General features: G+C 71.1%; 72 protein-coding genes and 1 tRNA gene (1 of these 73 running past the window's edge). 45 read left to right on the top strand and 28 right to left on the bottom strand.

The annotated features are described in order from the left end of the window. Positions 1 to 113 precede the first annotated feature (113 nt). On the bottom strand, positions 114 to 950 hold the full coding sequence (locus ACFWJX_RS24385; protein ID WP_383246843.1) for a diacylglycerol kinase family protein: 837 nt from the start codon (positions 948 to 950) through the stop codon (positions 114 to 116). A gap of 242 nt (positions 951 to 1,192) precedes the next feature. On the opposite strand from ACFWJX_RS24385, the gene ACFWJX_RS24380 reads away from it, so the two are divergent. After that, on the top strand, positions 1,193 to 2,476 hold the full coding sequence (locus ACFWJX_RS24380) for an adenylosuccinate synthase (RefSeq protein WP_383246841.1): 1,284 nt from the start codon (positions 1,193 to 1,195) through the stop codon (positions 2,474 to 2,476). A gap of 142 nt (positions 2,477 to 2,618) precedes the next feature. Then, positions 2,619 to 2,912: a hypothetical protein gene (locus ACFWJX_RS24375; RefSeq protein WP_383246838.1), complete on the top strand. Its 294-nt coding sequence runs from the start codon at positions 2,619 to 2,621 to the stop codon at positions 2,910 to 2,912. Between the two features lie 18 nt (positions 2,913 to 2,930). Here ACFWJX_RS24375 and ACFWJX_RS24370 read toward each other — a convergent pair whose 3' ends face one another. The 4 genes from ACFWJX_RS24370 to ACFWJX_RS24355 all read right to left on the bottom strand — a co-directional run bounded on the left by ACFWJX_RS24370 (position 2,931) and on the right by ACFWJX_RS24355 (position 8,346). Further along, positions 2,931 to 3,581: a hypothetical protein gene (locus ACFWJX_RS24370; RefSeq protein ID WP_252545201.1), complete on the bottom strand. Its 651-nt coding sequence runs from the start codon at positions 3,579 to 3,581 to the stop codon at positions 2,931 to 2,933. Positions 3,582 to 3,659: 78 nt separating this feature from the next. Next, positions 3,660 to 6,143, bottom strand: a complete 2,484-nt coding sequence (locus tag ACFWJX_RS24365; protein WP_383246836.1) for a glycosyltransferase — start codon at positions 6,141 to 6,143, stop codon at positions 3,660 to 3,662. After that, entirely contained in the window at positions 6,140 to 6,841 is a 702-nt protein-coding gene (locus tag ACFWJX_RS24360) for a GntR family transcriptional regulator (RefSeq protein ID WP_383247113.1), read from the bottom strand. Before ACFWJX_RS24360 ends, ACFWJX_RS24365 begins: the two co-directional genes overlap by 4 nt. A 149-nt stretch (positions 6,842 to 6,990) precedes the next feature. Beyond that, the gene (locus tag ACFWJX_RS24355; RefSeq protein ID WP_383246833.1) at positions 6,991 to 8,346 is read right to left on the bottom strand and encodes an aspartate aminotransferase family protein; all 1,356 of its coding nucleotides are present in this window, start codon (positions 8,344 to 8,346) and stop codon (positions 6,991 to 6,993) included. Between the two features lie 186 nt (positions 8,347 to 8,532). Between ACFWJX_RS24355 and ACFWJX_RS24350 the strand changes: the two genes are divergently transcribed. The 3 genes from ACFWJX_RS24350 to ACFWJX_RS24340 all read left to right on the top strand — a co-directional run bounded on the left by ACFWJX_RS24350 (position 8,533) and on the right by ACFWJX_RS24340 (position 11,427). After that, a complete protein-coding gene (locus ACFWJX_RS24350; RefSeq protein ID WP_383246830.1) occupies positions 8,533 to 9,153 on the top strand; it encodes a type 1 glutamine amidotransferase family protein in 621 nt (206 codons plus the stop codon). Then, the gene (locus ACFWJX_RS24345) at positions 9,150 to 9,638 is read left to right on the top strand and encodes a MarR family winged helix-turn-helix transcriptional regulator (protein WP_383246827.1); all 489 of its coding nucleotides are present in this window, start codon (positions 9,150 to 9,152) and stop codon (positions 9,636 to 9,638) included. Before ACFWJX_RS24350 ends, ACFWJX_RS24345 begins: the two co-directional genes overlap by 4 nt. Positions 9,639 to 9,714: 76 nt before the next feature. After that, positions 9,715 to 11,427 (top strand): serine/threonine-protein kinase, encoded by a 1,713-nt coding sequence (locus ACFWJX_RS24340; protein WP_383246824.1) that lies wholly within the window; start codon positions 9,715 to 9,717, stop codon positions 11,425 to 11,427. Between the two features lie 115 nt (positions 11,428 to 11,542). On the opposite strand, the gene ACFWJX_RS24335 is transcribed toward ACFWJX_RS24340, so the two are convergent. Beyond that, complete coding sequence (locus ACFWJX_RS24335; protein WP_383247109.1) at positions 11,543 to 12,292, bottom strand: SLATT domain-containing protein; 750 nt, start codon at positions 12,290 to 12,292, stop codon at positions 11,543 to 11,545. Positions 12,293 to 12,663: 371 nt separating this feature from the next. Between ACFWJX_RS24335 and ACFWJX_RS24330 the strand changes: the two genes are divergently transcribed. The 5 genes from ACFWJX_RS24330 to ACFWJX_RS24310 all read left to right on the top strand — a co-directional run bounded on the left by ACFWJX_RS24330 (position 12,664) and on the right by ACFWJX_RS24310 (position 15,394). Next, complete coding sequence (locus ACFWJX_RS24330; RefSeq protein WP_086772882.1) at positions 12,664 to 13,008, top strand: YbaB/EbfC family nucleoid-associated protein; 345 nt, start codon at positions 12,664 to 12,666, stop codon at positions 13,006 to 13,008. A 156-nt stretch (positions 13,009 to 13,164) separates the two neighbouring features. Beyond that, positions 13,165 to 13,764, top strand: coding sequence for a recombination mediator RecR (gene recR, locus ACFWJX_RS24325; protein ID WP_107018120.1), 600 nt, complete (start codon positions 13,165 to 13,167; stop codon positions 13,762 to 13,764). Next, positions 13,757 to 14,416: a DUF5063 domain-containing protein gene (locus tag ACFWJX_RS24320; protein ID WP_383246821.1), complete on the top strand. Its 660-nt coding sequence runs from the start codon at positions 13,757 to 13,759 to the stop codon at positions 14,414 to 14,416. Before recR ends, ACFWJX_RS24320 begins: the two co-directional genes overlap by 8 nt. A gap of 159 nt (positions 14,417 to 14,575) precedes the next feature. Next, positions 14,576 to 14,782 carry a hypothetical protein gene (locus ACFWJX_RS24315; protein ID WP_383246818.1) on the top strand — a complete coding sequence of 69 codons (207 nt, stop codon included), beginning with the start codon at positions 14,576 to 14,578 and terminating at the stop codon, positions 14,780 to 14,782. Positions 14,783 to 14,896: 114 nt separating this feature from the next. Further along, the gene (locus ACFWJX_RS24310; protein WP_383246815.1) at positions 14,897 to 15,394 is read left to right on the top strand and encodes an SgcJ/EcaC family oxidoreductase; all 498 of its coding nucleotides are present in this window, start codon (positions 14,897 to 14,899) and stop codon (positions 15,392 to 15,394) included. A gap of 27 nt (positions 15,395 to 15,421) precedes the next feature. Here ACFWJX_RS24310 and ACFWJX_RS24305 read toward each other — a convergent pair whose 3' ends face one another. Further along, positions 15,422 to 16,783 carry an ATP-binding protein gene (locus ACFWJX_RS24305; protein ID WP_383246812.1) on the bottom strand — a complete coding sequence of 454 codons (1,362 nt, stop codon included), beginning with the start codon at positions 16,781 to 16,783 and terminating at the stop codon, positions 15,422 to 15,424. Further along, the gene (locus ACFWJX_RS24300) at positions 16,780 to 17,460 is read right to left on the bottom strand and encodes a response regulator transcription factor (RefSeq protein ID WP_383246809.1); all 681 of its coding nucleotides are present in this window, start codon (positions 17,458 to 17,460) and stop codon (positions 16,780 to 16,782) included. The genes ACFWJX_RS24305 and ACFWJX_RS24300 overlap by 4 nt, the downstream gene beginning before the upstream one ends. A gap of 206 nt (positions 17,461 to 17,666) precedes the next feature. Here ACFWJX_RS24300 and ACFWJX_RS24295 point away from each other — a divergent pair, with 206 nt between their 5' ends. The 4 genes from ACFWJX_RS24295 to ACFWJX_RS24280 all read left to right on the top strand — a co-directional run bounded on the left by ACFWJX_RS24295 (position 17,667) and on the right by ACFWJX_RS24280 (position 22,367). Beyond that, a complete protein-coding gene (locus tag ACFWJX_RS24295; protein WP_383246806.1) occupies positions 17,667 to 18,944 on the top strand; it encodes an aspartate kinase in 1,278 nt (425 codons plus the stop codon). Further along, the gene (locus ACFWJX_RS24290) at positions 18,941 to 19,993 is read left to right on the top strand and encodes an aspartate-semialdehyde dehydrogenase (protein ID WP_383246803.1); all 1,053 of its coding nucleotides are present in this window, start codon (positions 18,941 to 18,943) and stop codon (positions 19,991 to 19,993) included. Before ACFWJX_RS24295 ends, ACFWJX_RS24290 begins: the two co-directional genes overlap by 4 nt. 470 nt (positions 19,994 to 20,463) lie before the next feature. Beyond that, positions 20,464 to 21,132 (top strand): SigE family RNA polymerase sigma factor, encoded by a 669-nt coding sequence (locus ACFWJX_RS24285; RefSeq protein ID WP_383246800.1) that lies wholly within the window; start codon positions 20,464 to 20,466, stop codon positions 21,130 to 21,132. After that, positions 21,129 to 22,367 (top strand): hypothetical protein, encoded by a 1,239-nt coding sequence (locus ACFWJX_RS24280; protein ID WP_383246798.1) that lies wholly within the window; start codon positions 21,129 to 21,131, stop codon positions 22,365 to 22,367. Before ACFWJX_RS24285 ends, ACFWJX_RS24280 begins: the two co-directional genes overlap by 4 nt. Here ACFWJX_RS24280 and ACFWJX_RS24275 read toward each other — a convergent pair. Then, the gene (locus ACFWJX_RS24275) at positions 22,328 to 23,167 is read right to left on the bottom strand and encodes an SURF1 family protein (protein ID WP_383246795.1); all 840 of its coding nucleotides are present in this window, start codon (positions 23,165 to 23,167) and stop codon (positions 22,328 to 22,330) included. The genes ACFWJX_RS24280 and ACFWJX_RS24275 overlap by 40 nt on opposite strands. A 135-nt stretch (positions 23,168 to 23,302) precedes the next feature. On the opposite strand from ACFWJX_RS24275, the gene ACFWJX_RS24270 reads away from it, so the two are divergent. Further along, positions 23,303 to 25,117 carry a prolyl oligopeptidase family serine peptidase gene (locus ACFWJX_RS24270; protein WP_383246792.1) on the top strand — a complete coding sequence of 605 codons (1,815 nt, stop codon included), beginning with the start codon at positions 23,303 to 23,305 and terminating at the stop codon, positions 25,115 to 25,117. Positions 25,118 to 26,091: 974 nt separating this feature from the next. On the opposite strand, the gene ACFWJX_RS24265 is transcribed toward ACFWJX_RS24270, so the two are convergent. Then, a complete protein-coding gene (locus ACFWJX_RS24265) occupies positions 26,092 to 28,044 on the bottom strand; it encodes an NAD-binding protein (protein WP_383247106.1) in 1,953 nt (650 codons plus the stop codon). 166 nt (positions 28,045 to 28,210) lie between these two features. On the opposite strand from ACFWJX_RS24265, the gene ACFWJX_RS24260 reads away from it, so the two are divergent. Both ACFWJX_RS24260 and ACFWJX_RS24255 read left to right on the top strand, forming a co-directional pair. Further along, on the top strand, positions 28,211 to 29,230 hold the full coding sequence (locus ACFWJX_RS24260) for a permease (protein WP_383246790.1): 1,020 nt from the start codon (positions 28,211 to 28,213) through the stop codon (positions 29,228 to 29,230). Beyond that, the gene (locus tag ACFWJX_RS24255) at positions 29,227 to 29,964 is read left to right on the top strand and encodes a TIGR03943 family putative permease subunit (protein WP_383246787.1); all 738 of its coding nucleotides are present in this window, start codon (positions 29,227 to 29,229) and stop codon (positions 29,962 to 29,964) included. Before ACFWJX_RS24260 ends, ACFWJX_RS24255 begins: the two co-directional genes overlap by 4 nt. 18 nt (positions 29,965 to 29,982) lie before the next feature. On the opposite strand, the gene ACFWJX_RS24250 is transcribed toward ACFWJX_RS24255, so the two are convergent. Beyond that, a complete protein-coding gene (locus ACFWJX_RS24250) occupies positions 29,983 to 30,273 on the bottom strand; it encodes a zinc-ribbon domain-containing protein (protein ID WP_383246785.1) in 291 nt (96 codons plus the stop codon). 728 nt (positions 30,274 to 31,001) lie between these two features. Between ACFWJX_RS24250 and ACFWJX_RS24245 the strand changes: the two genes are divergently transcribed. Both ACFWJX_RS24245 and ACFWJX_RS24240 read left to right on the top strand, forming a co-directional pair. Beyond that, a complete protein-coding gene (locus ACFWJX_RS24245; RefSeq protein ID WP_383246782.1) occupies positions 31,002 to 31,199 on the top strand; it encodes a hypothetical protein in 198 nt (65 codons plus the stop codon). A gap of 15 nt (positions 31,200 to 31,214) precedes the next feature. Further along, on the top strand, positions 31,215 to 31,982 hold the full coding sequence (locus ACFWJX_RS24240) for a DUF2637 domain-containing protein (protein ID WP_383246779.1): 768 nt from the start codon (positions 31,215 to 31,217) through the stop codon (positions 31,980 to 31,982). Positions 31,983 to 32,495: 513 nt separating this feature from the next. Here the strand turns inward: ACFWJX_RS24240 and ACFWJX_RS24235 are convergent. The 3 genes from ACFWJX_RS24235 to ACFWJX_RS24225 form a co-directional block, all read right to left on the bottom strand. Further along, positions 32,496 to 32,569, bottom strand: a tRNA-Pro gene (locus tag ACFWJX_RS24235). Between the two features lie 56 nt (positions 32,570 to 32,625). Then, positions 32,626 to 33,396 carry a Pr6Pr family membrane protein gene (locus ACFWJX_RS24230; protein WP_383246776.1) on the bottom strand — a complete coding sequence of 257 codons (771 nt, stop codon included), beginning with the start codon at positions 33,394 to 33,396 and terminating at the stop codon, positions 32,626 to 32,628. A 97-nt stretch (positions 33,397 to 33,493) separates the two neighbouring features. Then, on the bottom strand, positions 33,494 to 34,420 hold the full coding sequence (locus tag ACFWJX_RS24225; RefSeq protein WP_383246773.1) for a metallophosphoesterase: 927 nt from the start codon (positions 34,418 to 34,420) through the stop codon (positions 33,494 to 33,496). 141 nt (positions 34,421 to 34,561) lie between these two features. Here ACFWJX_RS24225 and ACFWJX_RS24220 point away from each other — a divergent pair, with 141 nt between their 5' ends. Further along, positions 34,562 to 35,026, top strand: coding sequence for a GatB/YqeY domain-containing protein (locus ACFWJX_RS24220; protein ID WP_381187837.1), 465 nt, complete (start codon positions 34,562 to 34,564; stop codon positions 35,024 to 35,026). A 184-nt stretch (positions 35,027 to 35,210) separates the two neighbouring features. On the opposite strand, the gene ACFWJX_RS24215 is transcribed toward ACFWJX_RS24220, so the two are convergent. Continuing rightward, the gene (locus ACFWJX_RS24215; RefSeq protein ID WP_383246769.1) at positions 35,211 to 37,487 is read right to left on the bottom strand and encodes a transglycosylase domain-containing protein; all 2,277 of its coding nucleotides are present in this window, start codon (positions 37,485 to 37,487) and stop codon (positions 35,211 to 35,213) included. A gap of 408 nt (positions 37,488 to 37,895) precedes the next feature. Between ACFWJX_RS24215 and wblA the strand changes: the two genes are divergently transcribed. Continuing rightward, entirely contained in the window at positions 37,896 to 38,234 is a 339-nt protein-coding gene (gene wblA / locus ACFWJX_RS24210) for a transcriptional regulator WblA (protein ID WP_190046553.1), read from the top strand. A gap of 14 nt (positions 38,235 to 38,248) precedes the next feature. Here the strand turns inward: wblA and ACFWJX_RS24205 are convergent, their stop codons facing one another. Both ACFWJX_RS24205 and ACFWJX_RS24200 read right to left on the bottom strand, forming a co-directional pair. Continuing rightward, positions 38,249 to 39,589, bottom strand: coding sequence for an ArsA family ATPase (locus ACFWJX_RS24205; RefSeq protein WP_383246766.1), 1,341 nt, complete (start codon positions 39,587 to 39,589; stop codon positions 38,249 to 38,251). Then, complete coding sequence (locus ACFWJX_RS24200) at positions 39,586 to 40,563, bottom strand: ArsA family ATPase (RefSeq protein WP_383246763.1); 978 nt, start codon at positions 40,561 to 40,563, stop codon at positions 39,586 to 39,588. Before ACFWJX_RS24200 ends, ACFWJX_RS24205 begins: the two co-directional genes overlap by 4 nt. A 117-nt stretch (positions 40,564 to 40,680) precedes the next feature. On the opposite strand from ACFWJX_RS24200, the gene ACFWJX_RS24195 reads away from it, so the two are divergent. The 4 genes from ACFWJX_RS24195 to ACFWJX_RS24180 all read left to right on the top strand — a co-directional run bounded on the left by ACFWJX_RS24195 (position 40,681) and on the right by ACFWJX_RS24180 (position 43,102). Then, positions 40,681 to 40,839 (top strand): DUF4177 domain-containing protein, encoded by a 159-nt coding sequence (locus ACFWJX_RS24195; protein ID WP_073492664.1) that lies wholly within the window; start codon positions 40,681 to 40,683, stop codon positions 40,837 to 40,839. Continuing rightward, on the top strand, positions 40,836 to 41,300 hold the full coding sequence (locus ACFWJX_RS24190; RefSeq protein WP_383246760.1) for a RidA family protein: 465 nt from the start codon (positions 40,836 to 40,838) through the stop codon (positions 41,298 to 41,300). The genes ACFWJX_RS24195 and ACFWJX_RS24190 overlap by 4 nt, the downstream gene beginning before the upstream one ends. Before the next feature lie 105 nt (positions 41,301 to 41,405). After that, entirely contained in the window at positions 41,406 to 42,275 is an 870-nt protein-coding gene (locus ACFWJX_RS24185) for an NUDIX hydrolase (protein WP_383246757.1), read from the top strand. Beyond that, entirely contained in the window at positions 42,272 to 43,102 is an 831-nt protein-coding gene (locus ACFWJX_RS24180) for an MBL fold metallo-hydrolase (protein ID WP_383246754.1), read from the top strand. Before ACFWJX_RS24185 ends, ACFWJX_RS24180 begins: the two co-directional genes overlap by 4 nt. A 10-nt stretch (positions 43,103 to 43,112) precedes the next feature. Here the strand turns inward: ACFWJX_RS24180 and ACFWJX_RS24175 are convergent, their stop codons facing one another. Both ACFWJX_RS24175 and ACFWJX_RS24170 read right to left on the bottom strand, forming a co-directional pair. Beyond that, positions 43,113 to 43,928, bottom strand: a complete 816-nt coding sequence (locus tag ACFWJX_RS24175) for a nucleotidyltransferase domain-containing protein (protein ID WP_383246751.1) — start codon at positions 43,926 to 43,928, stop codon at positions 43,113 to 43,115. 169 nt (positions 43,929 to 44,097) lie between these two features. Continuing rightward, positions 44,098 to 44,772 carry a Crp/Fnr family transcriptional regulator gene (locus ACFWJX_RS24170; RefSeq protein ID WP_020129286.1) on the bottom strand — a complete coding sequence of 225 codons (675 nt, stop codon included), beginning with the start codon at positions 44,770 to 44,772 and terminating at the stop codon, positions 44,098 to 44,100. A 274-nt stretch (positions 44,773 to 45,046) separates the two neighbouring features. Between ACFWJX_RS24170 and nth the strand changes: the two genes are divergently transcribed. The 3 genes from nth (at position 45,047) to ACFWJX_RS24155 (ending at position 48,081) form a co-directional block, all read left to right on the top strand. Further along, positions 45,047 to 46,009 (top strand): endonuclease III, encoded by a 963-nt coding sequence (nth, locus tag ACFWJX_RS24165; protein ID WP_383247103.1) that lies wholly within the window; start codon positions 45,047 to 45,049, stop codon positions 46,007 to 46,009. An 81-nt stretch (positions 46,010 to 46,090) separates the two neighbouring features. Further along, the gene (locus ACFWJX_RS24160) at positions 46,091 to 46,786 is read left to right on the top strand and encodes an NUDIX hydrolase (protein WP_383246748.1); all 696 of its coding nucleotides are present in this window, start codon (positions 46,091 to 46,093) and stop codon (positions 46,784 to 46,786) included. A 95-nt stretch (positions 46,787 to 46,881) separates the two neighbouring features. Continuing rightward, on the top strand, positions 46,882 to 48,081 hold the full coding sequence (locus tag ACFWJX_RS24155) for a MarP family serine protease (RefSeq protein ID WP_383246744.1): 1,200 nt from the start codon (positions 46,882 to 46,884) through the stop codon (positions 48,079 to 48,081). Between the two features lie 58 nt (positions 48,082 to 48,139). Here the strand turns inward: ACFWJX_RS24155 and ACFWJX_RS24150 are convergent, their stop codons facing one another. From ACFWJX_RS24150 to ACFWJX_RS24125, 6 genes are all read right to left on the bottom strand, one after another. Beyond that, the gene (locus ACFWJX_RS24150) at positions 48,140 to 48,322 is read right to left on the bottom strand and encodes a hypothetical protein (protein WP_383246741.1); all 183 of its coding nucleotides are present in this window, start codon (positions 48,320 to 48,322) and stop codon (positions 48,140 to 48,142) included. Positions 48,323 to 48,449: 127 nt separating this feature from the next. Further along, positions 48,450 to 49,400 (bottom strand): alpha/beta fold hydrolase, encoded by a 951-nt coding sequence (locus tag ACFWJX_RS24145; protein ID WP_383246738.1) that lies wholly within the window; start codon positions 49,398 to 49,400, stop codon positions 48,450 to 48,452. Beyond that, a complete protein-coding gene (locus ACFWJX_RS24140; protein ID WP_383246735.1) occupies positions 49,397 to 49,885 on the bottom strand; it encodes a phage holin family protein in 489 nt (162 codons plus the stop codon). Before ACFWJX_RS24140 ends, ACFWJX_RS24145 begins: the two co-directional genes overlap by 4 nt. Before the next feature lie 81 nt (positions 49,886 to 49,966). After that, complete coding sequence (nhaA, locus tag ACFWJX_RS24135; protein WP_383246732.1) at positions 49,967 to 51,400, bottom strand: Na+/H+ antiporter NhaA; 1,434 nt, start codon at positions 51,398 to 51,400, stop codon at positions 49,967 to 49,969. A gap of 169 nt (positions 51,401 to 51,569) precedes the next feature. Then, positions 51,570 to 53,531 (bottom strand): acetate--CoA ligase, encoded by a 1,962-nt coding sequence (gene acs / locus ACFWJX_RS24130; RefSeq protein WP_383246729.1) that lies wholly within the window; start codon positions 53,529 to 53,531, stop codon positions 51,570 to 51,572. A 378-nt stretch (positions 53,532 to 53,909) separates the two neighbouring features. After that, complete coding sequence (locus ACFWJX_RS24125; protein ID WP_383246727.1) at positions 53,910 to 56,573, bottom strand: SulP family inorganic anion transporter; 2,664 nt, start codon at positions 56,571 to 56,573, stop codon at positions 53,910 to 53,912. Between the two features lie 265 nt (positions 56,574 to 56,838). Between ACFWJX_RS24125 and ACFWJX_RS24120 the strand changes: the two genes are divergently transcribed. Next, a complete protein-coding gene (locus ACFWJX_RS24120) occupies positions 56,839 to 58,122 on the top strand; it encodes a hypothetical protein (RefSeq protein WP_383246724.1) in 1,284 nt (427 codons plus the stop codon). A gap of 48 nt (positions 58,123 to 58,170) precedes the next feature. Here the strand turns inward: ACFWJX_RS24120 and ACFWJX_RS24115 are convergent, their stop codons facing one another. Beyond that, positions 58,171 to 59,151 carry an ATP-binding protein gene (locus ACFWJX_RS24115; protein WP_383246721.1) on the bottom strand — a complete coding sequence of 327 codons (981 nt, stop codon included), beginning with the start codon at positions 59,149 to 59,151 and terminating at the stop codon, positions 58,171 to 58,173. Between the two features lie 101 nt (positions 59,152 to 59,252). Here ACFWJX_RS24115 and ACFWJX_RS24110 point away from each other — a divergent pair, with 101 nt between their 5' ends. After that, on the top strand, positions 59,253 to 60,077 hold the full coding sequence (locus ACFWJX_RS24110) for an oxidoreductase (protein ID WP_383246719.1): 825 nt from the start codon (positions 59,253 to 59,255) through the stop codon (positions 60,075 to 60,077). 367 nt (positions 60,078 to 60,444) lie between these two features. Here ACFWJX_RS24110 and ACFWJX_RS24105 read toward each other — a convergent pair whose 3' ends face one another. Continuing rightward, a complete protein-coding gene (locus ACFWJX_RS24105; protein ID WP_383246716.1) occupies positions 60,445 to 61,281 on the bottom strand; it encodes an HAD family hydrolase in 837 nt (278 codons plus the stop codon). Positions 61,282 to 61,852: 571 nt separating this feature from the next. On the opposite strand from ACFWJX_RS24105, the gene ssd reads away from it, so the two are divergent. The 7 genes from ssd to ACFWJX_RS24070 all read left to right on the top strand — a co-directional run bounded on the left by ssd (position 61,853) and on the right by ACFWJX_RS24070 (position 67,148). Next, positions 61,853 to 62,965 carry a septum site-determining protein Ssd gene (ssd, locus tag ACFWJX_RS24100; protein ID WP_383246714.1) on the top strand — a complete coding sequence of 371 codons (1,113 nt, stop codon included), beginning with the start codon at positions 61,853 to 61,855 and terminating at the stop codon, positions 62,963 to 62,965. Continuing rightward, entirely contained in the window at positions 62,962 to 64,158 is a 1,197-nt protein-coding gene (locus ACFWJX_RS24095) for a TadA family conjugal transfer-associated ATPase (protein WP_383246711.1), read from the top strand. Before ssd ends, ACFWJX_RS24095 begins: the two co-directional genes overlap by 4 nt. Next, positions 64,149 to 65,027 carry a type II secretion system F family protein gene (locus ACFWJX_RS24090; protein WP_383246708.1) on the top strand — a complete coding sequence of 293 codons (879 nt, stop codon included), beginning with the start codon at positions 64,149 to 64,151 and terminating at the stop codon, positions 65,025 to 65,027. The genes ACFWJX_RS24095 and ACFWJX_RS24090 overlap by 10 nt, the downstream gene beginning before the upstream one ends. 62 nt (positions 65,028 to 65,089) lie before the next feature. Further along, positions 65,090 to 65,875, top strand: a complete 786-nt coding sequence (locus ACFWJX_RS24085) for a type II secretion system F family protein (protein ID WP_383246705.1) — start codon at positions 65,090 to 65,092, stop codon at positions 65,873 to 65,875. 190 nt (positions 65,876 to 66,065) lie between these two features. Next, complete coding sequence (locus ACFWJX_RS24080) at positions 66,066 to 66,281, top strand: DUF4244 domain-containing protein (protein WP_383247101.1); 216 nt, start codon at positions 66,066 to 66,068, stop codon at positions 66,279 to 66,281. 34 nt (positions 66,282 to 66,315) lie between these two features. After that, entirely contained in the window at positions 66,316 to 66,666 is a 351-nt protein-coding gene (locus tag ACFWJX_RS24075; RefSeq protein WP_383246702.1) for a TadE family type IV pilus minor pilin, read from the top strand. A gap of 83 nt (positions 66,667 to 66,749) precedes the next feature. Then, entirely contained in the window at positions 66,750 to 67,148 is a 399-nt protein-coding gene (locus tag ACFWJX_RS24070) for an Rv3654c family TadE-like protein (protein ID WP_383246699.1), read from the top strand. A 342-nt stretch (positions 67,149 to 67,490) separates the two neighbouring features. Here the strand turns inward: ACFWJX_RS24070 and ACFWJX_RS24065 are convergent, their stop codons facing one another. Beyond that, positions 67,491 to 70,007, bottom strand: coding sequence for a DEAD/DEAH box helicase (locus ACFWJX_RS24065; RefSeq protein ID WP_383246697.1), 2,517 nt, complete (start codon positions 70,005 to 70,007; stop codon positions 67,491 to 67,493). A gap of 81 nt (positions 70,008 to 70,088) precedes the next feature. Here ACFWJX_RS24065 and bldG point away from each other — a divergent pair, with 81 nt between their 5' ends. From bldG to tmk, 8 genes are all read left to right on the top strand, one after another. Then, positions 70,089 to 70,430, top strand: a complete 342-nt coding sequence (bldG, locus tag ACFWJX_RS24060) for an anti-sigma factor antagonist BldG (protein ID WP_009189842.1) — start codon at positions 70,089 to 70,091, stop codon at positions 70,428 to 70,430. Between the two features lie 109 nt (positions 70,431 to 70,539). After that, positions 70,540 to 70,971: an ATP-binding protein gene (locus tag ACFWJX_RS24055; RefSeq protein ID WP_383246692.1), complete on the top strand. Its 432-nt coding sequence runs from the start codon at positions 70,540 to 70,542 to the stop codon at positions 70,969 to 70,971. Between the two features lie 330 nt (positions 70,972 to 71,301). Continuing rightward, positions 71,302 to 73,707 (top strand): sodium-translocating pyrophosphatase, encoded by a 2,406-nt coding sequence (locus ACFWJX_RS24050; protein ID WP_383246689.1) that lies wholly within the window; start codon positions 71,302 to 71,304, stop codon positions 73,705 to 73,707. Positions 73,708 to 73,901: 194 nt separating this feature from the next. Beyond that, positions 73,902 to 74,501: a small secreted protein gene (locus ACFWJX_RS24045; RefSeq protein ID WP_383246686.1), complete on the top strand. Its 600-nt coding sequence runs from the start codon at positions 73,902 to 73,904 to the stop codon at positions 74,499 to 74,501. Between the two features lie 28 nt (positions 74,502 to 74,529). Further along, positions 74,530 to 76,047 carry a methyltransferase gene (locus tag ACFWJX_RS24040; RefSeq protein ID WP_383246683.1) on the top strand — a complete coding sequence of 506 codons (1,518 nt, stop codon included), beginning with the start codon at positions 74,530 to 74,532 and terminating at the stop codon, positions 76,045 to 76,047. A gap of 453 nt (positions 76,048 to 76,500) precedes the next feature. Continuing rightward, positions 76,501 to 76,698, top strand: a complete 198-nt coding sequence (locus ACFWJX_RS24035) for a hypothetical protein (protein WP_383246680.1) — start codon at positions 76,501 to 76,503, stop codon at positions 76,696 to 76,698. A gap of 280 nt (positions 76,699 to 76,978) precedes the next feature. Continuing rightward, the gene (gene topA, locus ACFWJX_RS24030; protein WP_383246677.1) at positions 76,979 to 79,825 is read left to right on the top strand and encodes a type I DNA topoisomerase; all 2,847 of its coding nucleotides are present in this window, start codon (positions 76,979 to 76,981) and stop codon (positions 79,823 to 79,825) included. A gap of 124 nt (positions 79,826 to 79,949) precedes the next feature. Beyond that, positions 79,950 to 81,510 carry the beginning of a dTMP kinase gene (gene tmk, locus ACFWJX_RS24025; RefSeq protein ID WP_383246674.1) on the top strand. 1,649 nt of this gene lie beyond the right edge of the window, so 1,561 of the gene's 3,210 nt are visible here — the first part of the coding sequence; the start codon lies at positions 79,950 to 79,952; its stop codon lies off the right edge, out of view.

Below are 81,510 nucleotides of genomic sequence, written 5' to 3'. Positions count from 1 at the left end.
CCCACGTCCGCCGCCGTACCGGCCCCGCCACCGCCGCGTCGGCCCGGTAGCGGAAGTCCGCCCCGGACACGGTCACCGTGCGACCCCGGGCCTCCACGGTGAGGCTCCTGGTCTCACCGCCCCGGCAGCACCAGCCCGAGCGCCCCCTCCCGCACCACCCACGTCCGCCGCCGTACCGGCCCCGCCACCGCCGCGTCGGCCCGGTAGCGGAAGTCCGCCCCGGACACGGTCACCGTGCGACCCCGGGCCTCCAGCGGGGACGCCTCCGCGCCCACCGACACCGGCCGGACCTCCACCACCACCGTCCCGGAGGTGTCCGGGGTCACCGACACCGCCTCCACCGGCTGGTGCAGGTCGACCAGCATGACCCCGTCGACCTCGACCCGCAGCCGCGTGGGGCCGGGCGCAGGAGGGGCCGGGGCCGGCCGGGACGGCACCAGCGTGCGCACGAGGGACTGGCAGGTCCGCAACCACGGCCGTACGCCGCCCGCGTCCCGCTGTCCGTCCCGGCCGGACAGCGGCGGAATCCGCAGCGTGCCCAGGACGACCCCGTCGCTGTCGTCGACGAGCAGGTCCAGGCGGCGCTCGGCGCCGTCCAGGACGGCCCGCGCCGCCGCCACCGTCCCCAGGGGCACCCCCAGGGACTGCGCGACGCTCAGGGCGCTTCCCACGGGCACCATCGACAGCACGCATTCGGCCAGCTCGCGCCGCCGGTGCAGCAGGGCCACCGCGCGCAGCAGCGCACGGTCGTCACCGATCACGACGGGCCGCCGCGAGCCGCGGCGCGCGAGGACGCGGGCAAATTCCTCCGCGTCCTCCGGGAGGCACACTTTCGTGGCCGCACCCGCGCTGAGCACGTCTTTCGCGATCCGTACGGACTCTCCGTCCGTCCTCCGGGCGACCGGATCGATGATCACCAGCAGCTGGTCCGGCGTCGCGAAAGTCGCCACCTCGGTCCTGCCTCGCTTCCTCGGGTAGCATCTTTGTGCAAGAGCCCCTTGCGCTATTGCGCCAGGGGCTTCGTCTATTCCGGGGCATCCGGGTCCGACGGTGTGCGGCCGACGACGGTCGCTCGGCGGCCGAAGGCGGTCGCTGTACCGCGACCGACGACGGTCGTGGTGCACGCGGTGGTGAGAGCCTCCGCGTACGCCCCTGACCCTGGACATGCCCCACCCGGAAGGGGTGTACGCGCGTGCCCGCACTTGTGCTGCTCGGTGCTCAGTGGGGTGACGAGGGCAAGGGAAAGGCCACCGACCTGCTCGGCGGCTCGGTGGATTATGTAGTGCGCTACCAAGGCGGCAACAACGCCGGCCACACGGTCGTCGTGGGCGACCAGAAGTACGCATTGCACCTCCTCCCTTCCGGAATCCTGTCGCCCGGATGTACGCCCGTCATCGGAAACGGAGTCGTCGTCGATCCGTCGGTCCTGCTCTCCGAGCTGAGCGGTCTGAACGAGCGAGGCGTCGACACGTCGAAGCTGCTCCTCAGCGGCAACGCGCACATCATCACGCCCTACAACGTGACTGTCGACAAGGTGACGGAACGCTTCCTCGGAAAGCGGAAGATCGGCACCACGGGACGGGGTATCGGCCCGACCTACGCCGACAAGATCAACCGGGTCGGCATCCGCGTACAGGACCTGTACGACGAGTCGATCCTGGAGCAGAAGGTCGAGGCGGCGCTCGACGTCAAGAACCAGCTGCTCACCAAGCTCTACAACCGCCGTGCCATCGCGGTCGAGCAGGTCGTCGAGGAGCTGCTGGCCTACGCCGAGAAGCTGCGGCCGTACGTCGCCGACACGGTCCTGGTGCTCAACCAGGCCCTGGAGGACGACAAGGTGGTCCTCTTCGAGGGCGGCCAGGGCACGCTCCTGGACATCGACCACGGCACGTACCCCTTCGTCACCTCGTCGAACCCGACCGCGGGCGGCGCCTGCACCGGCACCGGCGTGGGTCCGACGAAGATCAGCCGCGTCATCGGCATCCTCAAGGCCTACACGACCCGTGTCGGCGCCGGCCCGTTCCCGACGGAGCTGTTCGACGAGGACGGCGCGGCGCTCCGCCGCATCGGCGGCGAGGTGGGTGTCACCACCGGCCGTGACCGCCGCTGCGGCTGGTTCGACGCGGTCATCGCCCGCTACGCGACCCGCGTGAACGGCCTGACCGACTTCTTCCTCACCAAGCTCGACGTCCTGACCGGCTGGGAGCAGATCCCGGTCTGCGTGGCCTACGAGATCGACGGCAAGCGCGTCGAGGAACTCCCGTACTCGCAGAGCGACTTCCACCACGCGAAGCCGATCTACGAGACCCTCCCGGGCTGGTCCGAGGACATCACGAAGGCCAAGACCTTCGAGGACCTGCCGAAGAACGCCCAGGACTACGTCAAGGCGCTGGAGGAGATGTCCGGCGCCCCGATCTCCGCGATCGGCGTGGGTCCGGGCCGGGACGAGACGATCCAGATCAACTCGTTCGTCTGAGGCACCCGAGGGCCCGATGGAGACCGCACCGGCCGCCCTCCGCTCACGCGGGGGGCGGCCGTCGGTCTCACCGGGAGATATGCCGCGAACAGGCATAGCCTGAAGGCACACCCCGCGCGTCGACCAGAAGAAGGTGAGTGCGATGCGCGTACTGCTCAAGGCACGGATGGACACGGAGAAGGCCAACGAGGCCATCCGCAACGGCACCCTGGCGAAACTGATCCAGGAGTCGATGGAACAGATCAAGCCCGAGGCGGCCTACTTCACGTCCGACCAGGGAAAGCGCACGGCCTATCTGGTCTTCGACATGCAGGACAGCTCCCAGATGCCGGTGATCAGCGAGCCGTTCTTCCTCAACCTCGGCGCGGAGATCACCTACACGCCGGTGATGAACATCGAGGACGTACAGAAGGGCCTCGCCCAACTGGGCCGCTGACGCCGGGCCGCCGACGGCTCAGCTGAACACGATCATCGACCCCTGCGCCAGACTCCGCGTGGCCGCCGCGTGCAACCCGAGCCAGACATGCCGTTCGCGGGCGAACGGGCTCGGGTCGTACGGCGGTGCCACGGCCGGTTCCTCCAACTCCGTCGGGGCGGCCGGGGGATGCGGCGCGGCCGGCGGGTTGGCCGGATCGATGCCGATGGACGGGGCGACGTACTCCAGTTCCCGCAGCAGGGACTGGGCGGAGCCCAGTGGGCCGCCGCCGGCGAGGAGTTCGTCGTTGGACAGGGGCTGCGGGAAGTCCACCGGGACGTACGCGCCCGCGTGGTCGTAGTGCCAGACCAGGTGGGACTGCTGGGCCGTGGACTCGAACATCTCCAGGAGCTGCTCGTAGTCGCCGCCCAGGTCGTCCACCGGGGTCACCGGCAGCCCGCACACCTGGAGCAGGTAGGCGCGACGCAGGAAGTGCAGGGCGTCGTAGTCGAAGCCGGCCACGGGGGCGACGTCTCCGGACAGGCCCGGCATGTACTGGTAGACCGGCACGGGTGGGAGTCCCGACTCGGCGAGCACCTTGTTGTACTGCGCGAGTTCCTCGGCGAAGGGATTGTCGGGGGTGTGGCACAACACGTCGACGAGCGGCACCAGCCACAGGTCACAGGCCAAAGAGAGCTCCTCACTCAGGGTGTCGCGTGGTCATTGCTTCCATGCCCGAACTGGGAAGGGTAGTCGGTGCGTCCCGCGTCAGCTCCCTTCGTGCAGGTCCCATACCCACACTCCGGCCACCCACGTACCTGGGCGGCCCACGAGCTTGTCCACGGTGGCCCGAAGCGGGCCGTCGTGCGGCTGCGGCACGAGCACCAGCGCGCCGGCCCGCCAGTACGCGAGGTCCCGTCGGGTCTCCTCGCGCGCGCGGGCGTCGATCACCTGGGCGACGCCCGTCTCCCGTACGTCCTTCAGCAGGCTCGCCGTCCAGTTCAGCGGGACGCCGTAGACGCCGCTGCGGTCGCCGTCGCCGTACGGCCGGTTGAAGTAGCCGCCGGGCATCCGGAAGCCGAGGCCGGCGGTGGTCTGCCAGTGCAGGGCCTCGGCGGCGGTGGGCTCGGGCAGCGGCACCGGCACGAGGGACTCGCCGGGGCGGACGTACGCCTTCCAGGCGCCGTCGGCGAAGAAGGCGGGCACCTCGGCGCGCGGCTCGGACCTCAGCGGGGCCGGGACCAGGGGGAGCAGGGCCAGGCAGACGGCGAGCAGACCGGCGTACTGCGTGCCCAGGGAGCGGGCTTGCGCCAGCCGGCCGATCGCGAGGGCGAGCAGCATGCCGAGGACGGGCGCGCAGATCAGCGCGACGCGGCTGACGATGACCGACTCCAGCAGCGGGAGGCCGGCCAGCGGCGCCCAGGGGCCGGGGATCTCGGCGCCGGTCAGCGGCACGTGGATGCGCGGGCCCAGGGAGAGGACGGCCGCGGCGGCCGCGGTGAACGCCAGCGCCCTGACGACGGGCCGGCGCCACAGGCCGACGGTGATCGCGAGGGCGAGGAGGAGCAGGGGCCAGCCGTAGAAGGCGTTCTGCTCGGTCGGGTTGAGGGAGAGGGCGGCGGCGCGGTCGGCGTCGCCCGCGAGGAGGGAGCGCTCGGCGAAGGTCAGCAGGGCGCGCACGCTGTTGGCGGCGCCGGGGCCGTGGTCGAGGTGGGTGTAGCTCTGCGGGCCCGAGAACTGCCAGGCCAGCGGGTAGACGACCAGGGTCAGGCAGACGGCCGCGGCGATCGCCAGGCCGCGCAGCAGGGGACGTGAGGCGGCGCGGGCCACACGGGGGTGTGCGGCGGCGTGGGCGGCGCCGAACAGGAGCATGCCCAGCGCGGCCAGCAGCAGGGCCTCCTCGCCGAGGAAGACCTGATAGGCGGTCATCAGGCCGAGGATCACCGCGTCGCGGGTGACCCGGGTGCCCGCGCACAGCCGCAGGCTCCGGTCGATGATCGCCGGGATCATGAACAGGATGACGAAGTTGGGGTGGGCGTTGGCGTGGCTGACCATGGGCGGCGCGAAGGCGGCCAGCGCGGCCCCGGCGAAGGCGGCCCCGCGCTGCGGCACGAGCCGGCGCAGGATCAGCCGGTACCAGGCCGCCGCGGTGGCCGCGAGGCCGAACGTCATCGCCAGGCTGAGGGCGACGGCCGGGCCCCACAGGAGCGTGACCGGAGCGAGCGGGACGGACAGGCCGAACATGGCGGTGTTCGCCATCAGGTTCACGCCGTCGGGGACGCCCTGGAGGTCGCTGAACAGCGGGTTCCGCAGGTGGGCGACATTGTCGGCGGTCACCGCGAAGAACCACTCCCACTGGTTCTGGTCCTGGAGGGAGTCGGTGAGGTAGCGGCCGGCCGGGTCGAAGAAGCGGCCGGCGTAGAGCGCGACGGCCATGGCGAGGAACAGGGCGGCGGCGACGGCGTCGGCGGGCCCCGGGACCGGGAGGCGCAGGCGGACCAGGTCGCGCGGGAAGCGGAGGTAGTCCAGCGGGCGGATCTTTGAGCCGGGCCGGTGCGACCAGTGCACCGGGACCTCGGCGACCGGCCAGCCCGCCCGCTGGAAGTGGCGCAGCACCTCCACGTCGATGGCCCAGCCGTCCAGCCGGGAGGCGGCGAACGCGGCCCGGACCTTCTCCCCGTCGAACAGCTTGAACCCGCACTGGGTGTCGCGTATCCCGCGCACGGCCGTCCCGCGGATGAGCAGGTTGCCCGCGCCGGCGAGGAGTTCGCGCACCGGGTGCCGGCGGTCGCCGAGCGTCGCCCCGGGCACGGCCCGGGAGCCGACCGCGGCCGCGTTGCCCTCCGCGAGCGCCGAGGCGAGCCGCTCCAACTCCCCGACGGGTACGGCGAGATCGGCGTCGGTGATCAGCACGCGGCGCCCCCGGCTGGCGTCCACGCCGAGCCGCAGGGCGTGGCCCTTGCCGCGGTTGCGAGGGCTGGTGATCAGCCGCAGCCGGGGGTCGCGGCGCAGGGTGACGATCTCGCGGGTGGCGTCGGTGGAGCCGTCGTCGGCGACCACGATCTCCCAGCTGCCCCACCGGTCACCGGCCGCGGTGAGCTGCCGGACGAGCGCGTCGAGGGTGGGGCCGAGCCGGCGTTCCTCGTTGTAGGCGGGCACGACGACGGAGAGGTCGGGAACTGCCTGGGACTCGGTGGTTCTGCGGGAATCGGGGACTCTGTGGGGGTCCTCGGCGGTGTCCGTCCCGCTCATCCGGCCGCCAGCCGCGCGATCAGCGCGACGGAGTGGGTGTTGTACTCGTCGAGGATCGTGCGTGCGGTGGTGGTGTCGCGCTGATACAGGGCGTCGACCAGTTCGGTGTGGCCGGACCACAGGTGGCCGCGCAGATCGGTCAGCCGGCGCAGATGCTGCACCAGACACACCCAGGTCTGCACTCGCAGCCGGTTCAGGAAGTCGGCGAGATAGGGGTTGCCGAACAGGGCGCTCAACTCGCGCCAGAACCGCAGGTCGTAACCGATCAGCACGGTGAGATCACCGGCGGCGGCGGCCCGCTGGGCCTCCTCGCCGCGTCGGCGCACTCCCGCCACGAGCGCCGCGATCCGCGGGTCGGCCAGGTTCTGGAAGCGCTGCCTGCCCGCGTCCAGGGCGAGGAACATGCCCTCGATGACCAGGCTGCGCGCCTCCACCATGCCCCGGAAGTCCGCCACGGAGTACTCGTGCACCCGGAAGCCGCGGTGGTGGTCGGCCTCCAGCAGCCCCTGCGCCGACAGGTCGACCAGCGCCTCGCGGACGGGGGTCGCGGAGACGCCGTACTGCTCGGCTATCTCCTTCACCGTGAACTCCTGGCCCGGCTGGAGCCGTCCCGCCAGCACCTCGTCGCGAAGGGCGTCGGCGATCTGCTGCCGCAGGGTGCTGCGGGTCACGGCGCCGCTGCCGCTGCTGCCGGGCATGGTCGGGGCGTCTCCCTCGTCCTCGTCGCGTACGCCGGTCGACGGCGTGAGCGCCATCGGCGGATGGCGTGCTCGTCGGTATGTACGAGCACGCCACCTTACGCGTTCGACGAATTCAAGGGCTTGTACGAACAGCCACGCCCGCCCGGCTATCCGGTGTACTCGTCCGCCACCGACAGTGCCGTGTCCAGCGCCGCGAGGCCCTCCTTCAGCTCGGCCTCGCTCGCGTTGCACGGCGGCACGAAGTGGGTGCGGTTCATGTTGACGAACGGCCACACCCCGGCCTTCTTGGCGGCGGCACCGAACGCGGCCATCGGCGCGTTCGCCTCACCGGCGGCGTTGTACGGCACCAGCGGCTCGCGCGTCTCGCGGTCCTTCACCAGCTCCAGCGCCCAGAACATGCCGACGCCGCGCACCTCGCCGACGCTCGGGTGGCGCTCGGCAAGCTCCCGCAGCCCCGGCTCCACGACGGCGGCGCCGAGGTTCTTCGCGTTGTCGACGACACCCTCCTCCGCCATCACGCTGATCGTGGCGACGGCGGCGGCGCAGGCCAGCGGGTGCCCGGAGTAGGTGAGGCCACCGGGGTACGGCCGCTTCCCGAAGGTCTCCGCGATCGCGCCGGAGATGGCGACCCCGCCCAGCGGCACGTATCCGCTGTTCACACCCTTGGCGAAGGTCATCAGGTCGGGCACGACACCGGACAGGTCGGCCGCGAACCACTCGCCGGTGCGCCCGAACCCGGCCATGACCTCGTCGAGGACGAAGACGATCCCGTACTTGTCGCACAGCGCGCGGACGCCGGCCAGATAGCCGGGCGGCGGCACCATGATCCCGGCCGTGCCGGGGATGGTCTCCAGGATGATCGCGGCGATCGTCGCGGGCCCCTCGAAGGCGATGGTCGTCTCCAGGTGCTCCAGCGCCCGCGCACACTCCTGCTCCTCGGTCTCCGCGTAGAAGCGGGAGCGGTACAGGAACGGCGCCCAGAAGTGCACGACCCCGGCGCTCGCCGAGTCGGAGGCCCAGCGGCGCGGGTCACCGGTGAGGTTCACGGCCTGCTGGGTGCCGCCGTGGTACGAGCGGTACGCCGACAGCACCTTGGGGCGCCCGGTGTGCAGCCGTGCCATGCGCACGGCGTGCTCCACGGCGTCGGCGCCGCCGTTGGTGAAGAAGATCTTGTCGAGGTCGCCGGGGGTGCGCTCGGCGATCAGCCGGGCCGCCTCGGAACGGGCCTCGATGGCGAAGGCGGGCGCGAAGGTGGTCAGGTGTGCGGCCTGTTCCTGGATCGCGGCGACGACCTTGGGGTGCTGGTAGCCGATGTTCGTGTAGACGAGCCCGCTGGTGAGGTCGAGGTAACGCTTGCCGTCGTAGTCCCAGAAGTACGACCCCTCGGCGCCGGCCACGGCGAGCGGGTCGATGAATTCCTGCGCGGACCAGGAATGGAAGACGTGCGCGCGGTCGGCGGCCTTCACGGCGGCGCCGGTCTGGGGGTCGGTCTGAGGGGTCATGTCGGTGAGCGTAAATGTCCGCGATGCGGAAGCGGTATCGGCGTCCTGTTCCGTGGACGGGCGGATTCCGCGACAGGTTGTCGGGCGTGGACGGGGCTGCCCCCGCGAGGACGGCGAGAAGCATTGACAGCATGCTGGCAAATAGACAGGATGTTGTCATAAGGCTTCACCGGCCAAGGAGGACCCATGAGCACCAGCCCCGCCCCCCGCAAGCCCGTGTACCTCGCCGTCTACGACACGCTCGCCGACTGGGAGACCGGCCACGCCACCGCCCACCTGGCCCGCGCCGGGTACGAGATCCGCACGGTCGGCGCGTCGACGCGCCCGGTGACCAGCCTCGGCGGCCTCCGCGTCCAGCCCGACCTCGCGTCGGCGGACGTACGCCCCGAGGACGCCGCGCTGCTGATCCTGCCGGGCGCCGACCTGTGGGACACCTCCGACGACCTCGCGCCCTTCGCCCGTACGGCGGGGGAGTTCCTGGCCGCCGGCACGCCCGTCGCCGCCATCTGCGGCGCCACCGCGGGACTCGCCCGCGCGGGCCTGCTCGACGACCGCGCCCACACCAGCGCCGTCTCCTTCTACCTCGCCGCCACCGGATACGCGGGCGGCGCCCACTACGTCGACACCGACGCCGTCACCGACGGAAACCTGATCACCGCCGGACCCACCGAGCCCGTCGCCTTCGCCCGCGAGATCCTCCGCCTCCTCGGCGTGTACGAGGGCGAGGTGCTGGACGCCTGGTACCGGCTGTTCCACGACTCCGACCCGGAGGCCTACGCCGTCCTGGACAAGGCCGGGGCGCTGTGAGCCGGGAACGGCAGGACCTGCTCAGCCGCGGCGCGCTCGGCGTCTTCCGGCTCAACGGCCAGTTCCTCGGCGTCGCGGAGGAACTGGCCCGGCCCTCCGGGCTCACCGCCGCCTGGTGGCAGGTGCTCGGCGCGGTCCTTCCCGAACCCCTCCCCGTGTCCGGCATCGCCCGTGCCATGGGCATCACCAGGCAGAGCGTGCAGCGCATCGCCGACCTGCTCGTCGGCAAGGGACTCGCGCAGTACCGGCCCAACCCGGCGCACCGGCGCGCCAAGCTGCTGGCGCCGACGGCGCAGGGGCGCGCCGCGATCGCCCGCATCGAACCCGGCCATGCCGCCTTCGCCGACCGGCTGGCCGAGGCGTACGGCGAGGCGGAGCTGGCCGAGGCCGTCCGTGTGCTGGAACGCCTGTCACAGGTCCTGGAAAAGCTGGAACCGCCCGTAGCGGAGCCTGCCGTTCCGGAGTCGCCCGTTATGGAACCGTAGACACCACACCGCTCGACTCTCTGAACGGCCGGTTTATTCTCGGCTCGATCACATGTGGGGGAAAGGCGGAGCTGCCATGGAGAAGCTGGGACCGGGGGATCCACAGCGGATCGGCGGCTACCGGCTGCTCGGGCGGCTGGGCGCGGGCGGAATGGGCCAGGTCTTCCTGGCCCGCTCGGACCGCGGACGGACCGTCGCCGTGAAGCTGGTCCGCCCCGAACTGGCCGCGCGCGAGGAGTTCCGGGCCCGGTTCCGCCACGAGGTGCGCAACGCCCAGCGGGTCGGCGGATTCTGGACCGCGCCCGTCCTCGACGCCGACACCGAGGCCGCCGTGCCCTGGGTCGCCACCGGCTACGTCGCCGGGCCCAGCCTCCAACAGGTGGTGGGCCACGACCACGGCCCGCTGCCCGAACGCTCGGTGCGCATCCTCGCCGCCGGCCTCGCGCACGCCCTCACCAACATCCACGCGGCCGGGATCGTCCACCGCGACCTCAAGCCGTCCAACGTGATGGTCACCATCGAGGGACCCCGTGTCATCGACTTCGGTGTCGCGCGGGCCATGGAGACCGTGACGGGCGACGGCGGGATGACGTACCTCGGCGACGGCGGCCTCACGCAGACCGGCGCGGTGATCGGCTCGCCCGGCTTCATGGCCCCCGAGCAGGTGCGCGGCGATCGCATCACGCCGGCCTGCGACGTCTTCTGCCTGGGCTCCGTCCTCGCCTACGCCGCCACCGGCATCCTCCCCTTCGGCTCCGCCGAACAGCAGGGCGTCCACGCGCTGCTGTTCCGCATAGCCGAGGAGGAACCCGATCTCACGCGCGTGCCCGAGGGCCTCGCCGACCTGGTCCGCGCCTGTCTGCGCAAGGACCCGGCGGCCCGGCCGACGCTGGAGTGGATCCTGGAGCGCACCGGCGTGGAGGACACCGTCGCCGACGGACGCTCCCGCGACCCGTGGCTGCCGGGTACCCTCGTCGCCCAGCTCGGCCGGCACGCCGTACGGCTCCTGGAGACGGAGAACCCCGTAGGAGCCTTCACGGAGGCCGCCCCGCAGCACTCCGTCCCGCCCGACCACGTCCCCACCCTCGCGGCACCCCACCCGGCGTACGGCTACCCCCAGCAGTACCCGGCCGCCCCACCCCAGCGGCCGATGCCGGTACCGGTCCCGCACAACCCGTACGCGGCCGACGCGACGGCGTACGACCCGTACGACCCGTACGACCCGGAGCCGCCGCCCCGCCGCAGCGGCCGTTCCACGGTGCTGCTGGTAGCGGTCGCCGCGGTGGTCGCGCTGGCGGCCGGCGGCACGGTGTACGCCGTCATGAACGGCGACGACAACCAGTCCGGCGCGAGCCCGGCGCCGACGAGGTCGGCCTCCGCGCCCCCGTCGGAGTCCGCAGACGAGTCCGCCTCCCCACCCTCGTCGCCCTCCCCCTCGCCGTCTCCCTCACAGGAGGGCACGATCCCCGAGGACTACCTGGGCACCTGGACCACCACGATCAACACCGCCGACACCCGCCGCCTGACCCTCACCCAGGGCGAGGTGGGCGACACGGTCCTGCGCCTGGTGGCGGACGGCGAGGCCTACCACTGCGAGTTCGCAGCCACGCTGACCGAGCCCCCGGCCCCCGGGGCCCCACTGACCCTGGGCCCTTCGAAAGTCACCACGGGCGAGCCGCTCTCCTCCTGCTCCCCGGGCGCGGCCACAGAAGTAACCCTGCTCCCGGACGGCCAACTGCAACGCCTCAACCCGACGACAGGCGAAAAGCTGACGTACAGCCGAAGCTGACGAGGGGCATCTCAGCCCGTCCGGCGTTCGAGGACGAGACACGAAGCGCGACAGGGGGTCTGGGGCGCAGCCCCCAGGGACGGACGGGACGGCGGGCGAGAAAAGGCCCCGCACCTCACCGCGGCTCAGGCGGCCGCTGCCGAGGCATGTTCGGCCGCCCCGCACCCCCCGCCGCCCCCGGCGGCAGAGCGAACCGCCCGGACCCCACACCCCCGTCCCCCCGCCCCCCACCGCCGGAGGCAGCAACCCCCTGCAACCCCATAGGCGCCGCCCCCGTCCGAAACGCCACCATCCAGTCCACCGTCTCCACCCGCACCAACTCCGCCACATCCTCCGAGAACCGCCGCAACACCAGCAGACACCGCTCGGCCGCCTCACTAGCGGTGCCCTCCGCCGGCCCCAGAACCTCCCGCACACTCTCCGAGGCCCAGTCGAACTGGAGCACCTGCAACCGCCGCTGCACCGCCTGCGCCGTAGCCACGTCCCTTATCCACCCGGCGGTCACGCCGAAGAACCGGTCGACGGCGAGGCACGCCACCGCCGCCAGCAGCGCCAGATACCCCCAGGGCGCGACCCCGCCCACCGCCCCGGTGAGATCGAGCACCGGCAGGGCCGCCCCGGCCACCGCTCCCGCCGCGGCGCCACCGCGCAGCACCCGCGCCGCTCGCCGCTTCCACACCCGGTCGGCGAGGTACCAGGCGGCTGTCTCCAGTGCCCCCCGCTCGACCCACCGGTACAGCTCGTCGAGCCGCTCGGCGGGCTCGCCCCAGTCTCCGAGCGGGAAGGCCCGCCCGGTCAGATCGCCCGGCCGCAGCCCGGCCGCGCCCTCGCCCCGCCCGTCCTGGGGCGGACCCTCGGGCTGCATCTCCGGCTGCTGACCCACCCGGCACTCCCTACTGATCCCGACTGATACGGACTGTTACCGACTGCTTCCGACCGAGCCCAACTGATCGCGACCGTCACCTGGCGTAACACCTGATGCCTCGGATGCCCGCCGATGCCGCCGATGCCCATCGATGCGACCGATGCCGATGCGCCGGACCCTTTCCTACCTCCCAATGGGTGGCGAAGAGGAAGGTTTCGCCTCTTTTCCGCCCGGAAGTGGGCCTTGATCAGGTATAGGCCACACCCGAGACTCACTCGAAAGAGTGCTGGGGCGACACCCGCACAGACCACGTAGGCTCGTGCCGAGCGGGAAAAACCCGCACCGACCGAGGTCCGGAAGAGGAGCTGATCGTGATTCCCGGTGGTGGCCAGCCCAACATGCAGCAGCTGCTTCAGCAGGCCCAGAAGATGCAGCAGGATCTGGCCCGTGCCCAGGAGGAGCTGGCGAACACGGAGGTCGACGGTCAGGCCGGTGGCGGCCTGGTGCGGGCCACGGTGACGGGCGCCGGCGAACTGCGTGCCCTGAAGATCGACCCGAAGGCGGTGGACCCCGAGGACACCGAGACCCTTGCCGACCTCGTCGTCGCGGCCGTCCAGGCGGCGAACGAGAACGCGCAGAACCTTCAGCAGCAGAAGCTCGGCCCGCTCGCGCAGGGCCTCGGCGGCGGCAGCGGCATCCCGGGTCTGCCCTTCTGACCCGGTTCCGCCCCTGTCCCGGCCCTGTTCCGACGCTGTCCGAGCCCGGCCGTTCCGATGTCCGTCGCCCCCGCGACGCTCACACCGCCTTCCTAGGACGGGTGGCGGCCAACTACCGTACGTACTGCAAGGAACCCAGGGAAGGACGGCAGTCCGTTGTACGAAGGCGTGGTCCAGGACCTCATCGACGAACTGGGGCGGCTCCCCGGCGTCGGTCCCAAGAGCGCGCAGCGGATCGCCTTCCACATCCTCCAGGCGGAGCCGACGGACGTACGGCGTCTCGCGCAGTGCCTGATGGAGGTCAAGGCGAAGGTCCGCTTCTGCGCGACCTGCGGCAATGTGGCGCAGGAGGAGCTGTGCAACATCTGCCGCGATCCGCGCCGCGACCTCTCCGTCATCTGTGTGGTCGAGGAGCCGAAGGACGTGGTCGCCGTCGAGCGCACCCGGGAGTTCCGCGGCAAGTACCACGTCCTGGGCGGGGCGATCAGCCCCATCGAGGGCGTCGGCCCGGACGACCTCCGTATCCGGGAACTTCTGGCCCGCCTGGCGGACGGCGCGGTCACCGAGCTGATCCTCGCCACGGACCCGAATCTCGAGGGCGAGGCGACGGCCACGTACCTCGCCCGCATGATCAAGCCCATGGGCCTGAAGGTCACCCGCCTGGCCAGCGGCCTCCCGGTGGGTGGCGACCTGGAATACGCGGACGAGGTCACACTCGGCCGCGCCTTCGAGGGGAGACGACTCCTAGATGTCTGACGCCAAGCTGCACGCGACCGAGCAGAACCCGGACGACTTCGCGGTCCAGATCGCCGACCAGATCGAGAGTTTCCTGGTCGCCGTCTCCGAGGTCGCCAAGGGCGACGAGCCGGACTCGGCCGTCCCCTTCCTCCTGCTGGAGGTCTCCCAGCTGCTGCTGGCCGGTGGCCGCCTCGGCGCGCACGAGGACATCGTCCCCGACGAGCGCTACGAGCCCGACCCCGGCTTCGAGCCGGACGCGGACGAACTGCGCGAGAACCTCGCCCGTCTCCTGGAGCCGGTCGACGTCTACTCCGAGGTCTTCGACCCGTACGAGCCCCGTAAGGCGCCCGTCCCGGCCCGTATCTCCGACGACCTCGCCGACGTCATCGCCGACCTCCGCCACGGCATGGTCCACTACCGGGCCGGCCGCACCTCGGAGGCCCTGTGGTGGTGGCAGTTCTCCTACTTCTCCAACTGGGGCACCACGGCCTCGGCGACCCTGCGCGCCCTCCACTCGGTCCTGGCGCACGTCCGCCTGAACCAGCCCCTGGAGGAACTGGACGGTCTGGACACCGACCAGGGCGACGGTGACGACACCCTGGAGTTCGAGGCGGGTCGCGTGATGGCCGAGGAGATCGGCGGCCAGCTGGGATCGGGCCAGGTCAGGTAGGTTCCGGCGGCTTTTCCCGGGCACGGCGGGCCGGCGGGATCCACCGCGGGTGTAGCTGCCTACACCATCGGTTCGGGAGCGTGCCACCTCGTTGCGGCGGCCCGGAAAAGGGATCGTTGATCTCGCAAGCGAAGATCCCGATCCCCAAGGACGCCCGTCATGAAGAAGCTGCTCTCCTCCCGCCCCGTCCTCTGGTTCCTCTTCCTCTTCAACCTCTCCGTCGCCGCCGTGGCCCCCTTCGCGATCGAGGGTTCGCAGGGTGTGATGACGGCGGTCGGCATGGGCGTCGTGTCGCTCGGCGCCGGCGTCAGCCTGGTCCGCGACCGCGGCGGGAAAGCGGCTGCCCGACAAGCGGCTTCTCGCTGATTCGACGAATTGGACGGCCGTTGCACGTCCCCTGTACGACGGCTGCACGGGCCCTAACCGGCCGGACGCGAGTCTTGAGTCATCCCAACAGGCACTTCCCGCACAGGAGTTGCGATGACTCGCAAGACCCGCATACGCGCCGCCCTCGTCACCGCCGCCGCCGTCGTCACCGCCGCCACGGTGACCGTCGGAGTCAGTGCGGCCGGCCCCGAGGAGTCCCCCAAGCCCACGAAGAAGCAGGTCGCGTCCCTCTTCGACACCTGGAACGCCGCGCTGCGCACCGGTGACCCGGACAAGGTGGCCGACCTCTACGCCAAGAACGCGGTCCTGCTGCCCACCGTCTCCAACGAGGTCCGCACCGACCGCGCCGGCATCGTCGACTACTTCGAGCAATTCCTGGCGAACAAGCCGGTCGGCAAGAAGGTCCAGACGATCGTCAACGTCCTCGACGACGACTCCGTGATCGACACCGGTGTCTACGAGTTCACCCTCACCGACCACGACACCGGCGAGAAGCGCGTCGTCGAGGCCCGCTACACGTACGAGTACGAGAAGCGCGACGGCACCTGGAAGATCGTCAACCACCACTCCTCGGCGATGCCGGAGAAGTGACGGCACGGCAGGTCGGGCCGCCCGGCTTCAGCCCGTACGCTGCCCCGCCCGCAGGGTGATCCGGACGCACAGCCCGCCGCCGGGGGCGTCGGCGAGGGTGACCGTGCCGCCGTCGTCCGTCAGCAGTTGCTTGACGACGGCGAGGCCGAGGCCGGAGCCGGAGCGTCCGGTCAGGCCCTGGCCGCGCCAGAAGCGGTCGAAGGCGCGGGACTTCTCCGCGTCGGACATACCCGGCCCCTGGTCGAGGACCTCCAGCAGCACCGTGCTGCCGCGGCCCTCGGTCCGTACGGTGATCGTCGCGCCGTCCGGTGACACCTCCAGGGCGTTCGAGAGCACGTTGTCCAGCACCTGGTCGAGATGACCGGTGGTGGCCAGCACGAGCGGCCGGTCGTCGGCACTCCCCCTGAGCGCGATGGTGACTCCGCGCTCGTCGGCGGCCGGCCTCCACACCGACAGGCGCTCGGTGACGATGTCCCGCAGCGGCAGCGGCTCCGCGGCCGCCACCTTGGCCTCGGCACGGGCCAGCACCAGCAGCCCGTTGACCAGCCGGCTCATCCGCACCACCTCGGCGGTCGCCTGCTCCACGTCCTCGCGCACGAGGTCGTCGTCGACGCCGTCGGCGATGTTGTCCAGCGACAGCCGGAGCGCGGTGAGCGGCGTACGGAGCTGGTGGGAGGCGTCCGCGACGAAGATCCGCTGCGAGGCGACCAGGGTGTCGAGTCGCTCACCGGCCTGGTTGAGGGTGTGGGCCAGCGTCTGTGTCTCCTGGGGGCCCGTGACGGGGGCGCGCGCCGTCAGGTCGCCGTCGCTGAGCTTGCTCGCCATGTCGTTGAGCTGGCGCAGCGGGGCGGTGAGCCGCCGGGCGACCACCGCGCCGATCAGCGCGGCGACGGCGAGGACGGCCACCGCGAGTCCGGCCCGGAAACCCCAGATCGTCCACAGGCGGTCGGTGAGGTTGTCGGTGGAGTACACGATCCGTACGGCGCCGACGGACCGTCCGTCCTGGTTCGCCGGGACGGTGATGACCAGGTCGCTGCCCCAGATGAAGTCGGAGCCCCAGTCGGTGGTCCGTTCGCCCTGCTCCAGGGCGTCGGTGAGGGCTGCGTCCCGGTGCGGCCGGGGGAGTCCGGTGGCGCACTGGGCGGTGGCGGTGACCTGCACCTCGTCGTGCGTCTCCTCGGCGTAGGCCCTGGCCATCTCCTCCAGGGCCTGACAGGACGCGGTGTCGCCGTTGCCCAGCAGCAGCGCCATGGTCATGGCCTCCCGCTCCACGGACAGCTCGGTGTCGTCGCGCAGCTGGGCGGTGAGCGTGAAGGCCACCGGCACTGTGAACAGGCCGAGGCCGACGGCGACGAGCAGGACGTAGCTGCGGATGAGCTGACGGATCATGACGTGGTGCTGCCGGTGATCTCCAGGCGGAAGCCGACCCCGCGCACCGCCTCGACGGCGATCGCCCCGGCGAGCTTGCGCCGCAGCGCCGCCACGTGCACGTCCAGCGTCTTGGTCGGCCCGAACCAGTTCGCGTCCCAGACCGCCTCCATGATCTGCTCGCGCGACATCAGCGCGCCCGGCTCCTCGGTGAGGAAGGCCAGCAGGTCGTACTCCTTCGGCGTGAGCGCGACCTCCTCGCCGTCCAGGTGGACGCGGGCCGCCTTGCGGTCGATCGTCAGGCGGGCGCCGTACCGGTCGGGGCCGGCCGCCTCGGCCGTACGGGGCTGGGCGCGCCGCATGACGGCCCGTATCCTCGCGATGACCTCGCGCACGCCGAACGGCTTCGACACGTAGTCGTCGGCGCCCAGCTCCAGGCCGACCACGCGGTCCGTCTCGTCGCTGCGGGCGCTGATCACGATGATCGGTACGTCGCCGCGCCCGCGCAGGGCCTTGCAGACGTCGAGGCCGTCGGTGTCGGGCAGCCCGAGGTCGAGGAGGACGACGTCGTAGGGGCCGGGGTGGGCGAGGGCGGCGGCGCCGGTGGCGACCCACTCGACCTCGAAGCCGTACCTCTTCAGGCCGCGCCGCAGCGACTCGGCGACCGGCTCGTCGTCTTCCACCAGGAGTACACGCACAGCCGCACGATAGTGCTTGAAACTTAATTCACAGCTATCACTTCGGCGTCAGTGGGCAGGGAGTGTCCTGGACGACCTGCCCGGACCGTCTCCGGGAGTCTCACCATGCGGCGTCCCGGGGGCGGATTCCGGGTGCTCGTTAGACTGAGCCGACCGCAGTACAAGGGCGTATGTGCGGAAAAAGACAAACTGAGCGAGGAGCGCACGTGGGCCTTGTCGTGCAGAAGTACGGAGGCTCCTCCGTAGCCGATGCCGAGGGCATCAAGCGTGTCGCCAAGCGGATCGTGGAAGCCAAGAAGAACGGCCACCAGGTGGTGGCCGTGGTTTCCGCGATGGGCGACACGACGGACGAGCTGATCGATCTCGCCGAGCAGGTATCCCCGATCCCTGCCGGGCGCGAGCTCGACATGCTGCTGACCGCCGGAGAGCGGATCTCCATGGCCCTGCTGGCCATGGCGATCAAAAACCTGGGCCACTCGGCCCAGAGCTTCACCGGCAGCCAGGCAGGTGTCATCACCGACTCGGTCCACAACAAAGCCCGGATCATCGATGTCACGCCGGGCCGGATCCGTGACTCGCTCGACGAGGGCAACATCGCCATCGTCGCCGGGTTCCAGGGCGTCAGCCAGGACACCAAGGACATCACCACGCTCGGGCGCGGCGGGTCCGACACCACCGCCGTGGCTCTCGCGGCCGCCCTCGACGCCGAGGTGTGCGAGATCTACACCGACGTCGACGGCGTGTTCACCGCCGACCCGCGCGTGGTGAAGAAGGCCCGGAAGATCGACTGGATCTCCTTCGAGGACATGCTCGAACTGGCCTCGTCCGGGTCGAAGGTGCTGCTCCACCGCTGCGTGGAGTACGCCCGCCGGTACAACATCCCGATCCACGTCCGTTCGTCCTTCAGCGGACTTCCGGGCACGTGGGTCAGCAGCGAGTCGATCGAGCAAGGGGACAAGCAGGTGGAGCAGGCCATCATCTCCGGTGTCGCGCACGACACCTCCGAGGCCAAGGTCACGGTCGTCGGCGTGCCGGACAAGCCGGGCGAGGCGGCCACGATCTTCCGCACGATCGCCGACGCCCAGATCAACCTCGACATGATCGTGCAGAACGTCTCCGCGGCCTCCACCGGCCTCACGGACATCTCCTTCACGCTGCCGAAGTCCGAGGGCCGCAAAGCGCTCGACGCCCTGGAGAAGAACAAGGGCGGCATCGGCTTCGACTCGCTGCGCTACGACGACCAGATCGGCAAGATCTCCCTCGTCGGAGCCGGCATGAAGACCAACCCGGGCGTCACCGCCGACTTCTTCAAGGCGCTGTCCGACGCGGGCGTCAACATCGAGCTGATCTCGACCTCCGAGATCCGCATCTCGGTGGTCACCCGCGCCGACGACGTGCCGGAGGCCGTGCGCGCAGTGCACACCGCCTTCGGGCTCGACTCCGACAGCGACGAGGCCGTCGTCTACGGGGGCACCGGGCGATGACCCGACGACCGACGCTCGCGGTCGTGGGAGCGACCGGAGCGGTCGGCACGGTCATGCTGCAGATCCTGTCCCAGCGCGCAGACGTCTGGGGCGAGATCCGACTGATCGCCTCGCCGCGCTCGGCCGGCCGCAAGCTGGCCGTGCGCGGCGAACAGATCGAGGTGGTGGCGCTCACCGAGGAGGCCTTCGACGGCGTCGACGTCGCCATGTTCGACGTACCGGACGAGGTGGCCGAGCGGTGGGCGCCGGTCGCCGCCGCCAGGGGTGCGGTCGTCGTGGACAACTCCGGCGCCTTCCGGATGGACCCGGACGTGCCCCTCGTCGTTCCCGAGGTCAACGCGCACGCGGTGCGCAACAGGCCGCGCGGCATCGTCTCCAACCCGAACTGCACCACCCTGTCGATGATCGTCGCGATGGGCGCGCTGCACGCCGAGTTCGGCCTGCGCGAGCTGGTCGTCTCGTCGTACCAGGCGGTCAGCGGGGCGGGCCGGGCCGGGGTGGAGACACTGCGGCGGCAACTGTCGATGGTCGCCGGTACGGAACTGGGGACCAGCCCCGGTGACGTGCGGCGGGCAGTCGGTGACCGGACGGGACCCTTCCCGGAGCCGGTCGCGCTGAACGTGGTGCCGTGGGCCGGGTCGCTGCGCGAGGACGGCTGGTCGTCGGAGGAGATGAAGGTGCGGGACGAGTCCCGCAAGATCCTCGGCCTGCCGAAGCTGCCCGTCGCCGTGACCTGCGTGCGCGTACCGGTGATCACCGTGCACTCCCTCACCGTCCACGCCCGCTTCCAGGACGAGGTGACGGTCGACGGCGCCCGCGAGATCCTCGCCACCGCCCCCGGGGTCGTCCTCTTCGACAACCCGGCCGCCGGGGAGTTCCCCACGCCCGCCGACGTCGTGGGCACCGACCCCACCTGGGTCGGCCGGGTGCGCAGGGCGCTCGACGACCCCACGGCGCTCGAACTCTTCGTGTGCGGGGACAACCTGCGCAAGGGAGCCGCCCTGAACACCGCGCAGATCGCCGAACTGCTGGCGGCGGAGTACCGGTGACGCCTGCTGCGGACGCGCCGCTTGACGGGTCAGGGGACGGCGGCCGTAAATCCCGTGGCCAGGGGCTGCGGCGTTTGTAGGATCTGTCGCACAGGGGTGTGAGGCGGTCGACGACCACAACCACTTGTATCGGACACCTTTGGCGTCCGAAGATTCATCCCAGGATTTCCTCCCCGCCCTCCGCAACCACGCGGAGCGCGGGGAGCGTCTTTGCGGTCACCCTTCGCGGGTGCGCGGTCGGGTGATCACGGCGTATGGGGACGCCGGGATCAGGGCGTGGGGACGCCCGTTCAAATGGCATACAGGGGAAGAGCGGGACACATGAGGGCATGGGAGACGCCGTCCGGGCGGCTGCCGGCGGGTCCGAGACAGGCGTCCGGGATACCGGCGCGGGCGGGTGTGCCGTCGTCCGGCGCAAAACTCGCGGCCGGCACGTACAACCCCGAGGGGGGTGAGCGTGTCCAACAGGCGTGGCAGAGGTACTCGACTTCCCGGCGACCCGCGGCACGGCCCTACGGCCGCCCCGCGGCGCCCTCCGACCCCGCATGCCCGGCGCGCCCGGCGGCATGCCGGTGATCGCGCCCATGCCCGCAGCGCGGCCCGCCCGCATACCCAGCCAGCGTGACACCGACGAGGTGGCCGCCGCCGGTACCAGCGTCGACCACCTGACCGAGACCTACCGGGCCCACTACCGTTCGCTCCTCGGTCTCGCCGCCCTCCTCCTCGACGACACCGCCTCCTGCGAGGACGTCGTCCAGGAGGCCTTCATCCGCGTCCACTCCGCGCGCAAGCGCGTCCGCGACCCGGAGAAGACCCTCGCCTACCTGCGCCAGACGGTCGTCAACCTCTCCCGTTCCGCCCTGCGCCGCCGCATCCTCGGACTGAAGCTGCTCTCCAAGCCGATGCCGGACATGGCCAGCGCGGAGGAGGGCGCCTACGACCTGCTGGAGCGCGACTCCCTCATCCAGGCGATGAAGGGCCTCCAGCGCCGCCAGCGCGAGGTCCTCGTCCTGCGCTACTTCGCCGACATGACCGAGGCCCAGGTCGCCGAGACCCTCGGCGTCTCGCTCGGCTCGGTCAAGGCCTACGGCTCCCGCGGCATCGCCGCCCTGCGTGTCGCCATGGGAGCGGCGGCATGAGCGCGCGAGGCGAGGAACCCGACAGCGGCGACGTGAGCGCGCGAGGCGAGGAACCCGACAGCGGCGACGCACGCGAGCGGCACGAGCCGTACGCGTCGCACGACCCGACGGCCGTGCCGACGACGCCGCCGCCGCACGAGCAAGAGCCGAAGCAACCACACGCTGGGAACGGAACTGTGAACCACCACCTCGACGACCAGAGCCCCGAAGGGCTCGACTCGGACGAGCTGGCACTGCGCCGGATGCTGCACCAGGCGGTCCAGGAGATGGAGCCGGTCGAGGGAACGCTGGACCACCTCCGGCGGGCCGTCCCCGCCCGCCGGGCCCGCAAGCGCCAGGCCGCCGTCGGGATGGCCGCCGCGGCCCTCTTCGTCGGCACCGCCGTCCCCGCCCTGCTGCACGTCTCCAACTCCGGCGGCTCCGACGCCAACCCCTCCATCGCCGGCCAGGCCTCCCAGGCCCAGGGCGGCGCCGATGCGGGCAAGGGTCCCGACGGCGGCTCCTCCGGCAAGGTCGGCGACCCCGCCGGCACCACCGGCCGCCCGGACCAGGACAGCACCGAGAACACCGCGGGCCAGAAGGACTCCGGCAGCGCGACCGGCTCGGCCGACGGCACCGGCTCCGCCGCCACCTCCCCGGCCGACGCCCCCGCCTGCACCACATCCCAGCTCGGCGACTCCAGCGCCGCCGTCGAGGTCCCCGACTCGGCCGGCATCGTCTACGGCACCTTCCGCGTCGTCAACGTCTCCGACCGCGGCTGCACCGTCGGCGGGAGCGCCTCCGTGACGCCCAGTCCCCAGGGCGCCGCCGACCCCGCGAAGATCAGCCTCGTCGAGCACACCGCCGGCGACGCGGCGGCGGGCCTGCCCGACCCCTCCCTCTACGTCTCCCGGCTGGTCCTCGCCCCGGGATCGGCGTACGACGTGAAGTTCGCCTGGGTGCCCTCCGAGACCTGCCCCACCACCGGCGGCACCAGCAACGGCGGCGACACCGGCGGCCCCTCCTCCTCCCCGGCTCCCTCCCCGAGCGAGCAGAGCAGCAACACGAGCGGCACGACCGGCGGAGCCACCGGCACGTCCCCGCAGATGTTCACCGAGGACGGCACGGTCGACGGCAGTGTCCTGGTGACGTACACGGCGGAGGGCGGCTCGCCCACCGCGAGCGCGACGGTGTCGAACGCGTGCGCAGGAACGGTCTACCGGACGGGCGTGCTGGCTTCCACGTCGGCTTCCTGAGCGGCCGCGGCCGCGGCCGCGGGTGACGCGGGGGCGGTGTCGGGCTCGGTGATCCCCAGCTCCGCGTCCCGCGCGAACTCGATCTCGCGGCGCAGCAGCCGGAACCACATGAACACCACGAACCCGGCGAACACGAACCACTCACCGGTGTAGCCGAGGTTCTGGAACGCCTTCAGGTCCAGCCCGGTGCCGCTCGGCGCGCTCGCGGGCACCGCCGTCATCCCCGAGTCGGCGGTGTCGAGGGTGACCCAGGCGTTGTACAGGTCGTCGTCGACGAGGTTGACCAGTGAGGCCGTGCTGATGGCACCGGTCTGGCCGCGCGGCAGGCCACCCTGCGCGCTCACCCCGTTGTCACCGGGCGTCTCGGACGCCTGGAGCGCGCCGGTGACGCTGACCTCACCGGCCGGCGGGGCCGGGGCTTTGGCGGCGTCGGCCGTACCGGGCAGCCAGCCGCGCACGACGGGCAGGGTCCTGCCGCCGTCGGTGCGCAGCAGCGTCAGCACGTAGAAGCCCTGCCGGCCGTCCAGCTCGCGGTCCGGGACCAGCAGCTGCTCGCCGTACCGCCCGGTCGCGGTGACCCGCTTGCCGGACGTGGCCTTGTCCACGGGCAGCATCTCGGCCAGCGGGCGCGGCACCTCCGTACGGGCCGAGTCGGCCTGCGCCTCGGCGGTGCGCTGGTCGTCCACGCGCGCCTCGAACCGGCTCAGCTGCCAGGACCCCATGAACACACAGAAGGGGATGGCCAGCAGTACGAAGACGTTGATCCCCCACCAACGGGGCGTCAGCAGAAACCGGTACACGCCCACAACGGTACGGGGCGGGAAGCGGAAGGCGGCCCGCGGGGGTGGGTGAAGAAGTTCTCCACAGGGACCGGGTTGTCCACAGGCTGGGGGCCGTGGTGCTCCGATGTCGGCGGAGGCGGGCAGTATGGGGCCATGACTGAGAGCAACGGGTCCGCCGCGCCGCAGCGGTACGAGGACATGCCGGACTGGGAGAAGCGCTTCAGGGCGCCCAGGGTGTCGCTGCCCGACTGGGCGCAGGACGCTCCCGACCGCGCCCTGTTCGTGTCCAACGCGACAGGGACGTACGAGCTGTATGCCTGGGACCGGTCCACCGGCGAACAGCGCCAGGTGACGAACCGGGCCAACGGCACGACGGACGGCGTGCTCTCCCCGGACGGCGCCTGGATCTGGTGGTTCGACGACAAGGACGGCGACGAGTTCGGGGTCTGGCGCCGTCAGCCCTTCGCGGGCGGCGAGGACGAACTGGCGACCCCGGGCCTCGACCCGTCGTACCCGGCGGGCCTGGCCCTGGGCAGAGACGGCCGTACGGCGGTGGTGGGCCGCTCGACGGACGAGGACGGAACGACGATCCATGTGGCGCGGTTCGCCGAGCCACCGGTGGAGCTGTACCGCCACCGCGAGTCGGCGGGCGTCGGCGACCTGTCCCACGACGGCACGCTGATCGCGATCGAGCACACCGAGCACGGCGACGCGATGCACTCCGCGCTGCGCGTCCTGCGCCCCGACGGCTCCACGGTCGCCGAGCTGGACGACACCGAGGGCGGCACGCACGAGCTGGGCCTCGAGGTGCTGGGCTTCGCCCCCGTCGACGGCGACACCCGCCTGCTCATCGGCCACCAGCGCCGCGGCCGCTGGGAGCCGCTGGTCTGGGACGTGGCGACCGGCGAGCAGACCGACCTGGCCCTCGACCTGCCGGGTGACGTGGGCGCGGAGTGGTATCCGGACGGCTCCGGGCTGCTCGTCTCGCACAGCTTCGAGGCCCGCAGCGAACTGTTCCGCTACGACCTGACGAGCCGGGAACTCGTGCGCGTGCCGACCCCGCCGGGCACGGTGTCCAGCGCGACGGCCCGCCCCGACGGCAGCGTCGAGTACCTGTGGTCCTCGGCGGCCGAGCCGCCCACCGTCCGCTCGACGACGGGCGAGCCGGTCCTCGACCCGCCCGGCATGAAGTCCCCCGGCTCGGTGCCGGTGGAGGACGTGTGGGTGGACGGCCCTGGCGGCCGCATCCACGCCCTGGTCCAGAAGCCGGCGGGCGCGACCGGCCCTCTGCCCACGGTGTTCGACATCCACGGCGGCCCCACCTGGCACGACAGCGACTCCTTCGCGGCCGGCCCCGCGGCCTGGGTCGACCACGGTTACGCGGTCGTCCGCGTGAACTACCGCGGCTCCACGGGCTACGGCCGAGCCTGGACGGACGCCCTGAAGCACCGGGTGGGCCTGATCGAGCTGGAGGACATCGCCGCGGTCCGCGAGTGGGCGGTCACCTCGGGCCTCGCCGACCCCGACCGCCTCGTCCTCACCGGCGGCTCCTGGGGCGGCTACCTGACCCTCCTGGGCCTCGGCACCCAGCCCGACGCATGGGCCGTGGGCATCGCGGCAGTCCCGGTCGCCGACTACGTGGCGGCCTACGACGACGAGATGGAAGCCCTGAAGGCCATGGACCGCACCCTCCTGGGCGGCACCCCCGAAGAGGTCCCCGACCGCTTCAAGGCCTCCTCCCCCCTGACCTACGTGGACGAGGTAAAGGCCCCCGTCTACATCTCGGCCGGAGTCAACGACCCCCGCTGCCCCATCCGCCAGATCGACAACTACGTGACCCGCCTGGAATCAAGGGGCGCCCTCCACGAGGTCTACCGCTACGACGCAGGCCACGGCTCCCTGGTGGTGGACGAACGCATCAAGCAGGTAGCCCTGGAACTCAACTTCGCGCAGCAGCACCTGGGGTAGGGAGAGCTACCTACGGCAGGAGGCCCATGCCGTGCAGCGCACGGGTCCGGACGCTACACCCACCGGCAGACCGTCCCGCTCACGGCGAGGCGCGTTCCCAACGGGCTGGGCCGGGCCGTACCGCTTACGGCGAGGCGCGTTTCCCACGGGCTGGGCCGGGCCGTACCGCTTACGGCGAGGCGCGTTTCCCACGGGCTGGGCCGGGCCCGTACGCTCACGGCTAGGTGCGTTCCCCATGGGCCGGGCCGTACCGCTCATGAGTCGGGGCGTCCCGCTCACGGCCAGACGCGCTTCGCCCACAGCCTGGATGTCCTGCCCCCCGCTGGGCGCCGTACCCATCCCGTCCGGCGTTTGAGGACGAGGCCCGTCAGGCCCGTCAGGGCCGACACAGGGCACGCGGACACAGGGCACGCGGACACAGGGCACGCGGACACAGGGCACGCCGGCAGAGGGCACGCCGACACAAGGCACCTGCCGTCCGGGCGCCCTGTGTCAGCGTGCCCACAGCCAGGGGTGCAGGGGACGCAGTCCCCGCGAGCGGCTCGCTCCCGGCGGCCCGCAGCCAGGGGTGCAGGGCGGCCCCGCAAGGTGCTTGGGCCCGGTGGCACGCAGCCAGGGGTCCGGGGCGGCCCCGCGAGCTGCTTGGGCCCGGTGGCGCGCAGCCGGGGTGCAGGGGACGCAGTCCCCGTCGGCGTGCGGGGCGGGCGCCCGCGAGGTGCTCGCTCTCGGCGGCGCGCAGCCAGGAGTGCGGTGGCGGAGCCCCGCGGGTTACTGGCTCCGATACTCGCCCCGTGGCGGTCCCGGCCGGACCGCTGGGGGTCCAGGGCGGCCCCGTGAGGTGCTTGCCCCACCCGCTCCCGTCAGGGGTGCAGGGGACGCAGTCCCCGCCGGGTCCAGGGGCGGAGCCCCTGGTGGGGTCGAAGGGGCGGAACCCCTGGGGATGGGACGGGTAGGGGCGGCGGGGGCGAGAAAAACTACCCCCCACCCCTCCGCCGCCGCCCCAACAACTCCGCCAACCCCCTCCGCGTAGCCGCCAACACCACCCGATCCTCCCCCCGCAGCACATACGAGTCAGGCAGCCCCCACACCAGCCCGACCCCGTCCCCCACACCCGCACCCGCCTCCCGCCCACCCCCCTCCAACGCCAACACCCGCCAGTACCCGGCCCGAAACGCCTCCCCCACCGTCTTCCCCACCAACTGCCCATACCCCCCGACCTCCAGCGCGGCGAACAACAACACCCGCCGCTCCACCGGAATCGCCCCCAGGATCTGCCGCCCCATCATCGCCCCCGCGAACGACGGCGCAGCCAGATGCGTCACACTCCGACTCCGCGTCAACGCCCGCGGATGCGCAGCCCGCAACGTGCGATAGACGGCCGTGGCGAAGTCGTCGTCGTACAACCGCAGCACCACCCGCAGATCGTGCCGCAACGACCGCCCGTACAGAGCGGCTTCGAGATTCGTCGTGTCCGAGCTGGTAACCGCCAGCAACGCATGCGCCCGATGAATCTTCGCCGCCTCCAGCACCCCCTCCTGCGTGACATCCCCCAGTACCACCGGCACCCGCAGCCGCCGCGCCACCGCGACCCCCCGCGCCTCCGGCGCCACTTCGACACACACCACGGGAATGTCCAGCTCCCGCAACCGCGTCAGCACCCGCGTCCCGATCTTCCCCAGCCCCAGCAGCACCACATGCCCACCGAGCCCCCGCGGCGGCCGCCGCAACGCACCGGCGGTCCGAAACGTCCCCAGCCCTTCCAGCACAGCCGCCAGCAACACCGGCAGCAGCAGCAACCCCACGAATCCGGAGAGGAGTTGAAGAACCTGCCGCTCGGTCGACGCCCCCACCGCCGGATCGTTGATCGAGAACAGATCGAGCAGCGTCAGATACACCGCCCCCAGCGGATGAACCCCGGTCACCAGCCACAACGCCACCGCCAGGGCGACGACGCACCCCACGAGCCCCGCCAACGACCACCGCAGCCGCCGCGAGAACAGGGAGGCGAACGGCGCCACGACCCCGACCCCCCGCCCGGAGGGCAACGCGGGTCCGGCCGAGTACGACACCTGCTCCAGCACGACACTGCCCCGCCCGCTCGCGGCGGCGACGGTCGCCGCGTCCGGCAGCAGCAGCGGCCCCTGCTCCCCGCTGGCCTCGGAACCGTCCGCGAAGGAAGGGTCGTTGCTGGTCACGGACAGCAGCGCGAGCGTGGCCAGCCGGGGATCGGCCACCTGCCCGACCCCCGGCGCGGGCCGTTCGACGGCCCGCAGCAACAGCCCGTCCGTCTGGACGACCTTGGTGGTACCGGCGACGGCGGTCGCGGCCAGCGCGGGCGCGGCGGTGTCGGCGTCGGACAGTACGGTGGTGGAGGCGTCCCCCACCGCGTACTCACCGCCCCCACCGGCGATCGCCAACGCGGCTGCCTGGTCGAGGAGTTCCTCGATGTGCTGCCCCAACCGCCGGTTGTACAGCCGCAGGACGAGCCGCAGTCGCGGGTTGAGCCGCCGGGCGGTGAGGGCGGCACGGATGTTCGTCTCGTCGTCGTCGTACACGAGCGCGAGCGCGGCCGCCCGCTCCACCCCGGCCTCGGCGAGCACGGCCTCGGTCGGCTCGACGGCCTCCAACACCCGCCCCGAGCCCCCGGATCCCCCACTCCCCGAACCAGCACCAGCACCGGCACCCGTCCCCGACGCGGCCCCCGCCCCCACTCCCGCCCCGCCACCGTTCCCGGCGGCAGCCCGATTGACGGCCGCACTCACCACCCGGTCGAGCAGCGCGGCGGACACCGCGCGGGCCCGCCCCACGACAGGCGGCCGTACCGTCCGTTCGGAGGGCGGTACGACGAGCGTGACCTGTTCCTCGTACACGCCACGCAACTCCGCGGCCAGCCGGTGCGCGAGCCCGTCGTCGCCGCACACCACCATGTGTGCGCCGGACTCGCCCGGCGCGGGACTCTGATTCGGTAGACCAGCCACGAGGAGAAAGACTGCCTCACCGTGGGGGGTGGTTCCATACGAGACCTGAACAGGCGGAGCCGCAGGCCCGTATGAGAGGGGAGGGAGACCCATGGAAGCCGGAGGTGCCCCACCCGTGGCCATAACCGAAGAGGCCCTGGACAGGCCGGCCACCCCGAGCGAGGGCCACCGTCCGCCCCCCACCCCCCGCCGCCTGACCTCCCCCCTGGCCCTCACCCTCCTCCTGCTCCTCATGGTGCTGCTGCAGTCCCCGCTGCGCCGAGCCCTGGGCGCCCCGGTGATGCAGACGTGGACGACGGTGTTCGTGGCGGTGATGATCCAGGCGTTGCCGTTCCTCGTCCTGGGCGTCCTGCTGTCGGCGGCGATCGCGGTGTACGTCCCCCCGTCCTTCTTCGCCCGCGCCCTGCCCCGCCGCCCCGCACTGGCGGTGCCGGTGGCCGGGCTGGCGGGCGCGGTCCTGCCGGGCTGCGAGTGCGCGTCCGTACCGGTCGCGGGTGCGCTGGTGCGCCGCGGTGTGACTCCCGCGGCGGCGCTCGCGTTCCTTCTCTCCGCCCCGGCGATCAACCCGATCGTGCTGACGGCGACGGCGGTCGCGTTCCCGCGCAACCCGGAGATGGTCCTGGCCCGTTTCGTGGCGAGTCTGCTGGTGGCGTGTGCGATGGGCTGGCTGTGGCACCGCCTGGGCCGCACGGACTGGATGCGGCCACCCGCCCACGGGCGGCACGAGGGCCAGAGCAAGGGCGAAGCGTTCTGGGACTCGACCCGTCATGACGTGATGCACGCGGGTGGTTTCCTGGTGGTGGGCGCGATGGCGGCGGCGACGCTGAAGGCCGTGGCCCCGGAGCACTGGCTGCGAGCGGCGGCCGACAATCCGGTGGTGGCGGTGCTGTCGCTGGCGGTGCTGGCGGTGGTCCTGTCGATCTGTTCGGAGGCGGACGCGTTCGTGGCGGCGTCGCTGACCCAGTTCTCGCTGACGGCCCGACTGGCTTTCCTCGTCGTCGGCCCGATGATCGACCTGAAGCTGTTCGCGATGCAGGCGGGTACGTTCGGCCGCGGCTTCGCCTTCCGATTCGCGCCCGCCACCTTCGTGCTGGCGATCGGCGGAGCGGTCCTGACCGGGGCGGTGCTCCTGTGAACCGTCAGGCCCAGTCAGCGGTCCTGTTCCTCCTCGGCGCGAGCCTGCTGCACGCGGGCACGACCGACCTCTACCTGCGTTACGTGAAGGCGGGCCTGCAACCCCTGCTCCTGGCGGCGGGCGCGGTCCTGATCGCGACGGCTCTGGCGACGGCCTGGTACGAATGGCGCGCGACGAGCCGCAAAAAAGCCACCGCGGCGCCCGACACGGCTCCCCCTCCCCCTCACCCCGAACCCCGCGTCTCCTGGCTCCTGGTCCTCCCCCTCCTGGCCCTGATCCTGGTGGCCCCGCCGGCCCTCGGCTCGTACAGCGCCACCCGCACGGGTACGTCGCTCCAGGAGCCGTTGGCGTACCCGGCCCTCCCGGCCACCGGCCCCCTCCGCCTCAGCGTGGTCGACTACGCGGGCCGCGCGGTCTACGACGACGGCCGTACGCTCACCGGCCGCCGCATCCAGCTCACCGGCTTCCTGGCGCTGGACCGCGACGGCACGCCGTACCTGGTCCGCATGGCGCTCAACTGCTGCGCGGCGGACGCCCAGCCGGTCAAGGTGGGGCTGACCGGCCGGATCCCCCCGGTACTCCAGCCGGACACCTGGCTGGAGATCACCGGCACCTACACCCCGCACCGGGTCGAGGACCCCGTCAACGACGGCCCGATCCCCTTCATAGAGGTCACCGCCGCGAGGCCGGTGCCGACCCCGAAGGATCCGTACGACGAGACGTGGAACACCTGAGGCGGCGGAACCGCTCTCTCAGGACTGGTACGGCTGCTGCTGCGGCTGCCCGTACGCCTGCCCGGCCTGCCCGCCGGCGGCCTGCGCCACCAGGTGGTCGGCCTGCTCCTTCACCAGCTTCTGCTCCGCGCCGCAGAACGTGCACTGGGTGGCGTACTTGGTCGATATCGGGAACAGCGGCACGAAGAACAGCGTGAACTTCGTGACGCGCTTCCTCAGCGTGTGCGCGGACGGATTACCGCAGCTCCCGCACACCAGCGTCAGTATCGCGAGCTGGTACAGATACCCCTTGGTCCCAAAGATGATCATGTCACCGGTCCTTTCCCGGTTCGGTGCCTCCCTCCCACAGTGCGGGGAAGCGGCGTCTGGCACCACACACCATGCCATCCGGCTACCCACCCCGCCGAAGGCGATTGCCAGACCGGTCATCATCCTGCCGCGCGGAGATCGTTGCCGGGCCGGCAGTCGCGGCAGCGGCCGGGGTGCTGGGCGCGGATGGGCCGGTAGCAGCCCTCGCAGTCCTGGACGGGCAGGAAGGGCCGGGCGTTCCGCCGGGGACGTCGTAGAAGTACGTCCGCGTACGGATCTTCCCACTGCCGACGCTCCTCGTGGTTGCTGCGACGGTGGGGCTGGCCTGGTGGTTCTTCGCGACCCGAGGAACGCTGGCCGACACCTCAGCCACGGACCTGTTGCGACGACCCACCGGTGTACGCGGCGCCCGCCTGCTGCCAGTCAACCTCCCCGACGCCACGCTTCGAAGGTCAGCACCGGTGGCGAATCCTATTTCCTGCTCAAGGAGATCTGGGAAGAAAAGCAGCTCGACTCATAACGTGCGGAGACGCGGATGACATTAATTAAGAAACGCTCTCCTCAACGTTTCCCCCGGGCCAGCTCACTCATTTGCCGCGCATCTGGAGGAGAGGGAGCATCGTTAGCGGGATATGACGAAAGCAAGGTCCCATGGCTTGCCTCACCGCAGCACGGGAAAGGATAAGATGCCTGCGGTCCGTGATGCGACAGTGAGGAAATACACTTACGTGCCTGGGCTGGCGCACCCGGTGCTCGAGTCGCGCGGCACCTTGCACCCCTTCCAGGGAGGGGGCGCACTGGTTGAACTCCAAAACACCCAGTCCATGCTCCGCGAGTTCCTCGTGCTGCTGGAGGCGGCCCAGGAGGAGCTCAATCAGCGGTGGAACGATCAGGAAAAGTCCGGCTGTCATGCGGACCGCGTGTGACGGGGGCGCATTTCCATGAATCGCGACTATGCGGATCCCCCCTTTGCGCGCCGTGAATGGCAATCCGACACATACCCGCACGGGTCGGGCGCTGACTGGCACAGCAGTCCTGTCGATTCCCTTCACTCGGGGGTTCCCTTGGCGCCTCCCGATTCGGGCTGGGATCCGGTCGAGGAACTGGCCTACCTCCTGCAGGAGGCCGTTCCGACGGAACAGGCGACCGTGGTGCCGCCGCATCGCAGCGAGTCGTCATCCGGCGTCAACTTCACCGACCCCATGGACAACCTGGCGCAGATCAGCGCTCAGCTTCCTCCCATCCGGCGATCTTCTGCCGGCCATCGGAAAATGCGAGCCCGAAAACTCCGACTCGCATGGTTGCAGACTGGCAGCTTCGTAATCGTCGCATTCGTTGCCGTCATCGTGGCGATGGTTAGCGTATTTGGCGGCATGGTGGCCTACGCGCCTCTGCAGAACATTTCATCCGGTACGAGGAGCGGGATGATCCCTCAATGGCCTCTTCTCGTGTACGGCCCCTGGATGGTGGCGTCGCTCTCCATCCTGCGAACTGCCTTGCATCGGCGCAGAGCCTTGCACTCATGGTTCATCGTTCTGCTGTTTTCCTTCGTCGCCATCGTGCTGTGCGTAGCTCAGGCCGACCGGACCCTGACCGGCATGGCCGGAGCCGCCTTGCCCGCCCTCGCGTCCCTGGCATGCTTTCAGCAACTGGTCCGACAAATCACATTGACGCTGCCACCGCGGAAGGCGCCCCGGCACCGTCTGTAGCGCCACACACGACATTGGGGCCGTGAATCGTCGAGGCTCGCGCCAAAGCCCCTGCCTGAAGCCGTGGAGCAGGGCCGGGCCGCCTTGATGTACGCGTACATCGTCGTCGCCCTGCCGACCGGTGCCCGTACCGAAGAACCGCGGGCCCTCACTTGGATAACGTCTTCCGCAAGGCCAGGCCGGATGCCGACCCGCCGCGGCCTCCGCACACCGCGGGGTGGGGACCCCAGGACTCGCAAGTCCCGTCGCACGCTGGCGCTGGCGCTGGCGCTGGCGCTGCCGGTGCGTTGCGTCGAAGCTCAGCCGTGTTCCTCCCACGCGTCGCCGGCGGCGAGCCGTTCCCAGCCCTGGTCCTCGAACTGCGGCCATGGACGGGATCTTGGGGACCGAGCCGCAGCGGCCCCAGGCACGCAGCCGAGCACTCCCGAATCGATGGTTGCGCAGAGAGACACGCAGCAACGCCAGAGGGCCCTCACCGATCCGGTGAGGGCCCTCTGACCTGCTACTTCACTGTCGGGGTGGCGGGATTTGAACCCACGACCTCTTCGTCCCGAACGAAGCGCGCTACCAAGCTGCGCTACACCCCGATGTCGCTGCTGTACTGCTTGTCGCGGCGACGTCGTTTACTTTAGCCCACCGCTGGCTAGAGACGAAATCCGGTTTTGATGCGGTGGGGGATGGGGTTGGGGCGGGCGTGGTCGAGGGCGACCAGGAGGACGGCCAGGGCGTAGAAGGAGAGGCCGAGGAGGAGCGCGTTGGCCAAGATGTGCTTGTAGCCGTGGGCCGCGGCGTCGAGGAACGGGTAGAAGTAGCGGCCGGGAGCGCCGGCGCTGATCAGTGCGGCGCGGGTCAGGAAGAAGCCCAGATAGGCCAGGGGATAGACCAGCCAGGTCGCAGCCTGGCGCAGGTGGAGGTTGCCCGGCGCCGTCAGCAGCAGCCAGTCCAGGAGGGCCGCTGCCGGGATCACCGTGTGCAGGAGGTGATGGGCGACTGCGTGCCAGCCCGTCGGGGCGCCTGCCGTGCCCGTCACCGAGAACGGACTCGCCGCGTCCGCCAGCAGCAGGTGGTACACCAGCCCGTTGATCACGGCGTAGAGCAGTGCCGCGCCCGTCAGGGCGGAGGGGAGGGGGCGGCGGGCTGTCCAGGCGCGGCGGGCGGACGCGAGGGTGACCAGGGCCAGCAGGATCGTGCTCTGGACCGAGAAGTGGCTCAGCACCCGCGGCGGGCTGCCGAGCACCAGTGCGAGGGTCACGGCCCCGGCCGCCGTCCCCGCGATGAGCAGACGGAGTAGGCCTGCCAATCGGCGGCGTACCGGCGTCACCACCGCGGAGGCGGGGACGAAGGAGGGCAGGAGCGCGTGGGTCCGCGGGATCGCCGGCAGGTCCGGGATGTCCCTGGGTATTGGGGCGGTCATGCCCTCACGCTAGGGAGAGGGGGCAAAAGGGGCGATACGGGTGGGCCATCCGAGGGAGCCCGGCCCCGCCCGAGCCCCGCGGGCCCAGCCCCTGCCTCTACTCCTTCCCCACCAACGTCAACAACGTCACCTCTGGCGGACACGCGAACCGCACCGGCGTGTAGCGGTTCGTACCGCAGCCCGCCGACACGTGCAGGTACGCCGTGTGGTCGTCCGCCGTGTGCGTGGACAGGCCCTTCACCCGGTCCGTGTCCAGGTCGCAGTTGGTGACGAGGGCGCCGTAGAAGGGGATGCACAGCTGGCCGCCGTGCGTGTGGCCCGCCAGGATCAGGGGGTAGCCGTCCGCCGTGTACGCGTCCAGGACGCGGAGGTACGGCGCGTGCACGACGCCCATCGAGAAGTCCGCCGTCTCCGACGGACCACCGGCCACCTGCGCGTACCGGTCCCGCTTGATGTGCGGGTCGTCCAGTCCTGTCAGCTCCACCGACACGCCCTCGACCTTCAGCGTGCCGCGCGTGTTCGTCAGGTTGACCCAGCCCGCGCCGTCGAAGCCGTCACGCAGGTCCTCCCACGGGTTGTGGACGACGCCGACCGCGGGCGCGTTGCCGTTCAGCCCGTGCCGGCCCTGGGCCTTCTCGAACAGATAGCGGGCGGGGTTGCGCAGCTTGGGGCCGTAGTAGTCGTTGGAGCCGAAGACGTACGCGCCGGGGAGGTCCATCAGCGGGCCGAGCGCGTCGAGGACCTCGGGGACGCCCTCCGGGTCGGACAGGTTGTCGCCCGTGTTGATCACGAAGTCGGGGCGCAGGCCGGCCAGCGAGCGCAGCCAGCGCTGCTTCTTGCGCTGGCCGCTCACCATGTGGATGTCGGAGACCTGCAACACGCGCAGGGGCCGCATCCCGGCGGGGAGGACGGGGACCGTCACCCTCCGGAGACGGAAGGAGCGGGCCTCGAAACCCGCCGAGTACACCAGACCGGCGGCGCCAGCCGCCGCGATGGACAGAGGTACTCCGTATCGCGCGCGCATACGACCATCGTGTCAGACCCGGTCGGCGGCCAGGACCCCACCGTCCCTGGAACGTCCCTGAGCCGCCCCTCAGTTGTCCCTGACGTGCCGCCCCTTAAATGAAGGGGCGTCGTTCCGTGCGCACCTGCGACAATCAAACCCATGACCACGCTCAAGTCGAAGCTCAAGGAAGACCTCAACGCTGCGATCAAGGAGCGCGACGAGCTCCGCTCCTCCACGCTCCGGCTGACCCTCACCGCGATCACGAAGGAAGAGGTCGCGGGCAAGACCAAGCGCGAGCTCTCCGACGACGAGGTGCAGAAGGTGATCACCCGCGAGGCGAAGAAGCGCCGCGAGGCGGCGGACGCCTTCGCGCAGGGTGGTCGCGCCGAGTCGGCAGAGCGGGAGAAGGCGGAGGGCGAGATCCTCGCCACGTACCTGCCCAAGCAGCTCGGCGACGACGAGCTGGAGGCCATCGTCGCCCAGGCCGTCGCGGAGGCGAAGGCGGCCGGTGCCGAGGGGCCGCGGGCGATGGGCGCCGTCATGAAGATCGTGAACCCGAAGGTGGCAGGGCTGGCGGAGGGCGGCCGCGTCGCCGCCGTGGTCAAGAAGTCCCTCGCGGGCTGACCGGGCTGAGCGGGCTGGCCGCGCTGACCGCTGACCGGGCCGATCGGACCGACCAGACCGGCTGCGACGCCAGGACATACATACGGCCCCGCGCCCAGCAGCAACAGAAACGGCCCCCGTCCCCCTGGAAGGGGAGACGGGGGCCGTTGACCGTGTAGGGCGCGAACCGGTAAACGGGGGGGCCTCAGCCCCGCCCACCACCGCCATTGCCGCCGCCGCCATTGCCCTGCCCCTGGAACAGGTTGTCCGGGAGGGTGATGCCGCCGTTGGTGTCGCCCGTCGTGCCGCCGTCGACGAGGCCGCCGATGAAGCCCTCGTCGCCGTTGTTCCCGTCGTCGTCGCCGCGGCCGTTGTCGTCGCGGTCGTCCTCCTTGGGGTCCTTCTCGCCGCTCGGGATGCTGATGAGGTTGAAGGGGGGAGCCTCCTTGCCCTCCAGCGCGCCGGTCATGGCGTCCCGCCAGATCGGGCCGGGAGTGTCACCGCCGTAGACCTGGGCGTGGTAGGTGCCGCCGATGGAGATGTTGGTCATCTTGACCTTCTGGGAGGCGCTGCCGACCCAGACCGCGCCCGACAGGTTCGGCGTGTAGCCGACGAACCAGGCGTTCTTGCGCTCGTCCGTCGTACCCGTCTTACCGGCGTTCGCGCGGCCGCCCGAGAGGCCGGCCTCCTTGCCCGTACCGGAGTCGACCACTCCGCTCAGCAGCGTGTTGATGCTGTCGGCGGTCTTCTCGCTCATCGCACGCGAGCAGGTCGACTTCGGGACCTCCAGCGACTTCTTCTCGCCACCGACGGTCTGGGTGATCGACTCGATGGCGACCGGCGTGCAGTACATGCCGCGGCTGGCGAAGGCGGCGTACGCGCTTGCCATCGTCAGCGGCGAGAGGCCGGTCGAACCGAGGGTCATCGAGGACGGCACCTCGGGCACCTTGTCGCCGTTGCCCTGGACGACGCCGAGGGCGTCGGTCATCTTCACCACGGGGCACATGCCGATGTCGCCGAGCATCTGCACGAAGTAGGTGTTGACCGACAGCTCCATGGCCTCCCTGAGCGCGTACGGCCCGACCTCGGACTCCGCCTCGTTCTCGAGCGTCTCGTTGTTGGTGTTGACCCAGGGCTTCCCGCTGCACGTCTGCACCTGCTGCGGGTACGGCATCTTGTACGGCGCGGGGTACGACTGCGTCGGCGGCTTGCCCTGCTCCAACGCGGCCGCGGCGACGAACGGCTTGAACGTCGAACCGGTCGGGAAGCCGAAGTTCGACCCGCCCATCGAGGCGTCGACCGAGAAGTTGTACTCGGTCTCGTTCTTGCCGTAGCCGTACGGCTTCGACTGGCCCATCCCGAGGATCTTGCCGGTGCCGGGCTCGACGAGCGTGGCGGCCGCGGCCACCTTGTCCGACTTGTAGACGTGGTCCTTCAGCGAGTCCTGCACGGACGCCTGGGCCTGCGGGTCGAGCGTCGTCCGGATGGTCAGGCCGCCCCGGTTCCAGACCTTGGCGCGCTCTTCCTTCGTCTTGCCGAAGACCGGGTCGCTGAGGAAGACCCGCTCGACGTACTTGCAGAAGAAGCTGGCGCCCTGCACGGCCGTGATGCAGCCGTTCTTCGGCTGGGTGACCTTGAGGCCCAGCGGGGCCTCCTTCGCCTTGTCCGCCTCGGCCTGCGAGATGTCGCCGACCTCGGCCATGCGCTCCAGCACGACGTTACGGCGCTTGACGGCCTCGGCCTCGTCGTTGACGGGGTCGTACCGGCTGGGCGACTGGACGATGCCGGCCAGCAGGGCCGACTCGGCGAGGGTCAGGTCCTTGGCGTGTTTGGAGAAGTACCGCTGGGAGGCGGCCTCGACGCCGTAGGCCTGCTGACCGAAGAAGGTGATGTTCAGGTAGTTCTCGAGGATCTTCTTCTTGCCCAGCTCCTCCTCGACCTGGATCGCGTACTTCAGTTCGCGGATCTTGCGGCCGATGGTCTGCTGGGTGGCCTGCGCGACCTTCGTCGGGTCGTCACCGGCCTCCTCGACGAAGACGTTCTTCACGTACTGCTGGGTGAGCGTCGAGGCGCCCTCGGAGACACCGCCGCTCTGCGCGTTCTTGTTCAGGGCGCGCAGGACGCCCTTCAGGTCCACCGCGCCGTGCTGGTAGAAGCGCGAGTCCTCGATCGCGACGATCGCCTTCTGCATGTACGGCGAGATGTTCTTGAGGTCGACGACCGTGCGGTCACGGGAGTAGACCGTGGCGATCTGGTCGCCCTCGGCGTCGAGGATCGTGGTGCGCTGGCTCAGCGGCGGCGTCTTGAGGTTGGCCGGGAGTTCGTCGAAGGACTCCACCGAACCCTTCGCGGCCAGGCCCAGTGCGCCGACCGCGGGCAGCGCGATGCCGGCCAGCACGGCTCCCGCGAGCACACTGACACCGAGGAACTTGGCGGCCTGCTGGGTCGCCGTCAGACCACCGCCGGAGCTCTTCTTTGGCATGAGGGCAGCCTACGTTCTCATTCGCCGGACACGCGTCAATGCCTTGGCCTAAGCTGCTCTCAACTGTCACAGCAGCAGGGCTACGTATCAATACGTCCGGCGACCCCGAATCGTTCCGGAGGTTCCTCACTTTCTTGGTGAGAGCGTGTCCGAATCCGCCTTGTGTGTCACCCGGTGTCCGTTGTGACTCAAGGAAACCGTCCTGATTTGCCGGGATGTTTCGCACATGTCGCAGGCTCACTCCCCCGGGTGATCTGCCGCTTACGCATAGTCCGTTCGGGCCATTCAAGATTGGGCCCGAAGGGGGTGTTGCGCTGTGCCCACCTTCCGTAACGTCCTCAACTGGCGGCGGTGAATATGCCGCTGCCGCCGTGGGGGAGCCTCGATTCGGGAGAGGACGGCGCCGGTATGGGCTGGGTAACCGACTGGAGTGCGCAGGCCGCCTGCCGCACTACCGATCCGGATGAACTGTTTGTTCAGGGAGCAGCGCAGAACAGGGCCAAGGCGGTGTGCACCGGATGCCCGGTGCGGACCGAGTGCCTGGCGGACGCGCTCGACAACCGCGTCGAGTTCGGCGTGTGGGGAGGCATGACGGAGCGCGAGCGCCGCGCACTGCTGCGCAGGCGGCCGACCGTGACCTCCTGGCGTCGGCTCCTGGAGACCGCGCGCTCGGAGTACGAGCGCGGAGCGGGCATCGTGCCGCTCGACGATGACCAGGTGTACGAGAACTACGCGGCGGTGAGCTGAGGGGGTCCGTCCCCTCAGGCCTCCGCCTCGGGCAGCTCCGGCCGGTTGGCCGCGAGCCGGTTGCCGATGTCCCGCAACCCCGCCAGGTCGTGTACGTCGCCGGGAAGTGCGGCCACTTCGGCCACGGCCACCTCGGGGTGCAGCAAGGCGAAGCGGTCCCGTGTGCGCTGCTCGCGAGAGAGCAGGTGCATACGATCGGCGTGCAGCCTCAACAGGCCTGCGGTGAGCTGGTCGGCGGATCGCTCCGGATCGGGGCCGGTGGGGGAGCCGCCGGCGGTGTCACTGTCGGCGGCCGGTGTTCCAGGAGCGGCTGCTTCTGAACTGCCATACGTGTCGGGAGAGTTACGAAGTCCAGCTTTCCCGCTGTCCTGATCCACAATGCGGGGTTCTTCAAGATTTTCGGCGGCGGCGAGTGCCCGCTCGGCGGACAGCTGGGCGGCGCCGCTGCCGTGAACCCGGTTGAGGACCAGCCCGGCCAGCGGCATCTCCTCGGCGGCCAGCCGCTCCACGAAGTACGCGGCTTCCCGCAGCGCGTCCCGCTCGGGCGCCGCCACCACGAGGAACGACGTACCGGGCGCCTGGAGGAGCCTGTACGTGGCGTCCGCGCGCGTGCGGAAACCGCCGAAGGTCGTGTCCATCGCGGCCACGAACGTCTGGACGTCCTTGAGCAGTTGGCCGCCGAGGAGTTTGCCGAGGGTGCCGGTCATCATCGACATCCCGACGTTGAGGAACTTCATGCCGGCGCGGCCGCCCAGCTTGGCCGGGGCCGTCAGCAGCCGGATCAGCCGCCCGTCCAGGAACGACCCGAGCCGCTTGGGCGCGTCCAGGAAGTCCAGCGCGGAGCGGGACGGCGGCGTGTCGACGACGATCAGGTCCCACTCGTCCCGTGCCCGCAGCTGCCCCAGCTTCTCCATCGCCATGTATTCCTGGGTGCCGGCGAAGCCCGCGGAGAGCGACTGGTAGAAGGGGTTCGACAGGATCGTGGCCGCCCGCTCGGCGTCCGCGTGCGCCTCGACGACCTCGTCGAAGGTGCGCTTCATGTCGAGCATCATCGCGTGCAGTTCGCCGTCCCCCTCGACGCCCTTCACACGGCGGGGCGTGTTGTCGAGGGAATCGATGCCCATGGACTGCGCGAGGCGGCGCGCCGGGTCGATGGTGAGGACGACCACCTTGCGGCCACGCTCGGCCGCCCTGAGGCCCAGCGCCGCCGCGGTCGTCGTCTTGCCGACCCCGCCCGAACCGCAGCACACCACGATGCGGGTCCCCGGATCGTCGAGCAGCGGATCGACGTCCAGCGTGCGCGCGGGGGAGAGACGGCGGGTGCCCTCCTGGGCCGGAGCCTTGTCCGCACTCATGACATCCCCTGCTTCCGCAGCTCGCTGGCGAGTTCGTACAGGCCCGCGAGGTCCACGCCCTCGGCGAGCAGCGGCAGTTCATGCAACGGCAGACCCAGCTCGCCCAGTACGGCACGCTGCTCGTGCTCCAGCGCATACCGCTCGGCGTACTCGTCGGCCTGGGTCAGGAGCGGGTCCACCAGCCGCTCGGCGTGCCCGCCCCGGCGCGCCCCGCCCAGTCCCGCGGCGGACAGCGACCGCGCAACAGAGGAACGCGCCACCGTCCTGACGAGTTCCAGCCCGTCCGGGTCCAACACCTCGGGCCGGACCATGTTGACGACGACCCGCCCCACCGGCAGCCGCGCGGCCCGCAGTTCCGCGATGCCGTCGGCGGTCTCCTGGACGGGCATCTCCTCCAGCAGCGTCACCAGGTGCACGGCCGTCTCCGGGGACTTCAGCACCCGCATCACGGCCTGTGCCTGATTGTGTATCGGGCCGATCTTGGCGAGGCCCGCGACCTCGTCGTTCACGTTCAGGAAGCGGGTCACTCGGCCCGTGGGCGGGGCGTCCATGACGACGTAGTCGTACACGAACCGCCCACTCTTGTCTTTCCTGCGCACCGCCTCGCACGCCTTGCCGGTGAGGAGTACGTCCCTCAGGCCGGGCGCGACGGTGGTGGCGAAGTCGATCGCGCCGAGCTTCTTCAGGGCCCGGCCGGCGCTGCCCAGTTTGTAGAACATCTGGAGGTAGTCCAGAAGGGCCAGTTCTGGGTCGATCGCCAGGGCATACACCTCCCCGCCCCCGGGAGCGACGGCGATCTTCCGCTCCTCATAAGGCAGCGCTTCCGTCTCGAAGAGCTGCGCGATGCCCTGGCGTCCCTCGACCTCGACGAGAAGCGTCCGCTTCCCCTCGGTCGCGAGAGCCAACGCGAGAGCGGCGGCGACCGTGGTCTTTCCGGTCCCGCCCTTGCCGCTGACGACCTGGAGCCTGCTCACGTCTTCGAGCGTAACCAGTCGGCGCGCGAGTCAATCGGCAGGCTGTGGATAACCGGTGTCCGATCGGCCACATGGCCGGGGACGGACCCTCGCCGTCACAGCGGATAAAGTCGGCCCATGACCAAGTGGGAATACGCAACCGTGCCGCTGCTCGTCCATGCCACGAAGCAGATTCTGGACACCTGGGGCGAGGACGGCTGGGAGCTCGTCCAGGTCGTGCCCGGCCCGAACAACCCCGAGCAGCTCGTCGCCTACCTGAAGCGGGAAAGGGCGTGAGCGCGGTCGAGGCGCGGCTCGCCGAGCTGGGCCTGACCCTGCCCGCGGTCGTCCCGCCCCTCGCGGCCTACCAGCCGGCCGTGCAGTCCGGCCGGTACGTGTACACGTCCGGCCAACTGCCGATGGTGGACGGCAAGCTCCCGGTCACCGGCAAGGTCGGCGCCGAGGTCACCCCTGCCGAGGCCAAGGACCTGGCCCGCACCTGTGCCCTGAACGCCCTGGCCGCCGTCAAGTCGGTCGCGGGCGACCTGGACCGCATCGCGCGCGTGGTGAAGGTCGTCGGCTTCGTGGCGTCGGCCTCCGACTTCACCGGCCAGCCCGCCGTCCTCAACGGCGCGAGCGAGCTGCTGGGCGAGGTCCTCGGCGACAAGGGTGTGCACGCGCGCAGCGCGGTGGGCGTCGCCGTACTGCCCCTGGACTCGCCGGTCGAGGTGGAGATCCAGGTCGAACTGGCCGAGTAGCCGACGGGGCCGGTGGACTCCGGACGGCAGGGGGCTTCCCACCGGCGTACCCCCTGACCTCGGGCACCTCTCGAACATTCGCGCATCACGGGATAGCCTCCGGCCATGGCGAATGGGCAGTGGTTTCCACCGGACTGGCCGGAGCGTATCCGTGCGCTCGCGGACGGCACGCTCACCCCGGTCGCCCCGAAGCGCGCGGCCACGGTGATGCTCCTGAAGGACGCCGGCAGCGGCCCCGTCATCCACATGCTGCGCAGACGCGCCTCCATGGCCTTCGCCGGAGGCGCGTACGCGTATCCGGGCGGGGGAGTCGACCCGCGCGACGACGACCGGCACGTGCGCTGGGCGGGCCCCCCGCGCACGTGGTGGGCCGAGCGGCTCGGCGTCGACGAGACGGCGGCCCAGGCGGTCGTCTGCGCGGCCGTACGGGAGACGTACGAGGAGGCCGGCGTGCTGCTCGCCGGGCCGACCCCCGGCTCCGTCGTCGGCGACACCACCGGCGACGACTGGGAGGCCGACCGGGCCGCTCTCGTCGCCCGCGAGACGTCCTTCGCGGAGTTCCTCGACCGACGAGGGCTGGTGCTGCGCTCCGACCTGCTGGGCGCCTGGACGCGCTGGATCACCCCGGAGTTCGAGCCCCGCCGCTACGACACCTGGTTCTTCGTCGCCGTGCTCCCCGAGGGCCAGCGCACCCGCAACGCCTCCACGGAGGCCGACCGCACGGTCTGGATCCGGCCCGCCGACGCGGCGGCCTCGTACGACGAGGGTGAGTTGCTGATGATGCCGCCCACGATCGCGACCCTGCGCCAACTGCTCCCGTACGGCACGGCCGCCGAGGCCCTGGCCGCCGCACCCGCGCGCGATCTCACCCCGGTCCTGGCGCGGGCCCGCCTCGTGGACGGCGAGGTCGTGCTGTCCTGGCCGGGACACGACGAGTTCACCAAGCACATCCCGGCCGGTGGAGGCCCCGCATGACCGACGCAGCCGCCCTGCCCGGCCAGCCCCGCGGCGGAGTCCTGTCGGGCCCCGCCACCCCGCGCGCGGTCAACGTCCTCGCGCCCAACGCCTCCGCGATGACCCTGGACGGCACGAACACCTGGCTCGTCTCCGAGCCCGACTCGGACCTGGCCGTCGTGATCGACCCGGGCCCCCTGGACGAGGCTCACCTGCGCGCGGTCGTCGACACCGCAGGGAAGGCCGGCAAGCGCGTCGCCCTGACCCTGCTCACCCACGGCCACCCCGACCACGCCGAGGGCGCCGCCCGCTTCGCCGAGCTGACCGGCACGAAGGTGCGCGCCCTGGACCCGGCGCTGCGCCTGGGCGACGAGGGCCTGGCCGCCGGTGACCTGATCACGGTCGGCGGCCTGGAACTGCGGGTCGTACCGACGCCGGGCCACACCGCCGATTCCCTCTGCTTCCACCTGCCGGCCGACCGCGCGGTCCTGACCGGCGACACGATCCTCGGCCGCGGTACGACCGTCGTGGCGCACCCCGACGGCCGCCTGGGCGACTACCTGGACTCCCTGCGGCGGCTCAGGTCCCTCACGGTCGACGACGGTGTCCACACGGTGCTGCCGGGCCACGGACCCGTTCTGGAGGACGCCCAGGGCGTCGTCGAGTTCTACCTCGCCCACCGCGCCCACCGCCTCGCCCAGGTCGAGACGGCGGTGGAGGACGGCTTCCGCGAGCCTGCCGAGGTCGTCGCCCACGTCTACGCCGACGTGGACCGCTCCTTGTGGCCGGCGGCGGAGCTGTCGGTACGGGCGCAGCTGGAGTACCTCCAGGAGCACGGCCTCATCTAGTCCCGCTCCCTCAGTCCGGCCGGGGTGCCTTCACGCCGTGCACGCGCGCGTACTCCTCCGCGAGCCAGGGCCCGAGATCGTCGACGTACTCGCGCAGGACGTCCACGTCCCCGGTCGGTTCGTAGCCGCGTACGGCCGCCGTGCGGAGCTGTTCCGCGCGCGCGGGGTAGTACGCGGCGAAGGCCTCCGCCATCTCGTGCAGGTCGCTCGTCCAGCCGTTCCAGCGGGGCATGACCAAGGTGAAGGCGGTGCGCACGAGGTGCCGGGACATGAACCGGACCAGTGGCAGCCGGGCCGCGTCGGTGTCCTCGGCCTCGGCGATGCGGGTGCGCCAGCGGACGAGGAACAGAGCGAGATCGCCGTTGGTCTCCCGGGCGAGCAGGGAGCCGGGCCGGTAGCGAGGCAGGTGCCCGGCCAGGTCCTCGCCGAGCAGCGGCGTGCACAGACACGCCACGAACCAGCCCAGGTCGTGCGTCTCCACATCGCTCAGCAGCCGCGCACGGCCGTACAGCAGCGTGCCGACCCCGTCGATCTGCGGGTACTCCTTGTCGAGCGCCTCACCCAGGGCGCGGGCTCCCGCCCGGTCCGCCTCGGTGGGCTCCTCGCGCAGCGCGACCAGGAGATCCAGGTCGCTGCGCCCCACGCGCGCGGTGCCACGAGGAAGCGACCCGTACAGATACGCGCTGTGCAGCCGCGCCCCGAACACGTCCGGCAACCGGTCACGCGCCGCGGCGACGACAGGACGGAAAAAGTGCGGCACGCGCGCGAGGGACCCTTCGCGCGCGATGTACCCCTGGTCGTCGAGCCCCGGGCGGTGTTCGGTCATGGGGCCACTGTGCAACGGGGACGACGACAGGGCTCGCCATTTTCGTGCCGGTGAGGACGGACAGCCCGTCCGGCGTTCGAGGACGAGGCCGTCCAGGCCGAGAGCGGGGGCCTGGGGGCGGCAGCCCCCAGCAACACCTACTCCAACGCCCCCTCGGCCAAGCCGGCGGCTAGCGAGACCGCTTGGCCAGTCGCTCCACGTCCAGCAGGATGACCGCGCGTGCCTCCAGGCGGAGCCACCCGCGCTGCGCGAAGTCCGCCAGCGCCTTGTTCACCGTCTCGCGGGACGCGCCGACCAGCTGGGCCAGCTCCTCCTGCGTGAGGTCGTGGACGACGTGGATGCCTTCCTCGGACTGCACGCCGAAGCGGCGGGAGAGGTCCAGCAGGGCGCGCGCGACACGGCCGGGAACATCGGAGAAGACCAGGTCGGACATGGCGTCGTTGGTCTTGCGCAGGCGCCGGGCGACGGCGCGCAGGAGCGCTGTGGCCACCTCGGGACGGGCGTTGAGCCAGGGCTGGAGGTCGCCGTGGCCGAGGCCGAGCAGCTTCACCTCGGTCAGCGCGGTGGCGGTGGCCGTCCGCGGGCCCGGGTCGAACAGCGACAGCTCGCCGATCAGCTCGCTGGGGCCGACCACCGCCAGCATGTTCTCGCGGCCGTCCGGAGACGTGCGGTGGAGCTTGACCTTGCCCTCGGTGACGACGTAGAGCCGGTCGCCGGGGTCTCCCTCGTGGAACAGGGAGTCGCCACGGGCGAGCGTCACCTCGCTCATGGAGGCGCGGAGCTCCGCGGCCTGCTCGTCGTCGAGTGCCGCGAAGAGCGGGTTGCGCCGGAGGACGTCGTCCACGAGTTCTCTCCTTGTCGACCTGCTCAGGGGATCTTGCTCCCCCGTGTGCCAGGGGTCCGTGTTCCCCATTTTGCCGGACGGTCCAAACAGTGTGATCTGTCACAAGGATGCCGCACACGTGTCCCGGGGTAAGCGGCAGGGGTCCAATCGGGGCTGATCTTCAGGGTCCGGGGCGGATGTCGGTGCCGGGCTTTAGGCTGGCCGGGTGTCCAAATAGCCGGTGAGAGCACAGGCCAAGGGGGCTGGGCGGGTGGTTGTACGTCGCGATTCCGCTGTGGGCGAACAGGGCTCCGGTGGTGATGGGAAGAGGGCGAAAGCCGTGAAGAAGGCGACTGCGGCTGCGAAGGGTACGGCTGCCGTGAAGCCGGCGGCGGTCAAGAAGGCGGCCGTCAAGAAGGTGGCCCCGGCGAAGAAGGCCGATGCTGCCGCCGTGACGTCCCTCAAGCCACCGAAGCCGCCCAGGAACGAGTCCCGCACCGCCCTCGTCCGGCGCGCCCGCCGGATCAACCGCGAGCTGGCCGAGGTCTACCCCTACGCCCACCCCGAGCTGGACTTCGAGAACCCCTTCCAACTGGTGGTCGCCACGGTCCTGTCCGCCCAGACCACCGACCTCCGGGTCAACCAGACCACCCCCGCCCTCTTCGCGAAGTACCCCACCCCCGAGGACCTGGCCGCCGCCAACCCGGAGGACGTCGAGGAGATCCTGCGCCCGACCGGCTTCTTCCGCGCCAAGACCAAGTCGGTGATAGGGCTCTCCAGGGCCCTGGTCGAGCAGTTCGACGGCGAGGTCCCCGGGCGCCTGGAAGACCTGGTGAAGCTTCCCGGCGTCGGCCGCAAGACCGCCTTCGTGGTCCTGGGCAACGCGTTCGGGCGACCGGGAATCACCGTGGACACCCACTTCCAGCGGCTCGTACGGCGCTGGCAGTGGACGGAGGCGACCGAGCCGGACAAGATCGAGGCCGCCGTCGGTGCGCTCTTTCCCAAGAGCGAGTGGACGATGCTCTCGCACCACGTGATCTTCCACGGCCGCCGTATCTGCCACGCCCGCAAGCCCGCCTGCGGCGCCTGCCCCATCGCCCCGCTCTGCCCGGCGTACGGCGAGGGAGAGACGGACCCCGAGAAGGCGAAGAAGCTCCTGAAGTACGAGAAGGGCGGCTTCCCCGGCCAACGGCTGAACCCGCCCCAGGCCTACCTGGACGCGGGTGGCCGGCCCGCTCCCCCACTGGGGGCGGGATGAGGCAGGGTGAAGCCCCGCCGAGCCGGAACGATCCCCGCCCGTTCGGGCGTTGGAGCAGGCAGAGCGGGGGATGGTGTGGCGATGACGCGCGCGAGTGACACGCAGGGCGGGGCGGTGGCCCTCAGTAAAGAAGGGCTGCCGGACTGGCTGGAGCCGGTGGTGGACGCCGCTGAGACGGTGCAGCCGGTGCAGTTGAGCCGTTTCCTGCCCCCGGAGGACGGCGGGGGCAGGCAGTCGGCCGTCCTGATCCTCTTCGGCGAGGGCGAGCGCGGCCCCGAGCTGCTGCTCATGGAGCGCGCCAGCTCCCTGCGCTCGCACGCCGGGCAGCCGTCCTTCCCCGGCGGCGCCCTCGACCCGCAGGACGGCGATCCGCATGGCGACGGCCCGCTGAGGGCCGCCCTGCGCGAGGCCGAGGAGGAGACCGGCCTGGACCCGGCGGGCGTCCAGCTGTTCGGTGTGCTGCCCAAGCTGTACATCCCGGTCAGCGGGTTCGTCGTGACCCCCGTGCTGGGCTGGTGGCGCGAGCCGAGTCCGGTCGGCGTGGTCGATCCGAACGAGACGGCCCGGGTGTTCACGGTCCCCGTGGCGGATCTCACGGATCCCGCCAACCGCGCCACGACGTACCACCCCAGCGGCCACCGAGGCCCGGCATTCCTGGTCGAATCCGCCCTTGTGTGGGGCTTCACCGCCGGCGTGATCGACCGCCTCCTGCACTACGCGGGCTGGGAGCGCCCCTGGGACCGCGAGAAGCTGGTGCCACTCGACTGGCGGTCGTGACAGGGTGTCGTCCGTGCTGTGTGTACCCGGGGGACGACCCTCCGGACCCCGGCCGGCCTGCCGTGGCCGGGTAGAACGAGGCGAGGCCTGAAACGGTGAACGTGCTGGACATCCTGTTGCTGGTCGCGGCCGTCTGGTTCGCCGTCGTCGGCTACCGTCAGGGCTTCGTCGTCGGCATCCTGTCGGTGATCGGTTTCCTGGGCGGCGGCCTCGTCGCCGTCTATCTGCTGCCGGTCATCTGGGACTGGCTCACCGACAACTCCGAGGTGAGCACGACGGCCGCGGTCGTCGCGGTGGTCGTCGTGATCGTCTGCGCCTCCGTGGGGCAGGCCCTCACCACCCACCTGGGCAACAAACTGCGCCGTCACATCACCTGGTCCCCGGCCCGCGCGCTGGACGCGACCGGCGGCGCCCTGGTCAACGTGGTCGCGATGCTGCTGGTGGCCTGGCTGATCGGGTCCGCCCTCGCCGGTACCACCCTGCCCACGCTGGGCAAGGAGGTCCGTAGCTCCACGGTGCTGCACGGCGTGTCCGAGGCACTGCCCGCCCAGGCCGACACCTGGTTCGCCGACTTCTCCTCGGTCCTCGCGCAGAACGGCTTCCCGCAGGTGTTCAGCCCGTTCGCCAACGAGCCGATCACCAACGTCCAGCCGCCCGACCCGGCCCTGGCCAACAGCGCCGTGGCGGTCCGCGCGCAGCGCTCCATCGTGAAGGTGATGGGCACCGCGGAGAGCTGCGGCAAGGTCCTGGAGGGCACAGGCTTCGTCTTCGGCGAGCGCCGCGTCATGACCAACGCGCATGTCGTCGGCGGCGTCGACGAGCCGACCGTCCAGATCGGCGGTGAGGGCCGCAAGTACGACGCCACGGTCGTGCTGTACGACTGGAAGCGAGACATCGCCGTCCTCGACGTACCGGATCTCGACGCGCCCGTCCTCCAGTTCACCACCGGGGACGCGGCGAGCGGGGACAGCGCGATCGTCGCCGGCTTCCCGGAGAACGGCGCGTACGACGTCCGCGCGGCGCGCGTGCGGGGCCGTATCACGGCCAACGGCCCCGACATCTACCACCGCGGCACCGTCCGCCGTGACGTCTACTCGCTGTACGCGACGGTTCGCCAGGGCAACTCCGGCGGCCCGCTGCTCACGCCCGAAGGCAAGGTGTACGGCGTGGTGTTCGCGAAGTCCCTCGACGACGCGGACACCGGCTACGCGCTCACCGCGGACGAGATCCGGCAGGACATCGCCCGGGGACGCACCGCGAACCAGCAGGTGGACAGCGACAACTGCGCCCTGTGAGACGGGTGCGGTCGGTCAGCCGGCGGACTGCGCCCCGGGAGAGGCCCGCGCGAGGTCGTCAGTCGCGCGGGTGACGCAGGCGTACCGAGACCCAGCGGGCCCGGCGGCGCAGGATGCGCGGAATGCCCACACGCGGGTCGCTGCCCTGCAACTGCGGGCCGCTACCTCGTTGGTGGGAGTCAAGACCACCGGTCGAGCGGCGGTTGCGTGCTGCGTCACTGTAGTCGTGCGTCCAGCCCATACCCCGACGTCTGCCCCTGCCCCAAGGTCGATAACCGCGCGACAGCCCACCAATTGGCCTATGCGTCAGGCAATTGGCTGTTCGTAGTACAGATGTTCAGCACCGGATACCGGGCGCGACGGCCCGGTCACCGATCGGGTTCGGGATCCTTCAGCCAGTTGACCAGTTCGGTGGAGAAAGCGACCGGATCCTCTTCGTGCGGGAAGTGCCCGAGTCCGTCGAACAGGCGCCAGCGGTACGGCGCTTCGACGTACTCGCCCGAACCGGCCGCGCTGCGCGTGCGCATCACCGGGTCCAGCGAGCCGTGCAGATGCAACGTCGGCACGCGCACGGGCCGCTTCATGCGCCGATAGAACTGGATCCCGTCCGGCCGGGCCAGCGACCGCACCAGCCACCGGTACGGCTCCACCGAGCAGTGCGCGGTGGAGGGGATGCACATCGCCCGCCGGTACGTCTCGATCGCCTCGTCCTCCGGCGGGCGCGGACCGGACCACTCGCGGATCAGCCGGCCTACCAGCTCGCCGTCGTCGGCGGTCAGCTGCCGTTCCGGGATCCAGGGCCGCTGGAACCCCCAGATGTGGGAGCCGGCGGTGGTCTGCCGGACGTCGGCGAGCATCGCCGAGCGCCAGCGCCTGGGGTGCGGCATCGAGGAGACGGCGAGCCGCCGTACGAGCTTGGGGCGCATGACCGCCGCCGTCCATGCCAGATAGCCGCCCAGGTCATGGCCGACCAGCGCGGCGTCCGGCTCGCCCAGGGAGCGGATCACGCCGGTGATGTCGAGGGCGAGGTTGGCCGGGTCGTAGCCGCGGGGCGTGCGGTCGCTGCCGCCGACGCCCCGCAGGTCCATGGCCACGGCCCGGAACCCGGCGTCGGCCAGCGCGGTCAGCTGATGCCGCCACGTCCACCAGAACTGGGGGAAGCCGTGCACGAGCATCACGAGGGGGCCGTCGCCCAGCTCGGCGATGTGGAAGCGCGCGCCGTTGGCGGCGACCTCCCGGTGGGTCACCTTGGTCTCGCCGACGAACTCGGGCCGTACTACCGAGGCCGGCTGAGCCGAAGGGGTGGCGGGGTCCGTCATGACGACGAGCGTGCCACAGCCTCGACGGCTTTCCGGTCCTGATCCCGCGCGAGCTCGGGCCGCGGGTGCGGCTTGGCGTTCTGGAGGACGCCCGCCGACTCCTTCATCGAGGCGGCGACCTTCTGCGGGCCCTTGCTCCTCTTCGCCTTCTTGGCGAAGAGGACGCCGACCAGTGCCAGGACCACGGCGATGAGGACGTTCGCGGCGAAGGACAGCAGGAAGCAGATCGCGAGATTCCAGTCGCTCCAGGTACGGATGCCGTACGCGAGGGCGAAGTTCAGCATCGGCAGCGAGAACAGCAGGATCGCCGCGGCCACCGTGAACGCCCCGCCGCTCGTCGCGCCGCGCTTCACGTCCTGTTTGAGCTGTGCCTTCGCCAGCGCGATCTCGTCGTGCACCAGCGACGACATCTCGGTCGTCGCGGAGGCGAACAGCTGGCCGATGCTTCGTTCGGCGCCGACCGGGCTGCCGTCGGGTGCGCTCATCGCGGTCTCCCTCGTCTTGTACGGTTCCGCCGTCTTCTGCCTGACTGCGTGCGGTCCCGTCTTTTGTACCGTCCCGTCAGATCATGCCGGACGGTCGCCCTCGTTGCCCGCCCCGCCCGGCACTTCGGCAAGCCCGTGGCGCGCGGCGGTCTTCTCCGCGGCCATCCGGCGGTGCTCGGCGGCCTTCCGCTCGTGGATGTCCGCCATCCGCAGGTGGTACGCCGGGTCGTCCTCCTCGTAGATGTCCGGGACGCCGCTGAGGTCGTCGTCGCGCTCCTCGGCCTCGCAGATCCGGCGGTACTTGGCGTTGCGCAGCTTCAGCAGGACGGTGGCCAGGGCCGCCGCGATCAGCGAACCGATCAGGACGGCAGCCTTGACCTCGTCGGTGAGGACCCCGTCGCCCTCGAAGGCCAGCTCCCCGATCAGCAGCGAGACGGTGAAGCCGATACCGGCGAGCGAGGCGACGGCGAAGACGTCCGCCCAGGCGAGATCCTCGCTGAGCGAGGCCCGGGTGAAGCGGACGGTCAGCCAGGTCCCGCCGAAGATGCCGACCGTCTTGCCGACGACCAGACCCAGCACGACTCCCAGCGTCTCCGGCTTGGTGAAGACGTCCCCGACCGCGCCGCCGGAGATCGACACCCCGGCGCTGAACAGGGCGAACAGCGGAACCGCGAGGCCCGCCGACAGCGGGCGCACGAGGTGTTCGATCTGCTCGCCGGGGGAGTGCTTCTCGCCCTCGCGGGTGGTGCACCGCAGCATCAGGCCCATCGCGACACCCGCGATGGTGGCGTGGATGCCGCTGTTGTACATCAGCGCCCAGATGAGCAGCGCGAGCGGCACGTACACGTACCAGCCGCGTACGCCCTTGCGCAGCAGCAGCCAGAACACGACGAGGCCGACGACCGCGCCGCCGAGCGCGGCGAAGTCGATGCCCTCGGTGAAGAAGACGGCGATGATCAGGATCGCGAACAGGTCGTCCACGACGGCGAGCGTGAGGAGGAAGGCGCGCAGGGCACTGGGCAGGGAGGTGCCGATGACGGCCAGCACGGCGAGCGCGAAGGCGATGTCGGTCGCGGTGGGCACGGCCCAGCCGTCCAGGGAGCCGCCGCCGGTGAGGTTGGTCACTACATAGACCAGTGCCGGTACGGCCATGCCGCACAGGGCGGCGACGACGGGCAGCGCGGCGGCCCTCGGGTCCTTGAGGTCACCGGCGACGAGCTCGCGCTTGAGCTCGATGCCGGCGACGAAGAAGAAGACGGCGAGGAGCCCGTCGGCCGCCCAGTGCTCGATCGACAGGTTCAGCCCGAGCGTCCCGGGGCCGAGGTGGAAGTGGCTGACGCTCTCGTAGCTGTCGTGCAGCGCGGGTATGTTCGCCCAGATCAGCGCGGAGACGGCGGCGACCAGCAGCAGTACACCGCCGACGGTCTCGGTGCGCAGCGCGTCCGCGACGTAGTTCCGCTCGGGCAGGGACAGACGTCCGAAGACCTTGCGGGGGGTGGTGCGGGGCGAGGGCACGACAGGGACCTCCGGTGAGTGGGCAGCACAGAACTCATGCCGACCAGACTTCCCGGCTCACCTTTGTTTAGCTTACCTAAAGTGAGCCCGGGGTGTTCCGGCGATACTGACGTTAGGCGCAAAAAGGGCACCCCGCGCACCTGGTGCGGGGTGCCCTCGGTGACGGGCCTCAGTCCTCGCTGGGCGCCGCGGGGAGCTTCGTCTGGATGAGGTCCATGACCGTCGAGTCGGTCAGCGTGGTGACGTCACCCAGCTGCCGGTTCTCCGCCACGTCCCGCAGCAGGCGACGCATGATCTTGCCGGAGCGGGTCTTCGGCAGCTCGGCCACCGGCAGGACCCGCTTCGGCTTGGCGATCGGGCCGAGCGCGGTGCCGACGTGGTTGCGCAGGTCGGCGACGAGGTTCTCGTCCTCGGCGTTCGCCGTGCCGCGCAGGATCACGAAGGCGACGATCGCCTGCCCGGTCGTCTCGTCGGCGGCACCCACCACGGCCGCCTCGGCGACGGACGGGTGCGACACCAGCGCCGACTCCACCTCGGTGGTGGAGATGTTGTGGCCCGACACGAGCATCACGTCGTCGACCCGGCCGAGCAGCCAGATGTCGCCGTCGTCGTCCTTCTTCGCGCCGTCACCGGCGAAGTACTTGCCCTCGAAGCGCGACCAGTACGTGTCGAGGAACCGCTGGTCGTCTCCCCAGATGGTGCGCAGCATCGACGGCCACGGCTCGGTCAGGACCAGGTAACCGCCACCGCCGTCGGGCACTTCGTTCGCCTCGTCGTCGACGACGGTGGCGGAGATGCCGGGCAGCGGCGTCTGCGCGGAGCCGGGTTTGGCCGCGGTGACACCCGGCAGCGGCGAGATCATCATCGCGCCGGTCTCGGTCTGCCACCAGGTGTCGACGACGGGCGTGCGGTCCGCGCCGATGTGCTTGCGGTACCAGATCCAGGCCTCGGGGTTGATCGGCTCCCCGACGGACCCCAGGACCCGGAGGCTGGAGAGGTCGAACTTCGCGGGGATGTCGTCGCCCCACTTCATGAACGTACGGATCGCGGTCGGCGCCGTGTACAGGATCGTCACCCCGTACTTCTGCACGATCTCCCAGAACCGGCCCTGGTGCGGGGTGTCGGGCGTGCCCTCGTACATGACCTGCGTCGCGCCGTTCGCCAGCGGTCCGTACACGATGTACGAGTGGCCGGTGACCCAGCCGACGTCGGCGGTGCACCAGTACACGTCGGTTTCGGGCTTGAGGTCGAACACGGCGTGGTGGGTGTACGCGGTCTGGGTGAGATAGCCGCCGGAGGTGTGCAGGATGCCCTTCGGCTTACCCGTCGTACCGGAGGTGTAGAGGATGAACAGCGGGTGCTCGGCCTCGAACGCCTCGGGTGTGTGCTCGGCCGACTGCCGCTCGACGATCTCGTGCCACCACACGTCACGGCTGTCGTCCCAGACGACGTCCTGGCCGGTCCGCCGGACCACGAGGACGTGCTCGACGCTGTCCACGCGCGCGACCGCGTCGTCGACGGCCGGCTTCAGCGCGGACGGCTTGCCGCGCCGGTACCCGCCGTCCGAGGTGATGACCACCTTGGCGTCGGCGTCCTGGATGCGGGTGGCGAGCGCGTCCGCCGAGAAGCCGCCGAAGACCACGGAGTGCGCGGCACCGATCCGGGCACACGCCAGCATCGCGACGGCCGTCTCGGGGATCATCGGCATGTAGACGGCGACCCGGTCGCCCTTGCGCACGCCCAGCTCCAGCAGGGCGTTGGCCGCCTTGGAGACCTCGTCCTTGAGCTCGGCGTAGGTGATGGCACGGCTGTCGCCCGGCTCGCCCTCGAAGTGGATCGCCACCCGGTCGCCGTTCCCGGCCTCCACATGCCGGTCCACGCAGTTGTACGCGACATTGAGCTCGCCGTCCTTGAACCACTTGGCGAACGGCGGGTTCGACCAGTCCAGCGTCTCCGTCGGCTCCTTGGCCCAGGTCAGCCGACGGGCCTGCTCGGCCCAGAAGCCGAGCCTGTCAGCCTTGGCCTGCTCGTACGCCTCCGCCGTGACGTTGGCGTTGGCGGCCAGGTCGGCGGGCGGCTCGAACCTGCGCTCTTCTTTGAGCAGGTTGGAAAGGGAGGAATTCTCGCTCATCCGACCCTCTCCTCCCTCAGCAGGTTGGCCAGGCTTTCGTTGCTCACGACATCTCCCTTTCCAAGGGTGTCCGTTGTGTCCCGGGCCACAGCTCATCAGACCGGGAGGCCGGTGACAAGGGCCGACAATAAATTGGTTTAGACCTGTCGGGCCGTGCCGTGCGGCTTCCCTTCTGTCGCCCGGATTCATCCGTACCCACGGACCCCGGACGGGCGGAGTTCAGGTGGTGTAACGGCTTTCACACTCGGGGGAGGTGTGGGCGAGGTGGCACGGGGAGGGGCGGCCGTGGTCCGGGCACGTGCCGAGGAGCGGGCGGGCCTGCTGCGAAGGGGGGCCGGGCCGACCTCCTGTGCCGGACAGCCGGCCCGCCCCGACCCCTCAGACGCTCAGATCCGCCACTCCCACGTGGTCGAACACCTCGCTCTCGCCCTCGCTCTCGCCCTGCCCCGCCTCGCTGAGCAGGTACGCCTGGGCCTCGCCCACGTGGAAGTACATCCCGTGCAGCTCGAGCTCCCCGGCCCGCAGCGCCCGCGCCACCGAGTCGTAGGCCCGCAGATGGTCCAACTGTTCGACCACGTTGGTCAGGCAGAGCTGCTCGACCGGGTCGGCGGCCGCCCGCCCGGCCAGCCGCGCCCGGGGCCGCCCGGTGTCGGCCATCCGCTCCAGGCTCGGCCGCCCGTGCCGAAGCCACCGCTTCAACGGCGTCTGCACACCACCAGGTGCTGCGTCGAACAGCGCCTGCATGGCCCCGCACCCGGAGTGTCCGCAGACCGTGATGGACCGCACCTTCAGTACGTCCACCCCGTACTCGATCGCGGCCGCGACCGAGTCGTCCCCGCTCTCCTCGCCGGGCGGTGGCACGAGGTTGCCCACATTGCGCACCACGAACAGGTCGCCTGGACCACTCGAGGTGATCATCGACGTGACCAGCCGTGAGTCGGCGCAGGTGAGGAACAGCTGGGACGGTTGCTGCCCCTCCCGTGCCAGCCGCGCCAGCTCGCCCCGGACCAGCGGCGCGGTGTTGCGCTGGAACGCGCTGATCCCACGGACCAGTTGACGCGCACTGGGCCCGGAGCCGGTGGCACCGACGGACTCGATGGGCTCGTCGGAACCGGTCGAGTCGGTCGGATCCGTCTGCTCGGTCGACTCGGTGAGCGCCGCGGGTGCGGCGGACCTGGCGGGCCCGCTCGCGGCGGCAGACTCGGCGGTCTCCGCGGGGAGGTCGCCGGTACGTTCGCCTGGTTCCCCGCCGGACGGCTCATCCGGCAGCCTTTCCTGGTACTCCGCGGCGCGACCGTCGGGCAGCGGCGTCGGCGGCGGGCCATCGCACTGATGGTTGCGCCAGGGTGTCCAGGGTCGGCAGCGGCAGCCGGCGAGAGGGCTGTCCGCCATGCCGACGACGGAGACGACGGCTTGGACGGGGGAGGTAACAGGCTCGACGCCCTCGGAGTGGGAGCCGGGACCGGTATCTGTGTCGGGACCGGTGTTGGTGTCGGTTCCTGCGCCGGAGCGGCGGCCGGTCAGTTCGACGGAGCCGCCCCGCGCGGTGTGCGTTCTCTGCCAGTCCTGCAATGTCTCGTACGCCGCATGGTCCATGAAGGAACCGTCCAACTCCACGAGGACGGACGAGCCTTGTGGCACGTGATGCAGGGCGCGGCTGAGGCGTGGAACCGCCAGGAAAGTCAACTGCCCTCGTACGTGTACGTGATGGACTCCTTCCTTCTCGTCGTGGGTGATGCGGGTGCGGGCGAGGCGGCGCATGGATACGGCGACGGCCACGGCGATCCCCAGAGCGACGCCCTCCAGGACACCGAGGAAGACCACGCCGAGGGTGGTGATGGCGTACACCGGCACCTCTCGGTGGCGGGTCACCGTGCGAATGTGGTGCAGGGACACCATCTGGATACCGACGGCCATGACCAGAGCTGCGAGCGAGGCGAGCGGGATCAGCTCCAGGGCCGGGACCATCAACAGCGCGGCGACTACTACGAGAACGCCGTGCAGCATGGTGGAGTTCCGGCTGACGGCACCGGCTTGCACGTTCGCGGCGCTGCGCACCGCCACTCCCGCGACGGGCAGCCCGCCCAGTGCGCCGGAGACCATATTGGCGGCGCCCTGTCCGAGCAGCTCGCGGTCGAGGTCGGAGCGGCCGACCTGGGCCGGCACGCTGGGACGGGTGGCGATCAGCTTGTCCACGGCGACCGCGCCGAGCAGCGACTGCACGCTGCATACCAGCGTGGTGGTGAGGACTGCGGCGACGAGGCCGAGCACCGGTCCCTCGGGCAGCCCGGCCAGGGCATGGCTGCTCCAGGACGGCAGTTCCACTCTGGGCTGGGTCAGCCCGGCGAACACGGCGGTCGCGGTGGCCCCGGTCACGGCGACGAGGGCGGCGGGCACCTTGCGCAACAGGCGGCCCATACGGCCGGGCAGGCGCGGCCAGAGCAGCAGCAGGGCCAGGGTGAGGGCGCTGACCGCCACCGCGGCGGGGTGCAGATCGGCCAACTGGGCGGGCAGGGAGCGGAGGTTGTCGGGGACGGAGCTTTGTGGGCTGCCGCCGAGGACGATGTGCATCTGGGCGACGGCGATGGTGACGCCGATGCCCGCGAGCATGCCGTGCACGATGGCGGGGCTGACGGCGAGCGCACTGCGGGCCACGCGCAGGCAGCCGAGGCCGAGTTGGACGAGTCCGGCCAGGACGGTGATGGCGCAGGTCGTCCGCCAGCCGTAGCGCTGGATGAGGTCGGCGGTGACGACGGTCAGGCCGGCGGCGGGCCCGCTGACCTGGAGGGGCGATCCGCCGAGCCGTCCGGCGACCAGCCCGCCCACGGCGGCGGCGACGAGGCCCGCCTGGAGGGGTGCGCCGGTGGCGAGGGCGATGCCCAGCGACAGGGGCAGTGCGATGAGGAAGACCGCGATCGAGGCGGATACGTCGGCGCCCGCGACACGGAAGCGGCGGTGCGGGGCGCGCGGGGGGCTGTGGGGCGGGTGGACGCGCTTGGTGTGCGGCGAGTCCGGCGTACGAGTGGGGACGCAGGCTGACATGTTTCCCGTCTCCTCCGGGGCTGCGCGGTCGCATTTTGCGGCCGTGGGTCACGGGCGTACAGCGGCGGGATGGATCAACTCTCAGTAAACGAATCGTAATGCAGAGTAAAGGCTAAGCATGGATGTTTCGGGCAAATGGGTCAATCGGTCACCCCAATGAGTGAACTGGCCATTTTGTCGGCTTGTCGTATTAATTCCTTTTCGGGCCCCGTGCGACGTTGGCGGCGCCGTTGTTGGCCCGGAGAAGGAAGAAGGTGGGCGGAAAATGGCCGCCACCCAGAGGATCGTCGCAGGTGCCGTGATCGCCGCGGCGGTCGCCGCATCGCTCGCCGGCTGCGCTACGGGAACCGGTGGTTCCCACGGTTCTGAAGGAGGGGCGTCGGGGCCTCAGAAGGCGAAGCCGGCGGCCCCCGCCCCCAAGGGCGCCGTCCGCCTCATCGGCGACGGCTCCACCGCGTTCACCGGCGCCCAGCCCCATCTGCCCAGGCCTGAACGCCTGAAGCCGGGGCAGAAGCCGCCGCAGTTCGTCGTCTTCTCGTGGGACGGCGCGGGCGAGGACAGTCAGCGGCTGTTCTCCCACTTCCGCAAGGTGGCCAAGGAGAACAACGCCACCATGACCTACTTTCTCAGCGGCGTGTACCTGCTGCCGGAGCACAAACGCGACCTCTACAAGCCGCCCCAGCACTCGCCGGGCCGCTCCGACATCGGTTTCAACGACGAGCAGGGCATCGCCGACACCGTGAAGCAGTTGCGCCTGGCGTGGTTGGAGGGCAACGAGGTCGGCACCCACTTCAACGGCCACTTCTGCGGCAAGGACGGTGGCGTCGGCGAGTGGTCGGTCGAGGAGTGGAAGGAGGAGATCGCCCAGGCCAAGCAGTTCGTGAAGACCTGGAAGACCAACACCGGCATGGAGAAGGCGGCCCCGCTGCCCTTCGACTACGACAAGGAACTCATCGGCGCCCGCACCCCCTGCCTGGAGGGCCAGGAGAACTTCCGCAAAGCCGGCCGGGAACTGGGCTTCCGCTACGACACCAGCGGCGTCAACAACCAGGTCTGGCCCGGCAAGAAGGAGGGCCTGTGGGATCTGTCCATGCAGCTGGTGCCCTTCCCCGGCCACTCCTTCGAGCAGCTCACCATGGACTACAACTTCATGGTCAACCAGTCCGGCACCGCCACCCAGGGCGACCCCGCCAAGCACGAGTACTGGGGCGACCAGATGCGTGACGGCCTGCTCAGGGGCTTCCAGCGGGCCTACGACGGCAACCGCGCGCCGCTGATCATCGGCAACCACTTCGAGTCCTGGAACGGCGGCACGTACATGCGTGCCATCGAGGAGGTCGTGGAGAACGTGTGCACCAAGGAAGAGGTGCGCTGCGTCTCCTTCCGGCAGCTCGCGGACTGGCTGGACGCCCAGGACCCGCAGACCCTGGCCAAGCTGCGCGGCCTGGGAGTCGGCGAGGCCCCGAAGCAGGGCTGGGCGTCCTACCTCTCCGGCAGCCCCGCCCCGGCCCCGAAGGGCGTACCCGGGGCGCCGGCGGTCAGGCGGTAGCGGTCGGTCGTAGCCGGCGGGTGTCGCGCGGGCAGGCCCGCGCGACCGTCACACCGAGGCGGTCACGCTCTCGCCGAGGACGAAGCCGGGGTCGACCTGCGCGGCCAGGTCGGCCCCCGTGCGCTCGTTCCCCCACGACTGGGCGTTCTTCAGGTGGAAGTGCACCATCTGACGCGTGTAACGCTCGCGGTCGCGCCGCTCGTACGCCGAGTCGGCGGCCGCCCGGAGCAGCTCCAGGGCGCGGCTGTTGGTGTCCTCCAGGGAGTCGAACCGGGGCGGTCGGCCCTTCTCCATGGCGCGCACCCAGTCCGAGTGCCCGACCGTCACGAGCAGGTCGTCCCCGATCTCGGCGCGGAGGAAGTCGAGGTCGTCCTGGCCCTGCACCTTGTTGCCGACGACCTTCAGCTCGACGCCGTAGTCACGGGCGTACTCCTTGTACTGGCGGTAGACGGAGACCCCCTTCCGGGTCGGCTCGGCGACGAGGAACGTGATGTCGAAGCGGGTGAACATGCCGGAGGCGAAGGAGTCCGAGCCCGCCGTCATGTCGACCACCACATACTCATCGCGGCCGTCCACCAGGTGGTTCAGGCACAGCTCCACCGCTCCGGTCTTGGAGTGGTAGCAGGCGACCCCCAGGTCGGCGTCCGTGAAGGGGCCCGTGACCATCAAACGGACGGCGCCGCCGTCGAGTTCCACCGGCCGGGCGCACGCGTCGTACACCGGGTTGTCCTCCGACACCCGCAGCAGCCGCGAGCCCTCGCCGGGCGGTGTCGTCTTGATCATCGTCTCGGCGGAGGCGATGCGGGGGTTGGTGCCGCGCAGATAGTCCTTGATCAGAGGCAGTCGGTCGCCCATCGCGGGCAGTGCCGCGGCCTCGGCCTCGTCGAGTCCGAGCGCGGCGCCCAGGTGCTGGTTGATGTCCGCGTCGATCGCGATCACCGGCACGCCGGTGGCCGCGAGATGGCGGACGAACAGGGAGGACAGGGTGGTCTTGCCGCTGCCGCCCTTCCCAACGAAAGCAGTTTTCATGTTCAGCAAGCGTAGTGCGACGAAAGTGCTGCTTGGCACACGCGCGTGAAGAAGACCACTCCTTCGTGGGGTCCGCGGCTCCGTTGCGTAATGTCGTACTCATGAGTACGACAGGCGCTACCGCCGATCCGCTCGCAGCCCTGGGATCGCTGCCCGGGGTGGCCGACTCCGTCGAAACCGTGCGCAAGGCGGTGGACCGGGTCTACGGGCACCGCATCATGCGACGCCGCAGCACCGCGATCACCTCTGAGGCGGCCCTGCGCGGCTCCCGTGGCTCGGCGGCGCTGTCCGGGGCGGACTGGGCCCTGGAGGAGGTGCGCCGACGCAGCGACTTCGGTGCCGACGACGAGGCGCGCGTAGTCGGTGCGGCCCTGCGGCTGACCGCCGAGGCGGGCCAGTTGCTGTCCATCTGGCGGCAGTCGCCCCTGCGCGTGCTGGCGCGGCTGCACCTGGTGGCCGCCGCGACCGACGGCGACGAGGTGGGCCGGCCGCGGCAGGCGGGAGAGGCCGTCGACGAGCCGCTGCTCGCTCTGCCGCTGCCGAGCGCGGTCGAGGTCTCCGGCCGGCTGGAGGGGCTGTCCGAGCTGATCGTCACGGGCAGTTCCGCGCCCGCCCTGGTCACGGCCGCCGTCGTCCACGGCGAGCTTCTCGCCCTGCGTCCCTTCGTCTCGCACAACGGCCTGGTGGCGCGTGCCGCGCAGCGCATCGTCCTCATCGGCAGCGGCCTCGACCCCAAGTCGGTCTGCCCCGCCGAGGTGGGCCACGCGGAACTGGGCCGGGCGGCCTACCTCGCGGCTCTCGACGGCTATGCCTCCGGCACCCCGGAGGGCATGGCGGCCTGGATCGCCCACTGCGGCAGGGCGGTCGAACTGGGGGCCCGCGAGTCGACAGCGGTGTGCGAGGCGCTCCAGCGCGGGGCGGCGTAACGGAAGAAGGCTCCCCGAAGGGAGCCTGAACAGGGTTGCGGCGGTACGAGTTCTCGTACCGCCGCTGGCATGCTCACCGGGTTACCAAGCGTCCTCGAGATATGCCCATCAGGTCGGGAACTTCGCCCGTCACCTGGTGCGGCTGGCCCGTAATCGACGGGTCGACGTCGCGTGGGTGCTCGGTGCTCATGCTTCGGTCCGTGGGGCCAAATGCGGTATTCAGGTAATCCTCTCGGATGTCCTTGGTCTCGCGGGCCGTTGAATCCTTTGTACTCCAGGACCCGGGCAAGCGGAAGTGCTGGCGCCGGTTCTTTACTTTTACTCTCAAACAGGTGGCAAACGGACGCAGCTGGGGTGTGAGTCCGGCTCAGGCGGTCGCCGCCGCCCGCCGTCGGCTGGCGTACCAGACGAGGCCCGCCGTGGCCGCCGCGGCTCCCACCGCCGCCATGGCGACGAGCGCCGGACGGGGCGGGACGGAGAACCCCGGAATCCGCTGCTTGAGCCGCACCGGGCGGTGGAAGTCCAGAATCGTCCACCCGCGCGCGACGGCCTCGCGACGCAGCGCGCGGTCCGGGTTCACGGCGTGCGGATGGCCGACCGCCTCCAGCATCGGCAGATCGGTCGCCGAGTCACTGTAGGCGTAGCAGCGCGAGAGGTCGTACCCCTCGGACTCGGCCAGTTCCCTGACCGCCTCGGCCTTGGTCGGGCCGTACGCGTAGTACTCCACCTCCCCGGTGAAGCAGCCGTCCTCGCCCACGACCATCCGGGTGGCCACCACGCGGTCCGCGCCGAGCAGTTCGCCGATCGGCTCCACCACCTCCGCGCCCGACGTGGACACGATCACGACGTCGCGGCCGGCGGTGTGGTGCTCCTCGATCAGGGAGGCCGCCTCGTCGTAGATGAGTGGGTCGATCAGGTCGTGAAGGGTCTCGGCGACGATCTCCTTCACCTGTTGGACGTTCCAGCCGCGGACCATCGCGGAGAGGTACTCGCGCGTCCGCTCCATCTGGTCGTGGTCCATACCGCCGACGAGGAAGACGAACTGGGCATACGCGGTACGCAGGGCCGCCCGGCGGTTGATCAGCCCGCCTTGGTAGAAGGACTTGCTGAAGGTGAGCGTGCTCGACTTCGCAATGACCGTCTTGTCCAGGTCAAAGAAGGCCGCTGTGCGGGGCAAGGAGTGGTTTTCCACACCCTTGAGCATAGGGGCAGCTCATTCGGCGTAAGGTCGGCGTGTGGGTTTGCCTGACAAGGCTCTCGGGTACACCATGGAAGTCACGGATCGTTCGCGACCGTGCTAACCCGGTCCGACTCCTCCCCCCCCGAGTCGGCCGTGGAAGACGACCCCCGCTCTCCCCCCCGGCGGGGGTCGTCGCATGTCCGGATGGGTTCTCCCCTCTTTCTTCGCGGCTGTAGTGCCGTACCGAGGCGACTGAGGTCGCCTCTTCGGCATGCCCGCGGGCAGTCACGGGGTGTAGCCGTCGGACTGCTCTGCGGGCTTCGTACACAGGACGGACAACGCTCACCGGTATGGGTGACGGCGATATTCACAACTCCCCACTCGTCCACAGTTATCCACCAAGATCCACACGATTTCCGGGTTCGCTGCACCGTGATTCCCACACGTTCGCTCGTGCCGCGTTCGGGACCGGTTCCGTTTGCCGGCCGCCCGAGCCGGTTTCCGTCGGACGTGCATATGGAGGCCGGGCGCCGGTTCTTCACACGTAAGGGAATCGCGGGGCCGCAGAGGACTGCGTGCCACGCGGCGAAGGGGGATGGAAACCGTGACCGGAGCCGTCACATACGACCCGCCGCCCGCCGCCGGAGGGCGGCAGGGCAGGCCACTGATCGTCACCGAGGACGCGGCACTCCTCGACGACCTGTTGCGGCTGTGCGCCGCCGCCGGCGCCACACCCGAGGTGCACCACTCGGTGCCCGAGCAGCGCGGCGGCTGGGAGTCCGCGCCGCTCGTCCTGGTCGGCGACGATGCGGCACGCCGCGTGCGCGGTGCCGCCCGCCGCCGCGGGGTGGTCCTCGTCGGGCGTGACCAGGACGACTCGGGGGTCTGGCGCAGGGCCGTCGAGATCGGCGCCGACCATGTCCTGGTGCTGCCCGACGGCGAGCAGTGGCTCGTCGACCGGATCGCCGACGTCGCCGAGGGCGTCGGGCGGCCCGCCCTCACCGTCGGAGTCGTCGGCGGGCGCGGCGGAGCCGGAGCGTCCACGCTCGCGTGCGCCCTCGCCGTCACCTCCGCGCGTGAGGGACAGCGCACCCTCCTCGTGGACGCGGATCCCCTGGGCGGCGGACTCGACGTACTCCTCGGCGGCGAGACGGTCGAAGGCCTGCGCTGGCCCGCGTTCGCCGCCTCACGCGGACGCGTCGGTGGCGGCGCACTGGAGGAGTCGCTGCCCGAACTGCATCAGCTGCGGGTGCTCAGCTGGGACCGTGGCGACTGCGTCGCCATCCCGCCGCAGGCCGTACGGGCGGTGCTCGCCGCGGCCCGGCGCCGCGGGGGCACCGTGGTCGTCGACCTTCCGCGCCGCATCGACGACGGGATCGCCGAGGTCCTCGCCCAACTCGACGTCGGGCTCCTCGTGGTCCCCGCCGAACTGCGCGCCGTCGCCGCGGCCGGACGAGTGGCCTCCGCCGTCGGCATGGTCCTGCGCGATCTGAGGGTGGCGGTACGCGGTCCGTACGCCCCCGGGCTCGACGACCGTGAGGTGGCCCGCCTGCTCGGACTGCCCCTGGTCGGCGAGGTGCCTGTCGAGTCAGGCCTGCTGCGTCCGGACGGCGGCAAGGCACCGCCCGGCGCGTCCGCGCGCGGACCACTCGCCCGCTTCTGCAAGGAGTTCTGGGAGCGGTCCCTGACCGAGGCAGGCACCGCATGAGCACCGTGCCCCCGCTCGACCGGCCGCGAGGATCCGGCGCACTTCTCGACGGCGTACGGCATTGGCTCGCCGAGAGCGGAGCCGAACCGACACCGGCGCGCGTGGCACAGGCGCTGCGCGAACAGGGACGGGTCCTCGGGGACGCGGAAGTTCTCGGAGCGGCCGAACAGTTGCGCTCCGAGCTGGTCGGCAGCGGCCCGCTGGAGCCACTGCTCGCCGACCCGTCGGTGACCGACGTACTGGTGTCGGCCCCCGACCGGGTCTGGGTGGACCGGGGCGGCGGCCTGGAGCTGACCACCGTCTCCTTCCCGGACACGGCAGCCGTACGGCGCCTCGCTCAGCGTCTGGCCGCGGTGGCCGGCCGGCGCCTGGACGACGCCCGGCCCTGGGCCGACGCCCGGCTGCCCGACGGGACCAGGCTGCACGCTGTGCTGCCCCCGGTGGCCGTCGGCTGCACCTGCCTGTCGCTGCGCGTGGTACGGCCGCGGGCGTTCACCCTCGACGAACTCGTGGCCGCGGGCACGGTGCCGCCGGGCGGGGACAGGGTGCTGCGCGAGCTGCTGCGGGCCCGCCTGTCGTTCCTGGTCAGCGGAGGCACCGGCAGCGGTAAGACCACGCTGCTCAGCGCACTTCTCGGGCTGGTCGGGCCGGGGGAGCGGATCGTGCTGGCGGAGGACTCGGCGGAACTGCGGCCGGACCATCCACACGTCGTCCGGCTGGAGACCCGGCCCGCCAACCAGGAGGGCGCCGGCCTGGTCACGCTCGAGGACCTCGTGCGGCAGGCGCTGAGGATGCGGCCGGACCGGCTGGTCGTGGGCGAGGTGCGCGGGCCCGAGGTCGTCCACCTGCTGGCCGCGCTCAATACCGGCCACGAAGGCGGGTGCGGGACTGTCCACGCCAACGCCGCGGCCGACGTCCCGGCCCGGCTGGAAGCGCTCGGCACGGCGGCCGGGCTCGACCGGGCGGCTCTGCACAGCCAGTTGGCGGCCGCGCTGTCCGTCGTGCTGCACCTCGTGCGCGACCCGGCCGGGCGGCGGCGGATCGCCGAGGTGCACGTGCTGGAGCGGGACCCTTCGGGGCTGGTGCGGACCGTGCCGGCGCTGCGGTGGCAGGCGGACGCGTTCGCGTACGAGCGCGGCTGGGAGCGGCTGAGGGAGCTGCTGCGAAGTGGGAGGAGCGAGTCATGGGCGTGACCGGCGTGATGGGTGAGGTGCCGATGGACGCTGCCGTTGCCTGTGCCGGGGTGGCGGTCCTGCTGTGGGGAGGACCGTACTCAGCGGCCCGGCGGGCGCAGTTGCTGCTGGCCGGGGGAGGAGTGGTCGGCAGTGGGCCACCGTCCTGGCAGGACCTGGCACGCGAGCTGCGGCGCGCGCGTGGACGGTGGCGGCCCGAATGGTGGTCACCGGTCGTCGGACTGGTCGTGGGCGTGCTGGGCGGCTCGGTCCTGCCGGTCGCCGCGGGGGCGGCCGGAGTACCCCTGCTGCGCCGGATGCGGCGGGCCCGCTCGGCGCGGCGGGCGGGCGAGCGCCGGGCTGACGCGGTGATCGCGCTGTGCGCGGCGCTCGCTGGGGAGGTGCGTTCGGGGAGGCAACCCGGCGAGGCGTTGCAGTGCGCCGCACGCGACTCGGGAGGGCTGGGCGAGGCCCAGGCGGCCGTGCTGGCGGCCGCCCGGTTCGGCGGGGACGTACCCGGTGCGCTGGCGGGCGCGGCACGACAGCCGGGGACCGGTGGCCTGTTGGGGCTCGCGGCGTGCTGGCGGGTGGCCGTGGACCAGGGCGCGGGACTCGCGGCCGGACTCGACCGCCTCCAAGGAGCGCTGCGCGCCGAGCGGGATCAACGCGCCGACCTACGGGCGCAGTTGGCGGGAGCGCGCTCCACGGCGGTGATGCTCGCCGGCCTGCCGGTCCTGGGACTCCTCCTGGGCACTGCACTCGGCGCGGACCCGCTGCACGTCCTGCTGCACACCGGAGCCGGCCTGGGCTGCCTGCTCGTCGGCGGATTGCTCGAGGGGCTGGGGATGTGGTGGGCGCTGCGCATCGTGCGAGGCGCGGAGGGGGCGTGAGGGGTGGGTTGGTCCGGTGAGACGGGCGCGGAACGGGTGAGGGAGAGGGAGAGGAAGGCGGGATGAGTGCGGAGGTTGTCCACAGGCTGGGGGTGGCCATGGGGATCCTGGTGGTCCTGGGGTGGGCGGTGCGGTGGCTGGACACGGTGCGGCGTCGGCGGCGCGCGAGGCAGCGGCTCGCCGAAGTGCTGGCCCGGCCGGTGAGGACGGAGATCTCGCGGCCGCGGGTGCGGGAGGTCCTGCGGCGGTGGCTGCCCGAGGTGGCGGTGGTGTGCGCCGGGTGGACGGTGGGCGGTGGCGTTGTCGGTCTCGGCCTGGGGCTGGCCGGGGCGGCGGTGCTGTGGTGGTGGCGTCGCAGGCAGCAGACGACGGACTCGATGAGTGAGGCCGACGCGCGGGCCGCGGCCCGGCAGCTTCCGCTCGCGGCCGACCTGCTGGCCGCGTGCATCGCGGCGGGCGCGGGGCCGGTGATCGCGGCGCAGGCCGTGGGCGAGGCGCTGGACGGTCCCGTCGGAAGAGCCTTGGCGCGGGGCGCCGCCGAGGTCCGGCTGGGTGGCGAACCCTCGGACGCCTGGCGGACGTTGGCCTCGGCGCCGGGGGCGGACGCCCTGGCCCGCTTGTTGGAGCGGGCCGACGTGTCCGGTCTCCCGGCGGCGGTACCGGTGGCCCGGATCGCGGCCGACGCCCGCGCCGACTGGGCCCGCGCCGGCACAGCTCGGGCCAGACGGGCGGCCGTCCTGGTCGCCGCACCGGTGGGGCTGTGCTTTCTGCCCGCCTTCATCGCGGTCGGCATCGTGCCCGTCGTGATCGGCCTGGCGGGCAGGGCGCTGGGAGGGGGTGGACCGTGAGGGGTGTCTGACGGGCAGTCGGGGCCGGGGCGGTCAGCACGGTGTCAGCGCGCAGGTCCAGCAGTGCCAGCAGTTCCCACCATTCCGACAGCTAGAGCAGTTCAAGCAGGTTCGAGCACATTCAAGCAAGCAGTTCGGCTGGTCGGCAGGACCGGTACGGGCGATGGGATCGAGACTCACGGGGGTCGGCATGAGCAAGGCGGTACGAGCGAGGCTGCGTTTCCTGGTGTGCCGGGTGCGTGTGCGTGCGGCGCGGAGGGAAGCGGGGATGGTGACGTCCGAGTACGCGATGGGAATCGTCGCGGCGGTGGCGTTCGCCGTTGCCCTCTACCAGGTCGTGACGAGCGGGGCGGTCGCGGCGGAGTTGCAGGGCATCGTGAAGCGGGCGCTCAGTGCGGGGACGTGAGCGGGGCCGGGCGCGAGGCGCGGACCGGGGGTTCGTGACTGCGGAGGCGGCCGTGGTGCTGCCGGTGCTGGTGGCGTTCGCGATGGCACTGGTGTGGGGGTTGCTGGTCATGACCGTCCAGATCCAGTGCGTGGACGCGGCCAGGGCCGGCGCCAGGGCCGCTGCCCGGCAGGACCCGTCCGACGCGGTCGTGGAGGTGGCGCGGGCAACGGCACCGCGTGGGGCGCGGGTGACGGTCACCAGGGAGGGCGACCAGGTCCGGGTGGTCGTCGTGGCGAAGCCGCCGATGCTGAGAGGGCTGCCGTTCGAAGTGCGCGAAGAGGGCGTGGCGGCGGCGGAGGACGGTGGCAGCGGGGGCACGGCTGGATGGGGGACGGGGTCATGAGGGGGTGGGGGCGTGAGGGAGGTACGGCGCGTCTACGGGCGAGCCGGGGAGCTGCTGTGCTCCGCCACTGGAGAGGCGGTCTCGTGGGCCCCAGCCGGTGCCAGGCCGACCGAGGGTCCGCGACCGTCTGGACCCTCGCTGTGATCGCCGTGCTGTGTGTGGTCTTCGGCGCCGTGCTCGCCCTCGGGCAGGCCGTCCTGGCCCGGCACCGTGCCGCCGGCGGTGCTGACCTCGCGGCACTCGCTGCCGCGGACCACTGGACGGACGGCACCGAGGCGGCCTGCGCCCGCGCGGACCGGCTGGCTCGGGCACAGGGCACACGCCTGGTGCGGTGCGTGGTCGTGGGGGAGGTGTCGGACGTTACGGCGGCGGCGGGCCGGGGGCCGTTCACGGTGGAGGTGAGGGCGAGGGCGGGGCCTGCGGGGCCGGTGGCTCCGATGGTGTCGGACGCACCGGTGGTGGTGCCGGAGGCGGGAGACTGACCGGGGCCGCATCTCCGTCAAGCGGGCTCCGGGCCGGTGGCGCCGACGACTCGCCCGCCTCCGGCGGATCAGCGGGGCAGCCCCTTCCGCCCGCGGTGGTCTCCGTCGCCGATCACCTCACCAGGCTCCCCGGTGTCGCCCTCCGGCCCCGGCCCCCTGCAAGGCTCCCCGGTGTCACCCTCCAGGCCCGGCCCCCCGGCAAGGCTCACCCCTCCGACCCACCCGCCACGTCCCTCAGACCCCTCAGCGCACCCCTCCAGCCCTCCGGGGACCTCCCCGCCCCCAGCCTCCTCCCGCACCCCCGCAGCCCCCTCCCACGCGCTCCAGCCGCCGTTCAGCCCTCTACTCCCCCCGCTCCCCCGACTCCCCTTCGTCCACCGCCCCGAGCCCCGCCAGCATGGCGTCGGCCTCCTCCGGCACTCCCCGCAGCAGCTCGGTCAGGAGTCTGATCGCGCCTCTCTTGTGCAAGGGGTCGTTGCCGTTGCCGCACTTGGGGGACTGAATGCAGGACGGGCAGCCGGCCTCGCACTCGCAGGAGGCGATGGCCTGGCGGGTGGCGGTCAGCCAGGAGCCGGCCGTGTGGAAGGCGCGTTCCGCGAAGCCCGCGCCGCCGGGATGGCCGTCGTAGACGAAGACCGTGGGGAGGAGGGTGTCGGGGTGCAGGGGGATCGAGACGCCGCCGATGTCCCAGCGGTCGCAGGTCGCGAAGAGGGGCAGCATGCCGATGGACGCGTGCTCGGCGGCGTGCAGGGCTCCGCCGAGGATCTCGGGGTTGATGCGGGCGGCGTCCAGTTGGTCCTCGGTGACCGTCCACCACACGGCACGGGTGCGCAGCGTACGAGGGGGGAGGTCGAGTTTCGACTCGCCCAGTACTTCACCGGTGATGACACGCCGACGCAGGAAGGAGACCACTTGGTTGGTGACTTCGACGGAGCCGTAGCACAACCGGCCGTCGCCCCAGGGGATTTCGACGTCCGTGTCCAGGACGGAGACCGCCGTCGTGTCGCGGGCGACCGTCGAATACGGCGGGTTGGCCTCCTCGACCAGGGCGACCGAGTCCTCGAGGTCCAGCGACCGCACCAGGTAGGTGCGGCCCTGGTGCAGATGGACCGCTCCCTCGTGGACGGTCGAGTGGGCGGCGCCCTCGTCGACCGTGCCGAGCAGGCGGCCCGTGCCGGACTCGACGATCTGGACCGGCCGACCGCCCCCGCCGCGGATGTCGGTGAGGTCTGCGGCACGCTCTCGGCGGGTCCAGTGCCAGGCCTTCGTACGGCGGCGCAGCAGCTTCGCGGCCTCCAGCTGGGGCAGCAGGGCCTCGGTCTCGGGGCCGAACAGCGCCAGGTCGTCCTCGGTGAGCGGGAGTTCGGCGGCGGCCGCGCACAGGTGCGGGGCGAGGACGTAGGGGTTGTCCGGGTCGAGGACGGTCGATTCCACCGGGCGGTCGAACAGGGCCTCCGGGTGGTGGACGAGGAAGGTGTCCAGCGGGTCGTCGCGGGCCACCAGCACGGCCAGCGCGCCCTGGCCTGACCGGCCCGCCCGTCCCGCCTGCTGCCACAGGGAGGCGCGGGTGCCCGGGTATCCGGCGATGAGGACGGCGTCCAGGCCGGAGACGTCGATGCCGAGTTCGAGGGCGGTCGTGGCGGCCAGGCCGAGGAGTTCACCCGAGTGCAGGGCCTGTTCGAGGGCGCGGCGCTCCTCGGGGAGGTAGCCGCCGCGGTAGGCCGCGACACGCCGGGCCAGCGAGCGGTCGACCTCGGCGAGGCGCTCCTGGGCGATGAGCGAGATCAGCTCGGCTCCGCGCCGGGATCGGACGAAGGCGACCGTGCGGACGCCCTGGACGGCGAGGTCGGTGAGCAGGTCGGCGGTCTCGGCGGTCGCGGTGCGGCGGACGGGGGCGCCCTTTTCGCCCTGCATCTCGGTGAGCGGGGGCTCCCAGAGGGCGAACACCAGTTCACCGCGCGGTGAGGCGTCGTCGGCCACCTCGACCACCGGGAGGCCGGTGAGGCGGCCGGCGGCCACCGAGGGCTCGGCGGAGGTCGCGGAGGCCAGCAGGAAGACGGGGGAGGCGCCGTAACGGGCGCACAGGCGGCGCAGGCGACGCAGCACCTGGGCCACGTGGGAGCCGAACACGCCCCGGTAGGTGTGGCACTCGTCGATGACGACGTATTTCAGGGATTTCAGGAAGGAGGACCAGCGCGGGTGGGACGGGAGGATGCCGCGGTGCAGCATGTCGGGGTTGGTGAGGACGTAGTTGGCGTACTGGCGGATCCACTCGCGTTCCTCGACCGGGGTGTCGCCGTCGTACACGGCCGGGCGCACCGCGGTGCCCAGCGGTTGTGAAAGTTCCTTCACGGATCGGCACTGGTCCGCCGCCAGGGCCTTGGTGGGCGCGAGGTAGAGCGCGGTGGCGCCGCGGCCGTTCGGGGCCTGCGAGCCGTCCAGGAGGGCCGACAGCACCGGCACGAGGTACGCCAGGGACTTCCCGGAGGCGGTGCCGGTCGCGACGACCACCGACTCGCCGTCCAGAGCGTGCTCGGCGGCGGCGGCCTGGTGCGCCCAGGGGTGCTCGATACCGCAGGCCTGGACGGCCGCGATGACCTCCGAACGAATCCGGTCAGGCCAGACGGCATGGCGGCCCGCGCGCGGGGGCACATGCTCCGTATGAGTGATGCGCGACGCCCGGCTCGGTCCCGGGGCGAGCCGGTCCAGGATCTGGCCCGGCGACAGGCGGGACGCGGGTTGTGCGGAGGGTCGATCGGATCGGTGATTCTTGGCCATCGGCACCGAGTGTGTCACTGGCGTGACGGACAATGGAGCCAAGGCGTCGTGCACGCCTGCCGGTAAGTGATTGAATGCCATCGCGGCTGGCGTACCGTCCCGGGGGCTCCTGCCCAGGAGTTCCGAGGGACGACCGCTCGATAGCAAGGTGCTGGAGGATCCGTGGACCTGTCCCTGTCGACCCGTACCGTCGGCGATCGTACGGTCGTCGAGGTCGGTGGCGAAATCGACGTATATACCGCGCCCAAGTTGCGCGAGCAGCTGGTCGAGCTGGTGAACGACGGCAATTTTCACCTTGTCGTCGATATGGAGGGCGTGGATTTCCTCGACTCCACCGGGCTCGGCGTGCTGGTCGGTGGCTTGAAGCGGGTGCGTGCCCATGAGGGCTCGCTGCGCCTGGTCTGCAACCAGGAGCGCATTCTGAAGATCTTCCGCATCACCGGTCTGACCAAGGTGTTCCCGATTCACACCTCGGTCGACGAAGCGGTCGCGGCCACCGACTGACCACTCCGTCCGGGCCCTCGTGGCCCGGACGGCCCAGTTGAACTCCGGGGTACCGGGCTCTCGGCAGCCCGGCCCCCCGACAGCACGCCCGTAGTTCCGAGGGGGATGCATGGCCACCGTTGAGCTCCGCTTCAGCGCGCTGCCCGAGCACGTCAGGACCGCCCGACTGGTGGCGGCGGCGGTGGCGCGCAGGTCCGGAGTGGACGAGGCCGTTCTCGACGAGGTCAGGCTCGCCGTCGGCGAGGCCTGCACTCGTGCCGTCGGACTCCATCAGAGCGGTGGCATCACCGCCCCGGTGAAGGTGTCGCTCATCGAGGAGGAGAAGCAGTTCTCCATCGAGGTGGGGGACGAGGCCCCGCGGATCGCGCCCGGTGACCGGGTGCAGGGTTCCGGCGACATCGACGTGGACGCCGAGGAGGACGAGATGGGCCTCGCGGTCATCAGCGGCCTCGTCGACGACGTGGAGGTCACCGCCGGCGAACACGGCGGGCTGATTCGTATGACGTGGCCGACCGCACCGCCGGCCACGGCGCTCGGCTGACCCCGGCGCGCCACCCGTCCGGCCCGGCCGGACAGACATGTACCGAAGGGCCCCACTCCGGTGGGGCCCTTCGGCATGTGCGCAGGTGCGACGGCGCGCTTACAGTGGTCCCAGGAAGTGAATCTTGGTGAAGTGAATCTTGCCGTGCGGGGAAGTGAATCTTGCCGCGAATTTCGTGAATTCGTTCACGAACGACAATGCCTTGAAGGCATTACTGTGGCGGATTTGCGTGCGAAGGCGAATTCCGTTTACCGCACACTGTTTTGATCAGGTTCCGGTACCTACAATCCGTCCACATCTTGAGCTCAGCCCAAGCGTCAAGGAGGACGAATGGCGGGGCTTTCTACCCCTCATCGGTTGGACCACTCCACAACCTTCGCGGCCGCGGTGTTGACCGACGGCAACCGACTCCTCGTGGTGGTCATCGGGGTTGTCGCACTGGCCGCACTCGTGGTCGCGGGCGTGCTGCTGCGCCAGGTGCTCGCGGCGGGCGAGGGCACCGACAGCATGAAGAAGATCGCGGCGGCGATCCAGGAGGGCGCCAACGCCTATCTGACCCGGCAGTTGCGCACCCTCGGCGTATTCGCCGTCCTGGTGTTCTTCCTGCTCATGCTGCTGCCCGCGGACGACTGGAATCAACGCGCCGGTCGATCGATCTTCTTCCTGGTCGGTGCGGCCTTCTCGGCGGTCACCGGTTATATCGGCATGTGGCTCGCCGTGCGCAGCAATGTGCGTGTCGCCGCGGCGGCCCGGGAAGCGACTCCGGCGGAAGGCGAACCGGAAAAGGATCTCACCGCCGTTTCGCACAAGGCGATGAAGATCGCATTTCGCACGGGCGGCGTGGTCGGCATGTTCACGGTGGGGCTCGGTCTGCTCGGCGCCTCCTGCGTGGTGCTGGTGTACGCGGCCGACGCGCCGAAGGTCCTCGAGGGCTTCGGTCTCGGCGCGGCGCTCATCGCGATGTTCATGAGGGTCGGCGGCGGCATCTTCACCAAGGCCGCAGACGTGGGCGCCGACCTGGTCGGCAAGGTCGAAAAGGGTATCCCGGAGGACGATCCGCGCAATGCCGCGACCATCGCCGACAACGTGGGCGACAACGTCGGCGACTGCGCGGGCATGGCGGCCGACCTCTTCGAGTCGTACGCCGTCACGCTGGTCGCCGCGCTGATCCTCGGCAAGGTGGCCTTCGGCGACGCCGGACTCGCGTTCCCGCTTCTCGTGCCCGCGATCGGTGTGATCACGGCCATGATCGGCATCTTCGCGGTCGCGCCGCGCCGCTCCGACCGCAGTGGCATGTCCGCGATCAACCGCGGCTTCTTCATCTCCGCGGTGGTCTCGATCGTGCTGGTCGCCGTGGCCGTGTTCGTCTACCTCCCGGGGAAGTACGCCGACCTCGACGGCGTCACCGACGCGGCGATCCAGGGCAAGAACGGCGACCCGCGCATCCTCGCCCTCGTCGCGGTGGTGATCGGCATCCTCCTGGCCGCCGTCATCCAGCAGCTCACCGGCTACTTCACCGAGACCACGCGCCGCCCGGTGCGCGACATCGGCAAGACCTCGCTGACCGGCCCGGCCACCGTCGTCCTCGCCGGAATCTCCCTCGGCCTCGAATCGGCCGTCTACACCGCCCTGTTGATCGGCCTGGGCGTGTACGGGGCGTTCCTGCTCGGCGGTACGTCCATCATGCTGGCGCTGTTCGCGGTGGCCCTGGCCGGCACCGGCCTGCTCACCACGGTCGGCGTGATCGTCGCGATGGACACCTTCGGACCCGTCTCCGACAACGCGCAGGGCATCGCCGAGATGTCCGGCGACGTGCAGGGCGCGGGCGCGCAGGTGCTCACCGACCTGGACGCCGTCGGCAACACCACCAAGGCCATCACCAAGGGCATCGCCATCGCCACGGCCGTGCTGGCGGCGTCGGCGCTCTTCGGGTCGTACCGCGACGCCATCACCACCGGCGCGCGGGACGTCGGCGAGGAACTCTCCGGGGACGGCGCGCCGATGACCCTGATGATGGACATCTCGCAGCCCAACAACCTGGTCGGGCTGATCGCGGGCGCGGCGGTCGTCTTCCTCTTCTCGGGACTGGCGATCAACGCGGTGTCGCGGTCGGCGGGTTCCGTGGTCTACGAGGTGCGGCGGCAGTTCCGGGAGAGGCCCGGGATCATGAACTACAGCGAGACGCCGGAGTACGGCAAGGTCGTCGACATCTGCACCAGGGATGCTCTGCGGGAACTCGCCACGCCCGGACTGCTCGCGGTGCTGGCGCCGGTCTTCGTCGGGTTCACGCTCGGCGTCGGCGCGCTCGGCGCCTTCCTCGCGGGCGCGATCGGCGCGGGCACGCTGATGGCCGTGTTCCTCGCCAACTCCGGTGGCGCCTGGGACAACGCCAAGAAGCTCGTCGAGGACGGCCACCACGGCGGGAAGGGCAGCGAGGCCCACGCGGCGACCGTCATCGGCGACACCGTCGGCGACCCCTTCAAGGACACCGCGGGACCCGCGATCAACCCACTGCTGAAGGTCATGAACCTGGTGGCGCTGCTCATCGCGCCCGCGGTGATCAATTTCAGCTACGGCGACGACAAGAACCTCGGCGTACGGATCACGATCGCGGTCCTCGCGCTCGCGGTGATCGTCGGCGCGGTCTACGTCTCCAAGCGGCGTGGCATCGCCATGGGTGAGGAGGGCGACGCCGACGAGTCGGCCAAGTCGACGGATCCGGCGGTGGTTTCCTAGGGACCGGGTCGGACCCGCAGCTCAAAGGGCGGGCGGGCGACGCGTGTTGACGCGTCGGCCGCCCGCCTCGCTGCGTGTGCGCCATGGCCGTGAGCCTTCTCTCTCTTGGTTCAAACAGCCTCAAAGGCATATGAAACGGATATCCAGTCTGGGGTTGTCACCTGGTCGGCGTGTATGTTCCGGGGCCGAGAGCCATGGAAGGGACCAAACCGGTGAACAAGAAGCTCGCGGCCGCACTGTCCGGCGGTGCGGTACTCGTACTGGCGCTGTCGGGATGCAGCGAGGAGAAGGACAACAAGGAACTGGACGCCTGGGCCAAGCAGGTCTGCGAGACGGTCCCCGCCCAGCAGGCGAAGATCGTTGCCGCCTATGACGCGCTGGCGAAGGTCGCCAAGAACGGCGCGCCGGAGGATCTCCAGAAGACCGACTCCCAGGCCTTCCAGGATCTGTCCGACGGGTTCAAGGGGCGCGCGACCGCTCTCGAGAGCGCCGGTGCGCCTCCGGGCGTCGAAGGCAGCGCGAAAAAGCACCAGGACGCCGTACAGAAGCTCACGGTCCTGTCCGAGTCCTACGCCGATCTGAAGAAGCAGGTCGACGCGCTCGACACGAAGGACCAGGGCAAGTTCGCCACCGGGCTCGATGACGTCTCGAAGCAGATGAAGGACGTGTCCCAGCAGTACAAGGGCGCGGTCACGGCACTGCAGAGCCTGGAGCAGGGCGACGTCAAGCAGGCCGTGGCCAAGCAGGCCGGCTGCAAGAAGGCCGCCGAGTCCGCGTCGGCCACCGACAGCTGAGCCGGTCACCGCGGGACACAATGGGGGCGTGAGTAACGCCACCCAGTCCCCCCTGCCCTCCGCCGACCACCCGGACGTCGCCGCCAGGCTGCGCGAGGCCCTGCTCGCGGCCTCCTTCACCGCCGACGGCCTCCTCGACCTGCTCGGCGCCCCCGCGTACGCGGCCCTCGCGCGCAGCGAGACCGTGCCCGCGCTGCGCGCGACCCGCGGGGACACGCCGCTGGAGACGCTCGTCCGTCTCTTCCTGCTCCAGCAGCCGGTGCCCTACGCGCGCGTGCAGGACGTGCTGCCCGTGCACGCGTGCGTCGAGACCGGCTGGCTGACCCGCGCGGGCGCGGACGACATCGCCGCCACCGTGGACGTCCGGCCCTTCGGCGGGCCGGACGGCGAGGACTGGTTCATCGTGTCCGACCTGGGCTGCGCCGTCGGCGGGGCCGGCGGTGTCGGCAGCAGCGCCGAGGGCGTCGTCCTGGGCGTCGGCGGGGCGTCCACGACGCTCGCCGGGATCACCGTCCGCACCCCCGTCTCCGCCGCGCTGGACCTCGGCACCGGCTCCGGGATCCAGGCGCTGCACGCCGTCCGACACGCCACGCGCGTGACGGCGACGGACCTCAACCCGCGCGCGCTGCACATCACCGCGCTCACCCTGGCCCTGTCCGGCGCGCCCGCCGCGGATCTGCGCGAGGGCTCGCTGTTCGAACCGGTCCGGGACGACGAGACGTTCGACCTCATCGTGTCCAATCCGCCGTTCGTCATCTCGCCCGGCGCTCGGCTGACGTACCGCGACGGCGGGATGGGCGGGGACGATCTCTGCCGCTCGCTCGTTCAGGGGGCGGGGGAACGGCTGAACGTGGGCGGGTTCGCGCAGTTCCTCGCCAACTGGCAGCACGTCGAGGGGGAGGACTGGCAGGACAGACTCAGGTCCTGGGTGCCGCGCGGTTGTGACGCGTGGATCGTGCAGCGCGAGGTGCAGGACATCACGCAGTACGCCGAGCTGTGGCTCAGGGACGCCGGTGACCATCAGGGCGACCCGGCGGAGTACCGCGCGCGGTACGACGCGTGGCTCGACGAGTTCGAGGCGCGGAAGGTGAAGGCCGTCGGCTTCGGCTGGATCACCCTGCGCCGAACCGCTTCCGACGAGCCCACGATCACCCTGGAGGAGTGGCCGCACCCCGTCGAGCAGCCGCTCGGGGACACGATCAGGGCCCACTTCGAGCGCGTCGACTATCTCCGCGGGCACGACGACGCGGCCCTGCTCGCGGCGCGCTTCCGGCTCGCCGCGGAGGTCGTGCAGGAGCAGGTCGGGCTGCCCGGCGCCGAGGACCCCGAGCACGTGGTGCTGCGCCAGAACCGCGGCATGCGCCGCGCGACCAAGGTGGACACCGTCGGAGCGGGGTTCGCCGGCGTGTGCGACGGCTCGCTGAGCGCGGGCCGAATCCTGGACGCCATCGCTCAGCTCGTCGGCGAGGACCCGGTCCTGCTGCGCGACCGTACGCCCGCGCAGATCCGTTTGCTGGTGGAGCAGGGGTTCCTGGAGCCGGCCTGAGAGCGAAACAGGCCGACGTCCTTCTCTCACCGACCGTTCGCAACGGCACGACGGCGGTAAACCGCCCTCTCGATTGCGAAAAGGCGGTGACAGAAGGACGTGAGGGAAGGATGTGAGAGAAGAACGACACGGGAGAACGGCGTCACGGGAGCGACCGAGATCCGCGTCATCGAATTCGGCGTGTTGCGGGCGCTCACCCCGTTCCGGATGTGGCGCCGCCCGGTTCGCCGGGCGACGAGGGCCGCGCGCGGGCGGTGTGACGCCCATCGCACGTGCCGCTGGTTCCCAAGGACAGCGCCCGCCGGCCGCTCCCGGCCCCGGTACTCGCCGCCGGTGACCCGGCCCCCGCCCGTAGAGCCGGCGTTCACCTCGGGTTCGTCCGGGCGCCGCCCGTGCGTGTCAGTCTCCGGGCGACGGGACACGCGCGGGTGGAGAAAAGGGGCGCGGGCGATCATGGAGAGCGGACCGGCGATCTTCGCCGGAATGGTGTTCGCACTGTTCGGGGGCGGTCTGCTGGCGTGGACCGCGGTGCGCGTGCGGCAACGGCAGCCTGTCGCCCACGGTGTGAGACCTGTCGCATCCGTGACCGTCGCGACGCTCGTCGCGGTCGTCGCGCTGGCTGTCGGCGCGTGGTGCTTCACCCGCCTCTGAATGCTCTCGGGGATCTTGTTCGGACCCTTGTGAGATCTGCGCAAGGGATCGCGGCGGACAATTGACAGCTGGCGCTCCGGTGAGGCCGGAAAGAGCCGGTGGACACGCCGGGCGGCAGGAATGGCGGTAGTCGGGTTACCGTTCGAGTGGCCGTTGCGGGCTTTTCCCGTTTGACACGGGGGCGGGATGTACCGTCACACTCCGCAGCGTCAGCATGACCCGACCCCGGGAGCCAAGGCCTGGGGAGACACCCCAGCGTCGACCGGAGAGAAGAGCGAAGTTGTCCCCGACCAGCGACACCGCACACGGCGGCCGCCGACTCGTCATCGTCGAGTCGCCTGCCAAGGCGAAGACGATCAAGGGCTATCTCGGCCCCGGCTACGTCGTCGAAGCGAGCGTCGGGCACATCCGCGACCTCCCCAACGGCGCCGCCGAGGTGCCCGAGAAGTACACCGGCGAGGTGCGCCGCCTCGGGGTGGACGTCGACAACGACTTCCAGCCCATCTACGTCGTCAATGCCGACAAGAGGGCCCAGGTCAAGAAGCTCAAGGACCTGCTGAAGGACTCCGACGAACTCTTCCTCGCCACCGATGAGGACCGCGAGGGCGAGGCGATCGCCTGGCATCTCCAGGAGGTGCTCAAGCCCAAGGTCCCGGTCAAGCGGATGGTCTTCCACGAGATCACCAAGGCCGCGATCCAGGCCGCCGTCGCCAACCCGCGCGAGCTGAACCAGAAGCTGGTCGACGCCCAGGAGACCCGCCGCATCCTCGACCGCCTCTACGGCTACGAGGTCTCGCCGGTCCTGTGGAAGAAGGTCATGCCGCGCCTGTCGGCCGGCCGTGTCCAGTCGGTCGCCACCCGGCTTGTCGTGGAGCGGGAACGCGAGCGCATCGCTTTCCGTTCTGCTGAGTACTGGGACCTGACGGGCACCTTCGCGACCGGCCGCGCGGGGGACGCGTCGGACCCGTCGTCGCTGGTCGCCCGCCTCCAGACTGTCGACGGCAGGCGGGTCGCGCAGGGCCGCGACTTCGACTCCCTGGGACAGATCAAGAGCGCGAACACCCTCCACCTCGGCGAGGCCGACGCCCGCGCGCTGGCCGCCGCCCTGGACAGCACCCGGTTCTCGGTGCGGTCCGTCGAGTCGAAGCCGTACCGCCGCTCGCCGTACGCCCCGTTCCGTACGACGACGCTTCAGCAGGAGGCCTCGCGCAAGCTCGGCTTCGGTGCGAAGGCGACGATGCAGGTGGCGCAGAAGCTGTACGAGAACGGCTTCATCACCTACATGCGTACGGACTCCACCACCCTGTCGGAGACGGCGATCACCGCCGCCCGCGCCCAGGTCACGCAGCTGTACGGCGCCGACTACCTGCCGGCGCAGCCGCGCACGTACGCCGGGAAGGTCAAGAACGCGCAGGAGGCGCACGAGGCGATCCGCCCCTCGGGTGATCGTTTCCGCACCCCGGCCGAGACCGGCCTGACCGGCGACCAGTTCAGGCTGTACGAGCTGATCTGGAAGCGGACCGTCGCCTCCCAGATGAAGGACGCGACCGGCAACTCGGTCACGGTGAAGATCGGCGGCACGGCGGCCGACGGCCGGGACGTCGAGTTCAGCGCCTCCGGCAAGACGATCACCTTCCACGGTTTCCTGAAGGCCTACGTCGAAGGCGCCGACGACCCGAACGCCGAGCTGGACGACCGCGAACGCCGTCTCCCCCAGGTCGCCGAGGGCGACGCGCTCGGCGCCGAGGAGATCACGGTCGACGGGCACGCCACCAAGCCCCCGGCCCGTTACACCGAGGCCTCCCTGGTCAAGGAGCTGGAAGAGCGCGAGATCGGCCGCCCGTCGACGTACGCGTCGATCATCGGCACGATCCTCGACCGCGGTTACGTCTTCAAGAAGGGCACGGCGCTCGTCCCGTCGTTCCTCTCCTTCGCCGTGGTCAACCTCCTGGAGAAGCACTTCGGGCGGCTCGTCGACTACGACTTCACCGCCAGGATGGAGGACGACCTCGACCGCATCGCCCGCGGTGAGGCGAAGGCCGTGCCGTGGCTGAAGCGGTTCTACTTCGGTGAGGGCGCCGGCACCGGCACCTCCGTCGGCGGAGCGGCCGAGGCGGGCAACGGCGACGGGGACCACCTCGGTGGTCTCAAGGAGCTGGTGACCGACCTGGGCGCGATCGACGCGCGCGAGGTGTCGTCGTTCCCGGTGGGCAACGACATCATGCTGCGTGTGGGCCGCTACGGCCCCTACGTCGAACGCGGCGAGAAGGACTCCGAGAACCACCAGCGCGCGGACGTGCCGGAGGACCTGGCCCCCGACGAGCTGTCCGTCGAGTACGCGGAGGAGCTGCTCGCCAAGCCGAGCGGCGACTTCGAGCTGGGCGCCGATCCGTCGACGGGCCATCAGATCATCGCCCGGGACGGCCGGTACGGCCCGTATGTCACCGAGGTGCTCCCCGAGGGCACCCCGAAGACCGGCAAGAACGCCGTCAAGCCGCGTACGGCCTCGCTGTTCAAGTCGATGTCCCTGGACACGGTCACGCTCGAGGACGCCCTCAAGCTGATGTCGCTGCCGCGCGTCGTCGGCAAGGACGCCGAGGGCGTGGAGATCACCGCGCAGAACGGCCGCTACGGCCCGTACCTGAAGAAGGGCACGGACTCGCGGTCGCTCCAGACGGAGGACCAGCTCTTCACGATCACGCTCGAAGAGGCGCTGGAGATCTACTCCCAGCCCAAGCAGCGCGGCCGGGCCGCGGCCAAGCCGCCGCTGAAGGAGCTGGGCGAGGACCCGGTCAGCCAGAAGCCGGTGGTCGTCAAGGACGGTCGCTTCGGGCCGTACGTCACCGACGGGGAGACGAACGCGACGCTGCGCTCCGACGACAGTGTCGAGGACATCACCCCGGAGCGCGGCTACGAGCTGCTCGCCGAGAAGCGGGCGAAGTCGCCCGCCAAGAAGACGGCGAAGAAGGCACCTGCGAAGAAGGCGACGGCGAAGAAGGCCGCGCCGGCCAAGAAGACGGCTGCCAAGAAGACCACCGCGAAGACGACCACGGCGGCGAAGAAGACCACTGCGAAGAAGGCGACCGCTTCGAAGTCGGCCGCTTCGGAAGCGGCTTCCGAGGGCTGAGCCGCCTCGCGGTTCCCCGGCACCGGATCACAAAACGCACGCCCCGGCATCACTTTGGTGTCGGGGCGTGCGTACGTATGGACGGGCCCTCCGGGCTGTCAGTCGCTGCCGATAGGCTGAAAGCATGACGCGAGCCGAGCAGCCAACGGCCCACCACCCGGCCCCGGACGACGCCCTGGTGGTGGACTCCCGCGAGCGCGCCGTGCGCGCCCTGTTGCGTGAGCCGCAGCTGAGGCGCCTGTGGAGCGCACAGTTGGTGAGCGGCGTCGGCGACGCCCTCGCCCTCCTGGTGCTGGTCCTCCTCGCCCTCCAGGCGGCCATCGCCGAGGGCTCCTTCGGAGGCGGCTACCGGGGCGTGGCGTTCGCGGTCGCGATCGTCTTCGCGGTCCGGGTGCTCGCCACCGTGCTCTTCGGCGCCGTCCTCCTCGGCCCGCTGACCTCCCTGACCTCGCCGGACGGCCCGCTGGACCGCCGCTGGACCATGGTCGGCGCGGACGGTGTGCGGGCCGCCCTGCTGCTCGTCGCGCCCCTGTGGATCGACTGGATGCCCGACGACGCCCTGGCGCTGCTGCTGGTCACCGTCTTCGTGACCGGCGTCGCCGAGCGGTTCTGGACGGTCGCCCGCGAGAGCGCCGCCCCCGCGCTGCTGCCCGCCCCGCCCCTGGAGGGCGCGACGGTACGGCCGCTGCCCGACCACCTGGACGCCCTGCGCCGCCTGTCCCTGCGGACGAACTTCCTCGCGATTCCGCTGGCGGCCGCCACCCTGGTCGCCGCGGCCCTGTTCAACAACCTTCTGGGCGCCGGCATCGACTGGTTCGGCCAGCACCAGGCGGCCCTCGCCTCGTACGTGGCGGGCGGGCTGTTCGCCGGCTCCCTGTCCGTCGTGGTCTTCCTGGACCTGCCCGGCACCCGCACTCCGCGCGCGCGGTCCCCGCTCGAAGGCCTGCGTCGTCCGCGGACGGCCACCGGTGTCGACGGCGGCCGCACGGGCGCCGTCCCGGTGCTCGTCCTCGCCTGCGCGGCCGTGGCCGGGGCGATCGCCGCCGCCGTCGCCGTGGCGGTGCTGCACGCCAAGGACCTGGGCGGCGGCCCGGTGACGTACGGCCTGCTGGTGCTCGCGCTGACCGGCGGAGTCGCCGTCGGCATCCGTACGGCACCGAAGGTGCTGGTGACGCTGTCGCGGCGCCGGCTGCTCGCGCTGGCGATCGCCTTCACCGGCGTGGCCCTGCTCGCGGCGGGTCTGGTCCCGGACGTCACCACCGTGCTGCTGATCACGGCCCTGGCCGGCGTCGGCGCGGGCATCGCCGCCAACACCGGGCACGCGCTGCTCGACCAGGAGACCGAGGACCAGCGCCGCACGCGCGTGACGGAACACCTGCACGCGGTCGTACGGGTCCTGGTGGCGCTCGGCGCCCTGATCGCCCCACTGGTGGCGGCGCTCATCGGGCCGCACCGGCTGGAGAACGGCAAGTTCGTCTTCGCCCACGGTGGAGCGGCGTTCACGCTGATGCTGGTCGGCGCGCTGCTGCTGCCGGTGGCCGCGCTGGTGCTCGCCAAGGTCGACGACCGCTCCGGCGTCCCCCTGCGCAACGACCTGCGGGACGCGCTGCTCGGTGGCGACGACCCGGAGCAGGCGCCGCTGTCGACCGGGTTCTTCATCGCCCTGGAGGGCGGCGACGGCGCGG

This window comes from Streptomyces sp. NPDC058335, from assembly GCF_042723915.1.
In the GTDB taxonomy this organism is placed as follows: domain Bacteria; phylum Actinomycetota; class Actinomycetes; order Streptomycetales; family Streptomycetaceae; genus Streptomyces.
The sequence above is the reverse complement of the archived record's forward strand: the minus strand, read 5'-3'. Positions and strand labels throughout refer to the sequence as shown.

Bases quoted from the DNA above. Each gene is read 5' to 3' on its own strand.
- ACFWJX_RS24280 (WP_383246798.1), top strand. From the start codon at position 21,129: ATGAGCGCGCGAGGCGAGGAACCCGACAGCGGCGACGTGAGCGCGCGA.
- ACFWJX_RS24375 (WP_383246838.1), top strand. From the start codon at position 2,619: ATGCGCGTACTGCTCAAGGCACGGATGGACACGGAGAAGGCCAACGAG.
- ACFWJX_RS24085 (WP_383246705.1), top strand. From the start codon at position 65,090: ATGAGTGCGGAGGTTGTCCACAGGCTGGGGGTGGCCATGGGGATCCTG.
- ACFWJX_RS24140 (WP_383246735.1), bottom strand. From the start codon at position 49,885: ATGAGCGCACCCGACGGCAGCCCGGTCGGCGCCGAACGAAGCATCGGC.
- ACFWJX_RS24310 (WP_383246815.1), top strand. From the start codon at position 14,897: ATGACTCGCAAGACCCGCATACGCGCCGCCCTCGTCACCGCCGCCGCC.
- ACFWJX_RS24125 (WP_383246727.1), bottom strand. From the start codon at position 56,573: ATGTCAGCCTGCGTCCCCACTCGTACGCCGGACTCGCCGCACACCAAG.
- ACFWJX_RS24105 (WP_383246716.1), bottom strand. From the start codon at position 61,281: ATGCTCAAGGGTGTGGAAAACCACTCCTTGCCCCGCACAGCGGCCTTC.
- ACFWJX_RS24290 (WP_383246803.1), top strand. From the start codon at position 18,941: ATGACCCGACGACCGACGCTCGCGGTCGTGGGAGCGACCGGAGCGGTC.
- ACFWJX_RS24360 (WP_383247113.1), bottom strand. From the start codon at position 6,841: ATGCCCGGCAGCAGCGGCAGCGGCGCCGTGACCCGCAGCACCCTGCGG.
- ACFWJX_RS24185 (WP_383246757.1), top strand. From the start codon at position 41,406: ATGGCGAATGGGCAGTGGTTTCCACCGGACTGGCCGGAGCGTATCCGT.
- ACFWJX_RS24320 (WP_383246821.1), top strand. From the start codon at position 13,757: ATGTCTGACGCCAAGCTGCACGCGACCGAGCAGAACCCGGACGACTTC.
- ACFWJX_RS24160 (WP_383246748.1), top strand. From the start codon at position 46,091: ATGACGCGCGCGAGTGACACGCAGGGCGGGGCGGTGGCCCTCAGTAAA.
- ACFWJX_RS24175 (WP_383246751.1), bottom strand. From the start codon at position 43,928: ATGACCGAACACCGCCCGGGGCTCGACGACCAGGGGTACATCGCGCGC.
- ACFWJX_RS24355 (WP_383246833.1), bottom strand. From the start codon at position 8,346: ATGACCCCTCAGACCGACCCCCAGACCGGCGCCGCCGTGAAGGCCGCC.
- ACFWJX_RS24145 (WP_383246738.1), bottom strand. From the start codon at position 49,400: ATGACGGACCCCGCCACCCCTTCGGCTCAGCCGGCCTCGGTAGTACGG.
- ACFWJX_RS24240 (WP_383246779.1), top strand. From the start codon at position 31,215: ATGAATCGCGACTATGCGGATCCCCCCTTTGCGCGCCGTGAATGGCAA.
- ACFWJX_RS24365 (WP_383246836.1), bottom strand. From the start codon at position 6,143: ATGAGCGGGACGGACACCGCCGAGGACCCCCACAGAGTCCCCGATTCC.
- acs (WP_383246729.1), bottom strand. From the start codon at position 53,531: ATGAGCGAGAATTCCTCCCTTTCCAACCTGCTCAAAGAAGAGCGCAGG.
- ACFWJX_RS24045 (WP_383246686.1), top strand. From the start codon at position 73,902: ATGGAAGGGACCAAACCGGTGAACAAGAAGCTCGCGGCCGCACTGTCC.
- ACFWJX_RS24350 (WP_383246830.1), top strand. From the start codon at position 8,533: ATGAGCACCAGCCCCGCCCCCCGCAAGCCCGTGTACCTCGCCGTCTAC.
- ACFWJX_RS24050 (WP_383246689.1), top strand. From the start codon at position 71,302: ATGGCGGGGCTTTCTACCCCTCATCGGTTGGACCACTCCACAACCTTC.
- ACFWJX_RS24305 (WP_383246812.1), bottom strand. From the start codon at position 16,783: ATGATCCGTCAGCTCATCCGCAGCTACGTCCTGCTCGTCGCCGTCGGC.
- wblA (WP_190046553.1), top strand. From the start codon at position 37,896: ATGGGCTGGGTAACCGACTGGAGTGCGCAGGCCGCCTGCCGCACTACC.
- ACFWJX_RS24215 (WP_383246769.1), bottom strand. From the start codon at position 37,487: ATGCCAAAGAAGAGCTCCGGCGGTGGTCTGACGGCGACCCAGCAGGCC.
- ACFWJX_RS24080 (WP_383247101.1), top strand. From the start codon at position 66,066: ATGAGCAAGGCGGTACGAGCGAGGCTGCGTTTCCTGGTGTGCCGGGTG.
- ACFWJX_RS24315 (WP_383246818.1), top strand. From the start codon at position 14,576: ATGAAGAAGCTGCTCTCCTCCCGCCCCGTCCTCTGGTTCCTCTTCCTC.
- ACFWJX_RS24265 (WP_383247106.1), bottom strand. From the start codon at position 28,044: ATGGTGGTGTGCGGCGACGACGGGCTCGCGCACCGGCTGGCCGCGGAG.
- ACFWJX_RS24055 (WP_383246692.1), top strand. From the start codon at position 70,540: ATGGCCACCGTTGAGCTCCGCTTCAGCGCGCTGCCCGAGCACGTCAGG.
- ssd (WP_383246714.1), top strand. From the start codon at position 61,853: ATGGAAACCGTGACCGGAGCCGTCACATACGACCCGCCGCCCGCCGCC.
- ACFWJX_RS24110 (WP_383246719.1), top strand. From the start codon at position 59,253: ATGAGTACGACAGGCGCTACCGCCGATCCGCTCGCAGCCCTGGGATCG.
- ACFWJX_RS24250 (WP_383246785.1), bottom strand. From the start codon at position 30,273: ATGATCATCTTTGGGACCAAGGGGTATCTGTACCAGCTCGCGATACTG.
- ACFWJX_RS24095 (WP_383246711.1), top strand. From the start codon at position 62,962: ATGAGCACCGTGCCCCCGCTCGACCGGCCGCGAGGATCCGGCGCACTT.
- ACFWJX_RS24230 (WP_383246776.1), bottom strand. From the start codon at position 33,396: ATGACCGCCCCAATACCCAGGGACATCCCGGACCTGCCGGCGATCCCG.
- ACFWJX_RS24090 (WP_383246708.1), top strand. From the start codon at position 64,149: ATGGGCGTGACCGGCGTGATGGGTGAGGTGCCGATGGACGCTGCCGTT.
- ACFWJX_RS24150 (WP_383246741.1), bottom strand. From the start codon at position 48,322: ATGGGCTGGACGCACGACTACAGTGACGCAGCACGCAACCGCCGCTCG.
- ACFWJX_RS24335 (WP_383247109.1), bottom strand. From the start codon at position 12,292: ATGCAGCCCGAGGGTCCGCCCCAGGACGGGCGGGGCGAGGGCGCGGCC.
- ACFWJX_RS24065 (WP_383246697.1), bottom strand. From the start codon at position 70,007: ATGGCATTCAATCACTTACCGGCAGGCGTGCACGACGCCTTGGCTCCA.
- ACFWJX_RS24220 (WP_381187837.1), top strand. From the start codon at position 34,562: ATGACCACGCTCAAGTCGAAGCTCAAGGAAGACCTCAACGCTGCGATC.
- ACFWJX_RS24225 (WP_383246773.1), bottom strand. From the start codon at position 34,420: ATGCGCGCGCGATACGGAGTACCTCTGTCCATCGCGGCGGCTGGCGCC.
- ACFWJX_RS24120 (WP_383246724.1), top strand. From the start codon at position 56,839: ATGGCCGCCACCCAGAGGATCGTCGCAGGTGCCGTGATCGCCGCGGCG.
- ACFWJX_RS24340 (WP_383246824.1), top strand. From the start codon at position 9,715: ATGGAGAAGCTGGGACCGGGGGATCCACAGCGGATCGGCGGCTACCGG.
- ACFWJX_RS24115 (WP_383246721.1), bottom strand. From the start codon at position 59,151: ATGAAAACTGCTTTCGTTGGGAAGGGCGGCAGCGGCAAGACCACCCTG.
- ACFWJX_RS24270 (WP_383246792.1), top strand. From the start codon at position 23,303: ATGACTGAGAGCAACGGGTCCGCCGCGCCGCAGCGGTACGAGGACATG.
- ACFWJX_RS24205 (WP_383246766.1), bottom strand. From the start codon at position 39,589: ATGAGTGCGGACAAGGCTCCGGCCCAGGAGGGCACCCGCCGTCTCTCC.
- ACFWJX_RS24180 (WP_383246754.1), top strand. From the start codon at position 42,272: ATGACCGACGCAGCCGCCCTGCCCGGCCAGCCCCGCGGCGGAGTCCTG.
- ACFWJX_RS24035 (WP_383246680.1), top strand. From the start codon at position 76,501: ATGGAGAGCGGACCGGCGATCTTCGCCGGAATGGTGTTCGCACTGTTC.
- ACFWJX_RS24195 (WP_073492664.1), top strand. From the start codon at position 40,681: ATGACCAAGTGGGAATACGCAACCGTGCCGCTGCTCGTCCATGCCACG.